The sequence below is a fragment of the Kineococcus arenarius subsp. arenarius genome (genome assembly GCF_050871845.1).
Lineage (GTDB): Bacteria > Actinomycetota > Actinomycetes > Actinomycetales > Kineococcaceae > Kineococcus.
In genome coordinates this window covers 1-114,859 of the sequence record NZ_JBJLSE010000002.1, presented here as the reverse complement: position 1 = coordinate 114,859, position 114,859 = coordinate 1, and the positions used below count along the sequence as shown (strand labels likewise).

The window sequence follows — 114,859 nt, the reverse complement described above, 5'->3', positions numbered from 1 at the left end:
TCACCACGGGCCCGGACCTGGCGGCGGTGGCGACCCTGCCGGTGCTGCTGGCCCTGCTGGCCCGCGGCGCACCGGGACCGGCGCTGGCCGGGCAGCTGGCGGTGACGGCCCTGGTGGTCGTGGTGGGGTGGGCCTACGCCGCGCACCGGGCGCGGCGGCTGTCGTGACGCGCGCGCTGCGCGCCGGGGAGGGGGCGCGGTGACGCGCATCGTGGCGGGCTCGGCCGGTGGCCGGCGGCTGAGGGTGCCGCCGGGGGACACGACCCGGCCCACCAGCGACCGGGTGCGCGAGGCGCTGTTCTCCGCGCTGGACGCGGCCGGGGCGGTGGAGGACGCGCGCGTGCTGGACCTGTACGCCGGGTCCGGGGCCCTGGGGCTGGAGGCCGCCAGCCGCGGTGCGCGCGAGGTGGTGCTCGTGGAGGTGGCGCGGGCGGCGGCGCAGACCGCCCGCGCCAACGCCGCCGCCCTGGGCCTGCCGGGCGTGCGCGTGGAGCACGAGCGCGCCGAGCGCTTCCTCGCCGGCCCCCGCGCCGCGGACGGCGGCGGCTGGGACCTGGTGCTGGTGGACCCCCCGTACGCCGTGGACGAGGAGGCGCTGGCCGGGGTGCTCACCGCGCTCGCCCCGCTGCTGGCGGACGGCGCCACGGTGGTGGTGGAGCGCTCGGCGCGCAGCCCCGAGCCGCGCTGGCCGCAGGGCTGGTCCGCGGCGCGCCGTCGCCGCTACGGGGAGACGAGCGTGTGGACGGTGCACCTCGACGGGCCGGGCGGCTAGCGTGCCGCGGGTGCCCGACGCGATCACGGAACCGGCCGGCGCGGTGCGCCGCTGCGTGTGCCCCGGCAGCTTCGACCCGGTGACCCTGGGCCACGTCGACGTCGTGCTGCGCGCGGCGGACCTCTTCGACGTGGTGCACGTGGGCGTCGCCGTCAACCCGGCCAAGCGGGGCCTGTTCAGCGGCGCTGAGCGCGTGGACCTGGTGCGCGCCGCGCTGGACGCCGCAGGGGGCGAACGGGCGGCGCGGGTGGTCGTGGAGGAGTTCTCCGACGGCCTGCTCGTCGAGCACTGCCGGCGCCTGGGCGCCCGCGTCGTCGTGAAGGGCCTGCGCGGGGGCACCGACTACGCCTACGAGCTGCCGATGGCGCTGATGAACCGCCACCTGGCGGGGGTGGAGACGCTGTTCCTCGTCGGCGACCCCCGCTTCGAGCACGTCTCCTCCAGCCTGGTCAAGGAGGTCGCCCGCCACGGCGGCGACGTGTCGGGCCTGGTGCCCGAGCCGGTGCGCGGGGCGCTGCTGCGCCGCCTGGGCGGGGCGGTGGGGGAGGATGACCCGCGGCCGCCGCGAGGCGCGGCCGGTGGACCCTCTGGAGGCAGGTAGTCGTGGAAGTGCACGAGAAGCTCGGTGAGCTCGCCGCGCTCGTGTCGGGGGCGCGCGCGGTGCCCCTGTCGTCGTCCGTGGTCGTGGACCGCGAGCAGCTGCTCCGGCTCGTCGCGGAGGTGCGGCGCCTGCTGCCGGCGGAGGTCCAGCAGGCCGGCGACGTGCTGGCCCAGCGCGACGAGGTCCTCGAGGCGGCGCGCGCGGAGTCGGAGCGGGTGCTCTCGCAGGCGCGCGCGCAGGCCGAGGAGCTCACCGAGTCGCAGGCCGTCACGCGCGCCGCCCGCGAGCGCGCCGAGCACATCGTGGCCACGGCCCGCGAGGAGGCCAAGCGGCTGCGGCTGGACGCCGACGCCTGGTGCGACGGCAAGCTCGGCGACTTCGAGGAGGAGCTGGAGCGCCTGCAGCAGCAGGCCCGCCGCGGGCGGGACCGGCTCAAGGTGCGCGCCCCCGAGCAGGACGGGGAGGTCGCCGAGGAGCAGGGGGAGGCCCGCGAGGCCGCCGGGGCGCACCCGGCGCCGCGGCCCGCCCCGGAGGGCTGAGCGCCCCGGCGCCGCCCGCCGGGGACGCGATTCGGTACCGGGCGTCCGGCTCGGCTACCCTTGACCACGGCCTCGACGCCGGTGAGCGCCACCACCCCCGCGGCACCCGTGCCGTCAGGGTGGGGACGACCACGGGCGGCGGGGCTGCGTGGTGCTCCGAAGCAGCACCCGCGTGGTGCTCCGAGCGTGAGAGGCAGGACGAGTGGTCAAGGTGCAGGAGGGTCGGCTGGACCCCAGCGCCCCGCTGGTGCTGTCCACCCACGAGCTGGGTCGTCGCCCGGGCACGATGCGCACCCTGCGGCGCACGGTCCCGGCCCCGCCGGACCTGGGCATCGCCGTGATCGGCGTCCCCGAGGGCAGCGACCTCGAGCTGGACCTGCGGATGGAAGCGGTCATGGAGGGCGTGCTGGTCTCCGGCACCGTCCGCGGCCGGGCCGTGGGCGAGTGCGTGCGCTGCCTGACCGAGGTGACCGAGGACGTCGAGGTCGAGGTGCAGGAGCTGTTCGCCTACCCCGGCAAGACGCCCGCCGAGGTCGGCGAGGACGACGACGAGGTCCGCGAGGTCGCCCCCGGCGAGCTCATCGACCTCGAGCCCGCGGTGCGCGACGCGGTCGTGCTGGAGCTGCCGTTCCAGCCCGAGTGCGACGGCCCCTGCCAGCAGGACTACGAGATCGGTGTCTCCGAGCGCGCGCCCGGCGGCACCGACGACACCGAAGAGCCGGCGGACCCCCGGTGGGCCGCCCTGCAGGGCCTGCTCGAGCAGCAGCCCGGCCAGACCCCGTCCGACCCGAGAGAGAAGAGCTGACCGTGGCCGTCCCGAAGCGGAAGATGTCCCGCAGCAACACGCGGTCGCGCCGCGCCCAGTGGAAGGCGTCCGAGGAGACGCTGACCCGCACCGTGCAGCGCGGCCAGGTCGCCTACCAGCGCCCGCACACCGCGCGCGTCGTGACCGACTCCGCCGGCACCCCCCTGTACCTGGAGTACAAGGGCCGCAAGGTCAAGGACCTCTGAGCTGACCGCTCAACAGGACCGCGCCACCCGGCCGGGCGACGTCGGTGACGTCGCCCGGCTGGTGGGTGCCCTCGGCGTCGACATCGACGCCGATCTGCTCGTCCAGGCGCTGACGCACCGCTCCTACGCGTACGAGCACGGCGGCCTGCCGACCAACGAGCGCCTGGAGTTCCTCGGCGACTCCGTCCTCGGTCTCGTCGTGACCGACAGCCTGTACCACCGCCACCCGGACGTCTCCGAGGGCCGGCTGGCGAAGCTGCGCGCGGCGGTCGTCAACTCCCGCGCGCTGGCCGAGATCGCCCGCGGCCTGGACCTGGGCGCCCACGTGCGCCTGGGCAAGGGCGAGGAGACCACCGGCGGGCGGGACAAGTCCTCCATCCTCGCCGACACCATGGAAGCCGTCATCGGCGCCGCCTACCTGTCGCTGGGGCTCGAGGCCGCGCGCGAGTTCGTGCTGCGCCTGACCGCCGGGGTGCTGGAGTCGTCCGAGCGCCTGGGCGCCGGCACCGACTGGAAGACGGCCCTGCAGGAGCTGACCGCCGCCTCCGGGCTCGGCGTGCCCTCCTACGCGATCACCGACTCCGGCCCGGACCACGCCAAGAGCTTCGCCGCCGACGCCGTCGTCGGTGGCACCGCCCTGGGCCACGGCGAGGGGCGCAGCAAGAAGGAGGCCGAGCAGAAGGCCGCCGCGAGCGCCGTGCAGGCCCTGCAGGAGGCGCAGGCCGCGCACGCCGCCCGCACGCAGGGCTGAGCGGGGCGTGCCCGAGCTCCCCGAGGTCGAGGTCGTGCGCCGCGGCCTGGCCCGCTGGGTCGCCGGCCGCCGCGTGCGCGAGACGCACCTGCTGCACCCGCGCGTGGCGCGCCGCCACGTCGCCGGTCCCGCCGACGCCGCGGCCCGCCTGGACGGGACCGTCCTCGCCGACGCGGTGCGCCGCGGCAAGTACCTGTGGCTGCCGCTGGTGGACCCGGCGCGCGGTGCGGCCGCCGAGGCGCTCGTGGTGCACCTGGGCATGAGCGGGCAGCTGCTCGTGGAGGCCGAGGACGCCCCCGAGGAGAAGCACCTGCGCGCCCGCTGGCGCTTCGACGACTCCCACGTGCCGGCCGGCGCGGCGGGCACGGAGCTGCGGTTCGTGGACCAGCGCACCTTCGGCGGGCTCGCCGTCGTCCCCCTGGTGCCCACCCCCGACGGCGGCCCCGGCGGGCTGGGGGAGGACCCCGGCGCTCCGTGGGGCCCGTCCCTGCCCGCGCCGGTCGCGCACATCGCCCGCGACCCCCTGGACCCCGCCTTCGGCGACGCCGCGTTCGCCCGGCGGCTGCGCGAGCGCACCACCGGCCTCAAGCGCGCCCTGCTGGACCAGGCGCTGATCTCCGGCGTGGGCAACATCTACGCCGACGAGGCGCTGTGGCGCGCGCGCCTGCACTACGCCCGGCCCACCCGCACGCTGCGCACCGCGCAGGTGGAGGTGCTGCTGGCCGGGTTGCGCGAGGTGATGACCGCCGCGCTGGCCGCGGGGGGCACGAGCTTCGACGCCCTGTACGTCAACGTCAACGGCGCCAGCGGGTACTTCGACCGCTCCCTGGCCGTGTACGGGCAGGCGGGGCGGCCGTGCCCGCGCTGCGGGACGCCGGTGCGGCGCGACGCCTTCATGAACCGCTCGTCGTTCACCTGCCCGGCGTGCCAGCCGAGGCCCCGCACCCCGGCCGCCTGACCACGCCGCCCGCGCCCCGGCGGGGCGCCTCAGCCCCGGCGCAGCTCCGTCCACGTCTCGGCGACGCCGGGCAGGGCGGGCACGGACGTGCCGGTGAGCTCCTCGACGAGCCCGAACAGCCACTCCTCGGGATCCCGGCGCGGCGCCGCCTCGTACGGCGAGGGCGCGCCCTCGTCGACGACCACCCCACCCTCGCTGATCACCAGCAGCCGCGACGTGTGCCCGGCGTCGGCGGCTTCGAGCACGTAGGTGTCGGTGGTCCCCGAGTGCAGGACCGCCAGCGCCCGCTCCGCCCCGGTGCTCGCGGCGAGGGACTCGGGCACCTGCTCCAGCGCCGCTGCGGTGAAGTGCACGTGCAGCAGGCCGTCGCGCACCGCGGCGGCCACCGGGAACCCCTCGAACACCGGCGAGGTGCCCGCCGCCGCACTGAACCCGGGTGGCAGCGACTCCAGCCCCCCGGTGGCGAACAGGTCGGCTCCGTTCCAGCTCACCGGGGCATCCTGCCCGTCGTCGCGCTCCTACGCTGACCGTCGTGGACACCTCCAGCGGTGCCGGGACGCCCCCGGTCCCCGAGCGGCTGACCGCCTTCGTCTCCGGGCGGGTGCAGGGCGTGGGCTTCCGCTGGTGGACGCGCTCGCAGGCCCTCGAGCTCGGCCTGTCCGGCCGGGCGGTGAACAAGACCGACGGGCGCGTCGAGGTCGTCGCCGAGGGTCCGGCGCAGCGGCTGGAGGAGCTGCTGGAGCGGCTGCGCGAGGAGCCCAGCGCGCACGGCCGGCCGGGCCGGGTCACCGCCGTCGTGGAGCACCGCACCGCCGCTCGCGGGGAGTCCGGCTTCACCACCCGCTGAGCGCGCCCACCGCGCGGCGTCCCGGACGGGGCGCCGGGCGAAGTTAGGCTCCCTCCCCGTGCACCTGAAGACCCTCACCCTCAAGGGGTTCAAGTCGTTCGCGTCGGCGACGACGCTGCGCCTGGAGCCGGGCATCACGTGCGTGGTCGGCCCGAACGGCTCGGGCAAGTCCAACGTCGTGGACGCCCTGACCTGGGTGATGGGCGAGCACAGCGCCAAGAGCCTGCGCGGCGGCAAGATGGAGGACGTCATCTTCGCCGGCACCACCGGCCCGTCCGGGCGCGCCGCGCTGGGTCGCGCCGAGGTCAGCCTCACGATCGACAACTCCGACGGGGCCCTGCCCATCGAGTACGCCGAGGTGACGATCACCCGGACGATGTTCCGCACCGGCGGCTCCGAGTACGCGATCAACGGCGCGCAGTGCCGCCTGCTGGACGTGCAGGAGCTGCTCAGCGACTCCGGCATCGGGCGTGAGATGCACGTCATCGTCGGCCAGGGCCAGATCGACGCGGTGCTGCACGCCTCCCCCGAGGAGCGGCGCGCGTTCGTGGAGGAGGCCGCCGGCGTCCTGAAGCACCGTCGCCGCAAGGAGAAGGCGCTGCGCAAGCTCGACGCGATGGAGGGCAACCTCACCCGCGTCGCGGACCTGGTCACCGAGATCCGCCGGCAGCTCAAGCCGCTGGGCCGGCAGGCCGAGGCGGCCCGGCGCGCGCAGGTCGTGCAGGCCGACCTGCGCGACGCGCGCCTGCGGCTGCTCGCCGACGACCTCGTGCAGGCCACCAGCTCGCTGCAGCGCGAGGAGGCCGACGAGGCCGCGCTGCAGCAGCGCCAGCAGCGGGTGGAGGCCGAGCTCGCGGAGGCCGCCGGCCGGTTGCGCGCCGCGGAGGCCGCCGCCGCGGCGGCCGCGCCCGACCTCGCCCGCGCCGTGGAGACCCACCACCGCCTGCAGGCGCTGGCCGAGCGGCTGCGCGGCGTGCGGGCGCTGGCCGCCGAGCGCCTGCGGCTGCTGGCCGCCGAGACCGACGAGCAGACCGGCCGGCGCGACCCGGAGGAGCTGTCCGCCGCGGCCGCGCGGGTGCGCGCGGAGGAGGCCGAGCTGACCGGCCGGGTCGCCGAGCACCGCGCGGCCCTGGACGAGGTGCTGGCCCGCCGGGCCGAGGCCGACCGCGCCGCCGCCGAGGAGGACCGCCGGGTGGCCGCCGCGCTGCGCGCCGCCGCCGACCGGCGCGAGGGCCTGGCCCGCCTGGGCGGGCAGGTCGCCGCCGCGCGCAGCCGCGTGGAGTCCGCCGAGGCGGAGCTGGAGCGGCTGTCCGGTGCGCTGGCCGACGCCGAGCAGCGCCGCGAGCGCGCCCGCGCGGACTTCTCCGCCCTGGAGACCCAGGTCGCCGGTGTCGAGGAGGGCGAGGAGGGCCTGGACGCCGAGCACGAGGCGGCCGCCGCCGCGCTCGCCGAGGCGGAGGCGGCCTGCGAGGCCGCCGTCGCCGAGGAGCGCGCCGCCGCGCAGGAGCGGGCCGGCTGGGCCGCGCGCAAGGACGCCCTGGAGATCGGGCTGGCGCGCGGCGACGGCGCCGGGGCGCTGCTGGCCGCCGGGCCCGCCGTGTCCGGGGTGCTGGGTTCGGTGGCGGCGCTGCTGGAGGTCGAGAGCGGCTGGGAGCAGGCGGTGGCCGCCGCGCTCGGCGCGGCCGCCGACGCCGTGGTCCTGGCCGGCCCGGCCGAGGCGGCAGCCGCCATCGAGCACCTGCGCGCCGAGGACGCCGGGCGCGCCGGGATGGTCCTGGCCGGTGCCGGCGCGCCCTCCACCACCCCCGCCGAGGACCCCGCCGCCGGGGACCTGCCCGGGGACGCCCGCCCCGCGCTGGCGCTGCTGAAGGCCCCCGCCGAGCTGGCCGGGGCGCTGGCGCGGCTGCTCGGCGACGTCGTGGTCGTCGCTGACCTGGACGCGGCCCGCGCCGTGGTCGCCGCCCGGCCCGACCTGGTGGCCGCCACCCGTGACGGCGACCTGCTCTCGACGCACCGCGCGGCGGGCGGCTCCGCCTCGGCGCCCAGCCTGCTGCAGGTGCAGGCCGCCGTCGACGAGGCCACCGACGCCCTCGGTGCCGCCGAGCACCGCCTGCAGCGCGCGCAGTTCGCCCTCACCGGCGCCCAGCACGCCCGCGAGCAGGCCGCCGACCGGGTCGAGGCGGCCCTGGAGCGCCTGCACGAGAACGACGCGCGGATGAACGCCGTCGCCGAGCAGTTGGCCCAGCTGGGGGCCGCGGTGCGCGCCGCGGCCGCCGAGGCCGAGCGCACGCTCGCCACCCGCGCCCAGGTCGCCGAGCGCCTCGAGGCCGACCGCGCCCGGGGGGGGGGGGGGGGGGGGGGGGGGGCGGGGGGGGCGGCCGCCCCCCCCGCCCCCCAGCCCCCCCCCCCCCCCCCCCCCCCCCCCCCCCCCCCCCCCCCCCCCCCCCCCCCCCCCCCCCCCCCCCCCCCCCCCCCCCCCCGCCACGAGGCCGCCTCCGCCGCCCCCGACGACGACGACGCCGCCACCTCCACCGAGGAGCGCGACCGCCTGGCCGAGCACGCCCGGTCCCTGGGCCGCGCCGAGACGGAGGCCCGGCTGGCGCTGCGCACCACGGAGGAGCGCGCCCGCGCCCTGGCCGGCCGCGCCGACGCCCTGGAGCGGCAGGCCGCCGAGGAGCTGCGGGCGCGGGAGCGGGCCGCCGCCCGCCGCGCCCGGCGGGCTGAGCAGGCCCGCGTCGCCACCGGGGTGCGCGAGGGCGCCGACCGGGCCCTGGCGCACTGGGAGACCTCCGCCGCCGAGGCCTCGCGGCTGCGCGAGGCCGCCGAGGCGGCCCGCGCCCGCTTCGAGGAGGAGGTGGGCACCGCCCGCCGCGCCGTCGAGGCGCTCACGGCCGAGCAGCACCGCCTGGGCGACTCCCGGCACGCCGACGAGGTCGCCCGCGCCCAGCAGCGCTGGCGCATCGAGGCGCTGCGCACCCGGGCGGTCGAGGAGCTGGGCACCGACCCCGACGTCCTCGTCGCCGAGTTCGGCCCCGACCAGCTCGTGCCGCCCTCCCCGCCGGCCCCCGGCGACCCCGAGCCGGACGAGCCGCCGCAGCCGCGCCCCTACGTGCGCGCCGAGCAGGACAAGCGCCGCCGCGCCGCCGAGCGGGCCCTGGCCCAGCTGGGCACGGTCAACCCGCTGGCGCTGGAGGAGTACGCGGCGATGGAGGAGCGCCACGCCTTCCTCGTCACCCAGTCCGAGGACCTGAAGAAGTCCCGCAAGGACCTGCTGGACATCGTCAAGGAGGTGGACGAGCGCGTCGAGCGGGTCTTCTCCGAGGCGTTCGCGGACGTCTCGGCGCAGTTCGAGCAGGTCTTCCCGCGCCTGTTCCCCGGCGGTGAGGGGCGGCTGGTGCTCACCGACCCGCGCGACATGCTCGCCACCGGCATCGAGGTGGAGGCGCGGCCGGCCGGCAAGAAGGTCAAGCGCCTGTCGCTGCTGTCCGGCGGGGAGCGCTCGCTGGCCGCGGTCGCACTGCTCGTGGCGATCTTCCGCGCCCGCCCCAGCCCCTTCTACGTCCTGGACGAGGTGGAGGCCGCGCTGGACGACGCGAACCTGTCGCGGCTGATCACGCTGTTCGAGGAGCTGCGCGCCTCCAGCCAGCTCATCGTGATCACCCACCAGAAGCGCACCATGCAGATCGCCGACGCCCTGTACGGGGTGACGATGCGCGGCGACGGCATCAGCACCGTCGTCAGCCAGCGGCTGCGCGAGGCCGCACCGGCCTGAGGGGGCGGTCCCCGCGCCGGCCCGGTCGGCGGGTGCTGTCGGGAACCGGGTGGTGACGCATCTGCGAAGGGTTGGTCACGGAGCGGCAACATCGTCGTGGCGCGGTGGTGCAGGGGGGACGCGGGGGGCAATGTTGCTCCCGTGGTGATGACGACGCTGATCGTGACGTTCTTCCTCGTGGTGGGACTCGCGCTGGCGGTCCTGCTCTCCGTCGCCGCGCCGCCCATGCGCGCCCGGGGCAGTCGGCTCCAGGCCCGCCTGGACGCCCTCGCGGCCCGCTGGACGCCGGTGCTGCTGCACGCTGCCGCCCAGGCCCGCGCGGGCGCCCGCGCGCGCGCCGAGCACCTCGCCCAGCACCTCGCCCACCGGTCGGCGGCGCACCGGGCCCGCCCGGGCGACGAGGCCGAGGCCGCCCGCGCCCGCTGACGCGCACCCCCCGACCGGCGCGGTGCCCGACGCGCCGGGGCGGCCGGCGTCCGCCGCCGGACGGGTCTGGGAGGATCGGCCCCCGTGGAGACCCTGGACATCCTCATCGGCGTCGCCGTCCTGATCGCCCTCGCGGCGGTCGGTGCCGTCGCGGGCCTGGTGCGCCCGCGGCGGCGCCGCTCCTCGCTGCCGCCGCGCGCGGGGGAGCAGGCCGGCCGCTCCAGCCTCGGCCCGCGCTCGGACACCGACCCCCTGCCCGGGGTCGGCGACGACGCGGAGGTCCCCCGCGACTCGCCCAGCCGGGCCGTGGACGTCGTGGAGCTGCCCGAGGAGCCCGCCGGCCCGGTCACCGAGCGCCCCGCGTCCGCCGCCGGGCGCCTGGTCCGGCTGCGCGAGCGGCTGGCCCGCTCCAACTCCGCCCTGGGCCAGGGCCTGCTGGCGCTGCTGTCGCGCGACACCCTCGACGAGTCCACCTGGGAGGAGGTCGAGGAGACGCTCCTGCTGGCGGACGTCGGCGTCGGTCCCACCACCGAGATCGTCGACCACCTGCGCGAGCGGGTGCGGGTGCTCGGCACCCGCGAGCCGGCCCAGCTGAAGGAGCTGCTGCGCGAGGAGCTGCTGGCGGCCATCGGCACCGACGTGGACCGCTCCCTGGCCACCGACCGCCACGGGGACCGCCCCGCGGTCGTCCTCGTGGTGGGCGTCAACGGCACCGGCAAGACCACGACCGTCGGCAAGCTCGCCCGCGTGCTCGTCGCCGAGGACAAGGACGTGGTGCTGGGCGCCGCCGACACCTTCCGCGCCGCCGCGGCCGAGCAGCTGGCCACCTGGGGCGAGCGCGTCGGCGTGCCCACGGTGCGCTCCGAGCGCGACGGCGCCGACCCCGCCTCGGTCGCCTTCGACGCCGTCAAGGCCGGTGCGGAGGCCGGCGCCGACGTCGTCCTGGTGGACACCGCCGGGCGCCTGCAGAACAAGGCCGGGCTCATGGACGAGCTGGGCAAGGTCAAGCGGGTCGTCGAGCGCCACGGCCCCGTGGACGAGGTGCTGCTCGTGCTGGACGCCACCACCGGGCAGAACGGCCTGCGCCAGGCCGCGGTCTTCTCCGAGGTCGTGCAGGTCACCGGCATCGTGCTCACCAAGCTGGACGGCACCGCCAAGGGCGGCATCGTCGTCGCCGTGCAGCGCCAGCTGGGCGTGCCCGTGAAGCTGATCGGCCTGGGGGAGGGCCCGGACGACCTGGCGCCCTTCGAGGCCGAGGCGTTCGTGGACGCGCTGCTGTCCTGACCCGCCCCGCCGCCACCGGCCCCGTCGCACCCCGTGCGGCGGGGCCCTGCGCGTCCGGGGCGCGTAACACGAAGTTCACACGACCACCGGGCTCGTCACCGGTGTGAAACACGCGGTGGACGCGGGCGTAACAGGGCGGGTCCACGGTTGACCCGCTCGACCGACCAGCCCCGCCGCGCACTCCCGCGGCGACCCCGTCCCCCCCGCCGGCACGTGCCGGCCTCGCGGAAGGCCCCGTTGCCCATGGATACCGGTGACACCGCCTGGATCCTCACCAGCGCCTCGTTCGTGCTGCTGATGACGCCCGGTCTCGCGCTCTTCTACGGCGGCATGGTCCGCGCCAAGAGCGTCCTGAACATGATGATGATGAGCTTCGGCGCCCTCGGCCTGATCGGGGTCCTGTGGGTCCTGTACGGCTACTCGATGGCCTTCGGGAACGACGTCGGCGGCGGTCTGCTGGGCGACCCGCTGGAGTACTTCGGGCTGTCCGGCCTCATGGGCGAGGGCAACCTGTCCGGCACCCTGCCCGGCATGGCGTTCGTCGGCTTCCAGGCCGTCTTCGCCATCCTGACCGTCGCCCTCATCTCCGGCGCCATCGCCGACCGCGCTCGGTTCGGCGGCTGGATGGTCTTCGCCGGGGTGTGGGCCACGCTCGTCTACTTCCCCGTCGCCCACTGGGTCTTCGCCTTCGACGCCGACGGCTACACCGGTGGCTGGATCGCCAACGGCCTGGCCGCCATCGACTTCGCCGGCGGCACCGCGGTGCACATCAACGCCGGCGCGGCCGGCCTGGCCCTGGCCCTGGTCCTGGGCAAGCGCAGGGGCTTCGGCCGCGAGCCGATGCGCCCGCACAACCTGCCCCTGGTCATGCTCGGCGCCGGCCTGCTGTGGTTCGGCTGGTTCGGCTTCAACGCCGGTTCCGCGGTGGCCTCCGGCAACACCGCCGCGGTCGCCTGGGTCAACACCCTCGTGGCCACCTCGGCCGCCATCCTCGGCTGGCTGCTCACCGAGAGGTTCCGCGACGGGCACGCCACCTCGCTGGGTGCCGCCTCCGGCGCGGTCGCCGGCCTGGTCGCCATCACCCCGGCCTGCGCGGCCGTCAGCCCGGTCGGCGCCATCGTCATCGGTGTCGTGGCGGGCGTGCTGTGCGCCCTGGCGGTGGGCCTGAAGTACAAGCTCGGCTACGACGACTCCCTCGACGTCGTCGGCGTCCACCTCGTCGGCGGCCTGTGGGGCACCATCGCCATCGGCTTCCTGGCCACCGACACCGCCCCCAACGGCGTGAACGGCCTGTTCTTCGGCGGCGGCGTGGACCAGCTCTGGCGCCAGGTCGTCGGTGCCGTCGCCGTCCTGGTGTTCTCCTTCGTGCTGACCTGGATCATCGGCACCGTCATCCAGAAGACGATGGGCTTCCGCCTCGACGAGGAGGACGAGGTGACCGGCATCGACCAGGTCGAGCACGCCGAGTCCGGCTACGACTGGGGCACCCTGGGGGGCGGCAGCCTGCACGGCGGCGGCGCCCCGCGGCCCGACGCCCGTCACACCACCGGTTCGTCCTCGGAGGTCTCCGCGTGAAACTGCTCACCGCCATCATCAAGCCGCACAAGCTCGACGACGTGAAGTCCGCCCTGGAGTCCTACGGGGTGCAGGGCCTGACGATCTCGGAGGCCTCCGGCTACGGCCGGCAGCGCGGCCACACCGAGGTCTACCGCGGCGCGGAGTACACCGTGGACATGGTCCCCAAGGTGCGCGTGGAGGTCCTCGTCGACGACGTCGACATCCACGACGTCGTCGAGGTCGTCGTCAAGAGCGCCCAGACCGGCCGCATCGGCGACGGCAAGGTGTGGACCCAGCACGTGGAGGACGTGGTGCGGGTGCGCACCGGCGAGCACGGGCCGGACGCGCTGTGAGGACCCCTCCCGGCACGACCGGGTCCGCGCGGCTGCGGGGGCGGCGCTGAGCGTCGACCTGCGCACCGAGCGGCTCGCGCTGGCGGTGCGGGCCGGGCGACCCGGCCCGCACCGCCGCGCCGAGCTGGTGCAGCTCGTGGAGTCCCACCTGCGCGACGTGTGGGACCGGGCCGTCGCCCCGCTGCCGCAGCTGCTCGCCGACCCCGACGGCCCGGCCGGCGCCACCACCGGTGTCGCGCTGGCGTGCGTGGGGTCCCTGGCCCGAGGGGACTGCGGCCCGGCCAGCGACGTCGACCTGGTGCTGCTGCACGACGGGCGCCGCCTGGGCGCCGACGACGTCGCGGCCCTGGCCGACCGGCTCTGGTACCCCCTGTGGGACGCCGGGCTGCGCCTGGACCACTCGGTGCGCACGGCGCGCGAGTGCCGCGAGGTCGCCGGCGCGGACCTGGCCGCCGCGGTCGGGCTGCTGGACCTGCGGGCGGTCGCCGGCGACGGCGGCCTGGTGGCCCGCACCCGCGGGCACCTGCTGGACGACTGGCGGGCCGGGGCCCGGCGGCGCCTGCCGCAGGTGCTGGAGTCGCTGGCCGAGCGCGCCGCCCGGTGCGGGGAGCTGGCGCACCTGCTGGAGCCGGACCTCAAGGAGGCCCGGGGCGGCCTGCGCGACGTGGTCGCGCTGCGCGCGCTGGTCGCCACCTGGCTCACCGACCGCCCGCACGGCGCCGTCGACGCCGCGCACGAGGTGCTGCTGGACGTGCGCGACGGGCTGCACGCCTGCTCCGGGCGCCCCGGCGAGCGCCTCGTGCTGGCCGAGCAGGACGCCGTGTCGGTCGTCTGCGGCTACGCCGACGCCGACCTGATGCTGGCCGCGCTGGCGCAGGCCGCGCGCACCGTCTCCGCCGCCGTGGACACCACCGCCCGTCGCGCCCGCCAGTCGGCGCCCTCGCGCCGCTTCCGCGCCGCCGGGCGCCGCCCCCGGCTGCGCTCGCTGGGCCACGGCCTGGTCGAGCACGACGGCGAGGTCGTCCTGGGTGCCGGGGCGGTGCCGGCGCAGGACCCGGTGCTGCCGCTGCGCGCGGCCGCGACGGCCGTGCGCGCGGGCCTGCCGCTGTCGCCGGTCACCCTGGAGCACCTCGTCTCCGCCTGCCCGCCGCTGCCCGCGCCGTGGCCGCCGGCCGCCCGCGAGGCGCTGCTGGAGCTGCTGGCCGCCGGGCCGGCGCAGGTGCCGGTGTGGGAGCAGCTGGACCAGGTGGGCCTGGTGGAGAGCTGGGTGCCCGAGTGGACGGCCGTGCGCAACCGCCCCCAGCGCAACGCGGTGCACCGCTGGACGGTGGACCGCCACCTCATCGAGACCGCGGTGGCCGCGCGCGCCTTCGTGCGCGACGTGCCGCGCCCGGACCTGCTGCTGCTGGCCTCGCTGCTGCACGACATCGGCAAGGTGGCCGGGGCGCAGGACCACGCGCGCACCGGCGCGCCGCTGGCCCGCCGGGTGTGCGAGCGCGCCGGCCTGGAGCCCGGCGACGTGGCGGTGGTGGAGCGCCTCGTCGCGGAGCACCTGACGCTGGTGGACCTGGCCACCCGCCGCGACCCCGACGACCCGCGCACGGTCGAGGCGCTCGTGGCGGCCGTGGACGGGCGCTCGGACGTGCTGGACCTGCTGCGGGCGCTGACCGAGGCCGACGCCCGCGCGGCCGGGCCGGCGGCCTGGTCGCCGTGGCGGGCGCGGCTGGTCGACGACCTGGTGGCCCGGGCGCGCGCCAGCCTGGCGGGGGAGCCGGTGCCCGCCGTGGCCGGCTTCGACCCCGAGGAGCAGTCGCTGGCCGCGGACGTGGCCGCCGGGGGCCCCACCCGCGTGGACGTGCGCGAGGTCGACGGCTTCCTCGTCGTGCGGGTCGTGGCGCGCGACCGCACGGGGCTGTTCGCGGACCTGGCGGGCCTGCTGGCCGGGCACCGCCTGCTGGTGCGCTCGGCGCTGGTGCGCACCCTGGACGGGGTGGCCGTGGACTCCTGGTGGGTGGAGTCGCCCTCCGGCGACGCCCCGGTGGCGGAGCTGCTGCGGCAGGGCCTGGAGCGCATCGCGGCCGGCGACGTCGCCCTGCTGGACCGGCTGGCGGCCCGCGACGCGCGCACCCCCCGGCCCACCGGCGGGGTGCGCTCGCTGGTGGCGCACCCGCGGGTGGTGATCCTGCCCGGCGCGTCCGAGCGGGCCACCGTCCTGGAGGTGCGCGCCGCCGACCGCCCCGGGCTGCTGCACGCGCTGGGGCGGGCGCTGGCCACGGAGGGGATCGACATCCGCTCCGCGCACGTGGCCACGTACGCCGCCCAGGCGGTGGACACCCTCTACCTCGCCGAGGCGGACGGGCGGCTGCTGACGCCGCCGCGGGTGGCGATGGCGGTGCGCGCGCTGTCGGACGCCGCGGAGGTGCCGGGCTGACGGGCGGGGCGGCGGGCTGGCGGGCGGGGCCGCGGCGCGCCTCCCGTAGGCTGAGCAGGTGTTCGCCACGCTCTCCGACCGCCTCACCGCGACGTTCAAGTCCCTGCGCGGCAAGGGGCGGCTGTCCGCCGAGGACGTCGACGCGACGGTCCGCGAGATCCGCCGGGCCCTGCTCGACGCCGACGTCGCGCTGCCCGTGGTGCGCGAGTTCACCGCGCAGGTGCGCGAGCGGGCCACCGGCCTGGAGGTCTCGCAGGCCCTGAACCCCGCCCAGCAGGTCGTCAAGATCGTCAACGAGGAGCTCGTGGCGATCCTCGGCGGCGAGACCCGCCGGCTGCGCTTCGCGAAGAACCCCCCGACGGTGATCATGCTGGCCGGCCTGCAGGGCGCCGGCAAGACCACCCTGGCGGGCAAGCTGGGCCGCTACCTCAAGCACAACGGGCACCGCCCGCTGCTGGTGGCCTGCGACCTGCAGCGCCCCAACGCCGTGAACCAGCTGCAGATCACCGGTGAGCGCGCCGGGGTGGACGTCTTCGCCCCCGAGCCCGGCAACGGGGTCGGCGACCCCGTCGCGGTGGCCCGCGCCGGCGTCGAGCACGCCCGCCACCACCACCACGACGTCGTGGTCGTGGACACCGCGGGCCGCACCGGCGTGGACGCCGAGATGATGCAGCAGGCGATCGACATCCGCGCCGCCGTCACCCCCGACGAGGTCCTCTTCGTCCTGGACGCCATGATCGGCCAGGACGCCGTGGCCACCGCCGAGGCGTTCCGCGACGGCGTCGGCTTCGACGGCGTGGTCCTCACCAAGCTCGACGGCGACGCCCGCGGCGGGGCCGCCCTGTCGGTGCGCCAGGTCACCGGTCAGCCGGTCGTGTTCGCCTCCACCGGCGAGAAGCTCGACGACTTCGAGCTGTTCCACCCGGACCGGATGGCCTCGCGCATCCTGGACATGGGTGACGTCCTCACGCTCATCGAGCAGGCCGAGAAGGCGTTCGACGCCGAGCAGGCGCAGTCCATGGCGGCCAAGTTCGCCGCCGACGAGGACTTCACCCTCGACGACTTCCTCCAGCAGCTCAACGCCGTGCGCAACATGGGCTCGATCAAGAAGATGCTGGGGATGCTGCCGGGCATGGCCCAGCTGCGCGACCAGCTCGACGCCTTCGACGAGCGCGAGTTCGACCGCATCGAGGCGATGGTGCGCTCGATGACCCCCCTGGAGCGCCGCCAGCCGCGCATCATCAACGGCTCGCGCCGCGCCCGCATCGCCGCCGGCTGCGGAGCCAGCACCTCGGCCGTCAACGACATGCTCGAGCGCTTCGGGCAGGCGCAGAAGATGATGCGGCAGATGCGCAAGGGCCTCGGCGGCGGTGGGCTGCCCGGCATCCCGGGCATGCCCGGCGTGGCGGGCGGGGCCTCCAAGAAGCAGAAGGCGCGCGCCGCGGCCGCCAAGGGCCGCAAGGGCAAGTCCGGCAACCCGGCCAAGCGCGCCGAGCAGGAGCGGGCTGCGGCCTCGCGGGCGATCACGAGCGAGCCCGACGGCGGCTCGGCGTTCGGGGCCCCGCAGCCGCCGGCGGAGTTCGACCCCTCGCAGCTGAACCTGCCCAAGGGCTTCGACAAGTTCCTCGGCGGCCGCTGAGCCGCGCCGGGCGGGCGGGGACGTGGCCGGCACCGAGGCGCTGCACCTGAGCGGGCCGGTCCTGACCGGCCCGGACGAGGTGCGCGGCGAGGCGTGGGTGGTCGGCGGCCGGCTGACCTTCACCCGCCCCGCCGGCGCGAGCACCACCGAGCTGGCGGGCTGGGTCCTGCCGGGCCTGGTGGACGCGCACTGCCACGTCGGGGTGGGCCCCACCGGGTGGGTGGACGACGCCACCAGCGAGGCGCAGGCGCTCGCCGACCGCGACGCCGGTGCGCTGCTGCTGCGCGACGCGGGCTCGGCCTCGCAGACCCGCTGGATCGACGAGCGCGAGGACCTGCCGCGCATCGTGCGCGCCGGCCGGCACATCGCGCGCACGAAGCGCTACCTGCGCGGGCTGGCCCACGAGATCGAGCCAGAGGACCTCGTCGAGCACGTCCGCGCCGAGGCCCGCCGCGGCGACGGCTGGGTCAAGCTCGTCGGCGACTGGATCGACCGCTCCCGCGGCGACCTCGCTCCCTGCTGGCCGGCCGACGTGCTGCGCGCCGGTGTCGAGGCCGCCCACGCGCTCGGTGCCCGCGTCACGGTGCACCAGTTCGGCGAGGAGGGCGTCGAGGACCTCCTCGCCGCCGGCGTGGACGGCATCGAGCACGGCACCGGCCTGAGCGCCGCCACCGTCGAGGCCGTGGCCGCCCGCGGCGTCGCGGTGGTGCCCACCCTGGTCAACATCGCCACCTTCCCCGGCATCGCCGAGCGCGGGCAGGCGAAGTTCCCCGCGTACGCGGCGCACATGAGGGCGCTGCACGCGCGCCGGTACGCCACCGTCGCCGCGCTGCACGAGGCGGGGGCGCCGGTCTTCGCCGGCACCGACGCCGGCAGCGTCCTGCCGCACGGCCTGGTCGTGGACGAGCTGCACGAGCTGGTGGCCGCAGGGCTGCCGCGCACGGCGGCCCTGGACGCGGCGGCCTGGTCGGCGCGGCGCTGGCTGGGGCACCCGGCGCTGGCCGAGGGCGCCGCCGCGGACCTGCTGGTCCTGGAGGGCGACCCGCGCGCCGACCTCGGCGTGCTGCGCCGGCCGCGCGCGGTGGTGCTGCGCGGGCGCGCGGTGGCGGGCTCGGCGCTGCGCTGACGGCGGTGCCGACGGCGGGTCGAGCGTCGCGGCGCACCTCTGGCACAATGGCGGGTGCACCCGAACGCCCAGGGACCCTCTCGCCCGCAGCGTTCGCGTCCCCGAGCCCCGCCCGCCGGCGTCCCCACACCGGGTGGTGGCGGCTCACCCTGATGAGAACCGGAGACTTCCCCACGTGGCTGTCAAGATCCGCCTGAAGCGCATCGGCAAGATGCGCTCGCCGTTCTACCGCGTCGTCGTCGCGGACTCGCGCTCCAAGCGCGACGGCCGCGCCATCGAGGAGATCGGCGTCTACAACCCGATGACGCACCCCTCGACCATCGAGATCAAGTCCGACCGGGCGCAGTACTGGCTCGGGGTCGGCGCGCAGCCCTCCGAGCAGGTCGCCGCGCTGCTCAAGGTCACCGGCGACTGGCAGAAGTTCAAGGGCACCAAGGGTGCCGAAGGCCGCTACCAGCAGCCCTCCACCACGACCAAGCAGGCCACTGCCGCGTCCCCGGCCCCGGCCGCCGCGGAGGCCCCGGCCTCGGAGTCCTGACCCGGTGCTCGCGGACGCCCTCGAGCACCTCGTGCGCGGCATCGTCGGGCACCCGGACGACGTGCGCGTGACGTCCAAGACGTCGCGCCGCGGCCCCCTGCTCGAGGTCCGCGTGCACCCGGAGGACCTGGGCCGGGTCATCGGCCGTTCCGGCCGCACGGCCAAGGCGCTGCGCACCGTCGTCGGCGCCCTGGCCCCCGGGCGCCAGGTCCGCGTCGACCTCGTCGAGGTCGACCGCCGCTGAACCCGCACCACCCGTGAGCGCCGGGGTCGCCGACCGCGACCCCGGCGCTCGCTGCGTCCCGCCCCCGCTGCACGCCCCCCAGCACCGCCCAGGAGAGACCGCCGTGGAGTACGTCGTCGCCCGCATCGGCCGCCCGCACGGCGTGCGCGGCGAGGTGACCCTCGAGCTGCGCACCGACGCGCCCGACGAGCGCTTCGCCCCTGGCACGCTCCTGCGCACCGACCCGCCCGCCCGCGGCCCGCTCACCGTGGCCTCCGCCCGCTGGCACACCGGCACGCTGCTCGTCACCTTCACCGGGGTGGACGACCGCAGCGCCGTGGAGGCGCTGCGCGACACCCTCCTGCTGACCGACGTCGACGAGGACGCCGGCGCGGAGGAGGACGCCTGGTACCCGCACCAGCTGCGGGGCCTGGCCGCGGTGGGCGTCGACGGCACCGCCCTGGGCACGGTCGCCGACCTGCTCACCGGCACCGCCCAGGACCTGCTGGTCGTCACCGGGAACGACGGGCGCGAGGTCCTGGTGCCCTTCGTGGAGCGCCTGGTGCCGACGGTCGACGTGGCCGGCGGGCGGGTCGTCCTGGACCCGCCCGGCGGGCTGTTCGCCGAGCTGCCCGGCGACGAGGACGGGGCCTGAGGGTGCGCGTCGATGTCGTCTCCATCTTCGGCGAGTACCTCGCACCGCTGTCGCTGTCCCTGATCGGCAAGGCGCGCGCCCAGGGCCTGCTCGACGTGCGCGTGCACGACCTGCGCGAGCACACCCACGACCGGCACCGCACGGTCGACGACACCCCCTACGGCGGCGGCGCCGGCCTGCTGATGAAGCCCGAGCCGTGGGGCGAGGCGCTGGACGCGGTCCTGGCCGACCCGCCCGGCGACGCGGGCGGGGACGGGCCGGTGCTGCTGGTGCCCAGCCCCGTCGGGGAGGTCTTCACCCAGGCGGTGGCCGTGGAGCTCGCCGCCGAGCCGTGGCTGGTGTTCGCGTGCGGGCGCTACGAGGGCATCGACGCGCGCGTCACCGAGCACTACCGCTCGCGCGGCGTGCGGGTCCGCGAGGTCTCCCTGGGCGACTACGTGCTCAACGGCGGGGAGGTCGCCGTGCTCGTCGTCGTGGAGGCGGTGGCCCGGCTGCTGCCGGGGGTCGTCGGCAACGCCGCCAGCCTGGCCGAGGAGAGCCACGCCGCCGAGCACGACGGGCTGCTGGAGCACCCCGCCTACACCAAGCCCGCCAGCTGGCGCGGGCTGGACGTGCCGGCCGTGCTGTCCAGCGGCGACCACGGCGCGGTGGCGCGCTGGCGGCGCGAGCAGGCGCTGCGCCGCACCGCCAGGCGCCGCCCCGACCTGCTGGCCCGCCTCGACCCCGTCCGCTGCAGCGCCGCGGACCGGGCCGTGCTCGCCGAGGAGGGCTACGTCCCCGGCGCGCACGGGTTCGATCCGGCCCCGGACCCTGTGGCAGACTGAATAGCTGACCACACCAACCAGCCGCGACGGCCGGTGACCCCTGCCCCCGGGCGGGGCGGTGCGCCCGCCACAGGGGGCGCACCCGGCCGGAGAGACCCGTCGCGGGACCGATGCCCGAGCCGGGGACCTGTGGCGCCGGCAGGGGAGAAGAGCGACACCATGCACGTGCTCGACACCGTCGACGCCGCCAGCCTGCGCGACGACGTCCCGGAGTTCCGCGCCGGCGACACCCTCAAGGTCCACGTCAAGGTCGTCGAGGGCAACCGCTCCCGCGTCCAGGTCTTCCAGGGCGTCGTCATCCGCCGCACCGGCGGCGGCGTGCGCGAGAGCTTCACCGTCCGCAAGGTCAGCTTCGGCGTCGGCGTGGAGCGCACCTTCCCGCTGCACACCCCGGTTCTCGAGAAGATCGAGGTCGTCACCCGCGGTGACGTCAAGCGGGCGAAGCTGTACTACCTGCGCGACCTGCGCGGCAAGGCCGCCAAGATCAAGGAGCGTCGCGACTCCACGTCGCCGCGCGGCTGAGCGGTCCTCCGCCACGACGGGCCGGGTCCCCACGGGGCCCGGCCCGTCGTCGTGCCGGGCCCTCGCGCGCCGCCCGGACCGGCACCGCCGACGGCCACTAGCATCGGGACCGCGCCGGGGTCCGCCTGCAGCGCGACCGCCGCACCCCCGCAGCCAGGAGCACCGTGACCACCACCCGCCCGACGACGGCTCCGCGCCCGCACCGGCGCTCCTCCCGGGGCGGGCGCGCCGTCGCGGTCCTGGCCGTGGCCCTGCTCGTGGCGCTGGTGCTGCGCAGCTTCGTGGTCCAGACCTTCTCCATCCCCTCGGACTCCATGAGCCCCGCCCTGGAGCCCGGCCAGCGCGTCCTGGTCTGGCGGGTGGCCGCGCAGGACGTGCGCCGCGGCGACGTCGTCGTCTTCGACGGCACCGGCACCTTCGCACCGTCCCCGGCCGAGCCGGAGGGCCTGGCCGCCCTGGGGGCGGCCGTGGGCGGACTGCTCGGCTTCCACCCCGGTGAGAGCGACTACGTCAAGCGGGTCGTGGGCCTGCCCGGCGAGCGCGTCACCTGCTGCGACGAGCAGGGGCGCCTGCTCGTCGACGGCGAGCCCCTGGACGAGCCCTACCTGCACCCCGGTGACAGCGCCAGCGACGTCGAGTTCGACATCGAGGTCCCCGAGGGCAGGGTCTGGGTGATGGGGGACCACCGCAGCCGTTCCGTGGACTCCCGCTCCCACCTCGCCGCGCCCGGCGGCGGCACCATCGCCCTGGAGGACCTCGTGGGCCGCGTCGTGGCCGTCAGCTGGCCGCCCTCGCAGATCGGCACCGTGGCCCGGGGGGTGGGCGCGTGAGCGCGGACGACGCGGTCGGCCAGCAGCCCGCGGGGGAGGGCGGCGCGGCCCGCCCGGCCCGTCCGCGCGGCGGTGGCGTGCTGGCCGCCGTGCGCGAGACCGTCCTCGTCGTCGCGGTGGCGCTGGTCGTCTCCCTGGTCGTCAAGACGTTCCTGCTGCAGGCCTTCTACATCCCCTCGCAGTCGATGGAGCGCACCCTCGACATCGGCGACCGCGTGGTGGTCAGCAAGCTCACGCCGGGCCCGTTCGCGCTGCACCGCGGTGACGTCGTCGTCTTCGCCGACCCCGGCGGCTGGCTGACCGACACCCCCGAGCCCGAGCGCGGGCCCCTGGGAGCCGTCGTCGCCGACGTCCTGACCTTCGTGGGGCTGCTGCCGGAGGACTCCGACGAGCACCTCATCAAGCGGGTGGTGGGGCTGCCCGGCGACCACGTGGTCTGCTGCGACGAGCAGGGCCGCGTCACCGTCAACGACGTGCCGGTCGACGAGACCGCGTACCTCTTCCCCGGGGCCGAGCCCAGCCAGGTGACCTTCGACGTCACCGTCCCCGAGGACCGGTTGTGGGTCATGGGCGACAACCGCGCCGAGTCGGCCGACTCCCGCTACAACGGCGACAAGCAGTACGGCGGCTTCGTGCCGCTGGAGGACGTGGTGGGCCGCGCCTACGCCGTCGTGTGGCCGTTGTCGCACCTGGACTGGCTGGGCACGCCCGAGGCCTTCGCGCAGGTCCCCGGCCGCACGGGGGTCGGGTGAGCCCCGCCCCCGCTCCCACCCTGCGCCTGGAGCGCTCCCTGCTGCGCGCCGGGCACCACCTGGTGGCGGGCGTCGACGAGGTGGGTCGTGGAGCCCTCGCCGGCCCGGTGAGCGTGGGCGTGCTGGTCGTCGGCCCCGGCACCGCCGGCGCCCCGGCGGGCCTGCGCGACTCCAAGCTGCTCACCCCCGCCGCTCGCGAGGCGCTCGTGCCGGCCCTGCGGGGCTGGGCCGTGGCGTGGGCCGTGGGGCACGCCGAGCCGGCCGAGGTCGACGCCCTGGGCACCACCGCGGCCCTGCGCCTGGCGGGGCGCCGCGCGCTCGCGCTGTTGCCCGAACCGCCCTCGGTGGTCGTCCTCGACGGCAGCCACGACTGGCTCAGCGACCCGCCGGCCGGCGCCCTGCCGGGTCTGGGGGAGGACGAGCCGCCCTGCGCCGCCCCACCGGTGACCACCCGCGTCAAGGCCGACACCACTTGCGCCGCCGTGGCGGGGGCGAGCGTGCTGGCCAAGACCGAGCGCGACGCGATCATGGTGCGGCGGCACGCCGAGCACCCGCACTACGACTGGGCGGCCAACAAGGGCTACGGCGCCCCCGGGCACCTGGCGGCCATCGCCGCGCACGGCCGCTGCCCGCAGCACCGGCTCAGCTGGCGCCTGCCCGCCGCCGCCCTGCCGGCCCCGCGCGCCGCCGTCGACACGCGGGTGCCGCTGCCGCCCCCGGCCGGCCGCGACGGCGGGGCGCGGGGGGCATGATGGTCCCGTGAGCGCCGAGGACCTCGAGAACTACGAGACCGAGATGGAGCTGCAGCTCTACCGCGAGTACCGGGACGTCGTGTCGCTCTTCTCCTACGTGGTCGAGACGGAGCGGCGCTTCTACCTGGCCAACTCCGTGGACCTGCAGGTGCGCACCGGTGACGGGGAGACGTACTTCGAACTCACCCTGCACGACGCCTGGGTGTGGGACGTCTACCGCCCGGCGCGCTTCGTGCGCGACGTGCGCGTGGTCACGTTCAAGGACGTCAACGTCGAGGAGCTGCAGAAGCGCGACATCGAGGTCCCCGACACCCCGCAACTGCGCGACCGCTGACGCGCCGAGCTCTGCACAGGCCGCGCGCCGACGGGCGCCGGGCCGCAGGCTGTGGACGGCGCCGGCGCCCGCACCGCCGCGGGTGAGGGTGCGCACCGGAGGTGGTGCGCGTGCGCGCGAAGGACGGGGTCGGGCGGTACGGCGAGAGGCTGGCCGCCCGCAGGCTCACCGAGGCCGGGATGACGGTCTTGGAGACCAACTGGCGCTGCCCGGCCGGAGAGATCGACATCGTCGCCCGCGACGGCGACTGCCTGGTCGTGTGCGAGGTCAAGACCCGCCGCAGCACCCGCGCGGGCAGCGCGGTCGAGGCGGTGACACCGGCGAAGGTCGCCCGGTTGCGGCGGCTGGTGGGCCAGTGGCTCAGCGCCCACCCCGGGCTGCGCCCGGCCGGCGTCCGCCTCGACGTGGTGGCGGTGACGCTGCCCGCGCGGGGAGCCCCGCTCGTGCAGCACCTGCGGGGGGTGTCCTGATGGCGCTGGCCCGTTCCCTCGCCGTCGGCCTGGTCGGCCTGCAGGGGCACCTGGTGGAGGTGGAGGCCGACATCTCCGGCGGGCTGCCGGCGTTCGTGCTGGTCGGGCTGCCCGACGCCTCCCTGCACGAGGCGAAGGACCGGGTGCGGGCGGCGACCGCCAACTCCGGCTTCGCCCTGCCGCAGCAGCGGATCACGGTGAACCTGTCCCCGGCCACGCTGCCGAAGTCCGGCTCCTCGTTCGACCTCGCCGTGGCCGTGGCCGCGCTCACCGCCGCCGGCGTGCTGCCCCCCGAGGCGTCGGCCGGTGCAGTGCACCTCGGCGAGCTCGGCCTGGACGGCAGCGTGCGCGCCGTGGACGGCGTCCTGCCGGCGGTGCTGGCCGCCGCCCGCGCGGGGGTCCGCACCGTCGTGGTGCCCGCCGCCACCGCCGAGGAGGCGGCGCTCGTGCCGGGGGTGCGGGTGCGCGGGGTCCGCTGGCTGGCCGAGCTCGTCGCCGACTACCGCGGCGAGCCCCTCGACGAGCTGCCGGACCCGCCCGCCGCGCCGGCGCCCGCCGCGCTCACCCCGCGGCCCGTGCCGGACCTGGCCGACGTCGTCGGGCAGGCCGAGGCCCGCTTCGCCCTGGAGGTCGCCGCCGCCGGCGCCCACCACCTGCTGATGAGCGGGCCGCCCGGGGCCGGCAAGACGATGCTGGCGGCCCGCCTGCCCGGCCTGCTGCCCGACCTGGACGAGGAGGCGGCGCTGGAGGTGACGGCGGTGCACTCGATCGCCGGGGCCCTGCGCGCCCGCCCCGGCGCCCCCGCGCTGATCACCCGTCCCCCCTACGAGGACCCCCACCACACCGCCTCCGTGGCCTCCGTCGTCGGCGGCGGCACCGGGGTGCCACGGCCCGGCGCCGTCTCCCGCGCCCATCGCGGCGTCCTCTTCCTCGACGAGGCCCCGGAGTTCGAGAGCCGCGTCCTGGAGGCGCTGCGCCAGCCGCTGGAGCACGGCGAACTGGTCCTGCACCGCGCGCGCGGTGCTGCCCGCTACCCCGCGCGCTTCCAGCTGGTCCTGGCCGCCAACCCCTGCCCGTGCGGGCGCGCCGTCGGCAGGGCCCTCGACTGCACCTGCACCCCCCAGGCGCGGCGGCGCTACGCCGCCAAGCTGTCCGGGCCGCTGCTGGACCGCGTCGACGTGCGGGTGGACGTGCGAGCGGTCACCCGCGCCGAGGTGGCCGAGCCGGGCGCGGGGGAGAGCACCGCCGCCGTCGCCGCCCGCGTGCGCACCGCCCGTGCGCTCGCCGAGCAGCGCCTGCGCCCGCACTCCGCCCGGTGCAACGGCGAGCTGCGCGGCCCGCTCCTGCGCGGCCCGCTGCGCCTGCCGCCCGCGGCGACCGCCGACCTGGACCGGGCCCTGGAGCGGGGGGCGCTGACCCTGCGCGGGGTGGACCGCGTGCTGCGGGTGGCGTGGACGGTGGCCGACCTGCGCGGTGCGCCCGCCCCCGACCGCGACGACGTCGGTCGCGCGCTGGCCCTGCGCGGTGTGGGCGGCCCCCTGGCCGGAGCGGGCGCGTGAGCGCCCCCGGCACCCCGTCCGGTGCCGCACCCGTGCGTTCCCCGCTCGTCCGCCGCGTGCCGCCCGCACTGCGCTCCGCGCTGGAGGACGAGCGGCTCGCCCGTGCGGCCTGGAGCCGGCTGGCCGAGCCGGGCGACGCGGCGGCCGCCGCCCTGGTGGCCGAGGTCGGCGCCGCGCTGGCCCTGGAGGCGGTCGTCACCGGCCGGGGCCCGCGGCGCTGGCAGAGCCGGCTGGAGGACGCCGACCCCGCCGCGGACCTGGCCCACGCCCGGGCCGTCGGCGGCCGGCTGGTGGTCCCCGGTGACGACGAGTGGCCCACCGGCGTGGACGACCTGGCCCGCCACGGCGGGCCCGACCGCCCCCTGGGGGCGCCGATCGCCCTGTGGGTGCGCGGGCCCGCCCACCTGGCCGAGGCCGTGGGCCGGGCCGCCGCGGTCGTGGGGTCGCGCGCCTGTACCCCGTACGGCGAGCACGTCACCTCCGAGATCGCGGCGGGCCTGGCCGACCGCGGCTTCGGCGTCGTCAGCGGCGGCGCCTTCGGCATCGACGCGGCCGCGCACCGCGCCGCCCTGGCCGTCGGCGGCACGAGCGTGGCCGTGCTCGCCGGTGGGGTCGACCGCGTCTACCCGGCCGGGAACGCCGCCCTGCTCGGGCGCCTGGCGAGGCGGGGCGCTCTGGTCAGCGAGGTGCCCTGCGGGTCCTCGCCCACCCGCTGGCGCTTCCTGGAGCGCAACCGCCTGATCGCCGCCGCCACCGCCGGCACGGTCGTCGTGGAGGCCGCCTGGCGCTCCGGCGCCCTGTCGACCGCTGAGCGGGCCGAGCGGCTGCTGCGCCCCGTCGGGGCGGTGCCCGGACCGGTGACCTCCGCGGCGTCGGCGGGTTGCCACCGGCTGCTGCGCGAGCGCGGCGCCGTGTGCGTCACCACGGCCGAGGAGGCCGTCGAACTGCTCGCCCCGGTGGGCACGGCCCCGGTGCCCGCGCAGCCCGCCGTGGCGGCCCGCCCCTTCGACGGGCTGGATCCCGAGGAGCTCCGCGTCGCCGAGTCGCTGCCGCGGCGCGGCGCGGCGGGCACCGAGCGCCTCGCGAAGGCGGCGGGGCTCGAGGTCGCCACCGTGCACGCGGTGCTGGGGCGCCTGGAACTGGCTGGCACCGCGGTGCGCGAGGGGACCGGGTGGCGGCTGGGCACCCCGCCGTCGGGCCGCTGAGGGCCCCGGCTCGCGCCCGGGGCCGGGTGCCGGTACGAAGGCGGGGAGGGAGGACCGGTGGGGCCTGCGGGTCCCGTCGCCTACCGTCGATCCTCGTGCCCGCTGCGAGAGGCGTTGCGGCGCAACCGGTGCAGGTCACCGGAACCAGAGAGGGGCAGGACGTGGAGAAGCTGGGCGAGAAGCTGCTGAACTGGGCGTCGATCCTGGACGAGCAGACCCGCCGGCAGGCGCTGGCCACCTCGACGCTGCCGTTCATCCACCCGCACGTCGCGCTCATGCCCGACGCCCACCTCGGCAAGGGGGCGACGGTCGGCTCGGTGATCCCCACCGACGGGGCGATCGTCCCCGCGGCCGTGGGCGTCGACATCGGCTGCGGCATGATCGCGGTGCGCACGCAGTTCACCGCCACCGACCTGCTGCGGCGGGACCTGTCGGTGCTGCGGGTGTCCATCGAGCGCAGCGTGCCGCTGTCGGCCGGCGCGGCCAACCGCGTCGTCAGCGAGACGGCCGCGCCCCGCGTGGCGGAGCTGGAGCGCCTGGAGCCCGAGCGCGCGGCGTTCCGCGAGTCCCTCGTGCCCCGCTGGCGCCTGGCGCTGGGCTCCCTGGGGTCGGGCAACCACTTCATCGAGGTGTCCCTGGACGAGGACGGCGCGGTGTGGGCGTTCCTGCACTCCGGCTCGCGCGGTCCGGGCAACAAGCTGGCGGTGCACCACATCGGCGTCGCGCGCGAGCGCGCCCGTCGCGAGGGGCTGGACCTGCCCGACCTCGACCTCGCCCCCCTCGTGGAGGGCACGGAGGAGTTCGACGCCTACCTCGCGGACCTGTACTGGGCGCAGCACTTCGCCCTGCTCAACCGCGAGGAGATGATGGACCGGGTCACCGCCCGGCTCGAGGAGTTCCTCGGCGAGCCCGTGCGCGAGCAGGAGCGGATCAACTGCCACCACAACTACACCGCCCGCGAGGAGCACTACGGGCGCACGGTGTGGCTCTCGCGCAAGGGCGCCATCGACGCCTCGGCGGGCCGGCCCGGGCTGATCCCCGGGTCGATGGGCACGGCCAGCTACGTGGTCGTGGGCCGGGGGAACCGCGAGTCGCTGAACTCCTCGCCGCACGGGGCCGGGCGCGAGTTCAGCCGCACCGCGGCGCGCAAGCGCTTCACCCGCGAGCAGTTGCGGCAGGCCATGCGCGGCATCGAGTACCGCGACACCGACGCGTTCCTCGACGAGATCCCCGCCGCCTACAAGGACATCGACCGGGTGATGGCCGACGCCGCGGACCTCGTGGAGGTCCGCCACGTGCTGCGCCAGGTCGTCAACGTCAAGGGCGACTGAACGTCGAGGGCGGCTGAACGCCCGCCCGGGGCGGTGCGGCGCCCGCACCGCCCCGGGCGGTCCTCAGGCCACGGCCTGCTTGTAGCGCTCGACGACCTCGGACTTGATGCGGCCCCGGTCGCTGACCTCGATGCCGTTCTCCTTGGCCCAGGCCCGCACCGCCGCGCCGTCCACCGCGTCGCTCGCCTCGCCCGAGCGGGGAGAGGAGACCGGCGCGGCGGGGGCGCTGCGCCGGCCGCCGACGCGCCGGCCGTGCTCGACGTACAGGCTCAGCGCCCGCCGCAGCCGCTGCGCGTTCTCGGCGTTCAGGTCGATCTCGTAGTGGGTGCCCTCCAGCCCGAAGCGGACGGTCTCGCTCGCCTCGCCGCCGTCCACGTCGTCGGTCAGGACCACCGTCGTCCGCTGCGCCACTGCCTCGCTCCTCCTGGTGCCGTCCGCTCCGGCGCGCGGCAGCGCGCCGGGCCGTCCCGGTGCGCTGCTGCGCGACACCGGTCCGGACGCCGACAATCCTGGCACGCGGCCCTCCGCCCGTCCCCGCGCGACGGCGGTGGCGCGCCGCGCTTGCCCCGCGGCGCCGGGCGGGGGACGGTGCGGCGGTGAGCGACGTGCGCGGGCAGCGGCTGCAGGACCTGCTGGACGACTTCGCGACCCACCTGCGCGCTGAGCGCAACCGCTCGGCGCACACGGTGCGCGCCTACTGCTCGGACGTGCGGGACCTGCTGACCACCACCGTGCCCGCCGACGCCGACGGGTGCCTGGACCTGGACCTGCTGTCGCTGGCGGACCTGCGCGCCTGGCTGGCCGGCGCGGCCGGCGACCACGCCCGCTCGACCCTGGCCCGGCGGGCCGCCGCGGCGCGCACCTTCACCGCTTGGGCCGCGCGCACCGGGCGGGCCGGTGCGGACCCGGGCCTGCGGCTGCAGGCGCCGCGCCGGTCCGCGCCGCTGCCGCACGTGCTGAGCGCCGGGCAGGTGGAGGAGCTGCTGCGCGCCGCGCAGGACGGTGCCCTCGCCCCGTCGCCGGCGGCGGGTGGCGACGGGCCGGACCCGCTGGCGCTGCGCGACGCCGCTGCCGTGGAGCTGCTGTACGCCACCGGCTGCCGCGTGGCGGAGGTCGTGGGGCTGGACCTCGACGACGTCGACGCCGGGCAGCGCACCGTGCGGGTCCTGGGCAAGGGCTCGCGCGAGCGCGTCGTGCCCTACGGGCTGCCCGCCCACGACGCGCTGGAGCGCTGGCTCGCGCACGGCCGCCCCCGCCTGGTGGGGGAGCGCTCGGGGCGGGCCCTGCTGCTGGGCCGGCGCGGCGCCCGCGCCGACCAGCGGCAGCTGCGCGAGGCCGTGGCCCGGCTGTCCTCCCTCGCCCCCGGGGTGCCCGCCACGTCCCCGCACGGGCTGCGGCACGCGGCCGCCACGCACATGCTGGACGGAGGGGCCGACCTTCGTAGCGTTCAGGAGTTGCTCGGTCACGCTACGCTGACAACGACGCAGATCTACACGCACGTCTCCGTGGAGCGCTTGCGGAGATCGCACCGTCAGGCCCACCCGCGGGCCTGACGCACCGGGGGGAGGACACGGTGGACGCACCATCGGGGCGCGAGAGCGCCACGGCCGCGCGATCGGGCAGCGCCGGCGGCGTGCAGGTCGTCACCGACGGGGACGGTGGGGTCGACCCCCAGCAGGCTCCCGAGGAGGTCCGTCCGGCGGGGCAGCCCCAGGCCAACGCCCGCTTCGGCGGCCGCAGGGGCAAGGGCCCGGCCACTCCCGAGCAGGAGGAGGCCGAGGCGCGGCTGCGCGCCATGTGGGTGGAGTTCAAGGCCAGCGGCGACGGGCTCGTGCGCGAGAAGCTGATCATGCACTACTCGCCCCTGGTCAAGTACGTCGCGGGCCGGGTGGGCGTCGGGCTGCCGCCCAACATCGAGCAGGCGGACCTGGTCTCCTACGGGATCTTCGGGCTCATCGACGCCATCGAGAAGTTCGACATCGAGCGCGCCATCAAGTTCGAGACCTACGCGATCTCCCGCATCCGCGGCGCGATCATCGACGAGCTGCGCGCCATCGACTGGATCCCGCGCTCGGTGCGCAGCAAGGCCCGCGAGGTGGAGCGCACCTACGCCACCCTGGAGGGGGAGCTGCACCGCACCCCCACGGAGGCCGAGGTCGCCGTGCGGATGGGCATCCCGCTGTCCGACCTGCACCACATCTTCAGCCAGGTGTCCTACGTCAACGTGGTCGCCCTCGACGAGCTGCTGAGCGTGTCGGGGGAGAAGGGGGACAAGCTCTCCCTCGTCGACACCCTGCAGGACACCCGGGCCGAGGACCCCGTCGCGGCCTTCGAGGGCGAGGAGACGAAGTTCCTGCTGGCGCGCGCCGTCAACCAGCTGCCCGAGCGGGAGAAGATCGTCGTCACCCTCTACTACTACGAGGGCCTCACCCTCGCCGAGATCGGCCGGGTGCTCGGGGTGACCGAGTCGCGCATCTGCCAGATGCACACCAAGGCCGTGCTGCAGCTGCGCGGCAAGCTCAGCGACACCGACTGAGCCGGCGGCCGGTTCACCCGACCCGCCCCGGTTCACCCGGCCCGCCCCAGCGGCAGCAGCACCGGTGGGCCCGCCGGCGCCAGGAGCGCCAGGGGGTCCAGGTAGTCCTCCCCGCGCCGCAGGCCCAGGTGCAGGCAGGGCGCGTCCGGGCAGTGGGCCCCCGCGCCCAGGGCGGCGAACGCCTCGCCGGCGTCCAGGCGGGTGCCGACCGGCACGCCGGCCAGGACGGGTTCGTAGCTGGTGCGCAGGCCACCGGCGTGCTCGAGCACCACCACGCCACGGCCCGCCACGGGTCCGGAGAACGCCACGGTGGCCGGCGCGGGCGAGAGCACCTGCTGCCCCGGCTCCGCGGCCAGGTCGACGCCCCGGTGGCCGGGCGCGTAGCGCGCGACGTCGTCGAAGCCGCGCAGCACCACCGGCCGGGGGTGCAGCGGCCAGGACCAGCGCGCCCCGGCCCCCGGGGCCGGCGGTGAGGCGCTCGCGGGCGAGCCGACCGCCCCGGGCGGGCGCGCCGGGTCCGCGGCGGGACCCGCTGAGGAGCTCGCGGCGAGCAGCGCCGCGGCCGCCGCCGCGGTGAGCGCGGCGGCGGCGGTGGAGGAGGGCACCCGGCCACGCTGCCGCGGGCGAGGGGGCCGGCGCCCCCTCGCCGCTGCTCCCTGTGGACGGCGGCGGCGGCGCGGCGGCTGGGGCTCCCCGGTGCGCGACCGGCCGCCCCGCCCCTCAGCGCCGGCGCAGGACCTGCAGCCGTGCGCACGCCTCGTGCAGGACGGCGTCGGACTTGCAGAAGGTGAAGCGCACCAGCGGCCGGGTGGCGGCCGCGGCCGGCCCGTCCTCGGAGCAGAAGGCCGCGACCGGCACGCCCACCACGCCGGCCAGCTCCGGCAGTGCGCGGCACAGGGCGGTGCCGTCGTCGAAGCCCAGCGGGCGCGGGTCGGCCACGACGAAGTAGGTGCCCTCGGGCACGGCCGCGGCGAAGCCGGCGGCCAGCAGGCCCTCGCGCAGCAGGTCGCGGCGGCGCTGCAGGTCGTCGGCCAGGTCGCGGTAGAAGTCGTCGCCCAGCGCCAGCGCGCGCGCCACGGCGGGCTGGAACGGTGCGGCGTTGACGTAGGTGAGGAACTGCTTGACGGTGCGCACGGCGGCCACCAGGTGCGCCGGGCCGGTGACCCAGCCGACCTTCCAGCCGGTCACCGAGAACGTCTTGCCGGCCGAGGAGACGGCCAGGGTGCGTTCGGCCATCCCCGGCAGGGTGGCGATCGGGACGTGGTGCGCACCGGTGAAGACGAGGTGCTCGTACACCTCGTCGGTGACCACCAGGGCGTCGTGCTCGACGGCCAGCTCCGCCACCGCCGCCAGCTCCTCGCGCGTCAGCACCGTGCCGGTGGGGTTGTGCGGGGTGTTCAGCAGCACCAGGCGCGTGCGGGGGGAGAAGGCCGCGCGCAGCCCCTCGCGGTCCAGCGCGAAGCGCCCGGAGCCGTCGGCGGCGGGCAGCAGCGCCACCGGGCGCTGCACCGCCCCGGCCAGCGCGACCACCGCCGCGTAGGAGTCGTAGGCCGGCTCCAGCACCACGACCTCGTCGCCCGGCTCGGCCAGGGCCAGCACGGCTGCGGCGACGCCCTCGGTGGCGCCGGCGGTCACCAGGACCTGCGTGGCGGGGTCCAGCTCCAGCCCGTGGAAGCGGTGCTGGTGCTCGGCCACGGCCCGCAGCAGCTCCGGTTCCCCCTGGCCGGGCGGGTACTGGTTGCGACCGGCGCCGATCGCCGCGGCCGCGTCGGCCAGCAGCGAGGCGGGCCCCTCGGTGTCGGGGAAGCCCTGCCCGAGGTTCACCGCCCCGGTGCGCAGCGCGAGCGCCGACATCTCGGCGAAGATCGTCGGGCCGAAGCGCTGCATGCGCCGCACGACACCGGCACGGTCGAGACTGGTGCTCACGACCCGTAGACTACGAGCGCACGACGTGCGCGCCCGGCCCGGCCGAGCGCGGTCGCCGTGACACCGCGTCCCCGCCTCCTGCACGTCGCAGGGAGCCACCCCTCTCGGTCCGCCGCGCGTCGGCGGTCGGGGTGCGCCGCCGGGGACCAGGCGCGACGGACCGCCCGGTCCGCCGCGGGAAACCGATCGGCCCCCCGCGGGGGCCGGCACGAGGAGGACCACCCATGGCCGTCGTGACGATGCGCCAGCTGCTCGAGTCCGGTGTGCACTTCGGGCACCAGACGCGCCGCTGGAACCCGAAGATGAAGCGCTTCCTGTTCACGGAGCGCAACGGCATCTACATCATCGACCTGCAGCAGTCGCTGTCCTTCATCGACCGCGCCTACGAGTTCGTCAAGGAGACCGTCGCGCACGGCGGCTCGATCCTGTTCATCGGCACGAAGAAGCAGGCCCAGGAGCCCATCGCCGAGCAGGCCCGCCGCGTGGGCATGCCGTTCGTCAACCAGCGCTGGCTCGGCGGCATGCTGACCAACTTCTCCACCGTCTCCAAGCGGATCGCGCGCCTGCGCGAGCTCGAGGAGGTCGACTTCGACGACGTGGCCGGTTCGGGCCTGACGAAGAAGGAGCTCTTGGTCCTGCGCCGGGAGAAGGAGAAGCTGGACAAGACCCTCGGCGGCATCCGGGACATGGCCAAGGTCCCCTCCGCGGTGTGGATCGTCGACACCAACAAGGAGCACCTCGCCGTCGACGAGGCCAAGAAGCTCAACATCCCGGTCGTCGCGATCCTGGACTCCAACTGCGACCCGGACGACGTGGACTACCGCATCCCCGGCAACGACGACGCGATCCGCTCCGTCACGCTGCTGACCCGCGTCATCGCCGACGCCGTCGCCGAGGGCCTGCAGGTCCGCCACGGCGGGGGCGCGGCCACCGAGGCCGAGCCGCTGGCCGCCTGGGAGCAGGACCTGCTCGCCGGCAACGAGGGCATCCAGTCCGGTGGTTCCGAGAGCATCGCGACGGCCGAGGGCTCGGACCGCCCCGAGGCCGCTGCGGCCGCCGCCGCCACCGGCCAGGACGCCGAGGCCGTGGCCCTGTCGGGCGACGAGCCCACCGAGGCCGAAGCCCCCTCGCAGACGGTCGGCGCCTCCACCCAGGCCTGACCGGTGGACGCCCCGGGCCGGCAGCGGCCCGGGGCGTCCGCGCGTCCGGCCCCACCCACTCCGAGTTCGTCCGACACCCCAGGAGGAGAAGGACCGATGGCTGCGTACACCGCTGCTGACGTCAAGAAGCTGCGCGAGATGACCGGCGCCGGCATGCTCGACTGCAAGAACGCCCTGGTCGAGGCCGAGGGCGACTTCGACAAGGCCGTCGAGCTGCTGCGCATCAAGGGCCTCAAGGGCGTCACCAAGCGCGAGGGCCGCGACGCCTCCAACGGCCTCGTGGCCGCGCACGTCGACGGCGGCGTGGGCGTGCTCGTCGAGGTCAACTGCGAGACGGACTTCGTCGCCAAGGGCGAGCGGTTCATCGAGCTGGCCGACCGCGTCCTGCAGCAGGCCGTGGCGACCGGTGCCGCCGACGCCCAGGCCCTGCTCGCCTCCGACATGGGCGGCAAGACCGTGCAGGAGGTCCTCGACGAGGCCAACGCGACGATCGGCGAGAAGATCGTCGTGAACCGCCTGGCCCGCGTGGAGGGCACCCACGTGTCCTCCTACCTGCACAAGACCGCCAGCGACCTGCCGCCGACCATCGGCGTGCTCGTGGCCCTGGACTCGGCGAACGACGAGCTCGGCCGCGACATCGCGATGCACGCGGCGGCCATGTCGCCGATCTACCTCAGCCGCGACGAGGTGCCGGCCGAGACGGTCGAGAACGAGCGCCGCATCGCCGAGGAGACCGCGCGCGAGGAGAAGAAGCCCGAGGCCGCGCTGCCCAAGATCGTCGAGGGCCGCGTGAACAGCTACTTCAAGGACAACGTCCTGCTGGAGCAGCCCTTCGCCAAGGACACCAAGCAGACGATCACCAAGCTGCTCGCCTCCGCGGGCGTGCAGGTGACGGGCTACGCGCGCATCCGCGTCGGCGCCTGAGACGTCCCACCGCGGGGCGGGTGGACGACCGTCCACCCGCCCCGTTCGCGCGCCCGGGCCGCGGTGCGGTGCCGGGCACCCGTCCGGGTCAGCGCCGCCCCGGTGCGTGCGGCCCCGGGCGAACCCCTGCGGCAGACTGCCGAGAACCCCACCCGTGAAGGAGACCCCGCGTGCCGGACACCACTGAGCCGAGCCTGACCGTCGACCTGGAGGCCGGCACGGTCGAGCCGGCGCCCGCGTACCGCCGGGTCCTGCTGAAGCTGTCGGGGGAGTTCTTCGGCAACGGCTCCGTCGGCGTGGACCCCGACGTCATCGCCCAGGTCGCCCGGGAGATCGCCGCCGGGGTCAAGCAGGGCGTGCAGGTCGCCATCGTCGTCGGCGGCGGCAACTTCTTCCGCGGCGCGGAGCTGTCCCAGCGCGGCATGGAGCGCAGCCGCGCCGACTACATGGGCATGCTCGGCACCGTGATGAACGCGCTGGCGCTGCAGGACTTCCTGGAGCAGGCCGGGGTGGACACCCGCGTGCAGACCGCCATCACCATGGGCCAGGTCGCCGAGCCGTACATCCCGCGCCGCGCGATCCGCCACATGGAGAAGAACCGCGTGGTCATCTTCGGCGCCGGTGCGGGCATGCCGTACTTCTCCACCGACACCGTGGCCGCCCAGCGCGCCCTGGAGGTCCGTGCGGACGCGGTCCTCATGGCCAAGAACGGCGTGGACGGCGTCTACACCGGTGATCCGCGCAAGGACCCCTCCGCCACCAAGATCGACCGGATCACCTACTCGGAGGCGCTCCAGCAGGGCTTGCGCGTGGTCGACACCACGGCCTTCAGCCTCTGCATGGACAACGGCCTGCCCATGATCGTCTTCGGCATGGAGGGCCAGGGCGTGGCGCGCGCGCTGCGGGGTGAGAGGATCGGCACGCAGGTGACCGCGGGCTGAGCCGCGCCGGGCCCGGGGACCGGGTCCGCCGCTCGGTGCGGGCACCGTCACGCGCCGGAGCAGGACGAAGGGACCACCGTGATCGACGACACCCTCCTCGAGGCCGAGGAGAAGATGAGCAAGGCGATCGACGTCGCCAAGGAGGACTTCAGCGCCATCCGCACCGGCCGCGCCAACGCCGCCATGTTCCACAAGATCTTCGTGGACTACTACGGCGCCCCCACGCCGCTGCAGCAGCTGGCCTCCTTCCAGATCCCCGAGGCCCGGTCGGTGCTCATCACCCCGTTCGACCGCGGTGCCATGACCGAGATCGAGAAGGCGCTGCGCAACTCCGACCTCGGTGTCAACCCCAGCAACGACGGCCACGTCATCCGCGTGGTGCTGCCGCAGCTGACCGAGGAGCGCCGCAAGGACTACATCAAGCTCGCCCGCACCAAGGCCGAGGACGCCCGCGTCTCGCTGCGCAACGTGCGTCGCCGCGCCAAGGAGGAGCTGGACCGCATCGTCAAGGACGGCGAGGCCGGCGAGGACGAGGTCACGCGGGCGGAGAAGGACCTCGAGGCCACGACGAGGAAGTACGTCGAGGCCGTCGACGACCTGCTGAAGAACAAGGAAGCGGAACTCCTGGCGGTGTGAACGCGCCCGCACCCGACGCGGCCACCGGTACCGCGCGCACGCCCCGTGCCGGGCGCAACCTGCCCGCCGCCGTCGGGGTGGGGCTGGCGCTCGGCGCGGTGCTGCTGCTCAGCCTGTTCGTGCGCCCCGAGGCGTTCGTCGTGCTGGCCTGCGCCGCCGTCCTGTACGGGACGGTGGAGGTGGTGCGCGCCTTCCGCGCCCACCACCTGCGGGTGCCGGCGCTGCCGGCGGTGGTGGGCACGCTGGCGATGCTGCCCGGCGCCTACCTCGGCGGCGGCGAGACGCTCCTGGTCGCCTACGCCCTGACCGTCTTCACCGTGCTGGTGTGGCGGGTCCTGGACACCGGCGGCGACCACGGCACCCCGGTCCGCGTGCCGCCGGTGCGGGACGTCGCCGGCGGCGTGTTCGTCGTCTCCTACGGCCCGCTGCTGGGCTCGTTCGCGATGCTGATGCTCGCGGCCTCCGACGGTCCCTGGCGCGTGCTGCTGTTCGTGCTGCTGGCCGTGGCCAGCGACATCGGCGGGTACGCGGCCGGCGTCTTCCTCGGCAAGCACCCCATGGCCCCCTCGGTCAGCCCGAAGAAGTCCTGGGAGGGCACCGCCGGGTCGCTGCTGACGGGGGCGGTCCTGGGGGCGGTGTGCCTGCCGCTGATGCTCGGCGGACCGTGGTGGGGCGGGCTGCTGCTCGGCCTGGTCACCGTGGCCGTCGCCGTCCTGGGCGACCTGTCGGAGTCCATGCTCAAGCGGGACCTGGGCATCAAGGACATGGGGGACCTGCTGCCGGGGCACGGCGGCGTGATGGACCGGCTCGACTCCCTGCTGCCGACGGCGCCCGTGGTGCACCTGCTGCTGCTGGCCCTCGTCGGTCCCTGAGGCCCCGGCGCCGGTCCCCGCCGTGCGCGGTGACCGGCGCGCGGGCGCCTTACCATGGGAGGACCATGCCGACTCCCCCCGCCCCCTCCGCCGCGGCGGACGCCCCCCAGGACTTCAGCGAGGACTTCGCCCGGGACGCGGACCGCCGTCCGCTGCCGCTGGCGCCCGCCGCCCCCGGCGCGCTGGTCATGTCCGCACCCCGCCGGGGCAAGCCCCCGCGCCACTTCAGCGACCTGGAGCCCGCCGAGCGCGCCGACGCGCTGGCCGAGCTGGGCGAGAAGCCCTTCCGCGCCCGGCAGCTGGCCACCCAGTGGTTCGAGCGCCTGCAGGACGACCCGGCGCGCATGACCGACCTGCCCGCCGCGAGCCGGGAGCGCATCGCCGGGGCCCTGCTGCCGACGTTGCTGACGCCCGTGCGGTCCCTGACGGCCGACCGGGGCAGGACGGTCAAGACCCTGTGGCGCCTGCACGACGGCGCCCTGGTCGAGTCCGTGCTCATGCGCTACAAGAACCGCGACACGCTGTGCATCTCCAGCCAGGCCGGTTGCGGCATGAACTGCCCGTTCTGCGCCACCGGTCAGGCGGGCCTGACGCGCAACCTGTCCACCGCGGAGATCGTCGAGCAGGTGCTCGCCGCCGCGCGCTCGCTGGCGCGCGACGAGGTCGCCGGTGGTCCCGGCCGTGTCTCGAACGTGGTGTTCATGGGGATGGGGGAGGCCCTGGCGAACTACCGCTCCGCCGTCGCGGCCGTGCGCCGCCTCACCGCCCCCGCCCCCGACGGGCTGGGCATCTCCGCGCGCGGCATCACCATGTCGACGGTCGGCCTGGTCCCGGCCATCGACAAGTTCGCCGCGGAGGGCATCGCCGCGACCCTGGCGCTGAGCCTGCACGCGCCCGACGACGAGCTGCGCGACGAGCTGGTGCCGGTCAACCGGCGCTGGAAGGTCGGCGAGGCCCTGGACGCGGCCCGCCGCTACTTCGAGGCCACCGGGCGGCGCGTCAGCATCGAGTACGCCCTCATCCGCGACGTCAACGACCAGGCGTGGCGCGCCGACCGCCTCGGCAAGCTGCTCAACGCGCGCGGGCGCGGCTGGGTGCACGTGAACCCGATCCCGTTGAACCCCACCCCGGGCTCGAAGTGGACCGCCAGCGACCCGGCGGTGGAGAAGGCGTTCGTCGCGGCCCTGGAGGCCCGCGGGATCCCCACCACCGTGCGCGACACCCGCGGCAGCGACATCGACGGCGCCTGCGGCCAGCTGGCCGCCGTGGCTCCGGAACAGCCGCGCGCGTGAGCGGTGCGCACGCCGCCGGGGCGCGCCGGTGACGCAGGAGCTGGGTGAGCGGGGCGTCGCCGAGCAGCTGCTGGGGCGTCGCCCCCACCGCACGGGGCGCCTGCACCGCGGGTACCGCGTCGCCGACGTCGACGCCTTCTTCGAGCACGCCGAGCGGGCGGTGCCCGCGCGCAGGCTCAGCGCCGCGCAGGTGCGGGCGGTCGGCTTCGGCTCCCAGCTCGGCGGTTACGACGTCGAGGCCACCGACGCGGTGCTCACGGAGCTGGAGGACCGGCTCGCCCGCCTGGAGCGCGTGCGGGCGCTGGGGGGCGGGGCGCAGCGGCAGTGGGCCGAGCGGCACGCGGCGCTGAGCGCGGCCGTGCTGGGCAGGCTCGACGAGCCGGACGGGGAACGCTTCCCGCGCGCCCGCGGTCTGCGCCGCGGGTACCGCCCCTCCGACGTGGACGCCCTGTGCGCGCTGCTGTCCGAGCGGTTCGCCGGCGGTGCACGCCTGGACGCCGAGGACGTGCGGGCCGCGCTGTTCCGGCCCCGGCGGGGCCGGCGCGCCTACCGGGAGGCGCCGGTGGACGCCTTCCTGGACCGCGTCGTGGAGCTCGTGGTCTCCCACGAGCCCTGAGGGGGCGCGGCCGCCGCAGCATCATTCCCAGGGCGGGACCGACCCGAGCACCCGGTCCACGGCGATCGCGACGACCACGCGCCGCGGGTTGGGCCGGGGCGTGCGGTACCGCTGCGCGTAGCGCTCCTCGGCGTCGGCGACGTCACCGGGGTCGGTGAGCAGGTGGGCGGGGCCCTCCAGCGCCAGCCAGCGCCGCCCGTCGACCTGGGCCACCACGGCGCGCGTCCCGCGCCGCACGTGCGCGGCCTTGCGGGAGGTGCCGGAGGTGATGACCCGCACCGTGGTGGTGGCGGCCTCGAAGGTGAAGCCGACGGGCACCACGTGGGGCGAGCCGTCGGTGCGCAGGGTCGTCAGGGTCGCCAGGTGCCGCTCGGTCAGGAACTCCAGCGCGGCGGGCGGCAGGTCGTGGGGGTCCAGGGCCACGGGCCGGCCCCTCAGGCCGCCGCGGCGGCGACGGCGCGGTCGTACACCTCGCGCTCGGCGGCGCCCAGCTGCGGGCCGTAGAGCCGCTCGGGGGCGGAGCGGTAGCTGAAGCTGATCACCGAGGTGACGGTCCCGGTACCGGCGACCGGGTCGAAGCCCGACAGCCACGGCCCGCCGCTGGAGCCGCCGCCCATGTCGCACAGGGTGCCGTGGTCGGTGGTGCCGCCGGTGTCGGGGAAGCGCCAGCCGGTGCAGTGCTGCAGCGTGTACCCGTCGCTCCTGCCGCTGGCGGCGGGGTAGCCGAACACGGTGACCCGGTCCATGGGGGCGTCGAAGGCGATGTCCAGCGCGCCGGTCCGCTCGGCCAGCGCCACCCCGTCCTGGCGGCCGAGCACCACGAAGCCCACGTCGTGGTTGAGGGCGGCGGGGGAGTCCTGGTCCTCCTCCAGCCACTGCCGGGTGGTGAACGTCCCCGTCGCGGCCCACCGCCCGTACGGCTCGGCCGTGCCCGCCAGGCCGGGGACGAAGATGACGTCCTCGGAGGTGCGCCCGCCCTCGCTGAGGCAGTGCCCGGCCGTCATGAGGACGCTGACCTCGCCCGCGCGCACGCTGCTGGCCGAGCACTCGTAGGGCAGTCCGCCCTGCGTGAAGTACAGCCGGCCGATCCTGGCGGTGACGGCCGCGTCCCCGGTCCACGGCGCGGCGACGGCCACCGCCCCCCCGGTGACGACGGCGGACGCGCTGCGCTGGCGGCGGGGCACCGCGGGAGCGGCGGCCTGCGCGGCGAGGCTGCGCGCGGCCTGGTCGCCCGGCTCGGTGGTGGGCTCGGTGGGGGGCTCGGCGGCCACCGCCTCCGCCGGGGCGCCGGTGACCTCCTGGACCACCTCCCCGGGCGAGGCGGGCTGCGCCTGCGCCATCCGCTCCGGCGTCCAGTACTCCAGAGCCGATTCCTGCGCGGCCGCACCGACCTGCGACAGCAGGTGCGCGGCGCCGTCGGCGGCGGTCGTGCCCGCCGCCGGGGCGGCGCCGGCCGGGACCGCGGTCGCGGTCGCGAGGGCCGCGAGGGCGGCTGCGGTGAGGCCGGCGGTGCGGCGGCGGTGGGTCGCGGGCATGTGGGGTGTCCTCCCGTGGAGCGGTGGGCTCGGGCCATCCTCCCCGATGGCGTCGCCCGCCGGGGCCACCCCGGGGGTACCGGCCGGGGCGGTGCCGGCCGGGCGCGGTCAGAATGTCCCGGTGAGCACCGACCTGCTGCGCCCCGCGCCCGCTGCCCGCTCCGGCTCGCCGGCCCCCGGCGGCCCGGCCGGCGAGCCGGTGCGCGAGGTGGTGCTGCTGGGCAGCACCGGCTCGATCGGCACCCAGGCCCTGGACGTCGTCGCCGCTGCGGCCGGTCGCTTCCGCGTCGTCGCGCTCGCCGCGGGCGGCGCGGACGTGGACGCCCTGGCCCGGCAGGCCGTCGAGCACGAGGTCCGCGTGGTCGCCGTGGCCCGCGCGGAGGTGGAGGCGCCGCTGCGAGCGGCCCTGGCCGCGCACGCCGCGGCCGCCGGGCGCGGGGGGTGGTCCCCGCGCGTGCTGGCCGGGCCGGACGCCGCGGCGGAGGCCGCCGCCGAGCCGTGCGACGTGGTGCTCAACGGCATGACGGGGTCGGTGGGCCTGCGCCCGACGCTGGCGGCGCTGGCGGCGGGGCGCACCGTGGCGCTGGCCAACAAGGAGTCGCTCGTCGCCGGCGGTCCGCTGGTCACCCGCGCCGCGGCTCCCGATCAGCTCGTCCCCGTCGACTCCGAGCACTCCGCGCTGGCGCAGTGCCTGCGCGGCGGTGCGGCGGGGGAGGTCGCCCGGCTGGTGCTGACCGCCAGCGGTGGGCCGTTCCGCGGCCGCAGCCGCGCCGAGCTCGCGGGCGTGACCCCGGCGCAGGCGCTGGCGCACCCCACCTGGTCCATGGGGCCGGTGGTCACCACGAACTCCGCCACCCTGGTCAACAAGGGCCTGGAGGTCATCGAGGCCTCGCTGCTCTTCGGCATCGGCTACGAGCGCATCGACGTCGTGGTCCACCCGCAGTCGGTGGTGCACTCCATGGTGGAGTTCACCGACGGCTCGACCCTGGCGCAGTGCTCGCCGCCGGACATGCGCCTGCCGATCGCGCTGGGGCTGGGCTGGCCGCACCGGGTGCCGGGCGCGGCCGCGGCGGTGGACTTCACGCGCGCGGCGAGCTGGACGTTCGAGCCGCTGGACGCCGAGGCGTTCCCGGCGGTGGACCTGGCGCGCGAGGCCGGCCGGCGCGGCTCCACCGTCCCGGCGGTCCTCAACGCCGCCAACGAGGAGTGCGTGGCGGCCTTCCACGACGGGCGCCTGCCGTTCCCCGGCATCGTCGACACCGTCGCCCGCGTCGTCGGCGAGCACTCCCCGGGCGGTGACCCGCGCGACGTGGCGGACGTGCTGGCCGCCGAGGACTGGGCCCGCGCCCGCGCCCGCGAGCTGACGGGGGCGCGCGCGTGAGCGAGGTCCTGCTGTGGGTCGTCGGGATCCTCGTGGCGGCCGTCGGCGTGGCGGTGTCCATCGCCCTGCACGAGGTGGGCCACCTGCTGCCGGCCAAGCGCTTCGGCGTGAAGGTCACCCAGTACATGGTCGGCTTCGGGCCCACCCTGTTCTCCCGGCGGCGCGGGGAGACCGAGTACGGGGTCAAGGCGATCCCGCTGGGCGGCTACATCCGCATGATCGGCATGTTCCCCCCGCAACCGGGCGACGAGCCCGGGCGCGTGCGGGCGAGCTCGACCGGCCGCTGGGCCCTGATGGCCGAGGAGGCGCGCGCCGCCAGCTTCGTGGAGATCGGCCCCGGCGAGGAGCACCGGACCTTCTACCGGCTGCCCGTCGCGAAGCGCATCGCGATCATGTTCGGCGGCCCGTTCGTCAACCTGCTGCTGGCGCTGCTGCTCACCGCGGTGGCCGCCAGCGCCATCGGCGCACCGGGCCTGGTGCCCACCGTCTCCAGCGTCTCGCAGTGCGTGCTGCCCGCCGGGACCACCGCCACGCAGTGCGCCGAGGACGACCCGCCCGCGCCCGGTGCCGAGGCGGGCCTGCAGCCGGGGGACGTGATCGTCTCCTTCGCCGGGGAGGCGGTCACCGGCTGGGAGCAGCTCTCGGACGCCATCCGGGCCTCGGGCGGTCGCACCGTCGACGTCGTCGTCGAGCGCGACGGGCGGCGCGTGGAGCTGACCGCCACCCCGGTGCTCACGCAGCGGGCCGTGGTCGACGAGGACACCGGCGAGGTCACCGACCGCGTCGAGGAGGTCGGCTTCCTCGGCGTCTCGCCGAGCATCGCGGTGGTGCGCACCCCCCTGGCCGAGGTGCCCGGCGTGGTGGCCGAGCAGGTGGCGGACGTCGCCGGGATCGTGCTGCGCCTGCCGCAGCGGCTCGTGGACGTCGCGCAGGCCGCCTTCGGCAGCGAGGCCCGCGACCCGAACGGGCCGATCGGCGTGGTCGGCATCGGCCGGCTCGCCGGCGAGCTGAACGCCCAGCCGGCGATCGTCCCCGGTGACGAGCTGGCCGAGCGCACCTCGCGCCTGGTGTCGCTGCTGGCCGGGCTCAACGTCGCCCTGTTCGTCTTCAACATGATCCCGCTGCTGCCGTTCGACGGCGGGCACATCGCCGGCGCCCTGTGGGAGGTGGTGAAGAAGGCGCTGTTCCGGCTGCGCCGGCGCCCCGACCCCGGGCCGGTGGACGTGGCCAGGGCCATGCCCGTGGCCTACGGCGTCTCGCTGGTCCTCATCGGGATGAGCGCGCTGCTGCTGTACGCCGACATCGTGCGCCCGGTGACGCTGGGCTGAGGGCCCCGGCGTCCGCCCCCGGTGAACACCCGGTGGCGCCCCGGTGCAGGCCCGCGCCCGTGGTCGTCGCCGCGCCCGCGCGGGTCGATACTGGAGGGGTGACCGTGAGCCTCGGCCTGCCCGCCCTGCCGCCGCCCGTCCTGGCCCCGCGCCGCAAGACGCGCAAGATCAAGGTGGGGACGGTCGACGTCGGCGGTGACGCCCCGATCTCGGTGCAGTCGATGACGACGACGCCGACGACGAACATCAACGCCACGCTGCAGCAGATCGCCGAGCTGACCGCGACCGGCTGCGACATCGTGCGGGTGGCCTGCCCCAGCGCCGACGACGCCGAGGCGCTGCCGATCATCGCGAAGAAGTCGCAGATCCCCGTCATCGCGGACATCCACTTCCAGCCGAAGTACGTCTTCGCCGCCATCGAGGCCGGCTGCGCGGCGGTGCGCGTGAACCCGGGCAACATCCGCAAGTTCGACGACCAGGTCAAGCAGATCGCGCAGGCGGCCAAGGACGCGGGCGTCTCGATCCGCATCGGCGTCAACGCCGGCTCGCTGGACCCGCGGCTGATGGAGAAGTACGGCAAGGCCACCCCCGAGGCCCTCGTGGAGTCCGCCGTGTGGGAGGCCTCGCTGTTCGAGGAGCACGACTTCCACGACTTCAAGATCTCCGTCAAGCACAACGACCCCGTCGTCATGGTGCGTGCCTACGAGCTGCTCGCCGAGCGCGGCGACTGGCCGCTGCACCTCGGCGTCACCGAGGCCGGCCCCGCCTTCCAGGGCACCATCAAGTCCGCGACCGCCTTCGGCGCGCTGCTGAGCAAGGGCATCGGCGACACCATCCGGGTGTCCCTGTCCGCGCCGCCGGCCGAGGAGGTCAAGGTCGGCATCCAGATCCTGCAGTCGCTGAACCTGCGCCCGCGCAAGCTCGAGATCGTCTCCTGCCCCTCCTGCGGCCGCGCCCAGGTGGACGTCTACTCCCTCGCCGACGCGGTCACCGAGGGCCTGGAGGGCATGAGCGTGCCGCTGCGCGTGGCCGTCATGGGGTGCGTCGTCAACGGCCCCGGTGAGGCCCGCGAAGCCGACCTGGGCGTGGCCAGCGGCAACGGCAAGGGGCAGATCTTCGTCAAGGGCGAGGTCATCAAGACCGTTCCCGAGCACGCCATCGTCGAGACCCTCATCGAGGAGGCGAACCGGCTGGCCGCCGAGATGGGCGAGCCGGCCGACGAGTCCGCCGCCGGCAGCCCCACCGTCACCGTCGGCTGAGCGGCCGCCCGGACCGTTCCGCAGCGGGTCCGCAGCGGGGCCGCGTGGACGCCCCGGCGCCGAGGCGACAGGATGCCGGGGTGCACCCGACCGCGTCCACGGCCACGTCCCGCGGGTCCGCCGGGCCCGGCGCCCTGCGCGTCCTGACCGGCGCCGACGCCCCCGCCCTGCTGCGGTTGTGCGACCGGGACCCGGTCGCCAACCTCTTCGTGTCCGCGCGGGTCCTCGGCCTGCTGGCCCGCCCGGGCACCGACCTCGGTGGCCAGGTGTGGGGCTGGTTCGAGGACGGCCGGCTGGTGTCGGCCTGCTGGGCCGGCGCCAACCTGGTGCCGGTGGAGGCCACCCCCGCCGCGCTGGACGCCTTCGCCGCGCAGGCCCGCGCGCAGGGTCGGCGCTGCTCCTCGCTGGTCGGCCCCGCCGAGGCCGTCCTGGCGCTGTGGCAGCGCCTGGAGCCGCACTGGCGCGGCGTGCGCGAGGTGCGCGCCCGCCAGCCCCTCATGGTCTGCGACGGCGAGCCGGACGTGCCCGCCGACCCGGCGGTGCGCCGGGCCACCCTGCGCGAGCTCGACCTCGTGGTGCCCGCCTGCGTGGCCATGTTCACCGAGGAGATCGGCTACGCCCCCGCCCCGCCCGACGGCGGTGGCGCGTACCGCGCCCGCGTGGCCGAGCTGGTCTCCACCGGCCGCTCGTTCGTGCGCGTGGACCCCGGCCCCTCCGGCCCCGAGGTCGTCTTCAAGGCCGAGCTGGGGGCCGTCTCGCCGAAGGTGGTCCAGGTGCAGGGCGTGTGGGTGCCGCCGCACCGGCGCGGCGAGGGCCTGGCGTCCCCGGGCATGGCGGCGGTCGTGCGGGCCGCCCGCGCCGAGGGCGTGGACGTGGTCTCCCTGTACGTCAACGACTACAACGCCAAGGCGCTGGCGGCCTACCGCCGCGTGGGCTTCCGCGAGGTCGGCACCTTCGCCACCGTCCTGTTCTGAACCGCACCGCCCTCGAGGGGGCACCCGCCACGGTGCGGCCGGGCGCGCCCCCGGGCGCGGATAGGCTGCCCGGCGTGCTGATGCGGATGTCGACGCTGTTCCTGCGGACCCTGCGGGAGGACCCGGTCGAGGCCGAGGTCGCCAGCCACAAGCTGCTCGTGCGGGCCGGGTACATCCGTCGCGCCGCACCGGGCATCTACACCTGGCTGCCGTTGGGCCTGAGGGTGCTGCGCAAGGTCGAGGCCGTGGTGCGCGAGGAGATGGACGCCGCAGGCTTCCAGGAGGTCCACTTCCCGGCGCTGCTGCCGCGCGAGCCGTACGAGGCCACCGGCCGCTGGACCGAGTACGGCGACGGCATGTTCCGCCTGAAGGACCGCAAGGGCGCCGACTACCTGCTGGCGCCGACCCACGAGGAGATGTTCACCCTCCTGGTCAAGGACCTGTACTCCTCGTACAAGGACCTCCCGCTGTCGATCTACCAGATCCAGACCAAGTACCGCGACGAGGCCCGCCCGCGGGCCGGCGTCCTGCGCGGGCGCGAGTTCGTCATGAAGGACTCCTACAGCTTCGACGTCGACGAGGCCGGTCTGGAGGTCTCCTACGAGAAGCACCGCGAGGCGTACGTCCGCGTCTTCACCCGACTGGGGCTGGAGTTCGTCATCGTCTCGGCGGTGTCGGGCGCCATGGGCGGCTCGCGCAGCGAGGAGTTCCTGCACCCCACCCCCATCGGGGAGGACACCTTCGTGCGCTCGGCGGGCGGGTACGCCGCGAACGTCGAGGCCGTCACCACGCCCGTGCCGCCCGCCGTGCCGTTCGACGACGCCCCGGCCGCGCACGTGGAGGACACCCCGGACACCCCCACGATCGAGACGCTCGTCGCGGCCGCCAACGCCGCCCACCCGCGCCCCGACCGGCCGTGGACCGCCGCGGACACCCTGAAGAACGTCCTGGTCGTGCTGCGCCACCCCGACGGCACCCGCGAACCGCTGGCCGTGGGCCTGCCGGGCGACCGCGAGGTGGACCTCAAGCGGCTGGAGGCCGCGCTGGCCCCGGCCGAGCTGGAGGCCTTCGACGAGAAGGACTTCGCGGCGAACCCGGCGCTGGTCAAGGGCTACATCGGCCCCGGGGCCCTGGGGGAGGGGTCCGCCTCGGGCATCCGCTACCTGCTGGACCCGCGCGTGGTGGAGGGCACCCGCTGGATCACCGGTGCGGACCAGCCGGGCAAGCACGTGTTCGACCTGGTCGCCGGTCGCGACTTCACCGGCGACGGGTTCGTCGAGGCCGCCGAGGTGCGCGCCGGCGACCCCGCACCGGACGGCTCCGGCCCGCTGGAACTGGCCCGCGGCATCGAGATCGGCCACATCTTCGCCCTGGGCCGCCGCTACGCGCAGGCGCTGGACCTGAAGGTCCTCGACGAGAACGGCAAGCAGGTCGTGGTGACGATGGGCTCCTACGGCATCGGCGTGACCCGCGCCCTGGCCGCCGTCGCCGAGGGCAACCACGACGACAAGGGCCTGGTGTGGCCGCGCGGGCTGGCGCCGGCCGACGTGCACGTCGTCGCCACGGGCAAGGACCCGGAGGTGTTCACAACCGCCGAGCGCATCGCCTCGCAGCTGCAGGCCGACGGCGTGGAGGTCCTGCTCGACGACCGCCCGAAGGTCTCGCCCGGGGTGAAGTTCAAGGACGCCGAGCTGATCGGCGTGCCGACGATCCTCGTCGTCGGCAAGGGCCTGGCCGAGGGGGTCGTGGAGCTGCGCGACCGCCGCAGCGGCGAAGCCCGCCAGGTGCAGCTCGCCGAGGCGGTGCCGGCCGTCACCGCCGCCGTGCGCGGCTGACCCTCACCGCCGCGGTGCGCTGCTGACCCTCACCGCCGCCGTGCGCGCAGCTGCGCCGCGGTGGTGGTCCCCGCGACCACCGCCGCGGCGGCTGCGGCGGCCGCGGCCGCCGCGGTGGAGGAGTCCGTCCCGGACAGCCGCCCGGCGCACACCCACGCCAGCCCCCACGTCAGCGCCGCCCCGAACGCCAGGCGGCCGCGCGAGCGGACCGCGGTGAACACCCCCACCGCCGCCGCGACGGCGAGCACCGCCACCGCCCACGCCGGCTCACCGGCCGTCAGCCCGGCCTGCTTCAGCCACGCCGCGGTGTTCGCGACCGTCGCGATGCTCACCCACCCCAGGTGCAGGCTCACGGTGCCGTCCACCACCACGGCCTCCACCACGCCGGCCGGGCGGGTCGCGACCAGCCGCCCGAAGGCGACGACCAGCACCGTGAGCAGCGCTGCGATCACCAGGACCGAGGCGCCGACCCAGCCCGCCTGCACGGTCGCGATCCACGCCGGGTTCAGCACCAGCGAGGCCGCCACCCACCAGCCGGTCGCCCGCTGGCGCGCGTCGCGGGCGTGGGCGGGCAGCGCCTGCCACACCGCCAGGGCCACCAGGCCGGTGTAGACCACGCTCCAGATCGCGAACGCCGGGCCGGCCGGTGCCACGAGCGTCGCGTCGGCCGACAGGGCCCCGCCCGCCGCCTCGGCGATCGGGGTGCCGCCGAAGGCGCCGGAACCGACGGCCGAACCGGCCACGGCCACCAGGGCGCCGACCGCGACGGCTCCCCGGCGCAGAGCGTCGCGGGAGGGGGCGCGGCCGGCCGAGCGGGGCAGGGCGGGTGCGGAGCTCACGCCCCGATCGTCCAGCGGACCGGGGTGGTCCGCACCCGGGCGCGGCGCCGGGCGGGCCCGCGCGGCAGCCGCGCTCAGGGCTCCAGGTCGACGAGCACCGCGGCGTGGTCGGAGGCCCACACCCCGTCCACCGGCTCGGTGGCCACCAGGCGCGCCGAGCGCACCGCCCCCTCGCCGCTGAAGGGCGTCAGGCCCACCAGCACGTGGTCGATGCGGGCGCTGGGCTGGTGCACCCGCGCCACCCAGGGGTTGCGCCGGTCCCACGTCAGGCCGGGGTCGGCCGGGTCGGCGAAGCGCCAGGAGTCCACGAGCACGAACCCCTCCACGGGCCCCGCCGTCTCGTAGCCGCAGGCCAGGCGCAGCTCGTCCGAGGTGGCCACCGCGTTGAAGTCCCCGGTGAGCACGGGCGGGTAGCGCTCGCCCTTGCGCCGGCTCGCGGCCACGAAGGGCACCAGCCGGCGCACCTGCGCCACGCGCACCGCCGACTCGGCGGGCGAGGAGTTCAGGTGCGTGGTGGTGAACGGCAGCGGCCGCCGGGGGGTGTCCACGAGCACCTGCAGGGCGGTGCGCCCCTCGTCCTCGTGCCCGCCGGCGGGCAGCTGCAGGACGCGCTGCTCCAGCAGCGGGTACCGGCTGAGCACGGCGTTGCCGAAGTCCACGGCGCCCGCGTCCGGGTCGTGCGGGGACAGCCGCCGCTGCCAGCGCGCGGGCCGCGGCGAGGGCGACCACGCGGCCCGCATGCCCAGGCGCTCGGCGAGCCAGTGCGCGAGGTTCTCCCCGCCGGGGCCGCCGGTGGCCCACACCTCCTGCAGACCCACCACGTCGGGACGGTGCTCGGCGAGGACGGCGAGGATCGCCTCCCGGCGGGCGCGCCAGTCGCCGAAGCGCCACCAGACGTTCCAGGTCATGATCCGCAGCGGTCGGCCGGCGGGCAGGGGTTCGGGTGCGCTCATCTCACCCCGCAGTCTCCCAGCGCGCCGACGACGGCGGCGGCTGGGGTCGGCCGCCGCTCAGGCACCCGGGCCCGGGCCGGTGGTGCTGGTGCCGGTGGGCAGCGGCAGGCCGTCCTCGCCGGTGGCGGGCAGGCCGGGCAGGTTCACGGTGGTCCCGCCCCACCCGCGCGCGGCACCGGCGGCGCGCAGCACGCCGGCGGCGGCGAGGTCGCGGTCGGCGCGCGAGGCCGCGGCCAGGTCCGCGTAGACGGCGGTGAGCCGCTCCTCCACGGAGGCGGCCAGCAGGCGCGCGGCCTCGGCCGTGGGGGCGGCCGCGTCGTAGGCGGCCCGAGCCCCGACGGGCTCGGCCCCCCGGGCGCGCAAGGTGCTGGTGAGGTCGTCGCGGACCGCCCGGTGCGCGCCCGCCGCGTCCAGGGCCCGTGCGCGCAGCTCGTCCGCCAGGCGGCCGGCGACGAGCCCGTAGCACCACACCGCGGCGTGCTCGCCGGCCAGGACCGCCTGCAGGGCGGCCACGCCCTCGGCGTCGGCGGCGCCGGACGCGGTGGCGGCGGGTGCGGGGGCCGGGGCGAGCGGGACCGGCGGCGGGGGCGCGCCGGCGGCGGTCGCCGTCGCGTCCGCCAGCAGGGCCCGCGAAGCGGCCACCGAGCACAGCAGCCGGGCCATGCCGCCCCCCACCCCGGGCAGGGCGTCGAGGGCGCGCCCGGCGGCGGCGGCGAGCTCCTGCGCCAGGGCGCTCGCGTCCCCGGACGCGCCCGGCTGCGCGGACGCGGGCGCCACCGGGTCGGCACCCAGGGCGCGCAGGTGGGCCGTGCACGCGTCGACGACCGAGGCCGCGACCCGCTGCACGGCGGCGGGGGCGGTCGCCGGGGTGGCGCCCGCCCCCGCCGGCCCGAGGGTCAGGGCCCGCGCCAGCAGGCCGCGGGCGTCGTCCACGGCCCGTTCGCGGGCCTCGTCGTCGGGCCCCGGCTGCGCCGTCGGGGTGGGCTCCGTCCCGCTCACCCAGCGCACACCGCAGCCGGCGGCCAGGGGTGCGCCCGCCAGCGCCGCGAGAGCGGCCAGCACGGTGCGCCGGTCCGGTGCCCGGCGGGCCGCCGCGGGAGCGCGCTGCGCGGGACGGGTGGGGGCGGGCACCCCAGGATCGTGCCACGCGCGTGGTCGGGCGCCGGGCGCGCGCCGGGATACCCTGGGCAGTCGTCGTGGCGAGCGGCGGGTGGCCCCGCGGGGGAGCGCCCGCCGCTCGCGCGCGCAGAGCTCTAGAGCAGGGGAGGGGCGGTCGTGCCGTCGCTGGACGAGGCCGTGGCCAGGCAGCTGGAGGCCGTCTTCGCGGACGAGAGCCGCTCGGCCGGCCTGGCGCTGGAAGCGGTGGAGGTGTCCGTCGCGGGCCGCCGGCGCGTGGTGCGCGTGGTGGTCGACCTGGCCGGGGACGAGCCGGGTGAGGTGGACCTCGAGGCGGTCGCCGTCGTCTCCGCCGCGGTCTCCGAGGTGCTGGACTCCTCCGACGTCCTCGGCGCGGCGCCGTACACCCTGGAGGTCACCTCCCCCGGTGTCGACCGCCCCCTGACCACGCCGCACCAGTGGGCGCGCGCCCGCGGCCGCCTGGTGCGCGCGGTGCTCGCCGACGGCGGCGCGCTGCTGGGCCGGGTGGAGTCGGTGGACGCGCAGGGGGTCCTGCTGCGCCTGGAGCCGCAGCCGGTCAAGGGCCGCCCGCCGCGCGCGAAGGACGTGGGCGTGCCCCGGGAGGTGCCGTTCGCCGAGCTGGTGCGCGGTGAGGTGCAGGTGGAGTTCCGCCGCGCCGACGGCCCGGACGCACCGGTGGACGAGCTGGACGACGAGCTGGACGACGCGGGACGCGAGGACGAGCAGTGAACATCGACATGGCGGCGCTGCGGCTGCTGGAGCGCGAGCGGGAGATCCCGTTCGAGGCGCTCGTGCGGGCGATCGAGCAGGCGCTGCTCACCGCCTACCACCACACCGAGGACTCCCAGCAGCACGCCCGCGTGGAGCTGGACCGCAGCAGCGGTGAGGTGCGGGTGCTCGCCACCGAGCGCGACGCCGAGGGCGCCGTGGTCCGCGAGTACGACGACACCCCCGACGGCTTCGGCCGCGTCGCGGCCACCACCGCGCGCCAGGTGATCCTGCAGCGGCTGCGCGACGCCGCCGACGAGCAGGTGCTGGGGGAGTTCGCGAGCACCGAGGGCGACATCGTCTCCGGCGTCGTGCAGCAGGGCCGCGACCCGCGGGTGGTGCAGGTGGACCTCGGCTCCCTGGAGGGCGTGCTGCCCCCGGTGGAGCAGGTGCCGGGGGAGGAGTACCGCCACGGCAGCCGGCTGCGCTGCTTCGTGGTGAGCGTGAAGAGGGGGCCGAAGGGCCCGCAGGTGGTCCTGTCGCGCTCGCACCCGAACCTGGTGCGCCGGCTCTTCGCGCTGGAGGTGCCGGAGATCGCCGACGGCACGGTGCAGATCACCGCGCTGTCCCGCGAGGCGGGGCACCGCACCAAGATGGCCGTGCGCGCCACGCGCCCGGGCGTCAACGCCAAGGGCGCCTGCATCGGCCCGGTGGGGCAGCGGGTGCGGGCCGTGATGGCCGAGCTGCGCGGGGAGAAGATCGACATCGTCGACCACAGCGACGACCCGGCCACGTTCGTCGCCAACGCCCTGTCGCCCGCCCGGGTCACCTCGGTGGAGGTGGTGGACGCGCAGGCCCGCTCGGCCCGCGTCGTGGTCCCCGACTACCAGCTGTCCCTGGCCATCGGCAAGGAGGGGCAGAACGCGCGGCTGGCCGCGAAGCTGACCGGCTGGCGCATCGACATCCGGCCCGACACCGAGCAGCCGCAGGCGCCGGGGGCCGCGGGCGGGCGCTGACGGCCGCGCGGCTCCCGCGACCCGCCCGAGCGCGTGGCGGCGCTACACTGTCCCCATCGTTACACTCGCTGAGGCCGGTCGCTCCGACCGGCGATCCACCGCCCCCGCCGTCCGTCCCGCCTCCCAGAGCACGGGCACGGAACACGCGAGGACCTGCGTGGGTTGCCGTGAGAAGGGCACCCGGTCGACTCTGCTGAGGGTCGTCGTGGCGAGCGGCGAGGACCAGGTCCTCGTCGACGAGCGGCGGCGGCTCCCGGGCAGGGGCGCGTGGCTGCACCACAGCACCGCGTGCCTGGACCGGGCGGAGAAGCGCCGGGCCTTCGCCCGCGCGCTGCGACGCACCGGCCCCCTCGACACCTCCGGCGTGCGGTCCTACCTGGAACCGCCCACCGAAGGGGTCGTTCCCACCACCACCGATGAGAGCGGGTCGAACAGCTGATGAGCACCCGATGAGCTCGTGCAGATGAACCCCGACGACTGACGACGGTCCGCGCCCGGTAGTGGTGGCCCGGACCAGACAGGAGAGATGTGGCAAAGGTCCGGGTCTACGAACTCGCCAAGGAGTTCGGAGTCGAGAGCAAGGTCGTCCTGGCGACGCTGAAGGAGATGGGCGAGTTCGTCCGGTCGGCGAGCTCGACCGTCGAGCCGCCGGTCATCCGCCGGCTGAAGGACAAGTTCCCCGCGGACGGCGCCTCCGGTGGCGCACGTCCCACCCCGGCGGCGAAGCCGGGTCCGCGCCTGCCGCAGGGCGCCCGTCCGGGCCCCGTGCGCCCGGCCGCCCCCGCGGCTCCGCCCGCCCCCGCCGCACCGCCCGCCCCCGCCGCTCCGGCGGCCGGCGACGGTGCGCCGCCTGCACCCGCTGCGGTGCCGTCCGCCCCGGCGCCGGCGAACCCGGCCCCGGCCGCGCCGGCGTCCCCCGCCTTCCAGGCACCCGCACCGTCGGCTCCCGCCTCGCCGCAGCAGCGGCCGGCCGTGCCCGGTGCGACCCGTCCGGTGCCCGGCGGTCCGCGTCCGTCCACGCCTCCGGCCGCCGGTGGCCCCGGTGCCGGCACCAGGCCGGGAGCGCGTCCGGGTGGACCCGCCACCCCCGGCGCCCGTCCCGGTGCTCCCGCCGGCCCGGGGGCGCGTCGTCCCGGACCGCCCGAGCGCGCCGAGCGCCCGGGGCCCGGTGGTGACCGCCCGCGCGGCGACCGTCCCGAGCGCGGCGAGCGCCCGGACCGCGGCGAGCGCCCGACTCCGGGTGCGGGCCGTCCCGGTGCCGCCGGCGGTGCCCGTCCGGGTGCTCCGCGCCCGGGCAACAACCCCTTCGCGAACAGCCAGGGCATGCCGCGCCCGCAGGGCGGTGCGCGCCCGGGCAACAACCCGTTCGCGAACAGCCAGGGCATGCCGCGCCCGCAGGGCGGCCCCCGCCCGGGTGCTGCCGGCCCCGGTGGTCCCCGTCCGGGTGCTGCCGGCCCCGGTGGTCCTCGTCCGGGTGGACCCCGCCCGAACCCCGGCATGATGCCGGCGCGCCCGACGGTCGGCCGTCCGGGTGCTCCCGCCGGTCGTCCGGGTGCTCCCGGACGCGGTGGCCCCGGTGGCGGTCGCGGTGGCTTCGGCGGTCGTCCCGGTGGCGGCCCCGGTGGCACCGGTGGCGGTTTCCAGGGTCGTCCGGGGGGTCCCGGGCGCGGTGGCCGCGGCGGTACGCAGGGTGCGTTCGGTCGCGCCGGTGGCCGTCCGGTCAAGGGCCGCAAGTCCAAGCGCGCCAAGCGCCAGGAGTACGAGGCGATGCAGGCCCCCTCGGTGGGGGGTGTGCAGGTCCCGCGCGGGGACGGCTCGACGGTCGTCCGCATCCGCCGCGGCGCCTCGCTGACCGAGTTCGCCGACCGCATCGACGCGAACCCCGCGTCGCTGGTCACGGTGCTGTTCCACCTCGGTGAGATGGCCACCGCCACGCAGTCGCTGAACGAGGACACCTTCCAGCTGCTGGGTGCCGAGCTCGGCTACGTCATCGAGGTCGTCTCCCCGGAGGACGAGGAGCGCGAGCTGCTCGCCGGGTTCTCCATCGACCTGGACGCCGAGCTGGAGGCCGAGGGCGACGAGGAGCTCGAGTCGCGTCCGCCGGTCGTCACCGTCATGGGTCACGTCGACCACGGCAAGACGAAGCTGCTGGACGCCATCCGCTCCACCGACGTGGTGGCGAAGGAGGCCGGGGGGATCACCCAGGCCATCGGCGCCTACCAGGTCGTCAAGGAGCACGAGGGCGTCGAGCGGCCGATCACCTTCATCGACACCCCGGGTCACGAGGCCTTCACGGCCATGCGTGCCCGTGGTGCCAAGGTGACCGACATCGCCATCCTCGTGGTCGCGGCCGACGACGGCGTGATGCCCCAGACGATCGAGGCGCTGAACCACGCCCAGGCGGCGGACGTGCCGATCGTCGTGGCGGTCAACAAGGTCGACAAGGAGGGCGCGAACTCGGCGAAGGTCCGTCAGCAGCTCACCGAGTACAACCTGGTGGCCGAGGAGTACGGCGGCGACACGATGTTCGTCGACGTCTCCGCGAAGCAGGGCACGGGCCTGGACGACCTCCTCGAGGCCGTCCTGCTCACCGCCGACGCTTCGCTGGACCTGCGGGCGAACCCCGACAAGGACGCTCGCGGTGTGGCGATCGAGGCGAGCCTCGACAAGGGGCGCGGTCCCGTCGCTACGGTGCTGGTCCAGTCCGGCACCCTGCACGTCGGTGACGCGATCGTCGCCGGCACCGGGTACGGCCGCGTGCGCGCCATGCTCGACGAGCACGGCACCTCGCTGTCGGAGGCGACCCCGTCGCGTCCGGTGCAGGTGCTGGGCCTGACGTCGGTGCCGGGTGCGGGCGACACGTTCCTCGTGGCGCCCGACGACCGCACCGCCCGGCAGATCGCGGAGAAGCGCGAGGCGGCCGAGCGCAACGCGGCTCTGGCGAAGGCGCGCAAGCGCATCACGCTGGAGGACTTCACCAAGGCGTTGCAGCAGGGCAAGGTCGAGACCCTCAACCTCATCCTCAAGGGTGACGGTGCGGGCTCGGTCGAGGCACTCGAGGACGCCCTGCTGAAGATCGACGTCGGTGACGAGGTCGAGCTGCGCGTCATCGACCGCGGTGTCGGGGCCATCACGAAGAACAACGTGAACCTCGCCGTCGCCTCGAACGCGATCATCCTCGGCTTCAGCGTCCGCCCGGAGCAGCAGACCAAGGAGTACGCGGACCGCGAGGGTGTCGACATCCGCTACTACTCGGTCATCTACCAGGCGATCGAGGACGTCGAGAACGCGCTGCGCGGCCTGCTCAAGCCGGAGTTCGAGGAGGTCCAGCTCGGGACGGCGGAGGTCCGCGAGGTCTTCCGCTCCTCGAAGTTCGGCAACATCGCCGGCTGCCTCGTCCGGTCGGGGCTCATCCGCCGCAACACCAAGGCGCGCGTGCTGCGCAACGGTGTCGTGCACGGGGACAACCTGACCATCGAGTCGCTGCGACGGTTCAAGGACGACGCGACCGAGGTCCGCGAGGGCTTCGAGTGCGGTATCGGCCTCGGGTCGTACAACGACATCCAGGTCGACGACGTCATCGAGACGTTCGAGATGCAGGAGAAGCCGCGCTCCTGACGCGGTGATCGACGGCCGGGGCGGGACCTCCCTCCCGCCCCGGCCGTTCCCGTCCGCCCCTGCGGGCGGGGCGGGCGAGCCGCGCGGGGGAGGCCGCACCCCCCCACGTGTTCACAGGCACCCTGACGTTCGACCTCCTCCTCGGCGACGTGCACTCGCTCAAGGGCAAGCGCAGCATCGTGCGGCCGCTGGTCGCCGAGCTGCGCCGCTCCTTCGACGTGGCCGCCGCCGAGACCGGCTCCCTCGACCTGCACCGGCGCGCCGAGGTGGCCGTGGCGGTCGTCGCCCCCGACGCCGCCCGGTGCACCGACGTGCTGGACCGCTGCGAGCGGCTGGTCGCGGCGCACCCCGAGTTCCAGATCCTCTCCACCCGGCGGCAGTTCCTGTCGTCGGACGACTGAGCACCTCCAGGAGGGAAGTCCCGTGGCGGACCCCACTCGCGCCCGCAAGCTCGCCGACCGCATCAAGGTCGTCGTGGCCGAGGCGCTCGAGAAGCGCGTGAAGGACCCCCGACTGGGGTTCGTCACCATCACCGACGCCCGGGTCACCAACGACCTGCAGCACGCGACGCTGTACTACACGGTGCTCGGCAGCGACGAGGAGCGCGCCGGCACGGCCGTGGCCCTCGAGAGCGCCAAGGGCGTGCTGCGCGCGGAGGTCGGCAAGCGCACCGGCGTGCGCCTGACCCCGACGCTGACGTTCGCCAGCGACGAGGTCCCCGAGACGGCCACCCAGATCGAGGAGCTGCTGCGCGCCGCGGCCGAGCAGGACGCCCGCGTGGCGGCCCTGGCCGCCACGGCGCAGCCGGCCGGTGAGGCCGACCCGTACAAGAAGCCGGTGGTGGACGACTTCGACGACGAGGACGACGACCTCGACGAGGACGACGACCTCGACGAGGACGACGAGGACGGCGGCGCCCCCGGCGACCGCCCGCTGCCCTGAGCGCTGCGGCTGCGGGCGCCGGGCGCCCGCAGGTGGGCGACGGGATCCTCGTGGTCGACAAGCCGGCGGGCTGGACCAGCCACGACGTGGTGGGCCGCTGCCGGCGACTGCTGGGAACCCGCCGCGTCGGGCACGCCGGCACCCTGGACCCCGCCGCGACGGGGGTCCTGGTGCTGGGCGCCAACCGGGGCACGAAGTTCCTCACGCACCTGGTGGCCCACGACAAGGCGTACACCGCCACCGTGCGGCTGGGCCTGGCGACGACCACGGACGACGCGGAGGGCGAACCGCTGGGTGAGCCCTCGGACGCCACCGGCCTGGGCGCGGACGCGCTCGCCGCGGCGGTGGCGGCCCTGACCGGGGACCTGCGGCAGGTCCCCAGCTCCGTCAGCGCCATCAAGGTCGACGGCAAGCGCTCCTACGCCCGGGTGCGCGAGGGCGAGGCCGTGGAGCTGCCCGCGCGGCCCGTGACCGTGTCCCGCTTCGAGGTGCACGCCCGGCGTGCGGACGGGCCGTTCGTGGACCTCGACGTGGAGGTCGAGGTCTCCAGCGGCACCTACGTCCGGGCGCTGGCCCGCGACCTCGGCGCCGCGCTCGGCGTCGGCGGTCACCTCACGGCGCTGCGCCGCACCCGCTCCGGGCCCTTCACCCTCGCCGAGGCGCGTGCGCTGGCCGAGGTGGAGGCGGCTCCGGCCGTCACACCGCTGGCGGAGGTGGCCCGGCGGTTGTTCCCCGTGCGCGACCTCGACGACGGCGAGGCGGGGAAGGTCGCGCACGGCGGCTTCACGGCGCCCTCCGGCCACGACGGCCCGGTCGCCGCCTTCGCGCCGGACGGCACGCTGGTGGCGGTGCTCGGCGACACCGCCCGCGGGGCCAAACCGCTGCTGGTGCTGACCCCCGCGGGCTGACGGGGCTCACACCAGCGTGTAGCCGCCGTCGACGGCGATGGACTGCCCGGTGATGTAGCCGGAGGAGTGCGACGCGAGGAACGCGACCAGCCCGTCGAGGTCCTCCGGCTCGCCCATGCGCCCCAGCGGGGTCAGCTCCTCCCACCGCCGGCGCAGGTCCGGGTTCGCCTCGGTGAACTGCCGCGTCATGTCCGAGAGGAAGTAGCCCGGCGACACGGCGTTCACCCGCACGCCCGTCGCCGCCCACTCCACGGCCAGCGACGCCGTGAGGTGCGCGACCCCCGCCTTGGAGGCGTTGTACGCGGCCTGGTGCTGCGGCACGTTGACGATCGTCGCGGACATCGAGGCCACGTTGACGACCGCTCCCCGGCCGGCCGGCACGGCGCGGCGGCCGAACGCCTGGCAGGCCAGGAACGTCCCCGTCAGGTTCACGTCGAGGACCCGGCGCCACTGCTCCACGGGCTGCTCCAGCGCGTGGGCCCACACGGCGACGCCCGCGGCGTTCACCAGGACGCGGGGGGTGCCCAGCTCGGCCTCCACCCGCTGGAAGGCCGCCTCGAGCGAGTCGGGGTCGGTCACGTCGGTGACCGCCCCGAACGCCGCGACCCCGGTCTCCGCGTGCAGGCGCGCGCCCTCCTCCTCGACGGTGCCCAGCAGGTCGAGCAGCGCCACGGACATGCCCTGCCGGGCCAGCGCCGCGGCCATCGACCGGCCCAGCCCGCGGGCACCGCCGGTGACGACGGCGACGCCGCCGGCCAGGTCGGGGTGGACCGCTTCGCGCGCCGGGCCGCTCACCGGCTCAGCCCCTCCTTGGCGAACCGCAGCGCGTCGCCGGCCAGGGCCCGGTTGTCGGTCCAGAGGTTCCGCCAGATCGCCAGGGAGTTGGACAGGGTGGGGTGCACGACCTCGGAGGAGAACGACTCGAACGTCACGACGCCGTCGTACTCCACCTCGCGCAGGGCCGTGAAGAACTCCGCCCACGGGACCGTCCCGGTGCCCAGCGCCCCCCGGTGCGACTCGCCGATGTGCACGTACCCGAGCTTGCCGGCGGCGGCGGCGGTGTGGACCGCCTCGGAGAACGACCGCTCCTCGATGTTCACGTGGTAGGTGTCCAGGTGGACGACGACGTTGTCGCGGCCGACGGCGGCGATGTAGTCGAGGGTCTGCTGCACGGTGTTGACGACGTTGGTCTCGTACCGGTTGCAGAACTCGATGCCCAGGGTGATGCCGGAGGCGGCGGCCTCGTCGGCCAGCCAGGCGATCGTCTCCTGCGAGTTCGCCATGCCCCGCTCGGTGACCGGGCCCGCGTACTTGCCGAGCTTGGAGTAGATCACCCCGCACAGGACGCTGCCCCCGACGTCGCGCACGACGCGCAGCGCCTGCCCCAGCCGCTCGCGCCCGCGGGCCACGACCTCGGGGTCCTCGCTGGAGACGTCGGTCGACTCGTCCAGGCCCAGGGACCCGCTGGCCCGCAACCCGTGCTCGCCCAGCAGGCGCGCCGTCGAGGCGGTGTCGAAACCGCTGGGGTCGATGAGGGCGAGCTCGATGAGGTCGTAGCCGGTCTCGGCGGTCGCGGAGATCGCAGCGCGCGCCTCGGCCTCGCTCCAGCCTCCCGTCCACACGAGGGCGTGGACGCCGTGGGTGGTGCTCATGGTCTTCCTCCCGGGGGTGGGGACGGCGGGGGTTCAGGGGTGCGTGCCGCCGCGCAGGGCGCGGCTGCGGTCGGCGATGTCGGAGCGGGCGAAGAAGCCGGCGAGCGAGTCGGCGGGCAGCGGCCGCACCCCGCCGGCGGCCGCGGCGGCCAGCCGCACCAGGGCCCCCTTGACGGTCATCCGGGTGACGGCGTCGACGGCCTCGGCGGTGGGTGCGTTGACCACGATGCCGTGGTTGCCCAGCAGGACCAGGCGGGGCAGCTCCCCGTACCGGTCGGCGTGGCGGACGACCGCGGCCAGGTAGCTGCGGCCCAGGTCGATGCCCGGCTGGGCGTAGGGCACGAACAGCGGCCGGCCCAGCACGACGGCCTCGTCGGAGTAGGCGAAGGACTCCCAGGCGCGGGCGGCGTGCCGGCCGGCCAGCAGGCCCGTCACGGCGGTGGGGTGGGTGTGGCCGACGAACTGCACGGCCTCGACGGCGCGCGCGGCGACGTGGACGGGCGTCTCGATCGACGCCCGCCGGCGACGGCCGGCGTGCTCGCCGGCGTCGAGGGCGGCGCTGAGGTCCTCCTGCGTGGCGGCGGGGTCGCGCAGCAGCTCCAGCACCCGCCCGGGGTCGACGACGGCGAAGTCCTCCGCGGTGGCGCGGGCCATGCCGGACCCGGACGTCTTGACGACCACGCGGCCGTCGGGCAGCAGTTGCGAGGTGTTGCCCTCGGCGAGGATGACCAGGTCGCGGTCCGGCTCGCCGAGGAGGTGGGTGAGGGACAGCAGTTCCGCGCTGACCAGGGCGGGGTCCCAGCGGGTGGCCGTGCTCGGGGTGCTCATCGCGTCTCCGTGGTGGCGGGTCGTCCGGTCGGGTCCACCCGCCGCGGCTCGCGGGCGGCGACGGCCCGGTCGAGCCGGGCGGCGGCCTCGGCCCAGGCGTCGGCGCCGGGCGCGCCGGCAGCGGTGTCGTCGGGTTCCAGCACGCGTCCCTCGGTGCTGGCGGCGACGACGCGGCGCAGGTCGGTCAGGTCCCGCAGTTCGCCCAGGGCGACGAGCTGCACGCCGGCGTTGCCGAGCGCGGTGGCCTCGACGGGCCCGCAGCGCACGGGCAGCCCGGTGGCGGCGGCCGTGGCCCGGGCCAGCCCGAGGTGCTGCGAGCCCCCGCCGGTGACGTGGACCGCGGTGGGCGCGGTCCCCGTCGCGGCGGCCACCTCGCCCACCACGGTGCGGTAGGTCAGCGCCAGGGAGTCCACGACGCAGCGGGCGACGGCGCCGGGCGTCTCCGGCACCGGCTCGCCGTGGGCGGCGCACCAGGCCCGGATCCGCCCGGGCAGGTCGCCGGGTGCGACGAACTCCTCCGCGTCGGGGTCCACGAGGCTGCGCAGCGGGGGTTCGGCCGCCGCCAGCGAGGCCAGGGCCGGGTAGTCCAGCACGACGCCCTCGCGGGCCCACCACCGCCGGCACTCCTGCAGCAGCCACAGCCCCGCCACGTTGCGCAGCAGCAGGTCCCGGTCGCCGTGGCGGTCCCCGGCGCCGGCCTCGCGGCTGAGGGCGGGGGAGCGCCGCGGCCCGGTGCCCGGGAGGACCTCCGCCCCGATCAGCGACCAGGTGCCCGAGGAGCAGAACAGCGCGCCGGGGGCGGTCGACGGCGTGGCGGCGACCGCGCTGGCGGTGTCGTGCGCGGCCGGGACGACGATCCGCGCGTCCCGCAGCCCGGCGCGGGCCAGGTCGCCGGTCAGGGGACCGGTGTCGGTGCCCGCGTCCACGACCTCGGGCAGGACGCGTTCCGGCACGCCCAGGTCGGCGAGCAGGCCGGTGTCCCACCGCCGGGCGCCCGTGTCGTAGGCGCCGGTCGTCGACGCGAGCGTCCGCTCGGTCGCGCGCGTGCCGGACAGCCGGTGGTGCAGGAGGTCGGGGAGCATGAGGAGCAGGTCGGCGCGGCTGAGGCGGTCGCCCTCCACGGCGTCGGCGTGCAGGCCGAACACCGTGTTGATGGCCTCCACCCGGGTCCCGCTCGCGTCGGTCAGCCGCTGCCGGCCGACCGTCCGCACCGCGGAGTCCAGGCCCCGCTGCTGCCGGGGGTCGCGGTAGCAGGTGGGGCGGTCCACCAGCGTGCCGTCGGCGTGCAGCAGCGCGTAGTCCACGCCCCAGCCGTCGACCCCGACGGAGGCGACGTCGGTGCCGGCGGCGAGCTCGCCCAGGGCCAGCGCGGTCCGGTCGAAGAGGTGGTCCACGTCCCAGCGCAGCGCGCCGTCGAGGTGCCCGGGTGCGTGCGCGAACCGGTCGACGGTGCGCCAGTGCAGGCGGCGGCCGTCGAAGGACACCGCGACCACCCGTCCGCTCTCGGCGCCGAGGTCGACGGCGGCCACGGTGCGGGCGTTCACGCGTTCCGGGCCGGGGGTTTCCCGGCGTGCGTACCTGTCACTGCGCACCACGTCCTCGTGACGGTTCCGCCCGCTGCGCCGCGACCGGAGTGAGTTCGGTGCTGTGAAAGCTAGCGCCGAGTCACACCGGCGGCAAGGGTCGCCGCGTTACCCTCGTCGCCGCAGCGGCGGGTGCCGCGGGGGAGGAGGCGCAGGTGTCCCTGGCGGGTACCCCGGACGCCGAGGCGCGGCGCGCGCGGTTGCGCGAAACCCTGCTCAGCCAGGGCGTCGTCCTCCTGGCCGACGCGGCACGCCTCTTCGAGGTGCACCCCATGACGATCCGGCGGGACTTCGAGGTCCTGGAGAACTCGGGTCTGGCCCGCAGGGTGCGCGGGGGCATCGTGAGCGCCGGCGGGGAGGGTTTCGCGCAGCGCCGCAACCGGCAGGCGGCCGCGAAGCGGCGCATCGGCCGCAAGCTCCTCGAACTCGTCGAGCCGGGGTTCTCCGTGGGCCTGGACTCCTCGACGACCGTCCACGCGCTGGCCGAGGTGTTCCCCGCCGGGCGGGGGCTGTCCGTCGTCACCACCGGCCTGGAGGCCTTCGACACCCTGCGCGGGCGCGGTGGGGTGCGCTGCTACCTGACGGGTGGTGAGCACGAGGAGGAGAACTCCAGCCTGGTGGGCCCGCTCGCGGTGAACGCGCTGCGGGCGTTCCACCTGGACGTCTGCTTCCTGTCCGCGCTGGGCGTGCACCCCATCAGCGGCACCAGCGAGTCCACCCTGGAGCAGGCGGGCGTGAAGGAGGCGATGGCCTCGGTGTCGGCCCGGGTGGTGCTGGCCGTCGACTCCGGCAAGCTCGGTGCGCGCTCGCGGGTCAGGGCGCTGCCCCTGGAACGGGCGGACGTCCTCGTCACCGAGCTCGACCCCGCCGACGAACGGCTCGAGGAGTACCGCGACCGGGTCGGGGAACTGCGCTGAGAGGAACGCCCGGGCCGGATCGTTGACGCGGTTGCACCCCCGACTTAACATCCTTCACAGCGCCGACCCGCGCACCGCGAACGCCGACGGTCACCGACGACCACGGGGCGCGCGATCGGGGACGTCCCGCCGGGTGCTCGTGCGGGCCGTCCTCCCACCACCTGAGGAGAGTCGATGAGGAACCTCCGATTCCTGGCGGCCGCGGCCACCACGCTCGTTCTCGCCGCCGGCACGACCGGCTGCACGTCGCGCAACGACACGGCCGCGGAGGGCGAGGCGGCCTCCGACGGGCCCGTGCGCATCGCGTTCGTGCCCAAGCTCCAGGGTTCTCCGTACTTCGAGGCCATGGACGCCGGTGCCCAGCGCGCCGAGGAGGAGTTCGGCGACATCGAGTGGCTCTACCAGGGCCCGACCACCGCCGACGCCGCGCAGCAGGCCGACGTCGTCCGCTCGTTCATCCAGCAGCAGGTCGACGTCCTCGTCGTGGCGCCCAACGACCCCGACTCCATGGCTCCCGTGCTGCAGGAGGCGCAGGCCGCGGGGATCGACGTGGCGACGTCCGACACCGACGCGCCGAACTCGGTGCGCGAGGTGTTCGTCAACCAGGCCACCGCCGACGGCATCGCCAAGCAGGTCGTCGACTCCCTGGCCGCCGCCATGGGCGAGACGGGGGAGTTCGCCATCGTCTCGTGCGGGGAGACCGCGGAGAACCTGAACTCCTGGATCGCCGCGGAGGAGGAGTACGTCGCCGCGGAGTACCCGGGCATGACGCTCACCGAGGTCGGTTTCTCCGGCGAGGACCAGGCCGCGAACGCGCAGATGGCGACGGACTACATGAACGCGAACCCGAACCTCAAGGGCCTCATCGGCCAGTGCACCACCTCGGCCGTCGGCGTGGCGCAGGCCGTCCGCGACGCCGGGAGGATCGGGGAGGTCTTCACCGTGGGTGTCGGCACACCGCAGTCGATGAAGCCGTACCTGGAGGACGGGTCGTCCTCCGCGTCGATCCTCTGGGACGTGGAGAACTTCGGCTACCTCACGGCGTGGGCCGGCCGGCAGCTCGCCCTCGGTGAGGGGTTCCAGGCGACGAACGAGGTCAGCGACGAGCTGGGCGCGGTCGAGTACGTCGAGGCGGAGAAGATGCTCGTCCTGGGGCCCGCGCTGGAGATCACCCCCGACAACGTCGACGACTTCGACTACTGATCGGGGACCCGTCCGTGAGCTCCGCCCCCGCCGCCCCGCGGATCCGCGTCCGCGGGGCGGCCAAGCGCTTCGGTGCCGTCCACGCCCTGCGTGCCGCCGACCTCGACGTGCACGCCGGCCGCGTGCACGCCCTCGTCGGGGAGAACGGGGCCGGCAAGTCGACCCTGGTGAAGATCCTCGCCGGCGCGGAGACGGCCGACGCCGGCAGCGTCGAGTTCGACGGCCGCGGCGTGCAGCTGTCCTCCACCTCCGAGGCGCTGTCGCTCGGCATCAGCACCGTCTGGCAGGAACCGCAGCTGTTCGACGAGCTGACCGTGACGGAGAACATCTTCACCGGCCGGGAGCTGCGCAAGGGCCTCGTGGTCGACTGGCGGCGCCAGCGCGAGGAGGTCGGGCGGCTGCTGGACCTCATCGGCCTGCCCGGGCACCTGGCCACCGTGCCCGTCGCGGAGCTGTCGATCGCGCAGGCGCAGCAGGTCTCCATCGCCAAGGCGCTGGCGCAGGACGCCTCGGTCCTCGTGCTGGACGAGCCCAGCGCGATCCTCACCGACGCCGAGATCGAGGTGCTGTTCGGCGTCGTGCGCAGGCTCACGGCCCGGGGTGTCGCGGTCGTCTACATCTCCCACCGCCTCGACGAGCTGTTCCGCATCGCCGACGAGGTGACCGTCATGCGCGACGGGAAGACCGTGGGCACCTGGGGGATCGGTGACCTGACGGTGCGGCGCATCGCCGAGCTCATGGTCGGCGGGGTGATCGACGAGCACCTGCGCCGCGACGCCGTGCTCGACCCGGGGGCGCCGGTGGTCCTGGAGCTCGACGACCTGACCGGCCCGGGGTACTCCGGCGTGCGCCTGCGGGTGCGGGCCGGCGAGGTCGTCGCCCTCTACGGGCTGGTCGGTTCCGGTGCCGCCGCGATCGCGGCGTCGCTGTGGGGGATGGTGACGCCCGTGAGCGGCCGCGTGCTGCTGGAGGGCCGCCCGGTGCGGCCCCGCTCGCCGAAGGAGGGGCAGGCGGCGGGCATCGCGCTGCTGCCGGCGGACCGCAAGCGGGAGGGGATGTTCTCCTTCCAGTCCATCGCGTTCAACGTCTCCGCCGGCCACATCGGGATGCTCAGCCGGCGGGGCCTGTGGTTCGACCGCCGCCGGGAGCGGGAGGTCGCGCGCTCGATGGTGCAGCGGCTGGCCATCAAGACGCCCAGCGAGCGGCAGGCCATCGGGGCGATGTCGGGCGGGAACGCCCAGAAGGCCGTCCTGGCGCGGCAGCTGGTGCGCCGCCCGAAGCTGCTGGTCCTGGAGGAACCGACGCAAGGGGTCGACGTGGGGGCCAAGGAGGAGATCCACCGGCTCGTGGCGGAGGTCGCCGGCGACGGCACCGCGGTCCTCGTCGTGACCTCCGACCTGCCGGAGGCCCTGCGGGTGGCGGACCGGGTGGTGGTCGTGCGCGGCGGCGCCACGACCGCCGAGTTCGGCCGCGACGCGACCCAGGTGGACGTGCTCGCCGCGGCGGCCGGCGACGACGCGCCGGCGCGCGGGAGCCGGTCGTGAGCGCGGGCACGCTGCAGCCGGCCGGGCAGCGGGACCGTCAGCGCCTGCGCGTGCTGCCCGCCCCGGTCTCGGGCGCCGAACTGGTGCTGCTGGGCGTGGTGGCGCTGCTGTGGGTGCTGCTGGGGCTGACGACGCCGGCGTTCCTGAGCGCCGCCTCGCTGCAGCCGTTGCTCTCCAACGTCGCCCCGATCGCGCTCGTGGGCGTGGGGATGACGTTCGTCATCGTCTCCGGCGGCATCGACGTCTCCGTCGCGGGGATGCTCACCGTCAGCGCCGTCCTGGTGGCCAAGGCCATGACGGGCGCGGACGTGTCGCTGCCGGTCGCCCTGCTCATCGCCCTGGGTTCCGGCGGGCTCATGGGCCTGGTGAACGGCCTGCTCATCGCCGTCGGCCGCGTGCACCCCATCATCATCACGTTCGGCACCGCGAACGTGTTCCTGTGGGTGGGGTTGCGCGTCTTCGACGCGCAGGTCGTCAACGGCCTGCCGCCCACGCTGGCCGTGCTGGGCCGCGGCCCGGAGGGCCGCCTGCTGGGCGTCCCCGTGTCCTTCCTGCTGGCCCTCGCGGTCGCCGCGCTCGCCTGGTGGTACCTGCGCTACACCGCCGGCGGCCGCCACGTGTACGCGGTGGGCAACGACGCCGCCGCCGCCCGGCTGGCCGGCATCCCGGTGCGCCGGAGGGTCGTGAGCGCCTACCTGCTCACCGGGCTGCTCGCCGGGCTGGCGGCGTGCGTCCTCATCGCCAACGGCACCCAGACCCTCGCCCCCAACGTCGGGGCCGGCAAGGAGCTGGCGGTCATCGCCGCGGTGGTCATCGGCGGCACGTCCATCACGGGTGGGCGCGGCACCGTCCTGGGGACCGTCCTCGGGGCGGTGCTCGTGCAGACCGTCACCAGCGGGGTCACCCAGCTCGGGCTGCCGTCCCAGCTGGCCGAGCTGTTCGTCGGCGTCTTCATCGTCGTGGCGGTCGGCGCCGACCTGGTCCTGCAACGACTGCGGAGGTCCGCGTGAGCACGTCGACGTCGTCCGGTCCGCGCACCGCCGCGCCGGCGGCCCCGTCGCGGTGGTCGTCCCTGGGGCGCACGGTCCTCACCCAGCGGGTCGTGCTGCTCGCGGTCCTCGTCGTGGCCGTCGTCGCGGTGTTCACGGCGCTGGACCTCGCGGGGCGCACCAGCGGGCCGTACAACCCCGACTACCTCGCCGGTTCCCTCATCAACGTCGTGCCGACCGCGATGCTGGGCCTGGCGGAACTGCTCGTCATCGTCTCCGGCCGCGGCGGGATCGACCTGTCCGTGGGGGCGATGGTCTCCCTCGTGGGCATGGGGTTCGGGTTCTGCTACGGCCTGTGGGGCTGGCCGCTGTGGGCGGCGGTGCCGGCGGCGGTGCTCGGCGGGGCCGTCCTCGGCGCCGTCAACGGCCTGCTCGTGGCGCACCTGCGCTTCCCGGCGCTCATCGCGACCCTGGCGACCTACTACGCGTACAAGTCCATCGCCATCGTCGTCAACGACCAGCAGCCCATCAACTCCCCGCGCGTGCAGGACCTGTACGCCACGGCCCGGTCGGTGGAGCTGCCCCTGATCGGGGCCCAGCTGCCGCTGTTCCCGCTGGGCGTGGTGCTGTTCCTGCTGCCCACGGTGGTGCTCGTCTGGTACGTCGTGGACCGCTCCCCGTACGGGCGCCGGCTGTTCGCCATCGGGACCAACGACGTCGCCGCCACCTGGGCGGGCATCGGCGTGGCCGCCACCCGGTTCTGGGCCTACGCGGGGGCGGGGGCGATCTGCGGCCTCGTCGCGGTCGTCACCGTCGGGCAGTTCGCCTCCGCGCGCCCCGACGCCGGCACCTCGGGCAACGGCATGGCGCTGCCCGCCATCACCATCGCCGTCCTGGCGGGGGTCGCCATCACCGGCGGCATCGGCCGGGTGTCGGGGGTCGTCCTCGCGGCGGTGCTGGTGGCCTGGCTCAACGCGGGCGTTCTGCTGACGTTCCCCGGGAACTCCGGGACGCGGCTGCAGCTGCTCGCGCTGGGTCTGCTGCTGGTGCTCGCCGCGCTGTTCAACGGCTGGACCAACCGCCGCTACCGGGTCGTCGGATGACCCGCGGCTGCGACCACCATCGACCGAGGAGGAGCACGTGGCGGTTCTCGACGCCTTCGACCTGACGGGGCGCAAGGCCCTGGTGACCGGTGGGAACCGGGGGCTGGGCCTGGCCTTCGCCCGCGGCCTGGCGGAGGCGGGCGCCGCCGTCGTCATCGCCGCGCGCGACGCCGCCCTGAACGAGGCGTCGGCCGCGCGGCTGCGCTCGGAGGGGCACACCGTGCACGTCGTCACCGGCGACGTCGTCACCGACGCCGAGCGGATCGTCGCCGGGTCCGTCGAGGCGCTGGGCGGGCTCGACGTCCTGGTGAACAACGCCGGCATCGCGATCCACCGCCCCTCGTTCGAGGTGAGCGACGAGGAGTGGCGCACGGTCGTCGACCTGAACCTCACCTCGCTGTGGAAGACCTCCGTGGCCGCGGCCCGGCACATGAAGGACCACGGCGGCGGCAGCATCGTGAACATCGGGTCGATCTCGTCGATCATCGTGAACCGCCCGCAGTGGCAGGCGTCGTACAACGCCTCCAAGGCGGGGGTGCACCAGCTGACGAAGTCGCTGGCCGCCGAGTGGGCGCCGCACGGCATCCGGGTCAACGCCGTGGCACCCGGCTACGTCAAGACCGACATGGCGCCCGTCGACCGCCCCGAGTTCCGGGCTCGCTGGATCGAGGACTCCGTCCAGCAGCGCTACGCGCTGCCCGAGGAGATCGCACCCACGGTCGTCTACGTGGCCTCCGACGCCGCCTCGTTCATGACCGGGTCCGTCGTCGTCGTCGACGGCGGGTACACGGTCTACTGAGCCCACCGGCCGACCGGGCCGGACGCGCGAGGCCGCCCCCGGGGACCTTCCCGGGGACGGCCTCGTCGGTGGTGGGCCTCAGACGGCGGCGGGCTCGGCGATGGCCTCCTCGACGCGACGTCGCGAGTTGAACCGCGCCAGGTCCAGGATGCCCTCGCGCTTGGCGACGATCGTCGGGACCAGCGCCTGGCCGGTGACGTTCACCGCGGTGCGGCCCATGTCCAGGATCGGGTCGATCGCCAGCAGCAGGCCCACGCCGGCCAGCGGCAGGCCCAGCGTGGACAGGGTCAGCGTCAGCATGACGGTGGCCCCGGTCAGGCCCGCGGTCGCGGCGGAGCCCACGACGGACACGAACGCGATGAGCAGGTAGTCGGTGATCGACAGGTCCACGTCGAAGAACCCGGCCACGAAGATCGCCGACAGCGCCGGGTAGATCGCCGCGCAGCCGTCCATCTTCGTGGTGGCACCCAGCGGCACCGCGAAGGAGGCGTACGAGCGCGGGACGCCCAGCTCCTCCTCGGTGACCCGCTGCGTCACCGGCAGGGTGCCGATGGAGGAGCGGGAGACGAACGCCAGCTGGGTGGCGGGCCACACGCCGGCGAAGAAGCGGCGCACGCTCAGGCCGTGCGCGCGCAGCAGCACCGGGTAGAGCACGAACAGCACCAGGGCGAGGCCGACGTAGATGTCCACGACGAACACCGCGAGCGGGCTCAGCGCGTCCCAGCCGTAGCTGGCGACGGCCCGCCCGAGCAGGCCGACGGTGCCCAACGGGGCCAGGCGGATGACCCACCACAGCACGGTCTGCACGATCGCCAGGGCGGAGCGGGCCACGGTCAGCACCGGCTCCGCCTTCTCGCCGACCTTCAGGATCGCGACGCCGAGCGCGATGGAGATGACGAGCAGCTGCAGGACGTTGAAGGACAGCGAGACGCCGTCGTCGGAGGCGGACGCCTGCAGGCCGAACAGGTTGCCGGGGACGATGCCCTGCAGGAAGTCCAGCCAGGAGCCGGTGCTGCTCGGCTCCTCGGCGGCCGTGGCCGCCACGGAGGTGCGGTCACCGGGGTCGGTGGCGATGCCCAGCGCGATGCCGATGCCGACCGAGATCAGGGCGGTGATGGCGAACCACAGCAGCGTCTGCCACGCCAGCCGCGCGGCGTCGGTGACCTGGCGCAGGTTCGCGATGGAGGTGACCACGGCCAGCACGACGAGCGGCGGCACCAGGGTGCGCAGCAGCGTGACGAAGATCGAGCCGATGGTGGACAGGGTGGTCGTCAGCCAGTTCGGGTCCTCGGCTGTGCCGCCCATCGAGCGGGCGATCGCGCCGAGGACGACGCCGAGGACGAGGCCGATGAGCACCTGGACGCCGAAGGGCGTCCGCTTCAGGGTGCGGATCACGGAGGAGCTCCTGGGTAGGGGTGGGTGTCGCGGTGGCGGGGTGCTGCGCACTCCGCTAGACCGCGCTCGCCGTCCTGCCCAGGTCGATGTGACGGCGCTCGGTGAGGTTCCATCCCGTGTCCATGCCGCTGGGGAGAATGCCACGGTGGCCCGGTCTGTTCCCCACCGGGCCACCCGGGTGCAGCAACCGGGCCGCGGCACCCCTCGCGGGCGCGCTCAGGAGGCCGCGGCCGCGCCGCTCGTGGGGTTCAGCACGACCACGGCCTTCATGCTCAGCGGGTCGGAGTCGGCGTTGAGGGCGTCCTCGACCTGCTCCAGCGGGTACCGGGCGGTGACCATCTCGTCCAGGTGCACCGCGCCGGCGGTGAACAGCGCGATGCCGCGCGGCCAGGTGTCCACGTAGCGGAACACGCCGGTCACCGTGATCTCCCGGCTGGCGACGAGGCCGACGGGGATCGGCATCTCGTCCGGGCCCATGCCCACCAGCACCGCCGCACCACCGGGGCGCAGCGCGCGGATGCCGGAGAGCACCGCGGGGGTGGCCCCGGAGCAGTCCACGAAGGCGTCCGCCCCCAGGGCGGCGATCTCGTCGGCGTCGTCGACGGGGTGCAGGGCGCGGGTGGCGCCGAAGGAGGTGATGCGCTCGCGGCGGGAGTCGACGAAGTCGGTGACGACGACGTCGGCCGCGCCGCGCGCCCGCACGGCCTGGGCCACCATCGCCCCGATGGGCCCGGCCCCCGCGACCAGCACCCGGTCGCCGGGGGTGACCTGCGCCTTGTGCGCGGCCCACAGCCCCACCGAGAACGGCTCCAGCAGCGCGGCGGCGTCGTCGGACATCGCGTCCGGCACGGGGTACGCCATGTCCGCGGGTGCGGTGACGTAGTCGCAGAACGTCCCGTCGACCGGCGGGGTGGCGTAGAACTCCATGTGCGGGCACAGGTTCATCCGCCCCGACCTGCACGCCCGGCAGTGCCCGCAGGGGCGTTGCGGGTCGATCGCGACGCGCTCGCCGACGCGCGCCTCGGAGACCCCGCGGCCCACCGCGACGACCCGGCCGGAGACCTCGTGACCGAGCACGAGGGGCTCCTCGACGACGAAGTCGCCGATGCGGCCGTGCTTGTAGTAGTGCACGTCCGAGCCGCACACCCCGACCGAGGCGACGCGCACCAGCACCTCGCCGTCGCCCGGGACGGGCACCGGCCGCTCCTGCAGCTCGATGACGCCCTGCTCCACCAGCACGCTCGCGCGCATGGTCTCCGCCACCGCGGGTCCCCCTCCGTCGGAGTGCCCGGCGGGACCGCCCCGCCGCGCCGGCGGACAGCCTGCCACGCCGCCCCGGCCCGCGGGACCGGGGCGGCGCGGGCGGCCTCAGCCCCGCTGCTGCAGGTAGTACCGGATGAGCGAGGCGGTCGAGGGGTCCTGGGACTCCAGGGCCGCGGTGTCCCCGGTCAGCGCGGGTGCGATCTCCAGGGCCAGCTTCTTGCCGAGCTCCACGCCCCACTGGTCGAAGCTGTCGATGCCCCACACCGCGCCCTCGACGAACGTGACGTGCTCGTACAGGGCGATGAGCTGGCCGAGCACCGACGGGGTCAGCGCCGGCGCCATGATCGAGGTGGTGGGCCGGTTGCCGGAGAAGGTGCGGGCGGCGACGACGTCCTCGGCGGTGCCCTCGGCGCGCACCTCCTCGGCGGTCTTGCCGAACGCCAGCGCCTTGGTCTGGGCGAAGAAGTTCGCCATGAACAGGGCGTGCACGTCGGCGTCGCCCCCGTCGCGGTCCACGAGCGGGTGCGCCGGGTTCGCGAACGCGATGAAGTCGCTCGGGACCACCCGGGTGCCCTGGTGGATGAGCTGGTAGAAGGCGTGCTGGCCGTTGGTGCCCGGCTCGCCCCAGAAGACCTCGCCGGTGGCGGTGGTGACCGCGGAGCCGTCGTAGCGCACCGACTTGCCGTTGGACTCCATGGTCAACTGCTGCAGGTACGCCGGGAACCGGTGCAGGTGCTGCGAGTACGGCAGCACCGCGTGGGTGTGGGCGTCGCAGTGGTTGACGTAGTAGACGTTCAGCAGCCCCATGAGCAGCGGCACGTTCGCGGCCGGCTCGGCCGTGCGGAAGTGCTCGTCGACGGCGTGGAAACCGGCGAGGAACTCGCGGAACCGCTCCGGCCCGACCGCCACGGCCAGCGACGTGCCGATCGCGGAGCCTACCGAGTACCGGCCGCCGACCCAGTCCCAGAACCCGAACGCGTTGGCGGGGTCGATGCCGAAGGCCTCGACCTTGTCCAGCGCGGTGGACACGGCCACGAAGTGCTTGGCGACCGCGCCGCGGCGGGCCTCGTCGTCGTCGGCCAGGGCGCCGGCGGCCGCCAGCCGCTCCCACAGCCAGGTGCGGGCCAGGCGGGCGTTCGTCAGCGTCTCCAGGGTGCCGAAGGTCTTGGAGGCGACGATGAACAGCGTCGTCTCCGGGTCCAGGTCCGCCGTCGTCTCGGCGACGTCGGTCGGGTCGATGTTGGAGACGAAGCGGCACTGCAGGCCCGCCTGCACGTACGGCTTCAGGGCCTCGTACGCCATGACGGGGCCCAGGTCGGAGCCGCCGATGCCGATGTTGACGACCGTGGTGATCCGCTTGCCCGTCACGCCCGTCCAGGCGCCCGAGCGCACCGACTCCGCGAACGCGGAGACCTTCTCCAGCTCGCGCTGGACGTCGGCGTCCACGTCCTGGCCGTCCACGACCAGCGCCGGCTGCGCGCCCGCCGGCCGGCGCAGCGCGGTGTGCAGCACGGCCCGGTCCTCGGTGACGTTGATGTGCTCCCCGGCGAACATGGCGTCGCGGCGGGCCGGCACGCCGGTCTGCTCGGCCAGCTGCAGCAGCAGCTCCACCGTCTCGTCGGTGACGAGGTTCTTCGACAGGTCCACCCGCAGGTCCGCCACCTCCAGCGTCAGCCGCTCGGCGCGCTGCGGGTCCTGCGCGAACCACCCGCGCAGGTCCGGGGTGGTGGCGGCGCGGTGCGCGGCCAGGGCCGCCCACGCGCTCGTCGTGGTGGGGTCGACAGGTCCTGCGTTCACGCGTCCGCCTCCAGCGCTCTCGGCCCGGCGTCCCCGGACCGTGGTGTCGTGGTGTCGTGGGTCTTTGCCGCACGAGACGTTATCGCCGCACCCGCCGACCGCGACCTCGGCGGGCGGCTGGCACAGTGTGCGGGTGCAGCGGTGGGACGGACTGGCAGACGTGGACCCCGGTTTCGGCCCGTCGGTGGTCACCATCGGCAACTTCGACGGGGTGCACCGCGGGCACGTCGCCGTGCTGGAGCGGGTGGTGCGCGCGGCCCGCCGGCGCGGCGTCGCCGCCGTGGCGGTCACCTTCGACCCGCACCCGCTGCACGTGCTCGTGCCCGAGCGGGCCCCGGGCCTGCTCACCGGCCTGGACCACCGCCTGGAGCTGATGGCCGCCTGCGGCCTGGACGCGGTGCTCGTGCTGCCCTTCACGCGGGAGCTGGCCGGTTGGAGCCCCGGGCGCTTCGTCGCGGACGTGTTCGTGCGGGCGCTGGGAGCGGTCGAGGTCGTCGTCGGCCACGACGTGCGCTTCGGGCGCGGCAACAGCGGCGACCTGACCTCGCTGCGCGAGCTGGGGGAGCGGCACGGCTTCGCGGTGACCGCCCTGGACGACCTGGGCGACGACGGCGCGCCGCCGCGCTGGTCGTCGACGGCGGTGCGCGAGGCCCTGGCCGCCGGGGACGTCGAGCGCGCGGCGGCCGTGCTGGGGCACCCGCACCGGGTCAGCGCCACCGTCGTGCACGGCGACCACCGCGGCCGCGAGCTGGGCTACCCCACCGCCAACCTCTGCGCCGAGGACGTCGAGGGCCTGGTGCCCGCGGACGGCGTGTACGCCGGGTGGCTGCACCGCCCCTCCGGCGAGCGCCTGCCCGCGGCGGTGTCGGTGGGCACCAACCCCACGTTCGACGGCGTCGAGCGGCGCGTGGAGGCGCACTGCGTGGACAGCACCGGCCTGGACCTGTACGGCGAGCGTGTCGCCGTGGACTTCCTGCACCACCTGCGCTCGACGCGCCGCTTCGACGGCGCCGAGGCCCTCGTGGAGCAGATGGCCCGCGACGTGCAGCGCTGCCGGGAGCTGCTCGGGCTCGTCTGAGCTGCTCCGCGTCGCCTCGGGGCCGTCGTGGTCGGGGCGCCCCCGTGGTCCAGGTGGGGGCCGGTGGCGGGTGCTGCGGCCGGCTCTCCGCCCGCGGCCGGGTGCACCGGCTCGCCCGGGTGCGCGGGGCGGGCTCCGGACGCCGGCCTCCGCACCCGCCACCGGCCGTGCGGCTCCTACCGTGGGCGGGGGGTGCCGGACCACCGACCGAGGTGGGGCAGGAGTTCCCCGCCACCCGGGGCGTGAGCCGAGCACGGGCCTCGCGGAGCCCTGCGCACCGGCTGGTAGCCTGAACGAGCCGTTCGACCGGCCGCGGACCCAGAGAGCCCGGGTGGATCAGCCCCGGAGCACCGCGCAACGAGACTCAGGAGAGCACCGTGCCCCTCGATGCCGAGACCAAGAAGAAGATCATGGCCGAGTACGCCACGAGCGAGGGCGACACCGGCTCGCCGGAGGTCCAGGTGGCGATGCTCACCCAGCGCATCCGCGACCTGACCGAGCACCTCAAGACGCACCAGCACGACCACCACAGCCGCCGCGGGCTGCTGCTGCTGGTCGGCCAGCGTCGCCGCCTGCTGCAGTACATGGCGAAGAAGGACATCAACCGCTACCGCTCGATCATCGAGCGGGTCGGCATCCGCCGCTGAGGCGGGGCGGGGGCGGTCCCACCGGGACCGCCCCCGCTGCTCGTCGCGCGCCCGGCCGTGGGCGGGTCCCGCAGCCGTTGCCGCGCGCGACCGCCCGACCCCGGGCAGACTCGGGGTGCTGACCCCAGCACCCCGTCAGCCGCACCGCGCAGCGTCGTGCCGGTCCTCGGTAGTGGCCTCCGGGCGCACAGCGCCCGTGGGCCTCGATCGAAGGCCGGACCGGCGGGGGGACGCCCCCCGCCGGGCACGCGCCGGTGCGGGCACCGCACCGATCACAGAGGAGGAACCCGTGGAGGGTCCCGAGATCACCGCCGCCGAAGCCGTCATCGACAACGGCTCGTTCGGCACCCGCACCGTCCGCTTCGAGACCGGCCGCCTGGCCAAGCAGGCCGCCGGCTCCGCCGCCGTCTACCTGGACGGCGAGTCCTTCCTGCTGAGCGCCACCAGCGCCGGCAAGTCCCCGAAGGACCAGTTCGACTTCTTCCCGCTGACGGTGGACGTCGAGGAGCGCAGCTACGCCGCCGGGAAGATCCCCGGCTCGTTCTTCCGCCGCGAGGGCCGCCCCTCGACCGAGGCCATCCTGACCTGCCGCCTCATCGACCGCCCGCTGCGCCCCAGCTTCGTCAAGGGCCTGCGCAACGAGGTCCAGGTCGTCGTGACCGTCATGGCGCTGCACCCCGACGACGCCTACGACGTCGTGGCCATCAACGCCGCGTCGCTGTCCACCCAGCTCGCGGGCCTGCCGTTCTCCGGCCCCGTCGGCGGTGTGCGCATCGCGCTGATCGACGGCCAGTGGGTCGCCTTCCCGCGCTACTCCGAGGTCGAGCGCGCCGTCTTCGACATGGTCGTCGCCGGCCGCGTCGTCACCGCCGCGGACGGCACCGAGGACGTCGCGATCATGATGGTCGAGGCCGAGGCGACCGAGAACTCCTGGACGCTCGTCAAGGAGCAGGGCGCCGCCGCCCCGACCGAGGAGGTCGTGGCGCAGGGCCTGGAGGCCGCCAAGCCGCACATCGCCGCGCTCGTCAGGGCGCAGGCCGAGGTCGCGGCGAAGGCCGCCAAGCCCACGGCGGAGTTCCCGCTGTTCCTGGACTACCAGGACGACGTGTACGCCGCCGTGGAGCAGGCCGTCTCCGGCGACCTCGCCCAGGCCCTGGCCATCGCCGGCAAGCAGGAGCGCGAGGCCCGCGTCGACGAGGTCAAGGCGCAGGTGCGCGAGTCGCTCGCCGAGCAGTTCGCGGGCCGCGAGAAGGAGATCTCCGCGGCCTACCGCGCGGTGCAGAAGAAGCTCATCCGCCAGCGCATCCTCACCGAGTCCGTCCGCATCGACGGGCGCGGCCTGGCCGACATCCGGACGCTGTCCGCCGAGGTCGAGGTGCTGCCCCGCGTGCACGGCTCGGCGCTGTTCGAGCGCGGCGAGACGCAGATCCTGGGCGTCACCACGCTGAACATGCTGCGCATGGAGCAGCAGCTGGACACGCTGTCGCCGGTGACGCGCAAGCGCTACATGCACAACTACAACTTCCCGCCCTACTCCACCGGTGAGACCGGCCGGGTGGGTTCGCCCAAGCGCCGCGAGATCGGTCACGGCGCCCTGGCCGAGCGCGCGCTGGTGCCGGTGCTGCCGGCCCGCGAGGAGTTCCCGTACGCGATCCGCCAGGTCTCCGAGGCGCTGAGCTCCAACGGGTCCACCTCGATGGGCTCGGTGTGCGCCTCGACCCTGTCGCTGCTGAACGCGGGTGTGCCGCTGCGCGCGCCCGTCGCGGGCATCGCGATGGGCCTGGTCTCCGACACCGTGGACGGCGAGACCCGCTACGCGGCCCTGACCGACATCCTCGGCGCGGAGGACGCCTTCGGCGACATGGACTTCAAGGTCGCCGGCACCAAGGAGTTCGTGACCGCCATCCAGCTGGACACCAAGCTGGACGGCATCCCCGCCTCGGTGCTCGCCGGCGCGCTGACCCAGGCCCGCGACGCCCGCCTGCACATCCTGGACGTCATGGCCGAGGCCATCGACGCCCCCGACGAGATGTCGCCCACCGCGCCGCGCATCATCACGGTGAAGGTGCCCGTCGACAAGATCGGCGAGGTCATCGGGCCCAAGGGCAAGATGATCAACCAGATCCAGGAGGACACCGGCGCCGACATCTCCATCGAGGACGACGGCACCGTGTTCATCGGCGCGGTCGACGGCCCCTCGGCGGAGGCGGCCCGCGCGGCGGTCAACGCGATCGCCAACCCGACGATGCCCGAGGTCGGCGAGCGCTACCTCGGCACCGTCGTGAAGACGACCACCTTCGGGGCGTTCGTCTCGCTGCTGCCCGGCAAGGACGGCCTGCTGCACATCTCGCAGCTGCGCAAGCTCTCCGGTGGCAAGCGCGTCGACAACGTCGAGGACGTCGTCGCGGTCGGCCAGAAGGTCCAGGTCGAGATCGCGGAGATCGACCCGCGCGGCAAGCTCTCCCTGGTCCCGGTCGTGGCCGAGGAGGACGCGGCGGCCGCCGAGGGCGCCGCGACCACCGACGACGCCGCGACGGCCGACGCCTGACCGTGCCGGCCCACCACGACGCCCCCGGCCCCGTCGCCCTCCCCACGGAGGCGGCGGGGCCGGGCCCCGTCACGACGACCCTGTCCGACGCGGACGGCGCGCTCGTGCGGCGCACCGTCCTGCCGTGCGGTGCGCGGGTGCTGACCGAGGCGATGCCCGGCCAGCGCTCGGCGAGCATCGGCTGCTGGGTGGGTGTCGGGTCCCGCGACGAGACCAGCGGGCACTACGGCTCCACCCACTTCCTGGAGCACCTGCTCTTCAAGGGCACCGAGCGCCGCGACGCGATGGACATCGCCACCGCCTTCGACGCCGTCGGCGGCGAGGCCAACGCCGCCACCGGCAAGGAGCACACGACCTACTACGCGCGGGTGCTCGACACCGACCTGCCGATGGCGATCGACGTGGTGACCGACATGGTCACCTCCGCGGTGCTCGACGACGACGACTTCAGCTCCGAGCGCGAGGTCATCCTCGAAGAGCTGGCGATGAACGAGGACGACCCGGGCGACCTGGCCCACGAGAAGTTCGCCGAGCTGGTGCTGGGCGACCACCCGCTGGCCCGGCCCATCGGCGGCACCCCCGAGACGATCCGCGCGGTGGGCCGCGACGACGTCTGGGCCCACTACCGCGAGCACTACCGCCCCTCGACGCTCGTGTTCACCGCCGCCGGCGGCCTGGACCACGAGGAGGTCGTGGAGGCGGTGCAGCGCGAGCTGTCCCGCGCCGCGGGCGACCTGCACGACGCAGCCCCGGCGCCGCGCCGCGTCTCCAGCGGCGTGTCGGGCGGGCTGCCGCAGGGCCGTGCCCTCGTCGTCGAGCGCGCCACCGAGCAGGCGCACGTCCTGCTGGGCACCACCGGCATCACGGCGACCGACGAGCGGCGCTTCACGCTGAGCGTCCTCAACGCCGTCCTGGGCGGCGGCATGAGCAGCCGGCTGTTCCAGGAGGTGCGTGAGAAGCGCGGTCTGGCGTACTCGGTGTACTCGTTCAACGCGAACTACGCCGACTCCGGCTACGTGGGCCTGTACGCCGGGTGCTCCCCGGCCAAGGCCGCTCAGGTCGCCGAGCTGATGCTGGCCGAGCTGGCCGAGCTGGCCGACTCGCCGCTGGAGGCCGAGGAGCTGGAGCGCGGCATCGGCCAGCTCGCCGGCGGCATGGTGCTGGGCCTGGAGGACTCCGGCTCGCGCATGAACCGCCTGGGCAAGTCCGAGCTGGTGCACGGGCAGTTCCTGGACGTGGACGGCGTCCTGGCCCGGTTGCGCGCCGTCACCGCCGAGGACGTGCGCTCCATGGCCGCGGACCTGCTCTCGCGGCCGCGCTCGGTGACCGTGGTCGGCCCCTTCGCGGACGACACCGCGTTCCGCGCGGTGGTGCGGTGAGCACGCCCGGCGCCCCGCTGCGCGTGGCGGTGACCGGGGCGCGCGGGCGCATGGGCTCGCAGGCCGTCGCCGCCGTGGAGGCGGCGCCCGACCTGCACCTGGTGGCGGCCCTGGGTCGCGGCGACGACCTCGCCGCGGCCGCCGGCGCCGACGTGCTCGTGGACCTCACGGTCCCGGGCTCGGTGATGGGCAACGTGCAGTGGGCGCTGGAGCACGGGCTGCACGTGGTCACCGGCACCACCGGGTGGACCGACGAGCGCGTCGCGCAGGTCGAGGCGTGGCAGGGCGCCGCGGGGCGCAACGTGCTCATCGCCACCAACTTCGGCCTGGGCGCGGTGCTCGTCATGCAGTTCGCGAAGCAGGCCGCCCGCTTCTTCGAGTCCGTCGAGGTCGTCGAGCTGCACCACCCCGGCAAGGTCGACGCCCCGTCCGGTTCGGCGATCCGCACGGCGCAGCTGATCGCCGCCGCCCGCGCCGAGGCCGGGCTGGGCCCCTCCCCGGACGCCACCGAGCAGTCGCTGCCCGGTGCCCGGGGCGCCGTCGTGGACGGGGTGCACGTGCACGCGGTGCGGATGCGCGGCATGACCGCGCACCAGGAGGTCGTGCTCGGCGGGCCGGGGGAGACCCTGACCCTGCGCGACGACACGTACGACCGGGCCGCCTACATGCCCGGCCTGCTGCTGGGCGTGCGGCAGGTCGCCTCCCGCCCGGGCGTCACCGTGGGGCTCGAGCACTACCTCGACCTCGGCTGAGGGGGCGGCGTTGCGCACCAAGGTCGTCGTGGCGGTGTCGTGCGCGGCGCTGCTGTTCTACTTCGTGCTGCTGGGGCGGCTCGGGATCGAGCTCATCGGCACCGGGAACTGGGCCGGCGTGCTCCTCGGCGCCGCCGTCCTGGTCCTGCCGCTGGTGGCCGCGTGGGCGGTGGTGCGCGAGCTGCTGTTCGGGCGCGCCACCGAGCGGCTGGGCCGCGAGCTCGCCGAGCGCGGTGAACTGCCCGCCGACGACCTGGAGCGCACCGCGACCGGTCGTGTCGACCGCGCCGCGGGCCAGGCGATGTTCGAGCGGTACCGCGCCGAGGTGGAGGCCGACCCGGGCGACCCGGGCGCCTGGTACCGCCTGGCCCTGGCCTACGACGCGGCGGGCGACCGCCGCCGGGGTCGCGCCGCCGCCCGCCACGCGGTGAAGCTGCGCGCGCAGCGCTCCTGACGCCCGGGGCGCCGCGGTGGCGGGGGGACCCCTCCCGCCACCGCGGTGCCCTCAGTGCGCGGTGCGCACCCGCGGGGCCGGTTCGCGCCCGGGCGGCTGCGGGGGGCGCGGCAGCAGCGGCCTGCGCTCGCGCACCGGCAGGGTCACGGGGGCACCGCTGCGGACCACGACCTCCTGGCCGGCGTGCCGCAGCCGCACCGAGGCTTCCGGCCCGTCGTGCACCTCGTACGTCGCCTCGTGGGCGCGCACCGTCACCCGCAGCGTGAGGCCGCGCCAGCGCACCGAGAACCGCAGGCGCGAGATGCCGTGCGGCAGCGCCGGGTCCAGGGACAGCTCCCCGGCGGTGTCGCGCAGGCCCCCGAAGCCCTGCACCAGGGCCATCCACGTCCCGGCCAGGGACGCGATGTGCAGGCCGTCGGCGGTGTTGTGGTGCAGGTCGCGCAGGTCGACGCTGGCCGCCTCGTACGTGTAGTCGTGCGCCAGCTCGAGGTGGCCGGTCTGCGCGGCCAGCACCGCCTGCACGCACGCGGACAGGGAGGAGTCGCGCACCGTGCGGCGCTCGTAGTAGTCGACGTCGCGGGCGAAGTCCTCCTCGCTGAAGCGGTCGCCGAACCAGAACAGCGCCATGCCCAGGTCGGCCTGCTTGCAGACCTGGTGCCGGTACAGGTCGAAGTACGGCACGTGCAGCAGCAGCGGGTACTCGCGGCGGTGCTCGAAGTCCCACTCGGGCAGGCGGGTGAACCCCTCGTGCTGCTGGTGCACGCGCAACCGCTCGTCGTAGGGCACGTGCACCGCCTCGGCGGCGTCGACCCACCGGGCCGCCTCCTCCAGGTCCACGCCCAGGTCACGGGCCCGGTCCTGCCGGCGGCGCACGGCGGCCGCCGCGACGGACAGGTTGTGCGCCGCGGCCAGGTTGGTGAAGAGGTTGTCGTCGACCACCGCGGTGTACTCGTCCGGGCCGGTCACCCCGGCGACGTGCCAGGCGCCGTCGGCGTCGTGGTGCCCCAGGGACATCCACAGCCGCGCCGTCTGCACGAGCACCTCCAGGCCGCCGTCGGCCTCCAGGCAGTCGTCGCCGGTGACGACGCGGTAGCGCTCCACCGCGGCGGCGATGTCGGCGTTGACGTGGAAGGCGGCCGTCCCGGCGGGCCAGTAGCCGGAGCACTCCTCGCCGCGGATGGTGCGCCACGGGAACGCCGCACCGGCCAGGCCGAGCTCGCGGGCGCGCGCGCACGCCTTGTCCAGGGTGCTCCACCGCCAGCGCAGCGCATCGCGCGCCGCGTCGGGGGCGGTGTAGGTGAGCACCGGCAGGACGTACGCCTCGGTGTCCCAGAAGATGTGCCCGTCGTAGCCCGGACCGGTCAGGCCCTTGCCGGGGATGCCGCGCCCCTCGCTGCGCGCCCCGGCCTGCAGCACGTGGAACAGCGCGAACCGCACGGCCTGCTGCACCTCGGCGTCGCCCTCGACGTCCACGTCGGCGGCGTCCCAGAACGCGTCCAGGTACTCGCGCTGCTCGCGCAGCAGACCGTCCCAGCCGGTGTAGCGGGCGCCGCTGAGGGCGCCGGCGACCTGGTCGCGCAGCGCGGGGTGCGAGCGCTGCGAGGACCAGCCGTACGCGAGGTGCTTGACCAGGCGGACCGGCTGACCGGGCTCGGCGGTGACCACGAACGTGGTGCGGGCCCAGTCCTCCGAGGTGCTGGTCTCGGCCTCCACCCGGCCGGTGGCCTCCAGGGTGTTGTCCATGCCGGCGGCGATCTGCAGCCCGCTGGCGCGCGTGCGGTGCACGAGCGTGGCCGAGGTGGGGCCGTTGTCGCGCTCCACCGCAGCCAGCGGGGAGTTCAGCACGGCGGCGACGCGCGGGTCGCGCTTCTTCGCCGGCACGGCCTCGTTCGCGACGAGCTCCGACTGCAGGGTCAGGCGCACGGGCCCGTCCACGGCCTCCACGACGTACTCGATCGCGGCCACCGCCCGCTGCACGAACGAGACCAGGCGGGTGGAGCGCACCCGAACACGCCGGCCGGCGGGGGAGACCCAGTCGGCGGTGCGCGTGAGCGTGCCGGCGCGCAGGTCCAGGACGCGCTCGTGCGAGAGCAGTTCGCCGTAGCGCACGTCGAACGGCTCGTCGTCGACGAAGAGGCGCACCAGCTTGCCGTTGGTGACGTTGACGACGGTCTGGCCGACCTCGGGGTAGCCGTACCCGGCCTCGGCGTAGGGCAGCGGGCGGTCCTCGTAGAAGGAGTTCAGGTAGGTGCCCGGCGTGCCGTGCGGTTCGCCCTCGTCGAGGTTGCCGCGCATCCCGATGTGCCCGTTGGACAGGGCGAAGACGGACTCCGTCTGCCCCAGCAGGTCCAGGTCCAGGCCGGTCTCGCGCACGTGCCACGGTTCGACGGGGAAGGTGTCCGGGCCGATCACCGGCTGCCCTCGTCGAGCAGTTCGGCCAGGTCCTGCACGACGACGTCGGCGCCGTGCTCGCGCAGGGCGTCGGCGTGCCCCACCCGGTCCACGCCCACCACCACGCCGAACGCCCCGGCGCGGCCGGCCTCCACGCCGGAGAGCGCGTCCTCGAACACCGCCGCCCGCTCGGGCGGCACGCCCACCCGGCGCGCGCCTTCCAGGAACGTGTCGGGAGCGGGTTTGCCGGCCAGGCCCAGCTCGTGCAGCGTCACGCCGTCCACGCGGTCCTCCACGAACTCCGCCAGGCCGGTCACCTCCAGCACCTGGCGCGTGTTCGCGCTGGAGGACACCACGACCCGGCGGAGCCCGGCGTCGCGGGCGGCGCGCAGGTAGCGCCGGGAGCCCTCGTACACCTCGACCCCGTCGCTGGCCAGGCGGTGCAGCAGGTCGGCGTTCTTGGCGTTGCCCAGGCCGCTGACCGTCTCGGTGCCGGGCGGGTCGTCGGGCGAGCCCTCCGGCAGGGTGATGCCGCGGCTGGCCAGGAAGTCGCGCACCCCGGCGGCGCGCGGCTTGCCGTCGACGTGGGCGCGGTAGTCGGCGTCGGGGTCGAAGGGCACGAACTCCTCCCCGGTGCGGGCGGCGCGCTCGCGCAGGTAGCCGTCGAACGCCGCCGTCCAGGCCGCGTTGTGCACCGCCGCGGTGTCCGTGAGCACTCCGTCCAGGTCGAACAAGAGCGCCTCGATGCCGTCCGGCAGTCCCAGCACGTCGCCTCTCCTCCCCGCGGGGGTCGCTCCGCCCGCGCTCCGACCCTAGGGGGACCGGGCCACCGGTGCAGTCCGGCTCCCGCGACGCCGCGGGACCCGCGCCGCCGGCGTCCCCTGCATCGTCACCCGCCCGTGGTGAACCGCGCGGAACCCGGGTAGGGGAGGGGCATGTGGTTCGACTCCTGGTCCGATCTCGCCCGCGTGCTCGCGGTGGGGGCCTGCGCCTACGTCACCGTCGTCGTCGTGCTGCGCCTGTCCGGCAAGCGCACCCTGGCCAAGCTCAACGCGTTCGACCTCGTCGTGACGGTCGCGCTCGGCTCGACGCTGGCCACGATCCTGCTCAGCTCCGACGTCTCCTGGGCGGAAGGGGCCGTGGCGCTCGTCCTGCTGGCCGGGCTGCAGTTCGCCGTCGCCTGGACGACCAGCCGCCTGCCGCGGGCGCGCAGCGCGGTGACGGCCCGGCCGACGTTGCTGCTGTCGCACGGCGTGCTGGACGAGGAGGCGCTGCGCCAGCAGCGGGTCACCGCGAGCGACGTGCGCCAGGCCGTGCGCGCCAGCGGCAGCGGTGACCTGAGCGCTGTCGCGGCCGTCGTCCTCGAGGGCGACGGGACGCTCAGCGTCGTGCCCGCCGCGCAGTTCGGCGACGGGTCGGCGCTCGCCGACGTCCCCGGGGCGGCGCGGTCCACACCGGGCGCGGGGCGCTGACGGAGGGTTCGCGCACGGTGGATCGGGGTACGCCCCGAGTGCTCCTGGGAACCAGGGGCGGGCCTCCGGGACGCCGCTGCGACGCGTTCAGCCGGTTCGACGAGGCGCGCGCCTCGGGGCCCCTGCGCGCCGGGCGGGAGGCCGGCGAGTGACCGGGACCTGGGCGGGTAGGAGGAGGACATGCCGAACTACCGCGTGAACCGGGAGGCGCTCGAGCAGGCGCACCGCTTGATCGACGCCGGGGAGCACGACGACAGCACCAGTTGGTCCGACGCCGCCCCGTCCACCTCGGACGGGAACGAGGTGCGCGACGAGGACGGCTGGGACGCCTACGCGCGCTGGCACCTGGCGGAGGACCCGGACGCCTCCGAGCACACGAAGAAGCGCTACCGCTTCCCGTACGGCGACTTCTCGAAGGTCGACCGGTCCGCGCTGATCCACGCCAAGCAGCGAGCCTCCCAGAACGACCACCCCGAGATCGAGGAGGCTGCCGACGAACTGCTGCAGCACCTCGACCGCGTGCGGTCCTGACGGACGAGACGAGGAGCGACGACCGTGAACCTGAACCCCGCCATCGAGGACCGCCCCAGCCCCGTCACCGCCGCCGGTGAGCGCAAGGGGACGTGGCTGAGCGTCCTGGAGCAGGGCGCGAAGCTGCTGCAGTCGGCACCGCCGCTGAAGGCCTTCGACGTCTACGTCGCCGGCCTGCACTGCGCCAAGGGCGACGCGGGCATGCAGATGGAGGCCCACCACTTCTGCAAGGTCGTCAACGACGACCTCCTGCAGTGCGTGATCTTCGACGGCAACACCGCCGACGCCAACCTCATCGGCATCGAGTACATCGTCTCCGGGGCGCTGTTCGACACGCTGCCGGAGCAGGAGAAGGACTACTGGCACCCGCACAACTACGAGGTGTTCTCCGGTCAGCTGTCCGCGCCCGGCCTGCCGCAGAAGGTCGAGACGTCGCTGATGAAGCAGCTGGTGAACTCCTACGGCAAGACCTGGCACACCTGGCACACCGGCACGCACGGCGAGCCCGGGATGGACCTGCCGATGGGGGACGCGACGCTGATGTGGTCCTTCAACCGCGACGGCGAGGCGGACGAGGGCCTGCGCACCGGTTTCGAGCGGGCGATGGGGATCGACTCGGACGCCAAGCGGGCCGACCGCGCGTCGCTGTTGCCGCTGGCCGAACCGCAACGCGGCGTGGACGAGATGAAGGGCGACTTCCCCGGCCCCACGACGCCGGTGCCCGGTGTCGAGGACGCCGGGCGGTGAGGCCGCTCAACTCAACCCCCGCCCGCACCAGCGCCGGGGGTGAGCCACCAGGCGAAGGCCGCTTCCACGGCGTCCGCCGGAACCTCGTGCCCGCCGTCGAACTCCCGGTACTGCACGTCGTACCCGCTGCCGCGCAGCCGCGGGACGACGACGCGGCTGGTGCGGTCGATCGGCAGGACCCGGTCGGCGGTGCCGTGGGAGACGAAGCACCGCGGCCGCCGACCGGGGACGCCGTCCACGACGAAACCCGGTGAGAAGGCCAGGACGCACCCGACGGTGCCCGGGTTCGCCAGGCCGACCGTGAGGGCATAGGAGGCTCCGTCGGAGAACCCGCCGACGCCGAGGGCCGACGCCTCGACGTCCACGTGCCCGGCGGCCTCCGCCAGGGCGCGGCGCACGGCTGCGACGTCCGGGCCGGGCCCGCCCACGACCACGTCCCAGGTGTGGGCGGTGGAGCGCGGCGCGAGCACGGCCGTGCCGTGGCGCTCGGCCGCGGCACCGACGAGGTCCAGGGACTGCTGCGGGGTGCCGCCCGAGCCGTGGAAGAAGACGAGCAGCGGCACGGGCCCGTCGACCTCGGGCACCACCAGCAGCGTGCCGGGGACACCGGTGGACAGTTCCACGGTCCCGGCGCGGCGCCGTTCCCGCCCCGCGGTGCGCGCGGGGGCGGGACCGATGTCGAAGGGGGTGCGCACCGCCGCGCCCCGGTCACCGCGCCGGGGCCCGTCGGCGCCCGCGGGCGCCGCCTCGCCCACCCCGTGGTCGGCTCCCCGCACCCCGGCCGGCCCGCGGTCCCGGTCCTCGTCGCGCTGCGCGTCCTGCACGGTGCTCCCCCGTCCGATCGCCCGGTGCCCAGTCTGCGGCCGGCCGGTGGCCCCGGCACCCCGGCGGCCGGCGCGCCGGATGGCACCGGACGGCGGGAGGCGTCATCCTCACGGGCACGACGGTCGAACCGGGGCCGGGTGCCGCACGCGGTGGTGGAGCCGTGGGGAGGAGCAGGCGTGCCCGAGCACGGGGAGGAGCAGGAGGACGACACCCTCGTCCGGGCCATGCGCAGCACGGTCGGGCGGGAGAGCACGACCTTCGGGTTCTCGATCCTCGTCACGGTCACGTTCGGGTTGCTGCAGGTGCTGCAGGGGTCCCCGGACGTGCTGCGGGTCGTCCTCTACGCCGTGGGTGCCGTCATGTCGTTCACGGTGCTGGAGGGGGTGCTGTCCCGCGGTTTCCGCGGCCCCATGCCGCAGCACCGCACGAGGACGCTCGCGCTGGGCACGAGCCTGAACATCGTCTCCGTGCTCGCCGGGCTGGGCGCCGCGTACCTCGTGGCGCGCTGGAGCCAGCACGTGGTCGTGTGGCCCGCCGCGCCGTTCGTGGCGGGAGTCGTCTACCTCCTCGTCGAGAGCCTCGAGGCCGCCCTCGCCGAGAGGCTCCTCACCAGGTCGGGGGACCGGCAGGCGGGGGAGGTGTCGGACGACTGACGTCCTGCGGGGCGCGTGCGGTGCCCACCACCGCGGTACCGCCGGTGCCCCGGTGGCCGCGACCTCGTCGCCCCGCTCCGGAAGCGGTCACGAGGACTGCCCGGGGTGCAGCAGCACCTTCGTCCAGCCGTCCTCGCGGGCGTCGAACCTCGCGTAGCCCTCGGGAGCCTGGTCCAGGCCCAACTCGTGCGAGACGATGAACCCCGGGTTCGCCCGCCCGGCGACGATGAGGTCGCGCAGCTGGCGGTTGTAGCGCATGACGGGTGCCTGGCCGGTGCCCATCGACTGGCCCTTGGTGAAGAAGGTCCCGTAGTCGAAGCCGATGCGGCCCTGCTTCGCGGCCTCCGTGGCCGCTCCGGGGTCCTGCGGCATGTACACGCCCACGACGCCGATGCCGCCGGTGCTGCGGACGACCTTCACGAGGTTGTCGAGCACCAGTTCGGGGTGCTCGTCGCCGGCGGGGTCGTGGGCCTGGTACCCGACGGCCTCCACGCCGCGGTCGACGCCGCGGCCCTTCGTCGCCTCCGTGATCTGCTCGACCGGGTCGGAGGCGGAGAAGTCGACGCCGATGGCGCCGATGCTCTCGGCCAGGGCGAGGCGGTCCTTCTCCTTGTCCACCACGAACACGCGGGAGGCGCCCTTGATGAGGGCGCTGTGCGCGGCCATGAGCCCCACCGGGCCGGCGCCGAAGACGGCGACGTCCTCACCGGGCGACATCCCGGACAGCTCCACGCCGTGCCAGCCGGTGGGGAAGATGTCGGAGAGCATCGTGAAGTCGTTCTCGTGCTCGGTGCCCTCCGGCAGCTCCAGCAGGTTGAAGTCCGCGAACGGCACCCGCAGGAACTCCGCCTGCCCGCCGTCGTAGGGGCCCATGTTGGCGTAGCCGTACGCCGAGCCGTCCATGCCCTCGTTGGGGTTCACCCGCAGGCAGAACGAGGTCCAGCCGTGCACGCAGTTGCGGCACGTGCCGCAGGCGATGTTGAAGGGCACCGAGACGCGGTCACCGACCTTGATCCGGTCCACGCCGTCGCCGACGGCCTCGACGATTCCCATGTTCTCGTGGCCGAGGACCTTGCCCTCCTCCACGGACGTGCGCCCCTCGTACATGTGCAGGTCCGAGCCGCAGATGTTCGTCGTGGTGATGCGCACGACGGCATCGGTGGGGTTCTCCACGCGGGCGTCGGGGACGTCCTCCACGGTGACGGTCCTCGGGCCCCGGTAGACGACAGCCTTCACGGTGATCCTCCTCTGGGGGTGGTGGCGAGGTCGCACCCGCTCGTCGGTCCACGGGTGGTGAGGTGCGGTTCCGGTCCGCCCCTCGTGTCGGCCACGACCGCCTCCTACCCACCCTCCCCGTGGTCATGCGCTCCCGTGCGGACGAGGACCGGCTGCTGTCCCGAGTGGTGGCGGGCCGGGACGGCCACCACGATCGCCGACGTGGACGCCGTCGTGCTGCTCGGGCTGCTGGTGCTGGGGATCGTGGTGCTGACCCCCCTCGCGGGGCGGATCGGGGTGCCCCAACCGGTCGTGCTCACCGTGTACGGGCTGCTGCTCGCCCTCGTGCCGCAGGTGCCCTCGCCCCGCCTGCCGCCGGAGGTCATCCTGCCGCTGGTGCTGCCGCCGCTGCTGTTCGCCACGACGCAGCGCGGGTCGCTGCGGGAACTGCGGCAGGACGCCGGCTCGGTGCTGTTCCTCGCCGTCGGGCTGACCGCGCTGAGCGCGCTCGTCGTGGCCGTCGTCGCCCACGCGTTCGGCCTGCCGTGGGCGGTGGCCGTCGTGCTGGGCGCCGTCGTCGCTCCGCCCGACCCCGTGGCGGCCACCGCCGTGGCGCGCCGGCTGCGGCTGCCGCCGCGGCTGGTGACGGTCCTGGAGGGGGAGGGGCAGTTCAACGACGCCACCGCGCTGACGCTGTACTCGGTGGCCCTGGTCGCGGTGACGAGCGGCAGCGTGGGGGCGGCGGAGATCGGCTGGCACCTGTTCCTGGAGGTCGTCGGCGGCACCGCGATCGGCCTGGTGGCGGGTCTGCTGGCCCGCTGGGCGCTGGCGCGCCTGCACGACGCCCCGGTGGAGACCACGGTGACGATCGCGCTGCCGTTCGCGGCCTACCTGGTCGCCGACGAGGTGCAGGCGTCCGGGGTGCTGGCCGTCCTCGCGGCGGGTCTGCTGCTGCGCGCCCGGGGTGCCGGGGCCACCACCTCGCGCGGCTGGCTGCTCGGGCGCGCGGTGTGGCGCTACGTCGACTTCGCCGTGACCGGGTTGCTGTTCGGGTTCCTGGGGATCGAGCTCACCACGGCGCTGGAGGGCACCTCCCAGCTGGGGAACGCCCACGCCGTCGCCCTCGCCGTCACCGTGGTCGCCGTGCTCATCGCCCTGCGCTTCGCGGTGGTGCACGCGGCGTCCGCGCTCGCCGGGCGGCGCGCCCGCCGGCGCGGCTCGGCCACCCCGGCCGGGTGGCGGGAGGCCACCGTCGCCTCGTGGGCGGGCATGCGCGGCGTGGTCACCGTCGCCCTCGCCCTCGCCCTGCCGGTGACGGGTGCGGACGGCGACTTCCCGTACCGGGCGGAGGTGGTCCTCGTGGCCCTCGTCACGGTCCTGGTCACGCTCATCGCGCAGGGCCTCACGCTCGCCCCGCTGGTGCGGCACCTGCACGTGGCGGGTCCCGCCTCCGGGGACGCGGACGTGCGGCGGTTGCGACGCGAGGCGACCGCCGCGGCGCTGCGCGCCGTCGAGGGTCCCGGGAACGGGGCGCCCGAGCCCGCGCGGGCGACCGCGGCCGCGCGCTACCGCGCCCGCCTGGCGCACGACGAGTCCGTGGTCTCGCTGATCGACCGGGGTGAGGAGGGGCCCGGGCTGCTGGACGCCCTCGACCGCCTGCACGTCGCGGCCCTCGACGCCGAGCGCGAGACCGTGCTGGAGGCCCGCCGCACCGGGGCCGTCAGCCCCGACGCCGCCGACGAGGTCCTCTTCGAGGTCGAGGCGCGCGCGTCCCGCTACGAGTGAGGTGCCTCGGGGGAGCGGCACGGACCGGCCGGGCCCGCGCGGCCGTCTGGAGCGGCGCGCCCGGGCCGGGGCGCGTACCGTGCGCAGCGGTGGCGGCCCCGGGGCCGGCGCGGTCCCGCACCACGGGTCCGCTGCCGCGCGCGGGCGAGCACGCCCGGGTCGAGCGGCCGGCCCCGCTGAGCAGTCACGACAGCCCCTCCAGGAGGACCACCATGACCGACCAGCCCACCCGCTCCGCCGGTCAGCTCGTCGACGAGCTGACCTCCGACACCGCGCAACTCGTCCGCGCCGAGGTCCGGCGCGGGCAGCAGGAGATGATCGCCAAGGCGAAGGAGGCGTCGAAGGGCGCTGCGCTGCTGGGCGGCGCGACCGCCCTGGGGGCGCTGGCGGCCGGGACGTCCGCCGCGTTCGTCGTGCGCACCTTCGGCAAGGTGCTGCCCGCGCCGAGCGCCGCGTTCCTGGCGACGCTGCTGTACGGCGGTGGTGCCGCCGCCCTCGCCGCCGCGGGCGTGGCCGAGCTGAAGCGGGTGGGCTCGCTGCTGCCCGAGGAGACCCTGGCGAGCGTTCGCGAGGACGTGCGCGCAGCGCGCCCGGGGGCCGAGGCGGGCACGACCGCCTGACCGCCGCCCCCCTGAGCCGCAACCCACCCGGCCCCGGCCACCCGCACCCGTGACAGGAACCGCGTGACGACCACGACCGCCCGAGCCGCCGCACCCGCCGGGCGGGCCGGCCGGGTCCCGCGGTGGACCGACCTCGCCGTGGCCGCCGCGTGCCTGGTGCACCTGTGGCTGTGCTGGCGGCTGCGCGGCTTCGTCACCGACGACTCCTGGATCAGCGTCCGCTACGCGGAGAACCTCGCCGCCGGTCACGGCTTCGTGTGGAACCCGGGCGGCCCGGTCGTCGAGGGTGCCAGCAACCCGCTGCTGGTGGGGCTGGAGGCGGCCGCCGCGCTGGCCGGTCTCCCCGCGCTGGGCACCGCCCGGGTGCTGGGGGTCGCCGCCGGGGTGGTCTGCGTCCTGCTCGTCGGCCTGCGCGGCCGCGCGGTCGCGGGTGCTCCCGCAGCCGCGGTCGGGGCCCTGCTGGTTGGGTGCAGCGCGCCGTTCGCGGCGTGGGCGGTGGGCGGCCTGGAGACGCTGCTGGTCGCGGCGGTGCTCACGGCGGCGGTGCTGGAGCTGGCCCGCCCGCACGGCGGCAGCGCCACCTCCGCCGGCACCGCCCTGGCGCTGCTGCCGTGGCTGCGCCCCGAGGGGCTCGTGGTCGCCACCGCGCTCGTGGCGTGCAGCGAGGGGCCCGGGCTGCTGCGGCGCGCCACCCGGCGGGCCGCGCTGCACCGGTGCGCCTGGCTGGTCGCCCTCCCCGTGGCCTCGCAGGCGGTGCTGGAGGCGGGACGGCTCCTGGTGCACGGGCACCTGCTGCCGAACTCGGTGCTCTACAAGTCCGGCACCGGTGAGGGCACCGCCGTCCTGCTCAAGTTCCTCGAGCAGGGCGCGCTCGTCGTCGTGCTCGCCGCCGCCGGCACCGCCCTGGCCGCCGGCCGGGCCCGGCTGCTCGCGGTGGCGCCGCTGGTGCACGCGGCGGGGTCCGTCGGGACGCTGGACAGCGCCAACGGCTACAGCCGCTTCTTCATGCCGGTGTGGCCCCAGCTGGCGCTGCTGGCGGGGGTGGCCGTGGTGGCGCTGCTCGCCCTGCGGGGGCGGTGGGGCCGGCCGGCCGCGGCGGCGGCCACCGCCGCGGTGAGCGCTGCGCTGCTGCTCACCGGGCCCGGCGCCGAGGCGGCGGTGCGCTCGTCGGCGCAGGCGTACACCGCGTGCAAGGTGGCCGCCCGGGAGGGGATGGCGGCCTGGCTGCGCACCACGCCGAGCGACACCGTGTTCGCCGTCTCCGACGCCGGGCTCGTGCCCGCCCGCGCCGGTGGGCGCACGGCCGTGGACGACTTCCTGCTCAACGACCCGCTCATCCAGGAGACGGGGCCGCTGCCGTCGGCGCAGCGCGCCCGGATCGTCCTGGAGCGACGGCCCGACGTGCTCGTCCTGTTCAGCCGCGAGGCCGGGCGCTTCGTCGCCGGGTACCCCACCGACGCCCGTCTGCACGAGCTGGGCACCGCGGCCGGGTACCGGCTGCAGCACGTGTCGGCCGGGCGGGGCGACGGGTGCCGCTACCACCTGATGGCCTTCGCGCGGTGAGGGCGTGAGCGGCGGCGACCGCGCCGCGCGCACCGCTGCCGGGGGCGTGCGCCCGCAGCGGTGGCGCACGGCGTCGTTGGTGCTGTGGCCGCCGGCCGTCGGGACCCTCCTGCACCTCCTGGTGGAGTCGGCCACGGGCCGGGCGGGTGACCTGCGCATCCTGTGGCGCAGCGCCGCGAGCCTGGCCTCCGGCGGGCCCCTGTACGACCCCGGGCACGAGTACCTGTACCCGCCGGTCAGCGGCTGGGTCCTCGCACCGCTGGGGCTGCTGCCCTTCCGGGTGGCCAGCACGCTCGTGGCCGCGGCCTCGGTGGCGGCCGTGGTGCTCAGCGTGCTGCTGCTGCTGCGCACCACGGCCGGGGTGCGGCTGCGCACGCCGCGGGGGTCGGCGATCGCGGCGGGCACGCTGCTGCTGGTGGCGCTCAGCCGCCCGGTCACGGGGCTGCTGCGCCTGGGCAACGTCGACCTGCTGCTCCTGCTGGTGCTGACCGTGGCGATCGTGCTGCTCGGGCGGGGCCGGGACGTGCCGGCCGGGGTGCTGCTGGGTACCGCCTGCGCCGTCAAGCCGGTGCTGCTGCCGGCGCTGGTGGCGCTGCTGCTGCTCGGGCGCGCCCGGGCCCTGGCGGGGGGTGGGGCGGCGCTGGTCGTCCTCACCGCCGTCGGCTTCCTCACCGTCCCCGACGCGTCGGTGTTCACCCGCGACGTCCTGCCGCTGCTGGCCGCCGGCAACCGGGTCGAGCTGGCCCCGTACGACCGGTCCGTGGACGGTGCGGTGGACCAGCTGGGGCTGCCCGCACCCGTGGGGCTCGCGCTGCGGGCCGCGGTGCTCGCCACCGCCTGCTGGCTGGCGTGGCGGTGCCGCGGCCGGCCGCGCGCGGCGGCGGAGGCGCTGCCGATCGTGCTGGTGGGCTCCTTCGCCGCCTCGTCCTTCGCGTGGGCCGACTACGGCGCCTACCTGCTGCCGCTGCTGCTCACGGTGGGCCACCCCGACTCCCTCGTGCGGGCCTGGCCGGCCTGGGCGGGGGTGTACCTGGCGGCCACCACGGACGCCTGGCACGTCCAGCAGCTGCCGCAGGTGCCGGACACGCTGCTGCGGCTGGTGCCGCTGTGGGGGTGGCTGCTGGTGCTGGGCACGTGCGTCGTGCGGGAGCTGCGCGGCCGGCGGGACGCGCGGGGGCGCCCCGCCCCCTGACGCCCCGCCCGGGCGGCCGGCGGTGGCGCCGGGCCCCGTCGGGTGCCCGTGGGGCGGCGCCGGACGTGGCACCATGCACGGGAGTCGAACCCCGGCTGTCCCACAGGTGAACGCAGAGGTCGCCGATGCGCGAGGTCCCCAGCACGTCCGGCACGCCCAGCCAGCGCGGCGGGGCCGCGCCCCCCCGCGCCGGCGCACCCGCGCGGGTGGCGCCCCGGGCGGTGCTCCGCAACCCCCGGCCGGGCAGCTGGGCGCTGATGGTGGGGGTCGCGCTCCTCACCGGCGGGCTGGCCGTCGTGGCGTCGCTGGCCCTGGGCATCCGGCTGCGCGACCCGGACGGCTTCCTCGGCCCGAGCTACGTGCGGCTGCCCGCGCTCGTCGTGGGCTTCCTGCTGGCGGACCTGCTGCCGCGCCTGGCGCTGCGGGTCCGGGCGGCGGGGCGTGCCGGGCAGCAGCGTGCGGCGGCTGCGCGGGCGGTGCTGCGCGAGCGGCTGACCGCGGGGCGGCTCACCCACGTGCTGGTGGGTCTGATCAGCTTCTACGTCACCTACGTGGGGTACCGGAACCTCAAGAGCTACCTGCCGTTCCTGCGGGGCGAGCTGCACGACGGCGACCTGCTGCGGCTGGACGAGCTCATGGCCTTCGGCGCCGACCCCGGGCAGCTCGCGCACGAGCTGCTGGGCACGACCGTGGCCGCGCACGTGCTCTCCGCGGTGTACCTGTTCTTCCTGTTCTTCGTCCCGTTCTCGCTGGCGATGGCGCTGGTGTGGGTCCGCGACCCGCGGGACGGCTACTGGTACGTGACCGCCTTGGGGCTGAACTGGGCGCTGGGGACCGCCTCGTACTACCTGCTGCCCAGCCTCGGCCCCGTCTACGCCGACCCGGGCGTGTACGCGGACCTGCCCGAGACCGGGGTCTCGGACCTGCAGGCGAGCCTCATGACGTCGCGGGTGCTGGTGCTGGCCGACCCGTTCGGCACGAACCGCATCCACGGCATCGCCGCGTTCGCCTCGCTGCACGTCTCCATCGTCCTGACGGCCGCGCTCGTCGCCCAGTTCTCGCGGTTGTCCAGGGTGGTGCGCTGGGCGCTGTGGGTGTTCGTCGCGCTGACGGCCGTGGCGACCGTCTACTTCGGCTGGCACTACCTCATCGACGTGGTCGGCGGGGTGGCGATCGCGGGGCTGTCGGTGTGGCTGGCGGCGCTGGGGACGCGGGGCTGGCGGGAGCGGGCGCGCTCGTCGCCCACCGGTCCCGCCGGCCCCGCGCGCGGCTGACGTCAGCTCGCCGCCAGCTCCCCGAGCTGGACCTGCAGGGTCTGCTCCTGCCCGGCGCGCTGCACCGTGACGTCCACCGTCTGGCCCACCTCCAGGTCGGCCAGCACCGCCGACAGCTCCGCGGTGCTGCGCACCTGCTGACCGTCGACCGAGGTGATGACGTCCCCCTCGCGCAGCCCGGCGGCCTCGGCGGCGCCGCCCGGCTCCACGCCCACGACCCCCACGCCGGCGGGCTGGCCGGAGGAGTCGGCGAGCGTGGTGACGGTGACGCCCAGGGCGGCGCGGTTCGTGTCGGTGACCTCGCCGTCCTCGATGAGCTGCGGAGCGACGTTCTTCACCGCGTTCGAGGGGATCGCGAAGCCGATGCCCGGGGCGGCGCCGCCCCCGCCGGCCGGGCTGGTGGCCGCCAGGGTCGGGATGCCGATGACCTCGCCCTGCATGTTCACCAGCGCACCGCCGCTGTTGCCGGGGTTGATGGCCGCGGAGGTCTGGATCGTCCCCGGCAGCGTCGCCCCCGCCGGCGCCGCCTCGCTCGGCGGCTCGGACACGGTGCGGCCGGTGGCCGAGACGATGCCGTCGCTGACGCTGCTGGACAGGCCCAGCGGGTTGCCCATGGCCAGCACGAGGGTGCCGACCTCCACCGCGTCGGAGTCGGCCAGCGTCGCCGGCTGCAGGTCGGGGGCGCCCTCCACCCGGATCACCGCCAGGTCGTTCTGCGGGTAGGTGCCCACCAGCGTCGCCGGGTACGAGGTCGCGGAGTTCGCGAACTGCACCTCGAACTCGGTGGCGCTGCCCACCACGTGGGCGTTGGTGACGATGTTGCCGTCCTCGTCGAGCACGACGCCGCTGCCCAGGCCGCTGCTGGTGCGGATCTCCACCACCGAGGGCAGGACGTCGCTGATGACCTGCTGGTACGACTCCTGCAGGGTCTGCGCCGGCGAACCGTCCGCCGAGCCGCCGGGCGAGCTGGACGCGGACGTCGCGGCGGCGCTCGTGCCGGACGACGCCGCGGGTTCGCCGCTGTCGGTGCACCCCGCGATCGCCAGGGGGACGAGCAGGAACCCCGCCGTCGCAGCGCGACGGCGCCGGCGGCCGCGCCTCCCGGTCTCGGGGCGGACGGTGCTCGAGGTGCTGCTCACGGGAACTCCCATCGTGGTGGTGACCCCGCGCCCGGCGCGGGGGCCTCCAGTGCCGACGTGACCTTCGCTGGACGTCGATCCTGCTGCCCGGTGCGCTCGGTCGCCACCGGGCCGGGCCGGTGCTCAGCCCTGCGTGGTGCCGCGCTCGGCGCTGCCGCCGCGCGGGGCGGGGGCGTCGCGCCCGGACGGTTCCAGGTCGGCCGGGTGGCTGCCGCCGAGGTGACGGGCGGTGTTCACCAGGCCGACGAGGCTGAACGCCTGGGGGGTGTTGCCCAGGTGCCGGCGCGCGACCGGGTCGTACTCCTCGCTGAGCAGGCCGAGGTCGTTGCGCAGGTCCAGCAGCCGCTCGAACAGCCGCCGGGCCTCCTCGCGCCGGCCCGTGCCGTGCAGGGCGTCGGCGAGCCAGAAGGTGCAGATCAGGAAGGTGCCCTCCTCGCCGGCCAGCCCGTCGCCGCCGTCCGCACCGGTGTCGTAGCGCAGCAGGAACCCGTCCCGCTCCAGCTCGCGCTGGACCGCGTCGACGGTGCCGACCACGCGGGCGTCGTCCCACGGCAGGAAACCCACCTCGGGGATGAGCAGGGTGGCCGCGTCCAGGCCCCGCGAGCCGTAGGACTGGGTGAAGGTGCCCCGCGCGGCGTCGAACCCCTGCTCGCACACCTCGGCGTGGATCTCGTCGCGCACCCGTCGCCAGGTGTCCACGGGGCCGTCCAGGCCGAACCGCTCGACCGCCTGGACACCGCGGTCGACCCCCGCCCAGGCCAGCACCTTGGAGTGCACGAAGTGCCGCCGCGGTCCGCGGACCTCCCACAGGCCGTTGTCGGGTGCCCGCCAGTTGCCCTCCAGGTGCTCCAGCAGCGCCTTCTGCAGGTCCCAGGCCGTCTCGTCCGGTTCCAGCCCGGCGCTGCGGGCCACGTGCAGCCCGTCGAGGACCTCGCCCCACACGTCGAGCTGGAGCTGGTCGGCGGCGGCGTTGCCGATCCGCACCGGCCCCGAGCCCTCGTACCCGGGCAACCAGGGCAGTTCGAGCTCGGTCAGCCGCCGGGTGCCGTCGATGCCGTACATGATCTGCAGCTTCGCCGGGTCGCCGGCCACGGCCCGCAGGAGCCACTCCCGCCACGCCTTCGCCTCCTCGACGAAGCCGGTGCCCAGCAAGGACTGCAGGGTGAACGTCGCGTCGCGCAGCCAGGTGAACCGGTAGTCCCAGTTGCGGGTGCCCCCGATCTGCTCGGGCAGCGAGGTCGTGGCCGCGGCGACGACGCCCCCGGTGGGGGCGTACGTCAGCGCCTTGAGCAGGACCAGGGACCGGCGCACCGCCGCCGTCCAGCGCTGCGCGGTGCCCGGTTCCCCGCGCAGCTCCCGCGGGTCGTAGTGGAACCGCTCCAGCCACTCGCGCCAGAACGACTCGGTGCCGGCCAGGGCCTCGTGCGCGTCCACGGGTTCGGGCTCGCCGGTCCACGACGGCGTGTGCGTCAGCACGAACGGCACCCGGTCACCGGGTCCGACCGTGAACTCGGCGCGGCTGGACATCCCTTCGCCGTGCACGTCCACGGGCGTGTGCAGGTGCACGGCGTCCGGGCCGGCGACCGCGTGCAGGCCGCCCTCGGTGCGCCGCACCCAGGGCACGACGCTGCCGTGGTCGAAGCGCAGCCGCAGGTCCATCGAGACCGGCACCCGGCCGCGCACGCCCTCGACGATGCGCACCACGTCCGGTGCCTGCCCGCGCGGGGGCATGAGGTCGAGCACCCGCACGGTGCCCTCGGCGGTGTCCCACTCGCTCTCCAGCACCAGCGCGTCGCCGCGGTAGCGGCGCCGGGTGCAGTCCCCGGCCCCGGTGGGGGCGATGCGCCACCGCCCGGCCTCCTCGTCGCCGAGCAGAGCCGCGAAGCAGGCGGGGGAGTCGAAGCGGGGCAGGCACAGCCAGTCGATCGAGCCGTCCCGGCCCACCAGGGCCGCCGTCTGCAGGTCGCCGATCAGCCCGTAGTCCTCGATGAGGGCCACCGGTCCTCCTCTCGTCGGTGTGCTGCGGTGCGCTGGCCACCCTCTCGTGCGCGAGCCGTCAGCGCTCGGGGGAGCCCTGCGGCGGTGGGGTGGGGACCACCGAGACCGCCCCCTTCGCCTCGAAGATCGCCAGGTGCACCGACGACGTGCCCGGGTACCCCTGCTGGCGCATGATCGCCTCCAGGTCCGTGGGGGTCAGGCCGCAGCGGCGCATGTTCCGCTGGTCCACGACGCCGTCGCGCACCAGGACGCGCAGCGGCGGGTCGACGAGGCGGCGCACGGGGTCCAGGAAGCGCAGCCGGGCGATCGCGCTGTGCACGGCGAAGATCGCCAGCAGCACCGCGGCGCCGGTGAGCCAGGAGGTGTCCGAGGCCGTGGCCGAGCGGCCCACCACGGCCCCCACGGCGACGGCCGCGACCCAGTCGAAGGGGGCGAACGCGGCCAGCGTCCGCCGCTCGGAGATGCGGAACAGCGCCAGGGCGGTCGCGAAGAGGGCGACGCCCTTGACCGCCGCCCACACGGCCACCCGCCAGTCGCCCAGCAGCACCTCGTGGGCGGTCACATGGCCTCCTTGATGCCGCGCCGGATGAGCCACACGTTGGCCGGCACGGAGGTGAAGAACCCGATGACCATGCCGACCTGCATGAGGAACCAGTACGCGGCGTCGTCGGGCCGCAGCGGGTGCTCCGGGAAGAAGACGAAGCGCATGAGCGCCATCCAGGCGAACAGGCCGACCTCGAAGGTGATCAACGAGAGGATGTCCGCCTTGGTGGCCTGCTTCACCCCCTCGCGCACACCGAGCCCGCGCATGGGGGCGATGGCGAAGTACTGGAACGCCAGGCCCAGCAGGACCGCCAGCACGAAGCTGCCGACGTACTCGGCGAAGATCTCGTGCCCGAACAGCGTCAGGCCCAGCAGGAACACGCCGGTGGCGGCGATGACGTCACCGATGGTGCAGCCGGCGCCGCAGTGGCTGACCCCGGTGGCCACGGTGGCCCACCCGGGCTTCTCGGGCGCCTGGTCGCGGTCGTGCTCCTGCATCCACTCGTGCGACTCCTTCCGCCCGAAGCGGTAGTAGCCCCACACCGCCACGGGGCCGAAGTACAGGGCGGTGACCGGCCAGACGACCTCCATGACCTTCATGTGCTGGCGGTAGCCGCGGGCGTAGGTGTCGGCGAGGATCACGGCGGCGCTCGCGAAGGCGGCGGCCAGGGCGATCCAGGAGACCACGGTGAGCCAGGTCGGTGGCACGGGGCCCTCCTCCGTGTCGGTCGGGTGCGGTCGTCGTCCGCGCAGATGCTTGCGCAAGGACAATGGATGTGCACTCCGAAGCAGTGGGCGCGCGGAGCGCATGGCCCCCGGCGCCGCGGGTACGGGGAGGGCATGACCCCTGACGAGCGCCGCGACCCGACCACCCGCCCGGTCGACCCGTCGGTCCCCGCGGGGCAGCCCCGCGGTCGCACCGGGGACGAACCGCGCACCGCCCGCTCCCCGCTGACCCTGCGCCTGCTGCTGGCGACCTTCGGCGCGCTGGTGTGCGCCGTGTTCGCCGTGCTGTGGCTGACGGCCGACGAGCCGCCGGGCGGCAGCAAGGGCCCCGGCATCGTGCTGCTGGGGCTGGCCGTCGTCGCCGTCGTCGACCTCGTCGTGGTGCTGCGGCGACTCCGCCGCGGCCGGGGTGGCGGCGACCGGGGCTGAGCCCGGCCACCCCCGCCGCGGCGAGCGCTCACCGGGCGGGGGTCAGCGCCCGCAGCGGCTCCGCCAGCTCGTTCGCGAAGAACTCCAGGAAACCGTCCGGGTCCGGGCCGGCGTTCTGGGTGACGAGGTGGTCGAACCCGGCGTCGACGTACTGCTGGGCGTTGCTCAGGTACCCCGCCGGGTCCGGTCCGACGGCGAACTGGGCCGTGACGTTCTCCGCGGTCACCGTCTGCGTGGCGGCGTCGAAGTTCACCGGGTTCGGCAGCTCGGACATCACCTTCCAGCCGGTCACCGCCCAGCGGCTCTTCTCCAGCACCGCGTCGATCGCGCTGCGCTCGTCGGGAGCCCAGGCCATGGGCACCTCCGCGTACGCCGGCCCGGTGCCGCCCAGCTGCTTCCAGGTGCCGACCATCTCGCCCTTCGGCTCGGTGGCGAAGAGGCCGTCGCCCAGTTCCGCGGCGATCCTGGCCGACGCCTTCCCGCTGGCGGCGACCGCGATGACCGGCAGCTCCTCCGGCAGGTCGAACACGCGCGCGTCCTCCAGGCGCAGGTGCTTGCCCTCGTAGGTGCGGTACCCGCCCTGCCACAGCAACCGGACGATCTCCAGCGCCTCGCGGAAGCGTTCGTGGCGCTCGGCCACCGCCGGGAACCCGCGGCCGACGACGTGCTCGTTGAGCCGCTCGCCGGCGCCCACGCCGAGGGTGAACCGCCCGTCGGAGATGATGGCCATCGTGGCCGCGGCCTGGGCGATGATCGCCGGGTGGTAGCGCACCGACGGGCACGTCACGCCGGTGACCAGCCCGATCCGCTCGGTCTTCGCGGCGATCGCCGCCAGCAGGCTCCAGGTGAACCCCGAGTGCCCCTGCACGTCGAGCCAGGGGTGGTAGTGGTCGCTCATCTCCACGAAGTCGTAACCGGCCTCCTCGGCCGCCACGGCCTGCCGGATGATCTCCTTGGGCCCGAAGGCCTCCGTGGCCAGCTTGTACCCGATGCGCATGCGTTCCTCCGTGGTCGGCGGCTCGTGCGGTCGCCCCGGCAGGTCGTCGTCCCGAACACCTCCCGGGGTGTGCTCGCCGCCGTCGGGCGGTAGACCGGGCTGCGGCTCAGCACCCGGAACCCTAGGAGAGACGTGACCGACCAGCACGCCGACCGGAACGACGACCGCACGTTCGCGCTGCTGCGCGAACTGCTCACCACCTACGGCCCCGTGGGCCGAGAGGACGCCGTGCGCGACGTCTGCGCCCGTGAGCTGCGCGACCTCGTCGACGAGTCGTGGACCGACCCGGCGGGGAACCTCGTCGGACTGGTGCGCGGGAAGGGGGAACCCGGCGCCCCCGGCGTGCGGGTGATGGCCCACATGGACGAGCTTTCGATGATCGTCAAGCGGGTCGAGGACGGCGGGACGCTACGGGTGGGGGAGCTGGGCGTCATGAACCCCGGCAACTTCGGCCTGGGCCCGGTGGCGGTGCTCGGCGACGCCGAGGAGCTGACGGCCGTGCTGGCGCTCGGTTCCGAGCACACCTCGAAGGAGACCCAGCAGGTCTGGCAGACGAAGCCCGACGGCGGCGACCGGGCGATCGACTGGAACCACGTGTCGATCTTCACCGGCCGCACGCCCGAGGAGCTCGCCGCCGCCGGAGTCCACCCGGGCACCCGGGTGTGCGTGCACCGCAGCAGGCGCGAACCGGTGCGGTTCGGTCAGCACGTCGGCGGCTACTTCCTCGACGACCGCGCCGCGGTGGTCGCGCTCCTGGAGGCGGCCCGGCGGCTGCGCGAGCGCGGCGAGCGCCCGCCCGCCGACGTCCACCTGGTGTTCACGGCGAGCGAGGAGATCGGCGGTGTCGGTGCCTCCTACGCCAGCCGCACCCTGCCCGGTGAGGTGACCCTGGCGCTGGAGGTCGGGCCGGCCGAACCGGAGTACGGCACCGTCGTGGACTCCGGCCCGATCGTCGTCTACGCCGACGCCGGCGCCGTCTACGACACCGGGATCGCCGACCACCTGCTGCGGCTGGGGCAGCGGCTGGACCTGGCGCCCGTCCCGGCCGCGTTCACCGCGTTCGAGTCCGACGCCTCCCAGTCCAAGCTCAAGGGCCAGAGCCCGCAGGCGGCTCTGCTGTGCCTGCCGACCCTGAGCACCCACGGCTACGAGGTCGTGCACCGCGACGCGGTCGGGGACCTCGCCGAGCTGCTCACCGAGTACCTCGTGCACCCGCGCCCCTGAGCGAGCGCGCCGCTCACGCGGTGGGCGGTGCGGCCTGCGCGGCCAGGCGCACCGGGGTGTTCGCCTCCCCGGTCCCGCCGTACGCGCCGACGCGCTGGAGCACCTCCACGAAGAACTCCCGGCTGACCGACCGGGTGAAGAAGTGCAGCAGCTCGCCGCCCGCGTCCCGGTCGTACAGGACGGAGTTCTCCCGCAGCTGCTCCAGGAACTCCTCGTCGAGGCCGAAGCGGGCCTCAAGGTCGGCGTAGTAGTTCCCCGGCACCGGGAGCGGCTCGCCACCGGCCCGGCGGAACGCCCGCGCCGCGGCGAGGGCGTCGTCGGTGCCGAAGGCCAGGTGCCCGGCGCCCAGCGGGCGCCCGCGCAGCATCGCCGAGGTGGGCGCGACGCTCAGCACCACGCGCAGCGCGCCACCCGGCGACGTCATCGTCCGGGTGCGCACCAGACCCGCCGGTCCCGGGACCGCACCCGCCGGGCCCGCCTGCAGGCCCAGCACCGCGGTGAAGAACAGCGCGGCGCCGTCGAACCCGGCGAACCGCTGCGGCAGGGCCACGTGGTCCACGCCGGTCAGCACCACCGGCTGCTCGCCGCGCGGGGCGGGGACCGCGGCCGGTGCGCACGGGGCGAAGTCCGCCAGCCAGCCGCCGTCGGCGGGCTCGTCCGCGCAGAACTGCACCCACGTGCCGTCCGGGGCCACCACCGAGGGGATCTCCGCCTCGCCGGGGCCGACCGCGCGGTTGACCACCGGCGCCAGCAGGGTGCGGGCCCGCTCGTGCAGGGCGTGCGGCTGCGGCGTCGCCAGGCCCAGCGCCGTGACCTGGGCGCGGACGTCCTCGCGGCGGCGGTTCAGCACCACCCGCACGTCGCCGTTGGACCACAGCTCCACCGGCCCGCTGCGGTGCACCCCGGTGCGCGAGAACCCCAGCCGGGACAGCAGGCCCGTCACCGCGCCCGCCGTCGCGGGGGAGGCGGAAACCTCCGTGAACGCCCACGAGCGCACGGCGGGCGCCCGCGGCAGCGACGGTGCCGGCGACGCCGGGGGCAGCCCGGGGCGCTGCCGGAAGGTGCGGTCGCGCAGGTGCCGCAGCGAGCGCATCGCGTCGACCGCGGTGACCGCCGGCTCCGCCTGCCGGAACAGGTCGTTGAACACCTCCAGGGACACCGGACCGCGGTAGCCGCCGGCGACCACGGCGGCGTGGAACCGCTCCAGGTCGAACTCGCCCTGGCCGGGGAAGCAGCGGTGGTGCCGGCTCAGCGGCAGCACGTCCATCGGCAGCCGCGGCGCGTCGGCGATCTGGTAGAAGAACACCTTCCCCGGTGCGATGTCGGCGATGCCGGAGGGGTCGTCGCCGCGCGAGAGCACGTGGAAGGAGTCCAGGCAGTTGCCCAGCGCCGGGTGGTCGGCGGCCGCCACGACGCGGGCCGCGTGCCGGTAGTCCGACACGTGCGCACCCCACGCCAGCGCCTCGTAGGCCAGCCGCACGCCGTGCGAGGCGGCCACCTCCGCGGCCGCGTGCAGCTGCGCCGCCAGCAGCGCGTCGTCGCGCACCGCGCCGTCGTGCACGGCCGAGCACACCAGGACCAGGTCGGTGCCCAGCTCCAGGGCCAGCTCGCACTTGCGGTGCAGGCGGTGCGCGCTGCGGGCCACGGCCGCCGGGTCCACGTCGTCCAGGTCGCGGAACGGCTGGAACAGCGAGACCGCCAGCCCCAGGTCCTCCACCCGCCGGCGCAGCGCCGCCGGGCCCTCCGGGCTGGCCAGCAGGTCCGGCTCGAACACCTCCACCGCGTCGAAGCCGGCCGCGGCCACCGCCCGCAGCTTCTCGTCCAGCGTGCCCGCCAGGCACACCGTGGCGATCGAGGTGCGCAGCTCGTGCGTGCCCTCGAACGCGCCGGCACCCGCCGGCAGCTCCCCGTGCCCGGTCGCCACCGCACCACCGGCGGTCGTCGTCGCCCCGTCCGCCATCGTCCCCCCCAGGATCCGTCCGGTCGGTCGCCCACCCTGGCACGCGCGCGTCGCCCCCGGGCGCGGATCCGGCGGAAACCCCCCGCACGGGTGCCGCGGGGGGCACCGCCCGGGCGTCCCCGGCGGCCGTAGGGTGCGGTGGTGAGCCTGCCCGACCGCGCCTTCGCCGCCGTCCTGTTCGACATGGACGGCACCCTCGTCGACTCCACCGCCGCCATCGCCCGCTGCTGGACCACGTGGGCCGTCGAGCACGGCATCACCGCCGAGGCGCTCGTCGCCGCCGGCGGGCACGGCCGCCCGGCCGCCGAGGTCGTGCGGGAGCTCGTGGCCGCCGAGCACCTCGAGCAGGCCGCCGCACGCATCACCGAGCTGGAGATCGCCGACGTCGACGGCGTCGTCCAGCTGCCCGGGGTGCCGCAGCTGCTCGCCTCGGTGCCCCCCGGGCGCTGGGCCGTGGTGACGTCCTGCAGCCGCCCCCTGGCCGACGCCCGCCGCCGCGCCGCCGGCCTGCCCGAGCCCGCCGCCCTGGTCACCTACGACGACGTCGCCCGCGGCAAGCCCGACCCCGAGTGCTTCCTGCTCGGTGCGCACCGCCTGGGCGTGGACCCCGCCGACTGCCTCGTCGTGGAGGACGCCCCCGCGGGCCTGGCCGCCGCGCGCGCCGCCGGCTGCGCCACCCTCGCCGTGCGCACCACCCACCCCGACGGGCCGCTGGAGGCCGACGCGGTCGTCGAGCTGCTCTCCCACGTGCGCGCCAGCGCCGACGCCGGCGGCGTGCGGGTGCGGGTGGACGCACCCGGGGCCTGACGCCGGGGCGCGACGCCGAGGGTGCGACGCCGGGGGTGTAACGCCCCGGGCCGGACCGGCGATGACACCGGCGGACCCGGTCGCTGCCCGGACCCCCGAGCGGGCAGCGACCGGGTCCTCGCACGTCCGCGGCCGGCCGGCCGAGGCCGCGGCGGCTCCGGGCCCCGGGCCCGAGGCGCTCGGCGGTAACCTCCCTGCATGCCCACCGCTCCGGCCGCGCACGTCCCCCGCCCGTTCGGGGCGGTGCTGTCCGCGATGGTCACGCCCTTCAGCACCACGGGTGCCGTCGACACCGACCGCGCCGCCGCCCTGGCCGAGCGGCTCGTGGCCGAGGGGCACGACGGCCTGGTCGTCAGCGGCACCACGGGGGAGTCGCCCACCACCTCCGACGCCGAGAAGGACCGCCTGCTGCGCGCCGTCCTGGAGGCCGTCGGCGACCGCGCGCACGTCCTGGCCGGGGTGGGCACCAACGACACCGCCCACACCGTCGAGCTGGCGCGGGCGGCCGAGAAGGCCGGTGCCCACGGGCTGCTCGTCGTCACCCCCTACTACTCCAAGCCCCCGCAGGCGGCGCTGGAGCACCACTTCCTCTCCGCGGCCGACGCCACCGGCCTGCCGGTCATGCTGTACGACATCCCCGGCCGCTCCGGTGTGCCGATCGAGACCGAGACCCTGGTGCGCCTGGCCGCGCACGAGCGGATCGTGGCCGTCAAGGACGCCAAGGGCGACCTCGCGGCCACCTCCTGGGTCCTGGCCCGCACCGACCTGGCCTACTACTCCGGCGAGGACGTCCTGAACCTGGCGCTGCTGGCGCACGGCGCCTCCGGCGTCGTCAGCGTCGTCGCCCACGTCGCGGGCCGCGAGTACGCGGCGATGGTCCGCGCCGTCGACACCGGCGACCTGCCCGCCGCCCGCGCCCTGCACCTGCGGCTGCTGCCCGCCGTGCGCGGGATCATGAACCGCACGCAGGGCGTCGTCGCCGTCAAGGCCGCCCTGGAGCTGACCGGTGCGCTGCCGCACCGCGCGGTGCGCCCGCCGCTGCTGGCGGCCACCGCCGAGGAGGTCGCGGCGATCGCCGCCGACCTCACCGCCGCCGGGCTGCTGCCCGGCCCCATCGACACCTGGTCCACCCACCCCACGGACGCGGCCGCCCCGGTCGCAGGAGGAGCCGCATGAGCCACCCCCACCCCGAGCTGCCCACCCCGCCGCCGCTGCCCGACGGCGCCCTGCGCGTCGTCGGCCTCGGCGGGCTGGGCGAGGTCGGGCGCAACATGACGGTGTTCGAGCACCGCGGCAAGCTGCTGGTCGTCGACTGCGGGGTCCTCTTCCCCGAGGAGCACCAGCCCGGTGTGGACCTCATCCTCCCGGACTTCAGCCACATCGCCGACCGCCTCGACGACATCGTCGCCCTCGTGCTCACGCACGGCCACGAGGACCACATCGGCGCGGTGCCCTACCTGCTGCGCTCGCGGCCGGACATCCCCCTGGTGGGTTCGCAGCTGACGCTGGCGCTGATCGAGGCCAAGCTCAAGGAGCACCGCATCCGCCCCTACACCCTGGGGGTGAAGGAGGGGCAGACCGAGCAGCTCGGGCCGTTCTCCTGCGAGTTCATCGCGGTGAACCACTCCATCCCCGACGCGCTGGCGGTCGCCATCCGCACCGACGCCGGGATGGTCCTGCACACCGGCGACTTCAAGATGGACCAGTTGCCGCTGGACGGGCGCATCACCGACCTCAACGCCTTCGCCCGCCTCGGCGACGAGGGCGTGGACCTCTTCTGCGTGGACTCCACCAACGCCGAGGTGCCCGGTTTCACCGCCCCCGAGCGCGACATCGGCCCGGTGCTGGAGCAGCTGTTCGGGCGCGCGGAGCGGCGCATCGTGGTCGCCTCCTTCTCCAGCCACGTGCACCGCGTGCAGCAGGTGCTCAACGCGGCCGACGCCCACGGGCGCAGGGTCGCCTTCGTGGGCCGCTCGATGGTGCGCAACATGGGCATCGCCGCCGACCTCGGCTACCTGCAGGTGCCGCCGGGGGTGCTGATCGACCTCAAGCAGGTCGACGACCTGCCCGACGACCGCGTGGTCCTGATGTGCACCGGCTCGCAGGGCGAGCCGATGGCGGCGCTGTCGCGCATGGCCAACCGCGACCACCGCATCTCCATCAGCGCCGGCGACACCATCGTGATGGCCAGCTCGCTCATCCCCGGCAACGAGAACGCCGTCTTCCGCGTCATCAACGGCCTGACCCGCCTCGGCGCCACCGTCGTGCACCAGCAGAGCGCGAAGATCCACGTCTCCGGCCACGCCAGCGCCGGTGAACTGCTCTACTGCTACAACATCCTCAAGCCGCGCAACGTCATGCCGGTGCACGGCGAGTACCGCCACCTGGTCGCCAACGCCGAGCTGGCCGTCAAGACGGGCGTGCCGCGCGAGCGCGTCGTCATCGCCGAGGACGGCGTCGTCGTCGACCTCGTCGACGGCAAGGCCAGCATCACGGGCGCGGTGCCGGTGGGGTACGTCTACGTCGACGGCTCCAGCGTCGGCGAGATCACCGAGGCCGACCTGAAGGACCGCCGCATCCTCGGCGAGGAGGGGTTCATCTCCATCTTCGTCGCCGTCGACTCCGTCACCGGCAAGGTCGTCTCCGGTCCGGAGTTCAACGCGCGCGGCTTCATCGGCGACGGCGACGACCGCTTCGCCGGGATCAAGTCGAAGGTGGAGGCGGCCCTCAACGAGGCCTCCACCGGACCCGTCGACACCCACCAGCTGCAGCAGATCGTGCGGCGCACCGTCGGCAGCTGGGTCAGCCAGAAGCACCGCCGGCGCCCGATGATCGTGCCGGTGGTCGTCACCGCCTGACGCCCCAGCACCACGCACGGCCCGCGACCGCCCCCGGTCGCGGGCCGTGCCGCGTCCGCCCGGTGCCGCGTCCACCCGGTGCGGCGTTCAGGCGTGCGCCGGGTTCACCAGCCCCAGCCGCGGCGCGAGCCGAGCTCGCGCACCGCCCGGTCCAGCGCCGCGGCCACCCGGGAGCGGTCGGTGTCCGCGTGCGACAGGCGCAGCCGGCTCACCACGTCGCGGCCCTCGGTGAGCAGCCCGCCGCGGCGGTCCGCCTCCAGCACCACGTCCACGCCCTGCGGGTCGGCCAGGAAGGTGACCTCCAGCTCGTTGACCCGGCGCGCGCTCGCGGGCGGGGCGAACTCCAGCTCCTGGTAGAACGGCAGGTCCGAGCCGCGCACCCGGCCCTTCTCCACGTCGGCGTGCTTGAAGCGCCAGCCCAGGGAACCCAGCGCGTCGACCACTGCCTGCTGCACGGGCAGCGGGGCGACGGTCACGGAGTCCAGGTCGCCGGGGTCCACGGCACCGGCGATGACCAGCTTCGTGACGACACCCACGTGCACGCCGCGCAGGTGCCAGCCGCCGATCGCCGTCACCGGCGTCTGCCACGGCAGCTGCAACGCGAACGGCAGTTCGCTGCGCTCGCCCGGCACGGTGGTGAACCCCGCGCCGACGCGGGCGCGGGCGAAGACGACGTCCTCGCGCCACTCGGAGTCGCCGCTCTCCACCTCCACGCGCGCCTGGAGCCCGACGACGACCTCCTCGACGTCCTGGGCGACGGACCCGCCCACCACGACGACCCGGCCGCTGACCGTGCCGCCGGGCTGTGCGACGTCGCGGTCCAGCACCGTGTCCACCGAGGCGGCCCCCGCGCCGAAGCGGGCCATGAGGTTGCGCAGCGCCATGTCGTCCTCCCTCCGCGGGCCGCGTCTCGGCCCCTCCTGCTCGACGGGCGGGGAGGGGAGCGCGTTCCCGGCGCGCGCCCGGCGGCGGGCTGCGGCACCGTGGGGGCATGACCGTTCGACCTGCCACCGTGGAGATCTCGCTCGTGCGTCCCGAGGACCGCGAACGCGCCGGCGACCTGCTGGAGCGGCTGCGCGAGGCCCTGCCGGAGCTGTCCGCCACCCCGGGGCCCGACGCGCGGGGGCCGCTGACGCGCACCGACGACGGCTCGGGCCTGACCGCCCGGGTCCAGGTGGAGGCCGAGGACGACGCGAGCGCCGAGCAGCGCGCCCGTGCAGCGGTCGTCGCCGCGCTGGGCCGCGTCGGCTTCGCCGACACCGACTACCTCGTCGACGTCGTCGTCTGACACCTCCGCCCCGCACCTGCGCCGCGCTCGGCCGGGACGCTGCCGGGAACGTCGCGGGGGTGCGGTGGCGGACCACCGCACCCCCGCGACACCGGCTCAGGAGCGGCGCTTGCCGCCCGCGAGCCTGCTGACGATCTTCTGCACGGCCGCGCCCTTCAGGACACCGGAGATCAGTCCCACGACGACCCCTCCTCTCGTTCGAACCGCTGGTGGCCCTTCACGTACCCCGCGCCGCCGGGATCATGCGCGCAGAACCCCTCAGCCCTCCTCGCGCGACTTCCGCGTCTCGCGGTCGTCGGCCTTGCGGATCGCCTGCACCAGCTCGTCCTTGTTCATCGAGGAGCGCCCGTGCACGTCCAGGCGCCGGGCGACGTCCATCAGGTGCTCCTTGGTGGCGTTGGCGTCCACCCCGCCGGCGGTCTCCCGGTCGGTGTCCCGCCCTCCCTCGGCCTGCGCGTCGGAGGGGCCCTTGCGACCCTTCGGCTCCCAGTGGTCGCCGACCTTCTCGTGCGTGTGCTTCAGCGCGGCGTAGGCGGTCTGGTGCGCGCGGCGACCGTCGCCGTACTCGTCCTCGGCGTGCTCGAGGGTCTTGGCGTAGGTGCGCTGCGCCTTGGCGTCGGAGCGGGCGATCGTGCTCGGCAGGTCCTCGGGGTCGGGGTTCTCCTTCTTCTCAGCCATGCTGGAGGCTTACCCGCACCGGGGAGCGCCGAACCGCGGTACCGCGCCCGGGAGCCGCCGAGGAGGCCGCAGTGGACCGCACCCCGATCGACGTGACCGTCCCGCTGGTGCCCGGGCGGGTGCCGCTGTACCCCGGCGACACCGAGCTGGTCGTCGAGCGGCACCAGAGCCTCGCGGGCGAGGGGGCGAACGTCTCCCGGCTGACGTTCTCGGCGCACTGCGGCACCCACGTCGACGCCCCCGTGCACTTCCTCGACGGTGCCGGCGGAATCGAGACCGTGCCGCTGGACGTGCTCGTCGGCCCGTGCGAGGTGGTCGACGCCACCGGTCCGGAGGGGCACCTGGACGCCGCGGCCGTCCGGGCCCTGGAGTTCCCCGAGGGCACCGAACGGGTGCTGCTGCGCACCCGCGGCGGCGTCCTGTGGGACGGGCCGGCCTTCAGCGAGCGCTTCCCCGGGTTGACCGGCGACGGCGCCGCCGCGCTCGTCGAGCGCGGCGTGCGGCTCGTCGGGATCGACTACCTGTCGATCGCCCCGTTCGACGACCCGGCGCCGGCGCACGAGGTGCTGCTGCGCGCCGGTGTCGTGGTCGTCGAGGCGCTCGACCTGCGCGCCGCGGCACCGGGACCGTACGAGTTCACGTGCCTGCCCCTGCTCGTGCCCGGTGCCGACGGCGCCCCGGCCCGCGCGTTCCTCGTCCCCGCGCGAGGTGCGCCGCCGGGGTGCGGCGATCGGGTGTGAGGGTGCGCCGCGGGGGGAGGGGACGCGGTGACGTGCGGCCGCCGTCCTCGACGAGGCCGAGGACGCCCAGCGCACGGCCGCGGAGCACTTCCGGTGCGCCTTCGGCACCGCCGGGCCCACCAGCCGACCCGCCGCCCCGGTGACCGGTCGAACACCGGGGCGGCGGCCCGTGCCGGGCCGTCAGGTGCGGGGCGAGAGCTCGAACCGCGGCCCGACGTCGGTGGTGCTGGTGTCGGGGACCTCGCGCAGCAGGCTCGGCTCGGCGTGCACCAGGCGGTGCAGGGAGGTCGTCACCTCCTCCAGGTCGAGCCCGGCACGACGTGCGATCTCGTGCGCCTCGGCGCCGCCCTCGGGCGATTCCAGCGTCGCGACCACCTGGTACACGGTCGCGTCGTTCCCGCTCAGTTCCTCCGGGGTCATCCCACAGCCTCCCGTCCGCACCGGCCGGCGTCCCGGTCGACCCGGCCGCGTGCGCCCGATCCTCGCGTTCGCGTCCAGGGCCCGCCACCGCTGGCGGCCCCTGGACGCGAGCCCGGGTGTTCTCGGCCGTTACGCTGCGAACGGCCCGCCCGGCGGGCCCGGAGACCCCCTCCGCAACGTCGCAAGGAGAGGAACGCCGTGGTGAACCACGCCGTCGCGTCGAACGTCGAGGCCGTCTACGAGGACGTCGTCCGACGCAACCCCGCCGAGCAGGAGTTCCACCAGGCCGCGCGCGAGGTGCTGGAGTCCCTGGTCCCCGTCCTGCAGCGCCACCCCGAGTACACCGAGCTGAAGACGATCGAGCGGATCTGCGAGCCCGAGCGGCAGGTCATCTTCCGGGTCCCCTGGCAGGACGACCGCGGCGAGGTGCAGATCAACCGGGGTTTCCGGGTCGAGTTCAACTCCGCGCTGGGCCCGTACAAGGGCGGGTTGCGCTTCCACCCGTCCGTGAACCTGGGGATCGTGAAGTTCCTCGGCTTCGAGCAGATCTTCAAGAACGCCCTCACCGGCATGCCGATCGGTGGCGGCAAGGGCGGCTCCGACTTCGACCCCAAGGGGCGTTCCGACGCCGAGGTCATGCGGTTCTGCCAGTCGTTCATGACCGAGCTGTACCGGCACCTGGGCGAGCACACCGATGTGCCCGCCGGGGACATCGGCGTGGGGGCCCGGGAGATCGGGTACCTCTTCGGCCAGTACAAGCGCATCACCAACCGGTACGAGTCCGGCGTCCTCACCGGCAAGGGCCTGACCTGGGGCGGGGCGCGGGTGCGCACCGAGGCGACCGGTTACGGTGCCGCGTTCTTCGCCTCGGAGATGCTCACCGCCCGGGGGACCTCCCTGGAGGGGCGGACCGTGGTCGTCTCCGGCTCGGGCAACGTCGCCCTCTACGCCGTGGAGAAGGTCACGCAGCTGGGTGCGAAGGTGATCGCCTGCTCCGACTCCGGCGGGTACGTCGTCGACGAGGGCGGCCTGGACCTGGGGGTGCTCAAGCAGGTCAAGGAACTGGAACGCGGCCGGCTGACCGACTACGCCGAGCGCGTCCGCTCCGCCCGCCACGTCGCCGGCGGCTCGGTGTGGGACGTGCCCTGCCACGTCGCGATCCCGTCGGCCACCCAGAACGAGCTCGACGGCGACGCCGCCGCACGGCTGGTGCGCAACGGGTGCGTCGCCGTCTCCGAGGGCGCGAACATGCCCTCCACCCCCGAGGCGCTGGAGGTGTTCCGGCAGGCCGGGACGGCCTTCGGCCCGGGCAAGGCCGCCAACGCCGGTGGCGTGGCGACCTCCGCGCTGGAGATGCAGCAGAACGCCTCGCGCGACAGCTGGACGTTCGAGCACACCGAGGCGAGGCTGGAGCGGATCATGCACGACATCCACGCCCGCTGCGCGCAGGCCGCCGAGGAGTACGGCGCACCCGGCGACCTCGTGGCCGGCGCGAACATCGCCGGTTTCGTCCGGGTGGCGGAGGCGATGCACGCGCACGGCCTGGTCTGAGGCGCCGGCCGGGGTCCCGGCCCCGGCCGGCGGCGTCAGCCGGCGGGGGAGAGCAGGAGCAGCGCCGCGCCGTGGGCGGGGACCTCCAGCTCCAGGGCGCCCTCCGTGCGTGTCGCCGCGGTGCCGGCCCACAGGTCCCGGGCGAGCACCCGGCCGGTGACGCCGAGGTCCGGCAGGGGGAGCCGCAGCGGGCCGCTCGCCCCCTCGCCCAGCCAGAACACCGCCACGTACGTCCCCCCGTCCGCCGCGCGCGCCGTCCACACCACGAGCTCCTCGTCGCGCAGGAGCTCGTGGTTGTGCGTGCTGGAGCGCAGCACCTCCAGCACCGCGTCGTTGGTCAGCAGGGCGTGGGTCTCGGGAGGGGTGTCGGGCAGGTGCCCGCCGAACACCAGCGGCGAGCGGGCGATGCACCACAGGGTCACCAGCGTGCGCTGCTCGTCGAGGGTGAGGCGGCTGAGGCGGTCCTCACCGCGCTCGGCCCGGATGCCGATGCGGCCCAGCGGCAGCATGTCCAGGTCCGCCCAGCCGCCCGGTCCCTGCAGCGGCGCCCACCGAGCGGCGCGCTGGAACTGCTCGCGCACGTCCTCCCACCGGTCCCACAGGTCGTCGCTGACGCGCCACACCTGGGCGTTCTCGCGCAGGTGCTCGGCGCGCGCCAGCGACAGCCGCCGGCCGGGGGACAGCGACAGCACGATCCCTCGCCCGCTGCGGCGGATCGCCTCGGCGTACGCCGCCACGTCGCGGTCGTGGTACGGGTGCAGGACGTCGTCGAGCTTGAGGTAGTCCACGCCCCAGGCGGCGAACTGCGCGACCTGCGCGTCGTACCAGGCCTGCCCGGCGGGGTGGTCCAGGTCGACACCGACGTTGTCGGGGTTCCAGGCGCAGTCGTCCTGCGGGACCGCGACGTCGCGGGCGGTGGCGTCGGTGCCCAGCACCGGCAGGTCCAGCTCGACGGCCCTGCGCGGGATGCCGCGCATGACGTGCAGGCCGAAGCGCAGCCCCCGCTCGTGCACGGCCGCGGCCAGCGGGGCGAACCCGGCCCCGCCGGCGGCGGAGGGGAAGCGGTTCGGGGCGGGCAGCTGCCGCCCGTGCGCGTCCAGCACCGGTTCGGACACCGGCCGGTACCCGCCGGCCCGCGTCACCGGCTCGTACCACTGGATGTCCACCACCACGGTGTCCCAGCCGTGGGGGAGCAGGTGCTCGGCCAGGTGGTCGGCGTTGGCGAGCACCTCGGCCTCGGTCACGGTGGTGCCGAAGCAGTCCCAGCTGTTCCAGCCCATCGGTGGGGTGGGGGCCAGGACCCCCGCGGCGGGGTGGGGCGCGTGCTCGGGCACCGGTGCTCCTCGTCGTTGACGGCGTTCGGCCCGGAGCCTACGGTTCGAGGCGGGAAAAGGCTTTCACGACGCGTGCTCGAAGGAGAGACGATGGTTCAGCGCCGCTACGGCCTCGTGGGGTGCGGTTCGCGCGCCCGGATGTACGTCGGTGCGATGACGGGGGCGCACGCCGCCGACGCCGCGCTGGTCGCCCTGGGCGACACCAACCCCGGTCGCGCGCAGTTCCACCGCGACGCCGCCGTCGCCGCCGGTGCGCAGGCGCCCCGGCTGTTCCACCCGGACGAGCTGGAACGCGTCATCGCCGACGAGCGCCTGGACCGGGTCGTCGTCACCTCCCCCGACCACACCCACGCCGACCTGGTGTCCCGCTCCCTGCTGGCCGGCGCCGACGTCGTGGTCGAGAAGCCCCTGACCACCGACGCCGACGGCGCCCGGCGCATCGTGGACGCCGTGCGCCGCAGCGGCCGCTCCGTCGTCATGACGTTCAACTACCGGTACTCCCCGCGCAACACCGCCCTCAAGCGCGTCATCGCCTCCGGCGGCATCGGCACCGTCACCTCGGTGCACTTCGAGTGGGTGCTGGACACCAAGCACGGCGCGGACTACTTCCGCCGCTGGCACCGCCGCAAGGAGAACTCCGGCGGCCTGCTCGTGCACAAGGCCTCCCACCACTTCGACCTCGTCAACTGGTGGATCGACGACGAGCCCCGGCGCGTGTTCGCCAGCGGCGGCCTGCGCTTCTACGGGCCGAAGAACGCCGCCGCCCGCGGGCTGGGCCCGCGCCCGGCCCGCGGCACCGGCGGCGACGCCACCGACCCCTTCCAGCTGGACCTGCGCAGCGACGAGCTGCTGGAGGACCTGTACCTGGACAACGAGCAGCACGACGGGTACCTGCGCGACCAGGACGTCTTCAGCGGGGAGATCGACATCGAGGACAACCTCTCCCTCGTCGTGGACTACGCCGGCGGGCCGTCCATGTCGTACTCCCTCAACGCCCACGCCCCCTGGGAGGGCTACACCGTCGCCGTCAACGGCACCGCCGGGCGCGCCGAGCTCACCGTCGTCGAGCGCGGCGCCGTCACCGCCGAGGCGTGGCTGGACCCCAGCGCCGTGCCCGAGGCGCGCGACGAGCGCGACGAGCGGCCCGTCTCCGAGCGCCTGCTCGTGCAGGAGCACTGGGGCACCGCCCGCCGGGTGCCCATCGAGAACGGCGAGGGCGGGCACGGCGGCGGCGACGTGAAGCTGCTGCGCGACGTCTTCGTCGGCCCCGGCGAGGACCCCCTGGGCACCCCGGCCGACTACACCGACGGCGTGCGGGCCGTGGCCGTCGGGATCGCCGGCAACGCCTCCCTGGCCACCGGCCGGGCCGTGCCGGTCGAGGAGCTGGACCTCTGGGGCCGCGCGTGACGCGCGGCTGAGCGGCGGCCGCTCAGCGCGGCGCGGGCGGGGCGACCAGCCCCGCCGCGCCGCGCGCCGCCGAGGACAGGGCCCCCTCCAGCGGCCCCCGCCCGGCCGCCAGCTGCCACGCCGTGGCCAGCGCCACCCCCACCAGCACGTGCGCCGCCAGCAGGGCCGGGCTGTCCCCGGGGGCCGCCGCCAGCGCCAGCACGTGACCGGTGTAGACGGACAGCGGCATCGACCCGAACGCGGCCACCGGCCGCAGGAACCGCGTCGCGGCCGCCGGCAGCACCAGCGCCGCGCCGAGCACCACCAGCGCCGTGCCGGAGGTGTGCAGCAGGTCCAGCGGCGCGCCCGAGTGCGGCTCCGCCACCGCCAGGAACCACGGCGAGGCCGTGGGCACCGTGCCGTGGAACGTCCACCACGGCGTGCCCGGCGCCACGCCCAGCTCCGCCAGCCGCGCCAGGCCGCCGCCCGGCCCCAGCAGCAGGGCGCTGACCACCCACGCCCCCGCCGCCAGCACCAGCCCCGTCCCCAGCAGCCGCAGCGCGGCCGTCACCCCGGTCAGGCCCGCGCGCGCCACCGCCAGCCCCAGCAGCAGGTACCCCGTCCAGCCGATCACCGGGTAGTAGCCCGTCAGCAGCAGCGTGCGCAGCAGCCCGAGGGGGTGGGCCAGGTCCAGCAGCGTGGGCTGCTGGTACGTCGGGTCCAGCGCGTACGCGCCGCGCAGCGCGAAGCCCACCAGCGGGCCCGCGACCAGCCAGGCGCCGGCCAGCACCGCCAGCCGCCGCGCCGGCCACCACAGCACCGGCAGCACGACCACGAACGCCACCCCGTAGTAGGGGAGGATGATCGCGACGCGGCTGCCGGCGCTCACCAGCGCCAGGCCCAGCAGCGCCACCAGCAGCCCGCGCACCGCGATCCCCGCGCGCGCCGCGGTGCGCGAGCGCGCCACGGGCGGGGTGCGGCGGGTCGACAGCCCCAGCGACACCCCCGCCAGGACGGCGAACAGGCCCGAGGCGCGCCCGTCCGCCAGGTCGTACAGGGCGCCGGACAGCCCCGGCGCGTCCTCCGGCAGCACGTGCGCGGCCATCATCCCCGCGATCGCCACCGCGCGCGCCAGGTCCACCCCCACGACGCGGGCGGGGGTGGCGGTGGGGGAGGGGGAGGGGG

The 114,859-nt window shown here is 75.6% G+C and carries 112 protein-coding genes (1 of these 112 cut by a window edge); 81 read left to right on the top strand and 31 right to left on the bottom strand.

Features of this window, described 5'->3' with window-relative positions:
* The 8 genes from ACRYM0_RS01410 to mutM all read left to right on the top strand — a co-directional run.
* A protein-coding gene (locus ACRYM0_RS01410; protein ID WP_432501372.1) for a DUF6297 family protein crosses the window boundary here: on the top strand, positions 1-167 show its 3' portion. The gene continues 1,483 nt to the left of window position 1, outside the view; 167 of the gene's 1,650 nt are visible here — the last part of the coding sequence; its start codon lies beyond the left edge, outside the window; the stop codon is at positions 165-167.
* 31 nt (positions 168-198) lie between these two features.
* Entirely contained in the window at positions 199-771 is a 573-nt protein-coding gene (rsmD, locus tag ACRYM0_RS01405) for a 16S rRNA (guanine(966)-N(2))-methyltransferase RsmD (protein ID WP_432501370.1), read from the top strand.
* A gap of 10 nt (positions 772-781) precedes the next feature.
* A complete protein-coding gene (gene coaD, locus ACRYM0_RS01400; RefSeq protein WP_432501367.1) occupies positions 782-1,372 on the top strand; it encodes a pantetheine-phosphate adenylyltransferase in 591 nt (196 codons plus the stop codon).
* Positions 1,373-1,374: 2 nt separating this feature from the next.
* Positions 1,375-1,911 carry an ATP synthase subunit B family protein gene (locus ACRYM0_RS01395; RefSeq protein ID WP_432501366.1) on the top strand — a complete coding sequence of 179 codons (537 nt, stop codon included), beginning with the start codon at positions 1,375-1,377 and terminating at the stop codon, positions 1,909-1,911.
* Between the two features lie 211 nt (positions 1,912-2,122).
* On the top strand, positions 2,123-2,716 hold the full coding sequence (locus ACRYM0_RS01390; protein ID WP_432501482.1) for a YceD family protein: 594 nt from the start codon (positions 2,123-2,125) through the stop codon (positions 2,714-2,716).
* A gap of 2 nt (positions 2,717-2,718) precedes the next feature.
* Positions 2,719-2,922 (top strand): 50S ribosomal protein L32, encoded by a 204-nt coding sequence (gene rpmF, locus ACRYM0_RS01385; RefSeq protein ID WP_166611797.1) that lies wholly within the window; start codon positions 2,719-2,721, stop codon positions 2,920-2,922.
* Between the two features lies 1 nt (position 2,923).
* Positions 2,924-3,673 carry a ribonuclease III gene (gene rnc / locus ACRYM0_RS01380; RefSeq protein ID WP_432501480.1) on the top strand — a complete coding sequence of 250 codons (750 nt, stop codon included), beginning with the start codon at positions 2,924-2,926 and terminating at the stop codon, positions 3,671-3,673.
* A 7-nt stretch (positions 3,674-3,680) separates the two neighbouring features.
* Complete coding sequence (gene mutM, locus ACRYM0_RS01375; RefSeq protein WP_432501364.1) at positions 3,681-4,631, top strand: bifunctional DNA-formamidopyrimidine glycosylase/DNA-(apurinic or apyrimidinic site) lyase; 951 nt, start codon at positions 3,681-3,683, stop codon at positions 4,629-4,631.
* A 29-nt stretch (positions 4,632-4,660) separates the two neighbouring features.
* Here the strand turns inward: mutM and ACRYM0_RS01370 are convergent, their stop codons facing one another.
* A complete protein-coding gene (locus ACRYM0_RS01370; RefSeq protein WP_432501362.1) occupies positions 4,661-5,122 on the bottom strand; it encodes a hypothetical protein in 462 nt (153 codons plus the stop codon).
* Between the two features lie 41 nt (positions 5,123-5,163).
* Between ACRYM0_RS01370 and ACRYM0_RS01365 the strand changes: the two genes are divergently transcribed.
* The 22 genes from ACRYM0_RS01365 (at position 5,164) to ACRYM0_RS01260 (ending at position 28,061) form a co-directional block, all read left to right on the top strand.
* The gene (locus ACRYM0_RS01365; protein ID WP_432501360.1) at positions 5,164-5,478 is read left to right on the top strand and encodes an acylphosphatase; all 315 of its coding nucleotides are present in this window, start codon (positions 5,164-5,166) and stop codon (positions 5,476-5,478) included.
* A 58-nt stretch (positions 5,479-5,536) separates the two neighbouring features.
* A complete protein-coding gene (locus tag ACRYM0_RS01360) occupies positions 5,537-9,250 on the top strand; it encodes a chromosome segregation SMC family protein (protein WP_432501358.1) in 3,714 nt (1,237 codons plus the stop codon).
* Between the two features lie 141 nt (positions 9,251-9,391).
* Positions 9,392-9,676, top strand: coding sequence for a hypothetical protein (locus ACRYM0_RS01355; protein WP_432501356.1), 285 nt, complete (start codon positions 9,392-9,394; stop codon positions 9,674-9,676).
* A 93-nt stretch (positions 9,677-9,769) separates the two neighbouring features.
* Positions 9,770-10,960 carry a signal recognition particle-docking protein FtsY gene (gene ftsY / locus ACRYM0_RS01350; RefSeq protein ID WP_432501479.1) on the top strand — a complete coding sequence of 397 codons (1,191 nt, stop codon included), beginning with the start codon at positions 9,770-9,772 and terminating at the stop codon, positions 10,958-10,960.
* Positions 10,961-11,203: 243 nt separating this feature from the next.
* Entirely contained in the window at positions 11,204-12,535 is a 1,332-nt protein-coding gene (locus ACRYM0_RS01345; RefSeq protein ID WP_432501477.1) for an ammonium transporter, read from the top strand.
* Positions 12,532-12,870 carry a P-II family nitrogen regulator gene (locus tag ACRYM0_RS01340; RefSeq protein WP_432501355.1) on the top strand — a complete coding sequence of 113 codons (339 nt, stop codon included), beginning with the start codon at positions 12,532-12,534 and terminating at the stop codon, positions 12,868-12,870. Before ACRYM0_RS01345 ends, ACRYM0_RS01340 begins: the two co-directional genes overlap by 4 nt.
* Before the next feature lie 46 nt (positions 12,871-12,916).
* Positions 12,917-15,301 carry a [protein-PII] uridylyltransferase gene (locus tag ACRYM0_RS01335; protein WP_432501474.1) on the top strand — a complete coding sequence of 795 codons (2,385 nt, stop codon included), beginning with the start codon at positions 12,917-12,919 and terminating at the stop codon, positions 15,299-15,301.
* A 58-nt stretch (positions 15,302-15,359) separates the two neighbouring features.
* Positions 15,360-16,940 (top strand): signal recognition particle protein, encoded by a 1,581-nt coding sequence (gene ffh, locus ACRYM0_RS01330; protein ID WP_432501353.1) that lies wholly within the window; start codon positions 15,360-15,362, stop codon positions 16,938-16,940.
* A gap of 22 nt (positions 16,941-16,962) precedes the next feature.
* The gene (locus tag ACRYM0_RS01325) at positions 16,963-18,066 is read left to right on the top strand and encodes an amidohydrolase family protein (protein ID WP_432501351.1); all 1,104 of its coding nucleotides are present in this window, start codon (positions 16,963-16,965) and stop codon (positions 18,064-18,066) included.
* Between the two features lie 175 nt (positions 18,067-18,241).
* Positions 18,242-18,604, top strand: a complete 363-nt coding sequence (gene rpsP / locus ACRYM0_RS01320) for a 30S ribosomal protein S16 (protein WP_432491656.1) — start codon at positions 18,242-18,244, stop codon at positions 18,602-18,604.
* Positions 18,605-18,608: 4 nt separating this feature from the next.
* A complete protein-coding gene (locus tag ACRYM0_RS01315) occupies positions 18,609-18,848 on the top strand; it encodes an RNA-binding protein (RefSeq protein ID WP_432491658.1) in 240 nt (79 codons plus the stop codon).
* A 103-nt stretch (positions 18,849-18,951) separates the two neighbouring features.
* A complete protein-coding gene (gene rimM, locus ACRYM0_RS01310) occupies positions 18,952-19,482 on the top strand; it encodes a ribosome maturation factor RimM (RefSeq protein WP_432501349.1) in 531 nt (176 codons plus the stop codon).
* Positions 19,483-19,484: 2 nt separating this feature from the next.
* A complete protein-coding gene (gene trmD / locus ACRYM0_RS01305) occupies positions 19,485-20,306 on the top strand; it encodes a tRNA (guanosine(37)-N1)-methyltransferase TrmD (protein ID WP_432501347.1) in 822 nt (273 codons plus the stop codon).
* Positions 20,307-20,465: 159 nt separating this feature from the next.
* On the top strand, positions 20,466-20,828 hold the full coding sequence (rplS, locus tag ACRYM0_RS01300; protein WP_432501345.1) for a 50S ribosomal protein L19: 363 nt from the start codon (positions 20,466-20,468) through the stop codon (positions 20,826-20,828).
* 164 nt (positions 20,829-20,992) lie between these two features.
* Positions 20,993-21,658 (top strand): signal peptidase I, encoded by a 666-nt coding sequence (lepB, locus tag ACRYM0_RS01295; protein WP_432501344.1) that lies wholly within the window; start codon positions 20,993-20,995, stop codon positions 21,656-21,658.
* Positions 21,655-22,410: a signal peptidase I gene (lepB, locus tag ACRYM0_RS01290; RefSeq protein ID WP_432501342.1), complete on the top strand. Its 756-nt coding sequence runs from the start codon at positions 21,655-21,657 to the stop codon at positions 22,408-22,410. The genes lepB (ACRYM0_RS01295) and lepB (ACRYM0_RS01290) overlap by 4 nt, the downstream gene beginning before the upstream one ends.
* Entirely contained in the window at positions 22,407-23,162 is a 756-nt protein-coding gene (locus tag ACRYM0_RS01285; RefSeq protein WP_432501340.1) for a ribonuclease HII, read from the top strand. The genes lepB (ACRYM0_RS01290) and ACRYM0_RS01285 overlap by 4 nt, the downstream gene beginning before the upstream one ends.
* A 7-nt stretch (positions 23,163-23,169) precedes the next feature.
* Positions 23,170-23,496 carry a DUF2469 domain-containing protein gene (locus ACRYM0_RS01280; RefSeq protein ID WP_432491671.1) on the top strand — a complete coding sequence of 109 codons (327 nt, stop codon included), beginning with the start codon at positions 23,170-23,172 and terminating at the stop codon, positions 23,494-23,496.
* 110 nt (positions 23,497-23,606) lie between these two features.
* Positions 23,607-23,966, top strand: a complete 360-nt coding sequence (locus ACRYM0_RS01275; protein ID WP_432501337.1) for a YraN family protein — start codon at positions 23,607-23,609, stop codon at positions 23,964-23,966.
* The gene (locus ACRYM0_RS01270; protein WP_432501334.1) at positions 23,966-25,525 is read left to right on the top strand and encodes a YifB family Mg chelatase-like AAA ATPase; all 1,560 of its coding nucleotides are present in this window, start codon (positions 23,966-23,968) and stop codon (positions 25,523-25,525) included. Before ACRYM0_RS01275 ends, ACRYM0_RS01270 begins: the two co-directional genes overlap by 1 nt.
* Complete coding sequence (gene dprA / locus ACRYM0_RS01265; protein ID WP_432501332.1) at positions 25,522-26,730, top strand: DNA-processing protein DprA; 1,209 nt, start codon at positions 25,522-25,524, stop codon at positions 26,728-26,730. The genes ACRYM0_RS01270 and dprA overlap by 4 nt, the downstream gene beginning before the upstream one ends.
* Before the next feature lie 161 nt (positions 26,731-26,891).
* Entirely contained in the window at positions 26,892-28,061 is a 1,170-nt protein-coding gene (locus ACRYM0_RS01260; protein WP_432501472.1) for an RtcB family protein, read from the top strand.
* Between the two features lie 63 nt (positions 28,062-28,124).
* Here ACRYM0_RS01260 and ACRYM0_RS01255 read toward each other — a convergent pair whose 3' ends face one another.
* The gene (locus tag ACRYM0_RS01255) at positions 28,125-28,472 is read right to left on the bottom strand and encodes a histone-like nucleoid-structuring protein Lsr2 (protein ID WP_432501330.1); all 348 of its coding nucleotides are present in this window, start codon (positions 28,470-28,472) and stop codon (positions 28,125-28,127) included.
* A gap of 185 nt (positions 28,473-28,657) precedes the next feature.
* On the opposite strand from ACRYM0_RS01255, the gene ACRYM0_RS01250 reads away from it, so the two are divergent.
* Complete coding sequence (locus tag ACRYM0_RS01250; protein WP_432501328.1) at positions 28,658-29,614, top strand: tyrosine-type recombinase/integrase; 957 nt, start codon at positions 28,658-28,660, stop codon at positions 29,612-29,614.
* A gap of 80 nt (positions 29,615-29,694) precedes the next feature.
* A complete protein-coding gene (gene whiG / locus ACRYM0_RS01245; RefSeq protein WP_432501470.1) occupies positions 29,695-30,597 on the top strand; it encodes an RNA polymerase sigma factor WhiG in 903 nt (300 codons plus the stop codon).
* 32 nt (positions 30,598-30,629) lie between these two features.
* Here whiG and ACRYM0_RS01240 read toward each other — a convergent pair whose 3' ends face one another.
* Positions 30,630-31,202: a murein hydrolase activator EnvC family protein gene (locus ACRYM0_RS01240; RefSeq protein WP_432501326.1), complete on the bottom strand. Its 573-nt coding sequence runs from the start codon at positions 31,200-31,202 to the stop codon at positions 30,630-30,632.
* Between the two features lie 115 nt (positions 31,203-31,317).
* A complete protein-coding gene (locus tag ACRYM0_RS01235; RefSeq protein ID WP_432501468.1) occupies positions 31,318-32,484 on the bottom strand; it encodes a pyridoxal phosphate-dependent aminotransferase in 1,167 nt (388 codons plus the stop codon).
* 263 nt (positions 32,485-32,747) lie between these two features.
* On the opposite strand from ACRYM0_RS01235, the gene rpsB reads away from it, so the two are divergent.
* The 7 genes from rpsB (at position 32,748) to ACRYM0_RS01200 (ending at position 38,964) form a co-directional block, all read left to right on the top strand.
* Entirely contained in the window at positions 32,748-33,683 is a 936-nt protein-coding gene (gene rpsB / locus ACRYM0_RS01230; RefSeq protein ID WP_432501324.1) for a 30S ribosomal protein S2, read from the top strand.
* Between the two features lie 96 nt (positions 33,684-33,779).
* Positions 33,780-34,607, top strand: a complete 828-nt coding sequence (gene tsf / locus ACRYM0_RS01225) for a translation elongation factor Ts (RefSeq protein WP_432501323.1) — start codon at positions 33,780-33,782, stop codon at positions 34,605-34,607.
* Between the two features lie 194 nt (positions 34,608-34,801).
* On the top strand, positions 34,802-35,548 hold the full coding sequence (gene pyrH / locus ACRYM0_RS01220) for a UMP kinase (protein ID WP_432501466.1): 747 nt from the start codon (positions 34,802-34,804) through the stop codon (positions 35,546-35,548).
* Between the two features lie 78 nt (positions 35,549-35,626).
* Complete coding sequence (gene frr / locus ACRYM0_RS01215; protein WP_432501320.1) at positions 35,627-36,184, top strand: ribosome recycling factor; 558 nt, start codon at positions 35,627-35,629, stop codon at positions 36,182-36,184.
* Positions 36,181-37,056 carry a phosphatidate cytidylyltransferase gene (locus tag ACRYM0_RS01210; protein ID WP_432501318.1) on the top strand — a complete coding sequence of 292 codons (876 nt, stop codon included), beginning with the start codon at positions 36,181-36,183 and terminating at the stop codon, positions 37,054-37,056. Before frr ends, ACRYM0_RS01210 begins: the two co-directional genes overlap by 4 nt.
* 188 nt (positions 37,057-37,244) lie before the next feature.
* The gene (rlmN, locus tag ACRYM0_RS01205; RefSeq protein WP_432501464.1) at positions 37,245-38,348 is read left to right on the top strand and encodes a dual-specificity RNA methyltransferase RlmN; all 1,104 of its coding nucleotides are present in this window, start codon (positions 37,245-37,247) and stop codon (positions 38,346-38,348) included.
* 28 nt (positions 38,349-38,376) lie between these two features.
* The gene (locus ACRYM0_RS01200; RefSeq protein WP_432501316.1) at positions 38,377-38,964 is read left to right on the top strand and encodes a DivIVA domain-containing protein; all 588 of its coding nucleotides are present in this window, start codon (positions 38,377-38,379) and stop codon (positions 38,962-38,964) included.
* A 21-nt stretch (positions 38,965-38,985) separates the two neighbouring features.
* Here the strand turns inward: ACRYM0_RS01200 and ACRYM0_RS01195 are convergent, their stop codons facing one another.
* Both ACRYM0_RS01195 and ACRYM0_RS01190 read right to left on the bottom strand, forming a co-directional pair.
* Positions 38,986-39,387, bottom strand: a complete 402-nt coding sequence (locus ACRYM0_RS01195; protein ID WP_432501314.1) for a pyridoxamine 5'-phosphate oxidase family protein — start codon at positions 39,385-39,387, stop codon at positions 38,986-38,988.
* Positions 39,388-39,398: 11 nt separating this feature from the next.
* Entirely contained in the window at positions 39,399-40,499 is a 1,101-nt protein-coding gene (locus tag ACRYM0_RS01190; protein WP_432501312.1) for a trypsin-like serine peptidase, read from the bottom strand.
* 121 nt (positions 40,500-40,620) lie between these two features.
* Here ACRYM0_RS01190 and dxr point away from each other — a divergent pair, with 121 nt between their 5' ends.
* The 5 genes from dxr to ACRYM0_RS01165 all read left to right on the top strand — a co-directional run bounded on the left by dxr (position 40,621) and on the right by ACRYM0_RS01165 (position 47,276).
* A complete protein-coding gene (dxr, locus tag ACRYM0_RS01185) occupies positions 40,621-41,880 on the top strand; it encodes a 1-deoxy-D-xylulose-5-phosphate reductoisomerase (protein ID WP_432501310.1) in 1,260 nt (419 codons plus the stop codon).
* The gene (locus ACRYM0_RS01180; RefSeq protein WP_432501308.1) at positions 41,877-43,208 is read left to right on the top strand and encodes a M50 family metallopeptidase; all 1,332 of its coding nucleotides are present in this window, start codon (positions 41,877-41,879) and stop codon (positions 43,206-43,208) included. The genes dxr and ACRYM0_RS01180 overlap by 4 nt, the downstream gene beginning before the upstream one ends.
* 98 nt (positions 43,209-43,306) lie before the next feature.
* Entirely contained in the window at positions 43,307-44,467 is a 1,161-nt protein-coding gene (gene ispG / locus ACRYM0_RS01175) for a flavodoxin-dependent (E)-4-hydroxy-3-methylbut-2-enyl-diphosphate synthase (RefSeq protein ID WP_432501306.1), read from the top strand.
* Between the two features lie 80 nt (positions 44,468-44,547).
* A complete protein-coding gene (locus tag ACRYM0_RS01170; RefSeq protein ID WP_432501305.1) occupies positions 44,548-45,441 on the top strand; it encodes a GNAT family N-acetyltransferase in 894 nt (297 codons plus the stop codon).
* Positions 45,442-45,515: 74 nt separating this feature from the next.
* Positions 45,516-47,276: a proline--tRNA ligase gene (locus tag ACRYM0_RS01165; protein ID WP_432501303.1), complete on the top strand. Its 1,761-nt coding sequence runs from the start codon at positions 45,516-45,518 to the stop codon at positions 47,274-47,276.
* Positions 47,277-47,305: 29 nt separating this feature from the next.
* On the opposite strand, the gene ACRYM0_RS01160 is transcribed toward ACRYM0_RS01165, so the two are convergent.
* The 3 genes from ACRYM0_RS01160 to ACRYM0_RS01150 all read right to left on the bottom strand — a co-directional run bounded on the left by ACRYM0_RS01160 (position 47,306) and on the right by ACRYM0_RS01150 (position 50,199).
* On the bottom strand, positions 47,306-48,115 hold the full coding sequence (locus tag ACRYM0_RS01160; protein WP_432501301.1) for a tryptophan-rich sensory protein: 810 nt from the start codon (positions 48,113-48,115) through the stop codon (positions 47,306-47,308).
* Positions 48,116-48,189: 74 nt separating this feature from the next.
* Positions 48,190-49,068: an endonuclease/exonuclease/phosphatase family protein gene (locus ACRYM0_RS01155; RefSeq protein ID WP_432501299.1), complete on the bottom strand. Its 879-nt coding sequence runs from the start codon at positions 49,066-49,068 to the stop codon at positions 48,190-48,192.
* A gap of 57 nt (positions 49,069-49,125) precedes the next feature.
* Positions 49,126-50,199: a DUF4439 domain-containing protein gene (locus ACRYM0_RS01150; RefSeq protein ID WP_432501297.1), complete on the bottom strand. Its 1,074-nt coding sequence runs from the start codon at positions 50,197-50,199 to the stop codon at positions 49,126-49,128.
* Positions 50,200-50,343: 144 nt separating this feature from the next.
* Between ACRYM0_RS01150 and ACRYM0_RS01145 the strand changes: the two genes are divergently transcribed.
* From ACRYM0_RS01145 to truB, 7 genes are all read left to right on the top strand, one after another.
* A complete protein-coding gene (locus ACRYM0_RS01145; RefSeq protein WP_432501295.1) occupies positions 50,344-50,934 on the top strand; it encodes a ribosome maturation factor RimP in 591 nt (196 codons plus the stop codon).
* Positions 50,931-51,929, top strand: a complete 999-nt coding sequence (gene nusA / locus ACRYM0_RS01140; RefSeq protein ID WP_432501294.1) for a transcription termination factor NusA — start codon at positions 50,931-50,933, stop codon at positions 51,927-51,929. The genes ACRYM0_RS01145 and nusA overlap by 4 nt, the downstream gene beginning before the upstream one ends.
* 205 nt (positions 51,930-52,134) lie before the next feature.
* Positions 52,135-52,368: a YlxR family protein gene (locus tag ACRYM0_RS01135; RefSeq protein WP_432501292.1), complete on the top strand. Its 234-nt coding sequence runs from the start codon at positions 52,135-52,137 to the stop codon at positions 52,366-52,368.
* An 89-nt stretch (positions 52,369-52,457) separates the two neighbouring features.
* The gene (gene infB / locus ACRYM0_RS01130) at positions 52,458-55,547 is read left to right on the top strand and encodes a translation initiation factor IF-2 (RefSeq protein ID WP_432501290.1); all 3,090 of its coding nucleotides are present in this window, start codon (positions 52,458-52,460) and stop codon (positions 55,545-55,547) included.
* A gap of 107 nt (positions 55,548-55,654) precedes the next feature.
* The gene (locus ACRYM0_RS01125) at positions 55,655-55,948 is read left to right on the top strand and encodes a DUF503 domain-containing protein (RefSeq protein ID WP_432501287.1); all 294 of its coding nucleotides are present in this window, start codon (positions 55,655-55,657) and stop codon (positions 55,946-55,948) included.
* 22 nt (positions 55,949-55,970) lie between these two features.
* The gene (rbfA, locus tag ACRYM0_RS01120; protein ID WP_432501285.1) at positions 55,971-56,489 is read left to right on the top strand and encodes a 30S ribosome-binding factor RbfA; all 519 of its coding nucleotides are present in this window, start codon (positions 55,971-55,973) and stop codon (positions 56,487-56,489) included.
* A 50-nt stretch (positions 56,490-56,539) separates the two neighbouring features.
* The gene (truB, locus tag ACRYM0_RS01115; protein WP_432501283.1) at positions 56,540-57,397 is read left to right on the top strand and encodes a tRNA pseudouridine(55) synthase TruB; all 858 of its coding nucleotides are present in this window, start codon (positions 56,540-56,542) and stop codon (positions 57,395-57,397) included.
* A 6-nt stretch (positions 57,398-57,403) separates the two neighbouring features.
* Here the strand turns inward: truB and ACRYM0_RS01110 are convergent, their stop codons facing one another.
* Genes ACRYM0_RS01110 through ACRYM0_RS01095 form a run of 4 tightly spaced genes read right to left on the bottom strand, consistent with a single transcriptional unit; the run spans position 57,404 to position 61,421 of the window.
* A complete protein-coding gene (locus ACRYM0_RS01110; protein ID WP_432501281.1) occupies positions 57,404-58,192 on the bottom strand; it encodes an SDR family oxidoreductase in 789 nt (262 codons plus the stop codon).
* Positions 58,189-59,049 carry a sugar phosphate isomerase/epimerase family protein gene (locus tag ACRYM0_RS01105; RefSeq protein ID WP_432501280.1) on the bottom strand — a complete coding sequence of 287 codons (861 nt, stop codon included), beginning with the start codon at positions 59,047-59,049 and terminating at the stop codon, positions 58,189-58,191. Before ACRYM0_RS01105 ends, ACRYM0_RS01110 begins: the two co-directional genes overlap by 4 nt.
* 33 nt (positions 59,050-59,082) lie before the next feature.
* On the bottom strand, positions 59,083-59,877 hold the full coding sequence (locus ACRYM0_RS01100; RefSeq protein WP_432501278.1) for a class II aldolase/adducin family protein: 795 nt from the start codon (positions 59,875-59,877) through the stop codon (positions 59,083-59,085).
* On the bottom strand, positions 59,874-61,421 hold the full coding sequence (locus tag ACRYM0_RS01095; protein ID WP_432501276.1) for a rhamnulokinase: 1,548 nt from the start codon (positions 61,419-61,421) through the stop codon (positions 59,874-59,876). Before ACRYM0_RS01095 ends, ACRYM0_RS01100 begins: the two co-directional genes overlap by 4 nt.
* A 194-nt stretch (positions 61,422-61,615) precedes the next feature.
* Here ACRYM0_RS01095 and ACRYM0_RS01090 point away from each other — a divergent pair, with 194 nt between their 5' ends.
* From ACRYM0_RS01090 to ACRYM0_RS01065, 6 genes are all read left to right on the top strand, one after another.
* Entirely contained in the window at positions 61,616-62,377 is a 762-nt protein-coding gene (locus ACRYM0_RS01090) for a DeoR/GlpR family DNA-binding transcription regulator (protein WP_432501274.1), read from the top strand.
* A gap of 174 nt (positions 62,378-62,551) precedes the next feature.
* Positions 62,552-63,580: an autoinducer 2 ABC transporter substrate-binding protein gene (locus tag ACRYM0_RS01085; protein ID WP_432501271.1), complete on the top strand. Its 1,029-nt coding sequence runs from the start codon at positions 62,552-62,554 to the stop codon at positions 63,578-63,580.
* Positions 63,581-63,594: 14 nt separating this feature from the next.
* A complete protein-coding gene (locus tag ACRYM0_RS01080) occupies positions 63,595-65,124 on the top strand; it encodes a sugar ABC transporter ATP-binding protein (protein ID WP_432501269.1) in 1,530 nt (509 codons plus the stop codon).
* Positions 65,121-66,134 (top strand): ABC transporter permease, encoded by a 1,014-nt coding sequence (locus ACRYM0_RS01075; protein WP_432501267.1) that lies wholly within the window; start codon positions 65,121-65,123, stop codon positions 66,132-66,134. The genes ACRYM0_RS01080 and ACRYM0_RS01075 overlap by 4 nt, the downstream gene beginning before the upstream one ends.
* Entirely contained in the window at positions 66,131-67,216 is a 1,086-nt protein-coding gene (locus ACRYM0_RS01070) for an ABC transporter permease (protein ID WP_432501265.1), read from the top strand. Before ACRYM0_RS01075 ends, ACRYM0_RS01070 begins: the two co-directional genes overlap by 4 nt.
* A 37-nt stretch (positions 67,217-67,253) precedes the next feature.
* Complete coding sequence (locus ACRYM0_RS01065; RefSeq protein WP_432501263.1) at positions 67,254-68,015, top strand: SDR family NAD(P)-dependent oxidoreductase; 762 nt, start codon at positions 67,254-67,256, stop codon at positions 68,013-68,015.
* A gap of 78 nt (positions 68,016-68,093) precedes the next feature.
* Here ACRYM0_RS01065 and ACRYM0_RS01060 read toward each other — a convergent pair whose 3' ends face one another.
* From ACRYM0_RS01060 to pgi, 3 genes are all read right to left on the bottom strand, one after another.
* A complete protein-coding gene (locus ACRYM0_RS01060) occupies positions 68,094-69,410 on the bottom strand; it encodes a dicarboxylate/amino acid:cation symporter (protein WP_432501260.1) in 1,317 nt (438 codons plus the stop codon).
* Between the two features lie 216 nt (positions 69,411-69,626).
* Entirely contained in the window at positions 69,627-70,661 is a 1,035-nt protein-coding gene (locus ACRYM0_RS01055; RefSeq protein ID WP_432501462.1) for an NAD(P)-dependent alcohol dehydrogenase, read from the bottom strand.
* 117 nt (positions 70,662-70,778) lie between these two features.
* Positions 70,779-72,470, bottom strand: coding sequence for a glucose-6-phosphate isomerase (pgi, locus tag ACRYM0_RS01050; RefSeq protein ID WP_432501258.1), 1,692 nt, complete (start codon positions 72,468-72,470; stop codon positions 70,779-70,781).
* A 133-nt stretch (positions 72,471-72,603) separates the two neighbouring features.
* On the opposite strand from pgi, the gene ACRYM0_RS01045 reads away from it, so the two are divergent.
* The 6 genes from ACRYM0_RS01045 (at position 72,604) to ACRYM0_RS01020 (ending at position 79,328) form a co-directional block, all read left to right on the top strand.
* A complete protein-coding gene (locus tag ACRYM0_RS01045) occupies positions 72,604-73,548 on the top strand; it encodes a bifunctional riboflavin kinase/FAD synthetase (RefSeq protein WP_432501256.1) in 945 nt (314 codons plus the stop codon).
* Between the two features lie 377 nt (positions 73,549-73,925).
* Entirely contained in the window at positions 73,926-74,195 is a 270-nt protein-coding gene (rpsO, locus tag ACRYM0_RS01040) for a 30S ribosomal protein S15 (RefSeq protein ID WP_337060991.1), read from the top strand.
* Positions 74,196-74,484: 289 nt separating this feature from the next.
* Positions 74,485-76,743, top strand: coding sequence for a polyribonucleotide nucleotidyltransferase (locus tag ACRYM0_RS01035; protein WP_432501254.1), 2,259 nt, complete (start codon positions 74,485-74,487; stop codon positions 76,741-76,743).
* Between the two features lie 2 nt (positions 76,744-76,745).
* A complete protein-coding gene (locus ACRYM0_RS01030) occupies positions 76,746-78,122 on the top strand; it encodes a M16 family metallopeptidase (protein ID WP_432501252.1) in 1,377 nt (458 codons plus the stop codon).
* A complete protein-coding gene (gene dapB / locus ACRYM0_RS01025) occupies positions 78,119-78,874 on the top strand; it encodes a 4-hydroxy-tetrahydrodipicolinate reductase (protein WP_432501251.1) in 756 nt (251 codons plus the stop codon). The genes ACRYM0_RS01030 and dapB overlap by 4 nt, the downstream gene beginning before the upstream one ends.
* A 10-nt stretch (positions 78,875-78,884) precedes the next feature.
* Positions 78,885-79,328: a hypothetical protein gene (locus tag ACRYM0_RS01020; protein WP_432501248.1), complete on the top strand. Its 444-nt coding sequence runs from the start codon at positions 78,885-78,887 to the stop codon at positions 79,326-79,328.
* 51 nt (positions 79,329-79,379) lie between these two features.
* On the opposite strand, the gene ACRYM0_RS01015 is transcribed toward ACRYM0_RS01020, so the two are convergent.
* Complete coding sequence (locus tag ACRYM0_RS01015) at positions 79,380-81,740, bottom strand: glycoside hydrolase family 65 protein (protein WP_432501246.1); 2,361 nt, start codon at positions 81,738-81,740, stop codon at positions 79,380-79,382.
* Positions 81,737-82,486, bottom strand: a complete 750-nt coding sequence (locus ACRYM0_RS01010; protein WP_432501244.1) for a beta-phosphoglucomutase family hydrolase — start codon at positions 82,484-82,486, stop codon at positions 81,737-81,739. Before ACRYM0_RS01010 ends, ACRYM0_RS01015 begins: the two co-directional genes overlap by 4 nt.
* Positions 82,487-82,654: 168 nt before the next feature.
* Here ACRYM0_RS01010 and ACRYM0_RS01005 point away from each other — a divergent pair, with 168 nt between their 5' ends.
* The 3 genes from ACRYM0_RS01005 to ACRYM0_RS00995 all read left to right on the top strand — a co-directional run bounded on the left by ACRYM0_RS01005 (position 82,655) and on the right by ACRYM0_RS00995 (position 84,469).
* Entirely contained in the window at positions 82,655-83,191 is a 537-nt protein-coding gene (locus tag ACRYM0_RS01005; RefSeq protein WP_432501242.1) for a DUF421 domain-containing protein, read from the top strand.
* 180 nt (positions 83,192-83,371) lie between these two features.
* The gene (locus ACRYM0_RS01000) at positions 83,372-83,722 is read left to right on the top strand and encodes a hypothetical protein (RefSeq protein WP_432501240.1); all 351 of its coding nucleotides are present in this window, start codon (positions 83,372-83,374) and stop codon (positions 83,720-83,722) included.
* A gap of 30 nt (positions 83,723-83,752) precedes the next feature.
* A complete protein-coding gene (locus tag ACRYM0_RS00995; RefSeq protein WP_432501459.1) occupies positions 83,753-84,469 on the top strand; it encodes an OBAP family protein in 717 nt (238 codons plus the stop codon).
* Between the two features lie 11 nt (positions 84,470-84,480).
* Here the strand turns inward: ACRYM0_RS00995 and ACRYM0_RS00990 are convergent, their stop codons facing one another.
* On the bottom strand, positions 84,481-85,293 hold the full coding sequence (locus ACRYM0_RS00990) for an alpha/beta hydrolase (RefSeq protein ID WP_432501238.1): 813 nt from the start codon (positions 85,291-85,293) through the stop codon (positions 84,481-84,483).
* Positions 85,294-85,470: 177 nt separating this feature from the next.
* On the opposite strand from ACRYM0_RS00990, the gene ACRYM0_RS00985 reads away from it, so the two are divergent.
* A complete protein-coding gene (locus ACRYM0_RS00985) occupies positions 85,471-85,947 on the top strand; it encodes a hypothetical protein (RefSeq protein WP_432501236.1) in 477 nt (158 codons plus the stop codon).
* 87 nt (positions 85,948-86,034) lie between these two features.
* Here ACRYM0_RS00985 and ACRYM0_RS00980 read toward each other — a convergent pair whose 3' ends face one another.
* Complete coding sequence (locus tag ACRYM0_RS00980) at positions 86,035-87,183, bottom strand: glutathione-independent formaldehyde dehydrogenase (RefSeq protein WP_432501233.1); 1,149 nt, start codon at positions 87,181-87,183, stop codon at positions 86,035-86,037.
* Between the two features lie 135 nt (positions 87,184-87,318).
* Here ACRYM0_RS00980 and ACRYM0_RS00975 point away from each other — a divergent pair, with 135 nt between their 5' ends.
* The 5 genes from ACRYM0_RS00975 to ACRYM0_RS00955 all read left to right on the top strand — a co-directional run bounded on the left by ACRYM0_RS00975 (position 87,319) and on the right by ACRYM0_RS00955 (position 93,596).
* Positions 87,319-88,947 carry a cation:proton antiporter gene (locus tag ACRYM0_RS00975; RefSeq protein ID WP_432501232.1) on the top strand — a complete coding sequence of 543 codons (1,629 nt, stop codon included), beginning with the start codon at positions 87,319-87,321 and terminating at the stop codon, positions 88,945-88,947.
* A gap of 212 nt (positions 88,948-89,159) precedes the next feature.
* The gene (locus tag ACRYM0_RS00970; protein ID WP_432501231.1) at positions 89,160-89,567 is read left to right on the top strand and encodes a phage holin family protein; all 408 of its coding nucleotides are present in this window, start codon (positions 89,160-89,162) and stop codon (positions 89,565-89,567) included.
* Positions 89,568-89,630: 63 nt separating this feature from the next.
* Entirely contained in the window at positions 89,631-91,130 is a 1,500-nt protein-coding gene (locus tag ACRYM0_RS00965) for a hypothetical protein (RefSeq protein ID WP_432501230.1), read from the top strand.
* A 4-nt stretch (positions 91,131-91,134) separates the two neighbouring features.
* Positions 91,135-92,322, top strand: a complete 1,188-nt coding sequence (locus ACRYM0_RS00960; RefSeq protein WP_432501228.1) for a glycosyltransferase 87 family protein — start codon at positions 91,135-91,137, stop codon at positions 92,320-92,322.
* A gap of 125 nt (positions 92,323-92,447) precedes the next feature.
* Entirely contained in the window at positions 92,448-93,596 is a 1,149-nt protein-coding gene (locus ACRYM0_RS00955) for a phosphatase PAP2 family protein (RefSeq protein WP_432501225.1), read from the top strand.
* A 2-nt stretch (positions 93,597-93,598) separates the two neighbouring features.
* Here ACRYM0_RS00955 and ACRYM0_RS00950 read toward each other — a convergent pair whose 3' ends face one another.
* The 4 genes from ACRYM0_RS00950 to ACRYM0_RS00935 form a co-directional block, all read right to left on the bottom strand.
* Positions 93,599-94,735 carry a S1C family serine protease gene (locus ACRYM0_RS00950; protein WP_432501223.1) on the bottom strand — a complete coding sequence of 379 codons (1,137 nt, stop codon included), beginning with the start codon at positions 94,733-94,735 and terminating at the stop codon, positions 93,599-93,601.
* 123 nt (positions 94,736-94,858) lie between these two features.
* Entirely contained in the window at positions 94,859-96,733 is a 1,875-nt protein-coding gene (locus ACRYM0_RS00945) for a glycoside hydrolase family 15 protein (RefSeq protein WP_432501220.1), read from the bottom strand.
* A 58-nt stretch (positions 96,734-96,791) separates the two neighbouring features.
* On the bottom strand, positions 96,792-97,295 hold the full coding sequence (locus tag ACRYM0_RS00940; RefSeq protein WP_432501218.1) for a DUF421 domain-containing protein: 504 nt from the start codon (positions 97,293-97,295) through the stop codon (positions 96,792-96,794).
* Complete coding sequence (locus ACRYM0_RS00935) at positions 97,292-97,984, bottom strand: DUF4396 domain-containing protein (RefSeq protein ID WP_432501216.1); 693 nt, start codon at positions 97,982-97,984, stop codon at positions 97,292-97,294. The genes ACRYM0_RS00940 and ACRYM0_RS00935 overlap by 4 nt, the downstream gene beginning before the upstream one ends.
* Before the next feature lie 132 nt (positions 97,985-98,116).
* Between ACRYM0_RS00935 and ACRYM0_RS00930 the strand changes: the two genes are divergently transcribed.
* The gene (locus ACRYM0_RS00930; protein WP_432501215.1) at positions 98,117-98,431 is read left to right on the top strand and encodes a DUF6343 family protein; all 315 of its coding nucleotides are present in this window, start codon (positions 98,117-98,119) and stop codon (positions 98,429-98,431) included.
* Positions 98,432-98,459: 28 nt separating this feature from the next.
* On the opposite strand, the gene ACRYM0_RS00925 is transcribed toward ACRYM0_RS00930, so the two are convergent.
* Positions 98,460-99,428, bottom strand: a complete 969-nt coding sequence (locus tag ACRYM0_RS00925; protein ID WP_432501212.1) for a TIGR03557 family F420-dependent LLM class oxidoreductase — start codon at positions 99,426-99,428, stop codon at positions 98,460-98,462.
* Between the two features lie 132 nt (positions 99,429-99,560).
* Between ACRYM0_RS00925 and ACRYM0_RS00920 the strand changes: the two genes are divergently transcribed.
* Positions 99,561-100,652, top strand: coding sequence for a M42 family metallopeptidase (locus tag ACRYM0_RS00920; protein WP_432501210.1), 1,092 nt, complete (start codon positions 99,561-99,563; stop codon positions 100,650-100,652).
* Positions 100,653-100,665: 13 nt separating this feature from the next.
* Here ACRYM0_RS00920 and ACRYM0_RS00915 read toward each other — a convergent pair whose 3' ends face one another.
* Positions 100,666-102,612 (bottom strand): sugar phosphate isomerase/epimerase and 4-hydroxyphenylpyruvate domain-containing protein, encoded by a 1,947-nt coding sequence (locus ACRYM0_RS00915; RefSeq protein WP_432501209.1) that lies wholly within the window; start codon positions 102,610-102,612, stop codon positions 100,666-100,668.
* 141 nt (positions 102,613-102,753) lie between these two features.
* On the opposite strand from ACRYM0_RS00915, the gene ACRYM0_RS00910 reads away from it, so the two are divergent.
* The 3 genes from ACRYM0_RS00910 to ACRYM0_RS00900 all read left to right on the top strand — a co-directional run bounded on the left by ACRYM0_RS00910 (position 102,754) and on the right by ACRYM0_RS00900 (position 106,277).
* Complete coding sequence (locus tag ACRYM0_RS00910; protein ID WP_432501207.1) at positions 102,754-103,419, top strand: HAD-IA family hydrolase; 666 nt, start codon at positions 102,754-102,756, stop codon at positions 103,417-103,419.
* A gap of 198 nt (positions 103,420-103,617) precedes the next feature.
* Positions 103,618-104,595 carry a 4-hydroxy-tetrahydrodipicolinate synthase gene (gene dapA, locus ACRYM0_RS00905; protein WP_432501205.1) on the top strand — a complete coding sequence of 326 codons (978 nt, stop codon included), beginning with the start codon at positions 103,618-103,620 and terminating at the stop codon, positions 104,593-104,595.
* Entirely contained in the window at positions 104,592-106,277 is a 1,686-nt protein-coding gene (locus ACRYM0_RS00900) for a ribonuclease J (RefSeq protein ID WP_432501203.1), read from the top strand. Before dapA ends, ACRYM0_RS00900 begins: the two co-directional genes overlap by 4 nt.
* 104 nt (positions 106,278-106,381) lie before the next feature.
* Here ACRYM0_RS00900 and ACRYM0_RS00895 read toward each other — a convergent pair whose 3' ends face one another.
* Positions 106,382-107,161, bottom strand: a complete 780-nt coding sequence (locus tag ACRYM0_RS00895) for a sporulation protein (RefSeq protein WP_432501201.1) — start codon at positions 107,159-107,161, stop codon at positions 106,382-106,384.
* Positions 107,162-107,268: 107 nt separating this feature from the next.
* Between ACRYM0_RS00895 and ACRYM0_RS00890 the strand changes: the two genes are divergently transcribed.
* On the top strand, positions 107,269-107,565 hold the full coding sequence (locus tag ACRYM0_RS00890; RefSeq protein ID WP_432501199.1) for a hypothetical protein: 297 nt from the start codon (positions 107,269-107,271) through the stop codon (positions 107,563-107,565).
* Between the two features lie 258 nt (positions 107,566-107,823).
* On the opposite strand, the gene ACRYM0_RS00885 is transcribed toward ACRYM0_RS00890, so the two are convergent.
* A complete protein-coding gene (locus tag ACRYM0_RS00885) occupies positions 107,824-108,243 on the bottom strand; it encodes a ChaB family protein (protein ID WP_432501198.1) in 420 nt (139 codons plus the stop codon).
* 71 nt (positions 108,244-108,314) lie between these two features.
* Here ACRYM0_RS00885 and ACRYM0_RS00880 point away from each other — a divergent pair, with 71 nt between their 5' ends.
* A complete protein-coding gene (locus tag ACRYM0_RS00880) occupies positions 108,315-108,983 on the top strand; it encodes a cyclase family protein (protein ID WP_432501196.1) in 669 nt (222 codons plus the stop codon).
* A gap of 180 nt (positions 108,984-109,163) precedes the next feature.
* Here the strand turns inward: ACRYM0_RS00880 and ACRYM0_RS00875 are convergent, their stop codons facing one another.
* Entirely contained in the window at positions 109,164-109,403 is a 240-nt protein-coding gene (locus tag ACRYM0_RS00875; protein ID WP_432501194.1) for a hypothetical protein, read from the bottom strand.
* 201 nt (positions 109,404-109,604) lie between these two features.
* Between ACRYM0_RS00875 and gdhA the strand changes: the two genes are divergently transcribed.
* Positions 109,605-110,954 carry an NADP-specific glutamate dehydrogenase gene (gdhA, locus tag ACRYM0_RS00870; protein WP_432501192.1) on the top strand — a complete coding sequence of 450 codons (1,350 nt, stop codon included), beginning with the start codon at positions 109,605-109,607 and terminating at the stop codon, positions 110,952-110,954.
* Between the two features lie 35 nt (positions 110,955-110,989).
* Here the strand turns inward: gdhA and ACRYM0_RS00865 are convergent, their stop codons facing one another.
* Positions 110,990-112,234: a glycoside hydrolase family 27 protein gene (locus ACRYM0_RS00865; protein ID WP_432501456.1), complete on the bottom strand. Its 1,245-nt coding sequence runs from the start codon at positions 112,232-112,234 to the stop codon at positions 110,990-110,992.
* 144 nt (positions 112,235-112,378) lie between these two features.
* On the opposite strand from ACRYM0_RS00865, the gene ACRYM0_RS00860 reads away from it, so the two are divergent.
* Positions 112,379-113,695, top strand: coding sequence for a Gfo/Idh/MocA family protein (locus tag ACRYM0_RS00860; RefSeq protein ID WP_432501190.1), 1,317 nt, complete (start codon positions 112,379-112,381; stop codon positions 113,693-113,695).
* A 22-nt stretch (positions 113,696-113,717) separates the two neighbouring features.
* On the opposite strand, the gene ACRYM0_RS00855 is transcribed toward ACRYM0_RS00860, so the two are convergent.
* On the bottom strand, positions 113,718-114,859 hold a 1,142-nt coding region (locus ACRYM0_RS00855), incomplete at its 5' end, for a heparan-alpha-glucosaminide N-acetyltransferase domain-containing protein (RefSeq protein WP_432501188.1).

Bases quoted from the DNA above. Each gene is read 5' to 3' on its own strand.
- ACRYM0_RS01345 (WP_432501477.1), top strand. From the start codon at position 11,204: ATGGATACCGGTGACACCGCCTGGATCCTCACCAGCGCCTCGTTCGTG.
- rplS (WP_432501345.1), top strand. From the start codon at position 20,466: ATGCACGTGCTCGACACCGTCGACGCCGCCAGCCTGCGCGACGACGTC.
- ACRYM0_RS01270 (WP_432501334.1), top strand. From the start codon at position 23,966: ATGGCGCTGGCCCGTTCCCTCGCCGTCGGCCTGGTCGGCCTGCAGGGG.
- ACRYM0_RS01235 (WP_432501468.1), bottom strand. From the start codon at position 32,484: ATGCAGCGCTTCGGCCCGACGATCTTCGCCGAGATGTCGGCGCTCGCG.
- rpsB (WP_432501324.1), top strand. From the start codon at position 32,748: ATGGCCGTCGTGACGATGCGCCAGCTGCTCGAGTCCGGTGTGCACTTC.
- tsf (WP_432501323.1), top strand. From the start codon at position 33,780: ATGGCTGCGTACACCGCTGCTGACGTCAAGAAGCTGCGCGAGATGACC.
- rlmN (WP_432501464.1), top strand. From the start codon at position 37,245: ATGTCCGCACCCCGCCGGGGCAAGCCCCCGCGCCACTTCAGCGACCTG.
- ACRYM0_RS01190 (WP_432501312.1), bottom strand. From the start codon at position 40,499: ATGCCCGCGACCCACCGCCGCCGCACCGCCGGCCTCACCGCAGCCGCC.
- ACRYM0_RS01155 (WP_432501299.1), bottom strand. From the start codon at position 49,068: ATGAGCGCACCCGAACCCCTGCCCGCCGGCCGACCGCTGCGGATCATG.
- ACRYM0_RS01105 (WP_432501280.1), bottom strand. From the start codon at position 59,049: ATGAGCACCACCCACGGCGTCCACGCCCTCGTGTGGACGGGAGGCTGG.
- ACRYM0_RS01100 (WP_432501278.1), bottom strand. From the start codon at position 59,877: ATGAGCACCCCGAGCACGGCCACCCGCTGGGACCCCGCCCTGGTCAGC.
- ACRYM0_RS01085 (WP_432501271.1), top strand. From the start codon at position 62,552: ATGAGGAACCTCCGATTCCTGGCGGCCGCGGCCACCACGCTCGTTCTC.
- ACRYM0_RS01055 (WP_432501462.1), bottom strand. From the start codon at position 70,661: ATGCGCGCGAGCGTGCTGGTGGAGCAGGGCGTCATCGAGCTGCAGGAG.
- ACRYM0_RS01005 (WP_432501242.1), top strand. From the start codon at position 82,655: ATGTGGTTCGACTCCTGGTCCGATCTCGCCCGCGTGCTCGCGGTGGGG.
- ACRYM0_RS01000 (WP_432501240.1), top strand. From the start codon at position 83,372: ATGCCGAACTACCGCGTGAACCGGGAGGCGCTCGAGCAGGCGCACCGC.
- ACRYM0_RS00970 (WP_432501231.1), top strand. From the start codon at position 89,160: ATGACCGACCAGCCCACCCGCTCCGCCGGTCAGCTCGTCGACGAGCTG.
- ACRYM0_RS00955 (WP_432501225.1), top strand. From the start codon at position 92,448: ATGCGCGAGGTCCCCAGCACGTCCGGCACGCCCAGCCAGCGCGGCGGG.
- ACRYM0_RS00930 (WP_432501215.1), top strand. From the start codon at position 98,117: ATGACCCCTGACGAGCGCCGCGACCCGACCACCCGCCCGGTCGACCCG.
- ACRYM0_RS00925 (WP_432501212.1), bottom strand. From the start codon at position 99,428: ATGCGCATCGGGTACAAGCTGGCCACGGAGGCCTTCGGGCCCAAGGAG.
- ACRYM0_RS00915 (WP_432501209.1), bottom strand. From the start codon at position 102,612: ATGGCGGACGGGGCGACGACGACCGCCGGTGGTGCGGTGGCGACCGGG.
- dapA (WP_432501205.1), top strand. From the start codon at position 103,618: ATGCCCACCGCTCCGGCCGCGCACGTCCCCCGCCCGTTCGGGGCGGTG.
- ACRYM0_RS00900 (WP_432501203.1), top strand. From the start codon at position 104,592: ATGAGCCACCCCCACCCCGAGCTGCCCACCCCGCCGCCGCTGCCCGAC.
- ACRYM0_RS00895 (WP_432501201.1), bottom strand. From the start codon at position 107,161: ATGGCGCTGCGCAACCTCATGGCCCGCTTCGGCGCGGGGGCCGCCTCG.
- ACRYM0_RS00890 (WP_432501199.1), top strand. From the start codon at position 107,269: ATGACCGTTCGACCTGCCACCGTGGAGATCTCGCTCGTGCGTCCCGAG.
- ACRYM0_RS00885 (WP_432501198.1), bottom strand. From the start codon at position 108,243: ATGGCTGAGAAGAAGGAGAACCCCGACCCCGAGGACCTGCCGAGCACG.
- ACRYM0_RS00875 (WP_432501194.1), bottom strand. From the start codon at position 109,403: ATGACCCCGGAGGAACTGAGCGGGAACGACGCGACCGTGTACCAGGTG.
- ACRYM0_RS00865 (WP_432501456.1), bottom strand. From the start codon at position 112,234: ATGGGCTGGAACAGCTGGGACTGCTTCGGCACCACCGTGACCGAGGCC.
- ACRYM0_RS00860 (WP_432501190.1), top strand. From the start codon at position 112,379: ATGGTTCAGCGCCGCTACGGCCTCGTGGGGTGCGGTTCGCGCGCCCGG.